At 62.6% G+C, this 104,684-nt stretch carries 99 protein-coding genes and 1 pseudogene (1 of these 100 cut by a window edge); 54 read left to right on the forward strand and 46 right to left on the reverse strand.

The window, feature by feature from the left end; all coding sequences use genetic code 11:
• Positions 1–1,289 carry the beginning of a PAS domain-containing protein gene (locus QCE73_RS23780; protein WP_309883841.1) on the reverse strand. Its footprint begins 1,321 nt before the window's first position, so 1,289 of the gene's 2,610 nt are visible here — the first part of the coding sequence; the start codon lies at positions 1,287–1,289; its stop codon lies off the left edge, out of view.
• 233 nt (positions 1,290–1,522) lie between these two features.
• Positions 1,523–1,708, reverse strand: a complete 186-nt coding sequence (locus tag QCE73_RS23785; protein WP_309883842.1) for a hypothetical protein — start codon at positions 1,706–1,708, stop codon at positions 1,523–1,525.
• Positions 1,709–1,905: 197 nt separating this feature from the next.
• Between QCE73_RS23785 and QCE73_RS23790 the strand changes: the two genes are divergently transcribed.
• Positions 1,906–3,006 carry an aldose epimerase family protein gene (locus QCE73_RS23790; protein WP_309883843.1) on the forward strand — a complete coding sequence of 367 codons (1,101 nt, stop codon included), beginning with the start codon at positions 1,906–1,908 and terminating at the stop codon, positions 3,004–3,006.
• Between the two features lie 2 nt (positions 3,007–3,008).
• Here the strand turns inward: QCE73_RS23790 and QCE73_RS23795 are convergent, their stop codons facing one another.
• From QCE73_RS23795 to QCE73_RS23815, 5 genes are read right to left on the reverse strand one after another with little or no spacing between them, the layout of a single operon-like run.
• Positions 3,009–4,196, reverse strand: coding sequence for a serine hydrolase (locus QCE73_RS23795; protein WP_309883844.1), 1,188 nt, complete (start codon positions 4,194–4,196; stop codon positions 3,009–3,011).
• Positions 4,197–4,199: 3 nt separating this feature from the next.
• The gene (locus QCE73_RS23800) at positions 4,200–5,366 is read right to left on the reverse strand and encodes a serine hydrolase (protein ID WP_309883845.1); all 1,167 of its coding nucleotides are present in this window, start codon (positions 5,364–5,366) and stop codon (positions 4,200–4,202) included.
• Between the two features lie 11 nt (positions 5,367–5,377).
• Entirely contained in the window at positions 5,378–6,784 is a 1,407-nt protein-coding gene (gene hydA / locus QCE73_RS23805; protein ID WP_309883846.1) for a dihydropyrimidinase, read from the reverse strand.
• Positions 6,785–6,795: 11 nt separating this feature from the next.
• Positions 6,796–7,524, reverse strand: a complete 729-nt coding sequence (locus QCE73_RS23810) for an aspartate/glutamate racemase family protein (RefSeq protein WP_035499682.1) — start codon at positions 7,522–7,524, stop codon at positions 6,796–6,798.
• A gap of 57 nt (positions 7,525–7,581) precedes the next feature.
• Positions 7,582–8,880 carry an MFS transporter gene (locus QCE73_RS23815; RefSeq protein WP_035499683.1) on the reverse strand — a complete coding sequence of 433 codons (1,299 nt, stop codon included), beginning with the start codon at positions 8,878–8,880 and terminating at the stop codon, positions 7,582–7,584.
• A 171-nt stretch (positions 8,881–9,051) separates the two neighbouring features.
• Between QCE73_RS23815 and QCE73_RS23820 the strand changes: the two genes are divergently transcribed.
• Positions 9,052–9,783, forward strand: coding sequence for a GntR family transcriptional regulator (locus QCE73_RS23820; protein WP_309883847.1), 732 nt, complete (start codon positions 9,052–9,054; stop codon positions 9,781–9,783).
• A gap of 14 nt (positions 9,784–9,797) precedes the next feature.
• On the opposite strand, the pseudogene QCE73_RS23825 reads toward QCE73_RS23820, so the two are convergent.
• Together QCE73_RS23825 and QCE73_RS23830 are read right to left on the reverse strand one after the other, a co-directional pair.
• Positions 9,798–9,950 (reverse strand): annotated as a pseudogene (locus QCE73_RS23825) (gluconate transporter); the annotation flags it as partial.
• A gap of 405 nt (positions 9,951–10,355) precedes the next feature.
• Complete coding sequence (locus QCE73_RS23830) at positions 10,356–10,652, reverse strand: hypothetical protein (protein WP_309883848.1); 297 nt, start codon at positions 10,650–10,652, stop codon at positions 10,356–10,358.
• A 266-nt stretch (positions 10,653–10,918) separates the two neighbouring features.
• Here QCE73_RS23830 and QCE73_RS23835 point away from each other — a divergent pair, with 266 nt between their 5' ends.
• The gene (locus QCE73_RS23835) at positions 10,919–11,971 is read left to right on the forward strand and encodes a helix-turn-helix domain-containing protein (RefSeq protein ID WP_309883849.1); all 1,053 of its coding nucleotides are present in this window, start codon (positions 10,919–10,921) and stop codon (positions 11,969–11,971) included.
• Here QCE73_RS23835 and QCE73_RS23840 read toward each other — a convergent pair.
• Positions 11,922–13,211, reverse strand: coding sequence for an MFS transporter (locus tag QCE73_RS23840; protein WP_309883850.1), 1,290 nt, complete (start codon positions 13,209–13,211; stop codon positions 11,922–11,924). The two genes, QCE73_RS23835 and QCE73_RS23840, sit on opposite strands and share 50 nt — an antisense overlap.
• Before the next feature lie 168 nt (positions 13,212–13,379).
• Here QCE73_RS23840 and QCE73_RS23845 point away from each other — a divergent pair, with 168 nt between their 5' ends.
• From QCE73_RS23845 to QCE73_RS23870, 6 genes are all read left to right on the forward strand, one after another.
• Positions 13,380–14,261, forward strand: a complete 882-nt coding sequence (locus tag QCE73_RS23845; protein ID WP_309883851.1) for an RNA polymerase sigma-70 factor — start codon at positions 13,380–13,382, stop codon at positions 14,259–14,261.
• Between the two features lie 143 nt (positions 14,262–14,404).
• The gene (locus QCE73_RS23850) at positions 14,405–14,884 is read left to right on the forward strand and encodes a carboxymuconolactone decarboxylase family protein (protein WP_035499691.1); all 480 of its coding nucleotides are present in this window, start codon (positions 14,405–14,407) and stop codon (positions 14,882–14,884) included.
• A 38-nt stretch (positions 14,885–14,922) separates the two neighbouring features.
• Positions 14,923–15,330: a cupin domain-containing protein gene (locus QCE73_RS23855; protein ID WP_035499898.1), complete on the forward strand. Its 408-nt coding sequence runs from the start codon at positions 14,923–14,925 to the stop codon at positions 15,328–15,330.
• 78 nt (positions 15,331–15,408) lie between these two features.
• On the forward strand, positions 15,409–16,416 hold the full coding sequence (locus tag QCE73_RS23860; RefSeq protein ID WP_309883852.1) for a LysR family transcriptional regulator: 1,008 nt from the start codon (positions 15,409–15,411) through the stop codon (positions 16,414–16,416).
• Positions 16,417–16,546: 130 nt separating this feature from the next.
• On the forward strand, positions 16,547–17,314 hold the full coding sequence (locus tag QCE73_RS23865) for an SDR family oxidoreductase (protein WP_309883853.1): 768 nt from the start codon (positions 16,547–16,549) through the stop codon (positions 17,312–17,314).
• A gap of 22 nt (positions 17,315–17,336) precedes the next feature.
• Positions 17,337–17,873: an Ohr family peroxiredoxin gene (locus tag QCE73_RS23870; RefSeq protein WP_309883854.1), complete on the forward strand. Its 537-nt coding sequence runs from the start codon at positions 17,337–17,339 to the stop codon at positions 17,871–17,873.
• On the opposite strand, the gene QCE73_RS23875 is transcribed toward QCE73_RS23870, so the two are convergent.
• The 4 genes from QCE73_RS23875 to QCE73_RS23890 all read right to left on the reverse strand — a co-directional run bounded on the left by QCE73_RS23875 (position 17,846) and on the right by QCE73_RS23890 (position 22,280).
• Positions 17,846–19,228: an aromatic acid/H+ symport family MFS transporter gene (locus QCE73_RS23875; protein WP_309883855.1), complete on the reverse strand. Its 1,383-nt coding sequence runs from the start codon at positions 19,226–19,228 to the stop codon at positions 17,846–17,848. The two genes, QCE73_RS23870 and QCE73_RS23875, sit on opposite strands and share 28 nt — an antisense overlap.
• 74 nt (positions 19,229–19,302) lie before the next feature.
• Complete coding sequence (locus QCE73_RS23880; protein WP_238288915.1) at positions 19,303–19,638, reverse strand: NIPSNAP family protein; 336 nt, start codon at positions 19,636–19,638, stop codon at positions 19,303–19,305.
• Positions 19,635–21,380, reverse strand: coding sequence for an FAD-dependent oxidoreductase (locus QCE73_RS23885; RefSeq protein ID WP_309883856.1), 1,746 nt, complete (start codon positions 21,378–21,380; stop codon positions 19,635–19,637). The genes QCE73_RS23880 and QCE73_RS23885 overlap by 4 nt, the downstream gene beginning before the upstream one ends.
• A gap of 60 nt (positions 21,381–21,440) precedes the next feature.
• Positions 21,441–22,280, reverse strand: coding sequence for an SDR family oxidoreductase (locus tag QCE73_RS23890; protein ID WP_309883857.1), 840 nt, complete (start codon positions 22,278–22,280; stop codon positions 21,441–21,443).
• A 135-nt stretch (positions 22,281–22,415) separates the two neighbouring features.
• Between QCE73_RS23890 and QCE73_RS23895 the strand changes: the two genes are divergently transcribed.
• Positions 22,416–23,309: a helix-turn-helix domain-containing protein gene (locus tag QCE73_RS23895; protein WP_309883858.1), complete on the forward strand. Its 894-nt coding sequence runs from the start codon at positions 22,416–22,418 to the stop codon at positions 23,307–23,309.
• A 133-nt stretch (positions 23,310–23,442) separates the two neighbouring features.
• Positions 23,443–25,092: an alpha,alpha-trehalase TreA gene (treA, locus tag QCE73_RS23900; RefSeq protein ID WP_035499703.1), complete on the forward strand. Its 1,650-nt coding sequence runs from the start codon at positions 23,443–23,445 to the stop codon at positions 25,090–25,092.
• 58 nt (positions 25,093–25,150) lie between these two features.
• Here the strand turns inward: treA and QCE73_RS23905 are convergent, their stop codons facing one another.
• Both QCE73_RS23905 and QCE73_RS23910 read right to left on the reverse strand, forming a co-directional pair.
• Positions 25,151–25,381: a 4-oxalocrotonate tautomerase family protein gene (locus QCE73_RS23905; RefSeq protein ID WP_035499705.1), complete on the reverse strand. Its 231-nt coding sequence runs from the start codon at positions 25,379–25,381 to the stop codon at positions 25,151–25,153.
• Between the two features lie 73 nt (positions 25,382–25,454).
• The gene (locus QCE73_RS23910; protein WP_035499706.1) at positions 25,455–26,165 is read right to left on the reverse strand and encodes an SDR family NAD(P)-dependent oxidoreductase; all 711 of its coding nucleotides are present in this window, start codon (positions 26,163–26,165) and stop codon (positions 25,455–25,457) included.
• A gap of 182 nt (positions 26,166–26,347) precedes the next feature.
• Here QCE73_RS23910 and QCE73_RS23915 point away from each other — a divergent pair, with 182 nt between their 5' ends.
• Positions 26,348–27,070 (forward strand): haloacid dehalogenase type II, encoded by a 723-nt coding sequence (locus tag QCE73_RS23915; RefSeq protein ID WP_309883859.1) that lies wholly within the window; start codon positions 26,348–26,350, stop codon positions 27,068–27,070.
• Between the two features lie 40 nt (positions 27,071–27,110).
• Here the strand turns inward: QCE73_RS23915 and QCE73_RS23920 are convergent, their stop codons facing one another.
• Positions 27,111–27,401 (reverse strand): DUF1330 domain-containing protein, encoded by a 291-nt coding sequence (locus tag QCE73_RS23920; protein WP_035499900.1) that lies wholly within the window; start codon positions 27,399–27,401, stop codon positions 27,111–27,113.
• 260 nt (positions 27,402–27,661) lie between these two features.
• On the opposite strand from QCE73_RS23920, the gene QCE73_RS23925 reads away from it, so the two are divergent.
• Positions 27,662–27,961 carry a DUF4148 domain-containing protein gene (locus tag QCE73_RS23925; RefSeq protein WP_238211340.1) on the forward strand — a complete coding sequence of 100 codons (300 nt, stop codon included), beginning with the start codon at positions 27,662–27,664 and terminating at the stop codon, positions 27,959–27,961.
• 21 nt (positions 27,962–27,982) lie between these two features.
• Here the strand turns inward: QCE73_RS23925 and QCE73_RS23930 are convergent, their stop codons facing one another.
• The 3 genes from QCE73_RS23930 to QCE73_RS23940 form a co-directional block, all read right to left on the reverse strand.
• On the reverse strand, positions 27,983–28,864 hold the full coding sequence (locus QCE73_RS23930) for an oxaloacetate decarboxylase (protein WP_035499901.1): 882 nt from the start codon (positions 28,862–28,864) through the stop codon (positions 27,983–27,985).
• A 79-nt stretch (positions 28,865–28,943) separates the two neighbouring features.
• Positions 28,944–29,813 carry an amidohydrolase family protein gene (locus QCE73_RS23935; protein WP_309883861.1) on the reverse strand — a complete coding sequence of 290 codons (870 nt, stop codon included), beginning with the start codon at positions 29,811–29,813 and terminating at the stop codon, positions 28,944–28,946.
• Between the two features lie 7 nt (positions 29,814–29,820).
• Entirely contained in the window at positions 29,821–31,104 is a 1,284-nt protein-coding gene (locus QCE73_RS23940; protein WP_309883862.1) for an MFS transporter, read from the reverse strand.
• A 126-nt stretch (positions 31,105–31,230) separates the two neighbouring features.
• Between QCE73_RS23940 and QCE73_RS23945 the strand changes: the two genes are divergently transcribed.
• The 3 genes from QCE73_RS23945 (at position 31,231) to QCE73_RS23955 (ending at position 34,650) form a co-directional block, all read left to right on the forward strand.
• Complete coding sequence (locus QCE73_RS23945; RefSeq protein ID WP_035499714.1) at positions 31,231–32,112, forward strand: LysR family transcriptional regulator; 882 nt, start codon at positions 31,231–31,233, stop codon at positions 32,110–32,112.
• A 10-nt stretch (positions 32,113–32,122) separates the two neighbouring features.
• Entirely contained in the window at positions 32,123–33,301 is a 1,179-nt protein-coding gene (locus QCE73_RS23950; RefSeq protein WP_309883863.1) for an alpha/beta hydrolase, read from the forward strand.
• A 152-nt stretch (positions 33,302–33,453) separates the two neighbouring features.
• On the forward strand, positions 33,454–34,650 hold the full coding sequence (locus QCE73_RS23955) for an acyltransferase (RefSeq protein ID WP_309883864.1): 1,197 nt from the start codon (positions 33,454–33,456) through the stop codon (positions 34,648–34,650).
• Here QCE73_RS23955 and QCE73_RS23960 read toward each other — a convergent pair.
• On the reverse strand, positions 34,647–36,011 hold the full coding sequence (locus QCE73_RS23960; RefSeq protein ID WP_309883865.1) for an MATE family efflux transporter: 1,365 nt from the start codon (positions 36,009–36,011) through the stop codon (positions 34,647–34,649). The two genes, QCE73_RS23955 and QCE73_RS23960, sit on opposite strands and share 4 nt — an antisense overlap.
• A 353-nt stretch (positions 36,012–36,364) precedes the next feature.
• Complete coding sequence (locus QCE73_RS23965) at positions 36,365–37,738, reverse strand: sigma-54 dependent transcriptional regulator (protein WP_035499721.1); 1,374 nt, start codon at positions 37,736–37,738, stop codon at positions 36,365–36,367.
• A 410-nt stretch (positions 37,739–38,148) separates the two neighbouring features.
• Here QCE73_RS23965 and QCE73_RS23970 point away from each other — a divergent pair, with 410 nt between their 5' ends.
• Positions 38,149–39,045 (forward strand): response regulator, encoded by an 897-nt coding sequence (locus tag QCE73_RS23970; protein WP_309883866.1) that lies wholly within the window; start codon positions 38,149–38,151, stop codon positions 39,043–39,045.
• A 19-nt stretch (positions 39,046–39,064) separates the two neighbouring features.
• Here QCE73_RS23970 and QCE73_RS23975 read toward each other — a convergent pair whose 3' ends face one another.
• A complete protein-coding gene (locus QCE73_RS23975) occupies positions 39,065–43,108 on the reverse strand; it encodes a response regulator (RefSeq protein ID WP_309883867.1) in 4,044 nt (1,347 codons plus the stop codon).
• Positions 43,109–43,446: 338 nt separating this feature from the next.
• Here QCE73_RS23975 and QCE73_RS23980 point away from each other — a divergent pair, with 338 nt between their 5' ends.
• The gene (locus QCE73_RS23980; protein WP_238288931.1) at positions 43,447–43,626 is read left to right on the forward strand and encodes a DUF3563 family protein; all 180 of its coding nucleotides are present in this window, start codon (positions 43,447–43,449) and stop codon (positions 43,624–43,626) included.
• A gap of 24 nt (positions 43,627–43,650) precedes the next feature.
• Positions 43,651–44,475, forward strand: a complete 825-nt coding sequence (locus QCE73_RS23985) for an alpha/beta hydrolase (protein ID WP_309883868.1) — start codon at positions 43,651–43,653, stop codon at positions 44,473–44,475.
• Positions 44,476–44,495: 20 nt separating this feature from the next.
• Here QCE73_RS23985 and QCE73_RS23990 read toward each other — a convergent pair whose 3' ends face one another.
• Positions 44,496–45,143, reverse strand: a complete 648-nt coding sequence (locus QCE73_RS23990; RefSeq protein ID WP_035499727.1) for a VC0807 family protein — start codon at positions 45,141–45,143, stop codon at positions 44,496–44,498.
• A gap of 153 nt (positions 45,144–45,296) precedes the next feature.
• Positions 45,297–45,611, reverse strand: coding sequence for a hypothetical protein (locus tag QCE73_RS23995; RefSeq protein WP_309883869.1), 315 nt, complete (start codon positions 45,609–45,611; stop codon positions 45,297–45,299).
• Positions 45,612–45,835: 224 nt separating this feature from the next.
• On the opposite strand from QCE73_RS23995, the gene QCE73_RS24000 reads away from it, so the two are divergent.
• Positions 45,836–46,057, forward strand: a complete 222-nt coding sequence (locus QCE73_RS24000; RefSeq protein ID WP_035499904.1) for a YdcH family protein — start codon at positions 45,836–45,838, stop codon at positions 46,055–46,057.
• 27 nt (positions 46,058–46,084) lie between these two features.
• Complete coding sequence (gene ppk2 / locus QCE73_RS24005) at positions 46,085–47,137, forward strand: polyphosphate kinase 2 (protein ID WP_309883870.1); 1,053 nt, start codon at positions 46,085–46,087, stop codon at positions 47,135–47,137.
• Here the strand turns inward: ppk2 and QCE73_RS24010 are convergent.
• Positions 47,134–48,024: a LysR family transcriptional regulator gene (locus QCE73_RS24010; protein WP_309883871.1), complete on the reverse strand. Its 891-nt coding sequence runs from the start codon at positions 48,022–48,024 to the stop codon at positions 47,134–47,136. The genes ppk2 and QCE73_RS24010 overlap by 4 nt on opposite strands.
• Positions 48,025–48,106: 82 nt before the next feature.
• Between QCE73_RS24010 and QCE73_RS24015 the strand changes: the two genes are divergently transcribed.
• Positions 48,107–48,874 carry a sulfite exporter TauE/SafE family protein gene (locus QCE73_RS24015; RefSeq protein WP_309883872.1) on the forward strand — a complete coding sequence of 256 codons (768 nt, stop codon included), beginning with the start codon at positions 48,107–48,109 and terminating at the stop codon, positions 48,872–48,874.
• 231 nt (positions 48,875–49,105) lie between these two features.
• Here QCE73_RS24015 and QCE73_RS24020 read toward each other — a convergent pair whose 3' ends face one another.
• A complete protein-coding gene (locus QCE73_RS24020) occupies positions 49,106–49,537 on the reverse strand; it encodes a hypothetical protein (protein ID WP_309883873.1) in 432 nt (143 codons plus the stop codon).
• A gap of 255 nt (positions 49,538–49,792) precedes the next feature.
• Positions 49,793–49,996, reverse strand: coding sequence for a cold-shock protein (locus QCE73_RS24025; protein WP_008347993.1), 204 nt, complete (start codon positions 49,994–49,996; stop codon positions 49,793–49,795).
• 248 nt (positions 49,997–50,244) lie between these two features.
• Between QCE73_RS24025 and QCE73_RS24030 the strand changes: the two genes are divergently transcribed.
• Complete coding sequence (locus QCE73_RS24030) at positions 50,245–51,033, forward strand: aldolase (RefSeq protein WP_309883874.1); 789 nt, start codon at positions 50,245–50,247, stop codon at positions 51,031–51,033.
• Here QCE73_RS24030 and QCE73_RS24035 read toward each other — a convergent pair whose 3' ends face one another.
• From QCE73_RS24035 to QCE73_RS24055, 5 genes are all read right to left on the reverse strand, one after another.
• The gene (locus tag QCE73_RS24035) at positions 51,034–52,308 is read right to left on the reverse strand and encodes an ABC transporter permease (protein WP_309883875.1); all 1,275 of its coding nucleotides are present in this window, start codon (positions 52,306–52,308) and stop codon (positions 51,034–51,036) included.
• Positions 52,309–52,331: 23 nt separating this feature from the next.
• Positions 52,332–53,849 carry a sugar ABC transporter ATP-binding protein gene (locus QCE73_RS24040; protein ID WP_309883876.1) on the reverse strand — a complete coding sequence of 506 codons (1,518 nt, stop codon included), beginning with the start codon at positions 53,847–53,849 and terminating at the stop codon, positions 52,332–52,334.
• A gap of 18 nt (positions 53,850–53,867) precedes the next feature.
• Positions 53,868–54,842, reverse strand: coding sequence for a substrate-binding domain-containing protein (locus QCE73_RS24045; RefSeq protein ID WP_035499743.1), 975 nt, complete (start codon positions 54,840–54,842; stop codon positions 53,868–53,870).
• A 106-nt stretch (positions 54,843–54,948) separates the two neighbouring features.
• Positions 54,949–56,016, reverse strand: a complete 1,068-nt coding sequence (locus QCE73_RS24050; RefSeq protein WP_309883877.1) for a LacI family DNA-binding transcriptional regulator — start codon at positions 56,014–56,016, stop codon at positions 54,949–54,951.
• A gap of 97 nt (positions 56,017–56,113) precedes the next feature.
• Entirely contained in the window at positions 56,114–56,698 is a 585-nt protein-coding gene (locus QCE73_RS24055) for a DUF1349 domain-containing protein (protein ID WP_309883878.1), read from the reverse strand.
• Between the two features lie 155 nt (positions 56,699–56,853).
• Here QCE73_RS24055 and QCE73_RS24060 point away from each other — a divergent pair, with 155 nt between their 5' ends.
• Positions 56,854–58,266, forward strand: coding sequence for a DUF308 domain-containing protein (locus QCE73_RS24060; protein ID WP_309883879.1), 1,413 nt, complete (start codon positions 56,854–56,856; stop codon positions 58,264–58,266).
• 15 nt (positions 58,267–58,281) lie between these two features.
• Here QCE73_RS24060 and QCE73_RS24065 read toward each other — a convergent pair whose 3' ends face one another.
• Both QCE73_RS24065 and QCE73_RS24070 read right to left on the reverse strand, forming a co-directional pair.
• A complete protein-coding gene (locus QCE73_RS24065) occupies positions 58,282–58,539 on the reverse strand; it encodes a hypothetical protein (protein ID WP_035499747.1) in 258 nt (85 codons plus the stop codon).
• A gap of 40 nt (positions 58,540–58,579) precedes the next feature.
• Positions 58,580–59,419, reverse strand: a complete 840-nt coding sequence (locus tag QCE73_RS24070) for an NAD(P)H-binding protein (RefSeq protein ID WP_309883880.1) — start codon at positions 59,417–59,419, stop codon at positions 58,580–58,582.
• Positions 59,420–59,532: 113 nt separating this feature from the next.
• Here QCE73_RS24070 and QCE73_RS24075 point away from each other — a divergent pair, with 113 nt between their 5' ends.
• Complete coding sequence (locus QCE73_RS24075) at positions 59,533–60,168, forward strand: TetR family transcriptional regulator (RefSeq protein WP_309883881.1); 636 nt, start codon at positions 59,533–59,535, stop codon at positions 60,166–60,168.
• A gap of 13 nt (positions 60,169–60,181) precedes the next feature.
• Here the strand turns inward: QCE73_RS24075 and QCE73_RS24080 are convergent, their stop codons facing one another.
• From QCE73_RS24080 to QCE73_RS24090, 3 genes are all read right to left on the reverse strand, one after another.
• Entirely contained in the window at positions 60,182–61,264 is a 1,083-nt protein-coding gene (locus QCE73_RS24080; RefSeq protein WP_250485370.1) for a glycosyltransferase family 2 protein, read from the reverse strand.
• A 499-nt stretch (positions 61,265–61,763) separates the two neighbouring features.
• Positions 61,764–61,991: a hypothetical protein gene (locus tag QCE73_RS24085; RefSeq protein ID WP_309883882.1), complete on the reverse strand. Its 228-nt coding sequence runs from the start codon at positions 61,989–61,991 to the stop codon at positions 61,764–61,766.
• Positions 61,992–62,072: 81 nt separating this feature from the next.
• Positions 62,073–63,125 (reverse strand): LacI family DNA-binding transcriptional regulator, encoded by a 1,053-nt coding sequence (locus tag QCE73_RS24090; RefSeq protein WP_309883883.1) that lies wholly within the window; start codon positions 63,123–63,125, stop codon positions 62,073–62,075.
• A 146-nt stretch (positions 63,126–63,271) separates the two neighbouring features.
• On the opposite strand from QCE73_RS24090, the gene QCE73_RS24095 reads away from it, so the two are divergent.
• From QCE73_RS24095 to QCE73_RS24105, 3 genes are read left to right on the forward strand one after another with little or no spacing between them, the layout of a single operon-like run.
• A complete protein-coding gene (locus tag QCE73_RS24095; protein ID WP_309883884.1) occupies positions 63,272–64,357 on the forward strand; it encodes a fatty acid desaturase family protein in 1,086 nt (361 codons plus the stop codon).
• 39 nt (positions 64,358–64,396) lie between these two features.
• Positions 64,397–64,705: a non-heme iron oxygenase ferredoxin subunit gene (locus QCE73_RS24100; RefSeq protein WP_035499758.1), complete on the forward strand. Its 309-nt coding sequence runs from the start codon at positions 64,397–64,399 to the stop codon at positions 64,703–64,705.
• Positions 64,706–64,750: 45 nt separating this feature from the next.
• On the forward strand, positions 64,751–65,560 hold the full coding sequence (locus QCE73_RS24105) for an SDR family oxidoreductase (protein WP_309883885.1): 810 nt from the start codon (positions 64,751–64,753) through the stop codon (positions 65,558–65,560).
• A gap of 12 nt (positions 65,561–65,572) precedes the next feature.
• Here QCE73_RS24105 and QCE73_RS24110 read toward each other — a convergent pair whose 3' ends face one another.
• Together QCE73_RS24110 and QCE73_RS24115 are read right to left on the reverse strand one after the other, a co-directional pair.
• On the reverse strand, positions 65,573–67,528 hold the full coding sequence (locus QCE73_RS24110; protein WP_309883886.1) for a Cache 3/Cache 2 fusion domain-containing protein: 1,956 nt from the start codon (positions 67,526–67,528) through the stop codon (positions 65,573–65,575).
• An 85-nt stretch (positions 67,529–67,613) separates the two neighbouring features.
• Positions 67,614–68,486 carry a DMT family transporter gene (locus QCE73_RS24115; RefSeq protein ID WP_309883887.1) on the reverse strand — a complete coding sequence of 291 codons (873 nt, stop codon included), beginning with the start codon at positions 68,484–68,486 and terminating at the stop codon, positions 67,614–67,616.
• Positions 68,487–68,920: 434 nt separating this feature from the next.
• Between QCE73_RS24115 and QCE73_RS24120 the strand changes: the two genes are divergently transcribed.
• Positions 68,921–70,210, forward strand: coding sequence for an MFS transporter (locus tag QCE73_RS24120; RefSeq protein WP_035499763.1), 1,290 nt, complete (start codon positions 68,921–68,923; stop codon positions 70,208–70,210).
• A 69-nt stretch (positions 70,211–70,279) separates the two neighbouring features.
• On the opposite strand, the gene QCE73_RS24125 is transcribed toward QCE73_RS24120, so the two are convergent.
• Positions 70,280–71,269 (reverse strand): LacI family DNA-binding transcriptional regulator, encoded by a 990-nt coding sequence (locus QCE73_RS24125; protein ID WP_035499764.1) that lies wholly within the window; start codon positions 71,267–71,269, stop codon positions 70,280–70,282.
• A gap of 198 nt (positions 71,270–71,467) precedes the next feature.
• Between QCE73_RS24125 and QCE73_RS24130 the strand changes: the two genes are divergently transcribed.
• From QCE73_RS24130 to QCE73_RS24140, 3 genes are all read left to right on the forward strand, one after another.
• Positions 71,468–72,298: an NAD(P)-dependent oxidoreductase gene (locus QCE73_RS24130; protein WP_187604209.1), complete on the forward strand. Its 831-nt coding sequence runs from the start codon at positions 71,468–71,470 to the stop codon at positions 72,296–72,298.
• On the forward strand, positions 72,295–73,212 hold the full coding sequence (locus QCE73_RS24135) for an SMP-30/gluconolactonase/LRE family protein (protein WP_309883888.1): 918 nt from the start codon (positions 72,295–72,297) through the stop codon (positions 73,210–73,212). The genes QCE73_RS24130 and QCE73_RS24135 overlap by 4 nt, the downstream gene beginning before the upstream one ends.
• A 232-nt stretch (positions 73,213–73,444) precedes the next feature.
• Positions 73,445–74,791 (forward strand): MFS transporter, encoded by a 1,347-nt coding sequence (locus QCE73_RS24140; RefSeq protein WP_035499767.1) that lies wholly within the window; start codon positions 73,445–73,447, stop codon positions 74,789–74,791.
• A gap of 52 nt (positions 74,792–74,843) precedes the next feature.
• Here the strand turns inward: QCE73_RS24140 and QCE73_RS24145 are convergent, their stop codons facing one another.
• Positions 74,844–75,620 (reverse strand): FadR/GntR family transcriptional regulator, encoded by a 777-nt coding sequence (locus QCE73_RS24145; RefSeq protein WP_309883889.1) that lies wholly within the window; start codon positions 75,618–75,620, stop codon positions 74,844–74,846.
• 144 nt (positions 75,621–75,764) lie between these two features.
• Between QCE73_RS24145 and QCE73_RS24150 the strand changes: the two genes are divergently transcribed.
• The 5 genes from QCE73_RS24150 to QCE73_RS24170 all read left to right on the forward strand — a co-directional run bounded on the left by QCE73_RS24150 (position 75,765) and on the right by QCE73_RS24170 (position 79,678).
• Complete coding sequence (locus tag QCE73_RS24150; RefSeq protein ID WP_309883890.1) at positions 75,765–76,610, forward strand: SDR family NAD(P)-dependent oxidoreductase; 846 nt, start codon at positions 75,765–75,767, stop codon at positions 76,608–76,610.
• Between the two features lie 103 nt (positions 76,611–76,713).
• Positions 76,714–77,460: an amino acid ABC transporter permease gene (locus QCE73_RS24155; protein WP_035499771.1), complete on the forward strand. Its 747-nt coding sequence runs from the start codon at positions 76,714–76,716 to the stop codon at positions 77,458–77,460.
• Positions 77,457–78,110, forward strand: coding sequence for an amino acid ABC transporter permease (locus QCE73_RS24160; RefSeq protein WP_187604215.1), 654 nt, complete (start codon positions 77,457–77,459; stop codon positions 78,108–78,110). Before QCE73_RS24155 ends, QCE73_RS24160 begins: the two co-directional genes overlap by 4 nt.
• Positions 78,094–78,822 carry an amino acid ABC transporter ATP-binding protein gene (locus tag QCE73_RS24165; RefSeq protein WP_035499773.1) on the forward strand — a complete coding sequence of 243 codons (729 nt, stop codon included), beginning with the start codon at positions 78,094–78,096 and terminating at the stop codon, positions 78,820–78,822. Before QCE73_RS24160 ends, QCE73_RS24165 begins: the two co-directional genes overlap by 17 nt.
• Before the next feature lie 58 nt (positions 78,823–78,880).
• Positions 78,881–79,678, forward strand: coding sequence for a transporter substrate-binding domain-containing protein (locus tag QCE73_RS24170; protein ID WP_309883891.1), 798 nt, complete (start codon positions 78,881–78,883; stop codon positions 79,676–79,678).
• A gap of 3 nt (positions 79,679–79,681) precedes the next feature.
• Here the strand turns inward: QCE73_RS24170 and QCE73_RS24175 are convergent, their stop codons facing one another.
• On the reverse strand, positions 79,682–80,626 hold the full coding sequence (locus tag QCE73_RS24175; RefSeq protein WP_309883892.1) for a LysR family transcriptional regulator: 945 nt from the start codon (positions 80,624–80,626) through the stop codon (positions 79,682–79,684).
• Positions 80,627–80,696: 70 nt separating this feature from the next.
• Here QCE73_RS24175 and QCE73_RS24180 point away from each other — a divergent pair, with 70 nt between their 5' ends.
• The 4 genes from QCE73_RS24180 (at position 80,697) to QCE73_RS24195 (ending at position 86,057) form a co-directional block, all read left to right on the forward strand.
• A complete protein-coding gene (locus QCE73_RS24180; RefSeq protein ID WP_309883894.1) occupies positions 80,697–81,773 on the forward strand; it encodes an Ldh family oxidoreductase in 1,077 nt (358 codons plus the stop codon).
• Positions 81,774–81,823: 50 nt separating this feature from the next.
• Positions 81,824–83,146, forward strand: coding sequence for an MFS transporter (locus tag QCE73_RS24185; RefSeq protein WP_309883895.1), 1,323 nt, complete (start codon positions 81,824–81,826; stop codon positions 83,144–83,146).
• A gap of 321 nt (positions 83,147–83,467) precedes the next feature.
• Positions 83,468–85,189 (forward strand): ubiquinone-dependent pyruvate dehydrogenase, encoded by a 1,722-nt coding sequence (gene poxB, locus QCE73_RS24190; RefSeq protein ID WP_309883896.1) that lies wholly within the window; start codon positions 83,468–83,470, stop codon positions 85,187–85,189.
• A 13-nt stretch (positions 85,190–85,202) separates the two neighbouring features.
• Positions 85,203–86,057, forward strand: a complete 855-nt coding sequence (locus tag QCE73_RS24195) for an alpha/beta fold hydrolase (protein WP_404989796.1) — start codon at positions 85,203–85,205, stop codon at positions 86,055–86,057.
• A gap of 2 nt (positions 86,058–86,059) precedes the next feature.
• Here the strand turns inward: QCE73_RS24195 and QCE73_RS24200 are convergent, their stop codons facing one another.
• Positions 86,060–86,854 carry a DUF899 domain-containing protein gene (locus QCE73_RS24200; RefSeq protein ID WP_309883897.1) on the reverse strand — a complete coding sequence of 265 codons (795 nt, stop codon included), beginning with the start codon at positions 86,852–86,854 and terminating at the stop codon, positions 86,060–86,062.
• Positions 86,855–86,977: 123 nt separating this feature from the next.
• The gene (locus QCE73_RS24205) at positions 86,978–87,487 is read right to left on the reverse strand and encodes a DUF6622 family protein (RefSeq protein WP_309883898.1); all 510 of its coding nucleotides are present in this window, start codon (positions 87,485–87,487) and stop codon (positions 86,978–86,980) included.
• 311 nt (positions 87,488–87,798) lie between these two features.
• On the opposite strand from QCE73_RS24205, the gene QCE73_RS24210 reads away from it, so the two are divergent.
• A complete protein-coding gene (locus QCE73_RS24210; protein WP_309883899.1) occupies positions 87,799–88,758 on the forward strand; it encodes a bile acid:sodium symporter family protein in 960 nt (319 codons plus the stop codon).
• A gap of 54 nt (positions 88,759–88,812) precedes the next feature.
• On the opposite strand, the gene QCE73_RS24215 is transcribed toward QCE73_RS24210, so the two are convergent.
• On the reverse strand, positions 88,813–89,376 hold the full coding sequence (locus tag QCE73_RS24215; RefSeq protein ID WP_309883901.1) for a thioredoxin family protein: 564 nt from the start codon (positions 89,374–89,376) through the stop codon (positions 88,813–88,815).
• A 242-nt stretch (positions 89,377–89,618) separates the two neighbouring features.
• Here QCE73_RS24215 and QCE73_RS24220 point away from each other — a divergent pair, with 242 nt between their 5' ends.
• From QCE73_RS24220 to QCE73_RS24275, 12 genes are all read left to right on the forward strand, one after another.
• A complete protein-coding gene (locus tag QCE73_RS24220) occupies positions 89,619–91,373 on the forward strand; it encodes a cytochrome c biogenesis protein DipZ (RefSeq protein ID WP_309883902.1) in 1,755 nt (584 codons plus the stop codon).
• A 385-nt stretch (positions 91,374–91,758) separates the two neighbouring features.
• Positions 91,759–93,045, forward strand: a complete 1,287-nt coding sequence (locus QCE73_RS24225; protein WP_309883903.1) for a glycine betaine/L-proline ABC transporter ATP-binding protein — start codon at positions 91,759–91,761, stop codon at positions 93,043–93,045.
• Positions 93,042–93,929: a proline/glycine betaine ABC transporter permease gene (locus QCE73_RS24230; protein ID WP_309883904.1), complete on the forward strand. Its 888-nt coding sequence runs from the start codon at positions 93,042–93,044 to the stop codon at positions 93,927–93,929. Before QCE73_RS24225 ends, QCE73_RS24230 begins: the two co-directional genes overlap by 4 nt.
• A 55-nt stretch (positions 93,930–93,984) precedes the next feature.
• Entirely contained in the window at positions 93,985–94,866 is an 882-nt protein-coding gene (locus QCE73_RS24235; RefSeq protein WP_035499794.1) for a glycine betaine ABC transporter substrate-binding protein, read from the forward strand.
• Between the two features lie 57 nt (positions 94,867–94,923).
• Positions 94,924–96,228: a serine hydroxymethyltransferase gene (gene glyA, locus QCE73_RS24240; RefSeq protein ID WP_404989797.1), complete on the forward strand. Its 1,305-nt coding sequence runs from the start codon at positions 94,924–94,926 to the stop codon at positions 96,226–96,228.
• A gap of 50 nt (positions 96,229–96,278) precedes the next feature.
• A complete protein-coding gene (locus QCE73_RS24245) occupies positions 96,279–97,166 on the forward strand; it encodes a dihydrodipicolinate synthase family protein (protein ID WP_309883905.1) in 888 nt (295 codons plus the stop codon).
• Positions 97,167–97,171: 5 nt separating this feature from the next.
• Complete coding sequence (locus QCE73_RS24250; RefSeq protein ID WP_309883906.1) at positions 97,172–98,503, forward strand: FAD-binding oxidoreductase; 1,332 nt, start codon at positions 97,172–97,174, stop codon at positions 98,501–98,503.
• 17 nt (positions 98,504–98,520) lie between these two features.
• A complete protein-coding gene (locus QCE73_RS24255) occupies positions 98,521–100,014 on the forward strand; it encodes an aldehyde dehydrogenase (protein ID WP_309883907.1) in 1,494 nt (497 codons plus the stop codon).
• Between the two features lie 17 nt (positions 100,015–100,031).
• Positions 100,032–100,802, forward strand: coding sequence for a pyrroline-5-carboxylate reductase (locus QCE73_RS24260; RefSeq protein WP_309883908.1), 771 nt, complete (start codon positions 100,032–100,034; stop codon positions 100,800–100,802).
• Between the two features lie 41 nt (positions 100,803–100,843).
• Positions 100,844–101,845, forward strand: coding sequence for a LysR family transcriptional regulator (locus QCE73_RS24265; RefSeq protein WP_035499801.1), 1,002 nt, complete (start codon positions 100,844–100,846; stop codon positions 101,843–101,845).
• Positions 101,846–101,852: 7 nt separating this feature from the next.
• Positions 101,853–102,779, forward strand: coding sequence for a LysR substrate-binding domain-containing protein (locus QCE73_RS24270; protein ID WP_309883909.1), 927 nt, complete (start codon positions 101,853–101,855; stop codon positions 102,777–102,779).
• Between the two features lie 116 nt (positions 102,780–102,895).
• A complete protein-coding gene (locus tag QCE73_RS24275) occupies positions 102,896–104,152 on the forward strand; it encodes an aromatic ring-hydroxylating dioxygenase subunit alpha (protein WP_309883910.1) in 1,257 nt (418 codons plus the stop codon).
• The last annotated feature ends 532 nt before the right edge of the window (positions 104,153–104,684 follow it).

Below are 104,684 nucleotides of genomic sequence, written 5' to 3' on the forward strand. Positions count from 1 at the left end.
CTGTCGTCGGGATGCACGCGTGCGAGCGCCGCGTCGTAACTGAGCGTTTCGGTGATCTGGCGCTCGCCGCCGGTTTCGAGAAAGAGCGTCCACGTCGCGAGTTCGAGCGATGCGATATGGATCTTCGCGGCCTGCATCGCCACCGTGAGGCGCAAGCTGCGCGCTTCGATCGCGGCCTGCGCTTCATAGCGCGGCGTGACGTCGGTCGTGGTGCCGAACCACTCCTGAAGGTTGCCCTTCTCGTCGTAGAGCGGCGCGGCATGCGCCTGCACCATGCGATAGACGCCGTCGCGCCGGTACATGCGAAAGGTGAGCGTGCGCGCGGCGCCTTCGCGCAGTGCTTCGAGCCATGCCTGATGCGTGCGTTCGCGATCGTCCGGATGGATATAGTCGAGCCAGCCCCAGCCGGACAGCACGTCCGGCGACGTGCCCGTGAACTGCTCCCATTCGCCGCCCGAAGGACGGATCTCGCCGTTGGCATCGGCGGACCAGACGAGCGCGCCCGTCGTCTCGACGAGTGCGCGATAGCGCCGCTCCGAAAGACTCAGGCGTTCTTCGTCGGCACGTTGCGCGCTGATGTCGAAGCTCACGCCGTAGACGCGCGCGAGCACGCCGTGACGGTCGAACTCGGGATGTCCGCGCATGCGCAGCCAGCGTCGCTGGCCCTTATCGCCATCGAGCACGAAGTCGAACTCGAATGGTCCGCCTTCACGCAACGCTTCGGTCAGCTCGCGCTGAAACAGCTCGCGATATTCAGGGGCGACGCGGTCCCACACTTCCGCAAGCAGAACCGATTCGGTGCCGGGCGGAAAAGAGTAGAGCGCGGCGAGTTGCGCGGTCATGCGCACGACGCGCGTCTTCATGTCCCATTCCCATGCGCCCATGCGCGCGCCCGCGAATGCGGCCTGAAGCCGCCGCTCGCTCGCTTCGTACAGCGCCCAGGCGTGACGGCACTCATGGATGTCGATTGCGACGCCGACCGTATCGCTGATCTGTCCTTCCTCGTCGCGGCGCGCCTGAAGATGCAGCGTGTGCCAGCGGAATGCGCCGTCGTTACGCAGAAGACGCACATCGGCGTTGCGCAGCAGCGTGCCGTCGCGCATTTGCCGCAGTGCATCGAGGACCGGAGGAATATCGTCGGCGTGGACAAAAGCATTCCAGTGCCGCCCGACCAGTTCGGGAAAGGGAATGCCGAGATAGCGGCACGCCCACGGATTGGCGTACTGGATCACCCCGTCTCGCGTCGCGCGCCACACGAACGACGGCAAAAAATGAGCAGGATCGTGCATGGGCGTCTTGCTTCCTTATTCCGGCGAGACGCGTCGCCGGGCGCGGCATCGAACGCTGCGATAGCTTAGGGATACCATACAACAAAAGCAATCCGGAACGCCGCGTGCCGGCGTCACGGTTATCATCGCGCGAGTGCCACGTATGTAATTTGTACGTGCTGAAGATCGATTCATCTAATGAATCGCGCACCGTCCCCGCCATGCACGTGGACAACATGCGCGATCTTCGACGACTAACCCGCTTCGCCGACATCCTTCGGATTCGGCAACTTGCTTTCCTTATCTTTATCGATGGGCTTCGGCGCTTCGGGCTCGTTGGTCATCGCCCGCTTTTGTTCGTCGGACAGACGGCGATCCGCCACGTTCGGGTCTTCGGGCGTCTGCTTCGGCGGCGTCGCACGGTCGGCTGGTTCGTTCATGAAGGGCTCCTTTCGTCATCGTCGATAGAGTGAGACGAAGATCGCAGGGTGCGTGCCCGGCCTGCGTCAGGCATAAGCGATGCTGCCCGACGCTGCGATGTTCTCCATGCCGGGCCGTATCGAACGATCTTTCTTTCACATCGCTTATGCCGGACACCAAACGAACGCTCATCCGTTTTGCCGCCCTTGCGTGCGCGATGTTCACGCCCTATGGCTTCGCCGCGACGGTCGCGTCCACGCCCTATGGCGCGACGCAACAAGGGCAAGCGGTCGCGCAATACACGCTTTCCAATTCGCGTGGCGTAACAATGAACTGCATTACCTACGGCGGTATCGTAACGCGGCTCGATGTGCCCGACCGGCGCGGGCGTCGCGCGGACATCGTGCTCGGCTTCGGATCGCTCGGCGACTACGAGAAGTACAACGGCAAGATTCACTTCGGCGGCCTGATCGGGCGCTATGCGAACCGCATCGCCGATGGACGTTTCGAACTCGACGGGCGCAGCTATAGGCTGCCCGTCAACGAGCCGCCGAACACGTTGCACGGCGGCCCGCATGGATTCGACGAAAAAGTCTGGACCGTCGTGAGGACGTTTCAGGGCGCGCAGGGCGCGGGCGTGCAACTGCGCTATGTGAGTCCCGATGGCGAGAACGGCTTTCCCGGCACGCTGACCGTCGATGTGACGTACTCGCTCACGGACGACAACGAAGTGCGCATCGACTATCGCGCGAAGACGGACAAGCCCACTGTCGTGAACCTCACGAACCATAGCTATTTCAATCTCGCGGGCGAGGGCAGCGGCGGTGTCGAAGGGCAACTCGTCATGATCGCGGCATCGAGCTATACGCCCGTGCGCGCCGATTCGATTCCAACCGGCGAGACAGCGAGCGTCGAGAACACGCCACTCGATTTGCGCGCGCTGACGCCGATAGGCGCGCGGCTGCGTTCGTCGAATCAGCAGATGCGTTATGCGCACGGCTACGATCACAACTGGAAGCTCAACAAGAACGGCCAGCGCAATGGCGAGCCGAGCTTCGCAGCACGCGCCTACGATCCGTCGAGCGGTCGCGTGCTCGATGTCTACACGACGCAGCCGGGCCTGCAGTTCTATACGGGCAATGGTCTCGATGGCAGCGCAATCGGCACGTCGGGCACGGCGTACCGGCAGACGGACGGCTTCGCGCTCGAAGCGGAGCATTTCCCGGATTCGCCGAATCGTCCGGCGTTCCCGTCGACCGAGCTTCGGCCCGGCGACGAGTATCACGAAGTCACGGTCTGGAAATTCGGCGTGCGTTAGCGTCAGAGCCGGGGCAGATCGGTCGGGTCCACTTGCGCGCCCGGCACGCCCTTCGTGTGCGCGCTGACTGCGAGTTCATGCTGCAAGGCCGCGCGGCGTTCCGTCGATGACCGCGCGTGTTGCGCATTGTCGAGTGCGGGAATCACATAGTCGTTCACCATGTGCCGGAACGTCTGGAGGTTCTTCGCATCGCGCAGGCCGCCATCGACGGACATGACGCTCGTCATCACGATCACCGTATTGCGCTCGGGCAGCACCGTGATGAATTGCCCCTTGAAGCCCATCGCGTCGAATTCGGGCTCTTTCTGCACGATGTTGTTGATCCACCAGTAGTAGCCGAAGTAGGGCGCGACGCCGGGCGACGTCATCTGCGCGATCCATGTCTGCGGCACGATCTGGCGTCCTTGCCAGCGGCCATGATCGAGCACGAGCATGCCGATCTTCGCCATGTCGACGGCGCGCAGACGCAAGCCCCATCCCGCCGACACGAGCCCCGAACGGTCCGCGCGCGCCCACACCGCGTGCTTCATGCCGAGCGGGCCGAAAAGATTCGCCTGCGCGTAGCGTTCGACTGGTTCGTGCGCCGCGGCGCTCAACATCGCGGCGGCGAGGATCGGGTTGATGTCGGTGTATTCGAACTCGGAGCCGGGCGCGGCCTTGGGGTTCGTTTCTGCCGCGAGCTTCAGACGATCGGGCGCGGCGTAGTAGATCGGATCGTCCTTCGGCTTGAAGTCGTAATGCAGGCCGCTCGACATCGAGAGCACGTGCTTCAGTTCGACATTGCGCTTGTCGGCGAGATCGGCGCGCAGGTCGGGACGCCACGCGGCGAGCTTCGTCGCGACGGAATCGTCGAGATTGATCTTGCCCTCGCCGATGAGGATGCCCGCGACCATCGACGTCACCGACTTCGTGACCGAGTACAGCTCGTAGTTCGAATCGCGCGATGCGCCCGCGCCGTAGCGCTCGAAAATCAGCTTGCCGTCCTTCACGACGAGCAGGCTGTACACATCGAGCTTCTGCTCGCGAATCCATTGCGACAGACGCACGAGCTCGTGCGAATCGACGCCCGCATCTTCCGGCGATGCCTGCGTGAGTCCCGCTTCACGCAGCGGCGCGGCTGCATGAGCGTTCGAGATCGACATCGCAACGATGGCCGGCGCGATGCACTTGAGCAGCAAACGTAGTGTCATGGATCAGGTCTCGGGTGCGTCGTTGAAAGCGGCCGCGGTGCCGGGCACGCCCTGCGTCTTGTTGCTGCGTTCGAGTTCTTCCTTCAGCGCTTCGGTTTTCGCGGCCGTCGCGACGGGGCGCGCCGCCGGCGTCAACGCGGGCAGAATGAAATCGTTCACCATGCGGCGGTATTGATTCAGATAGGTGGCGTCGCGCAATCCGCCATCGGTCGGCAGGAGGCTCGTCATCACCACGACTGCATGTTGCTTCGGCAGCACGGTGATGAATTGCCCCTTGAAGCCCATCGCGCCGAATTCGGGCTGGCCTTTCTCCACGACATGCTGAATCCAGCAGTAGTAGCCGTAATCGGCGGCGGCGGGCGAGGGCGTCGTCATCTGCTTGATCCACGTGCGCGGCACGACTTGCCTGCCTTGCCAGCGGCCATCGTCGAGCATCAGCATGCCGATCTTCGCCATGTCGATGGCGCGCAGCCGCAAGCCCCAGCCGCCCGCGACCGCGCCGGTTTCATCGACGCCGGTCCAGCGGTAATGCGACATGCCGAGCGGTTCGAACAGCTTCTTCTGCGCGAAGCGATCCTCGCGTTCGTGCGCGGCGACGCTCACGGCCGTGCCGACGAGCACCGGATTCACGTCGATGTAATCGAAGTCCGTGCCCGGCGTCTTCGCGGCTTTGGCCGTCACCGCGACACGCAGGCGATCCGGCGCGCCGTAGTAGAGCGGATCGGTGCCTTCGCGCGTCTGATAACTGAGGCCGCTCGACATCGACATCAGATGACGCAACTCGATGTTCTCCTTGTCGGCGAGTTGCGCGGCGAGATCGGGCCGCGCTTTCGCAATGAGCGGCGCGACCTTCGTCGATGGATTCAGCTTGCCTTCGCCTTCGAGCACGCCGACGAGCAAGGACGTGATCGTCTTCGTGACCGAATACAGCTCGTAGTTGTTATCGCGCGTGAGGCCGTCGCCATAACGCTCGAACACGATCTTGCCGTCCTTCACGATGACGAGACTGCGCACATCCATCTTGTCCGCGCGTATCCACTCCGACATGCGCACGAGCGGCGCCGAATCGACGCCGACGGATTCCGGCACGACGTTCGGCATATCTTTTTCCGCGGCGTGCGCCGTCATGCAGAACATCGCGGCGGTCAGTGACAACACAGGCAGCTTCATCGCTTGCACCTTCATTCGAGATTGGGTTTGCCTGCCGACAGAAAGCGTCCGCGTCCGCTCGTCACGTTCAGAAGCCTGCCGTCTTCGACGAGCAGTTCGCCGCGCGAGAAACAATGACGCGGCCATCCCGTCACTTCGATGCCTTCATAAGGCGTGTAATCGACCGCGTGATGCAGCGACGCGTTCGCGATGGTCACGCGCTTTTCCGGATCCCACACGACGATGTCCGCATCCGCGCCGACCGCAATCGTGCCTTTCCTCGGATACAACCCGTAAAGCTTCGCGGGCGCGAGGGACGTGAGCTCGACGAACCGGTGCAGCGAGATGCGCCCTTCCTTCACGCCCTTGAACAGCAGCGGCAAGCGCGTTTCGAGACCGGGAATGCCATTGGGAATGTGATCGAACGACACTTCCTTGCCGCCCGGCTTCTTGCCTTGCGGATCGTCGTAAGAGAAGGGCGCGTGATCGGAAGAGACGAGCGAAAACACACCCTGGCGCAATGCTTTCCACACCGCCTGCTGATTCGCGGGATCGCGCGGCGGCGGACTGCATACGCACTTCGCGCCTTCATATTCGCCGTGGCCGAGATCGTCGGCGGTCAAGTACATGTATTGCGGACACGTCTCCGCGAGAATCGGCAAACCGCGCGACTGGCCCCAGCGAATCTGCTCGATCGCATCCGCGCCCGATACATGCACGATCAGGATCGGCACATCGACCAGTTCCGCGAACGCGATCGCGCGATGCGTCGCCTCGCGTTCGACCACGGCGGGCCGCGCGAGCGCATGCGCGTGCGGCGCATGCAGGCCTTTGCCTAGCAAACGTTCGGTCAGCCAGCCGATGCAGTCCGAGTTCTCCGCATGCACCATCACGAGCGCGCCGTGCTCGCGTGCGACCGAGAGTACGTCGAGCATCTGACGGTCATTGAGCTTGAGATCGTCGTAGGTCATGTAGACCTTGAACGACGTATAGCCGTTTTTGATCAGACGCGGCAGCTCTTCCGCGAGCACATGCGGCGTCGGATCGGCGACGATCAGATGAAAGCCGTAGTCGATCAGCGCGCGGCCTTCCGCACGGCGGTGATAGTCGTCGACGGCCGCTTGCAGCGATTGTCCCTTGGCCTGCGCGGCGAACGGAATCACCGTGGTCGTGCCGCCGCATAGCGCGGAGCGCGTGCCGCTGAGAAAGTCGTCGGCCATGCGCAGGCCGTCGGGCATCGGCTGATCGAGATGACAGTGGCCGTCGACGCCCCCCGGCAACACCAGCATCCCGCTCGCATCGAGTTCGCGCGGCGCGTCGGGCAGTCCTTGCCCGAGCATCGCCACGCGGCCGTCGCGAATGCCGATGTCGCACGAAAACCGGTCCGACGCAGTGACGACGTCGGCGTGACGGATCACGAAATCGAGTTCGTTCGACATGGCTCTTCCCCTTAGACGACTTCGCTGAAGAGACGTCCCCAGCCCTTGACGCTGCGCGTGTCGTAGTCCGCAAGCTGCAGCGATTTCCATACGACGGTCGTGATCGTGTCGTAGATCGGAATGCCGGTTTCTTCTTCGAGCTCGGGCACGAGATGCGCGGCGTTCAGGTTGGTGCAGAAGATCGAGATCGCACGCGGCTTGTCCTTCGCCACTTCGCGCACCATGCGGCGGATTTCATCGGGCTGAACTTCCGAGAACGAAAAGTTGACCTTCAGGTTCAGATGCCGCTCGGCGATGCAGTTCAGTCCAACGCTGCGATAGTTCGCGATGATCTTCTCCTGCACGTCGTCGAGATAGGGCGTGACGAGACCGAATTCGCGCGCATCGGTCTTCTTCAGGATTTCGTTCAGCGCGAGCACGGAGGTCGTCGCGGGAATGCCCGTCGCTTCCGTGATGCGCCGGCACAGACGCTCGTCGGCCTCGAAGCCGAGCCAACCCGACGACGTGCCGTTCCATGCGATCACGTCCACTTTCGCATCGGCGAGCAATTGCGCCGCCTGCAGGATCTTCGAATCGTCGAACTGGCCGAGCGCCTGATCGGAGAGCGAGATTTCGGTCACCGGAAAGCGCGCGAAATGCGCGGAGACGCCGGGCAGGTTCGAAACCATCGCGCTCGTCAGCGGTTCGAGCGACGTGTTGGACGAGGGCGTGAGCATGCCGAGCAAAGTGCGTTTTTTCATCGTGATGTCTCTTGTGTGAATTGAGCGAAGCGTTACTGCGTGAACTTGCTATCCCGTTCAGACGGGAATCTTCTTTTCGTAATCGATGGCGCTGGAGCACACGAGCAAGCCGATGCCGGCTGCCGCGAAGAACATCAGCGCGAGGAAGTAGGAGTGCGTGAACTGCACGATCGCGCCGACGATGATCGGCACCGCCACGCCGCCGATATTGCCGCCGAGATTCATGAAGCCGCCGAGAAAGCCGATCTTGTTGCGTGTGCCGAGTGACGACGGAATGCACCAGTAAAGGCCGCACCAGCGCAGGAAGAAGAGCGTCGTCGAAAGCAGGGCGACGACCGCGACCGCATTCGTCACGTAGGCCACCGAGAAGATCGACACGGTCGCGATAACCGCCGCGATGCCGAAGAGCGTGCGCATCACGACATTCGGACGCCCGCCCGCGGCCTTCCACTTGTCCGCGATCCATCCGCCGATCAGTTCGCCGATGAAGCCGCTGAAAAAGATGATGAAGCTGGAGCCGCCCATCTGCTTGATATCGAAGCCGTGGACCATGTGCAGATAATTGGGCATCCACGTGAGCAGGCCGTAGAACACGCTGTTGAAGCACATCCAGCCGAAGAACATGCACCACACCGAGCGGTACTTGAAGAAATCGCGCGTGCGGCCCGAGAGCGTGGACGGCTCGGCGGCGGCGTCGCGGGCATGCGATTCCTCGATATAGGCCGCTTCGAGTTCGTTCACGCCCGGATGCTCGCGTGGTGTATTGCGTACATAAAACCAGGCGAGGACGCCCGCGAGCACCGTGCCGACGCCGGCCACCGCGAATGCGAGCCGCCACGATCCGAGCGTCGCGATGAGCCCGGTGATCAGGATCGCGCCCAGCGCCGCGCCGAGCGGTGCGCCGCCGTCGAGCAGCGTCGCGCCGCGGCCGCGCTCGGTCTGCGTCATCCAGATCGCGTTGAGCTTGCCGCCCGCCGGATAGATCGGCGCTTCCGACGCGCCGAGGCCGAGACGCGTGAGCAGCAGGCTCGGCGCGTTCGTGCAGACCGCCGCGATGGCCTGGAAGAAACCCCAGAACACGGTCGCGGATGCGATCACGATGCGCGGCTTGAAGCGGTCGGCGAGCATGCCGCCGGGAATCTGCATTACCGCGTAGGTCCAGAAGAAGGAGGAGAGGATGAGCCCCTCCATCGCCGGGCCGATATCGAACTCCTTGGAAATGAGCGGCATCGCGACGGACAGCGACGCGCGGTCGATGTAGTTGATCGCGATGAGGCTCAGCATGACGACGAAAATCTTCCAGCGAACGGTGGATTTGCCCACCGTCAATGCGGCAACACCGGATGTTGAAGACATGTACGGGCTCCTGGATAGGCGGATGTTTTCGTGACGTCGCGCAACGTTGAACAGAGTATAGGATTAGAAATTTATAATTACAAACAGTGTAAACGCTTGGTTTTATTGAAATTTAGATTGCACGATGACGGTGCAGGGTTTTCACCAACTTCGTGATAAGCTTGCACTGCGATGAACCAGACCACCAAAAGCCCCCTCCTTTTGCGCACGCGCGGCATGGCCGCGGAGATTGCCGCGCGCCTGCGCGACATGATCGACGAGGGCGAGTTGCCGCCCGGCGCGCGCATCGACGAAAAAGAATTGAGCAGCGCGTTCGACGTTTCGAAGACGCCCTTGCGCGAGGCGCTGAAGGTGCTGGTGTCGGAGGGGCGCGTGACGCACCGGCAATACATCGGTTATCGCGTCGCCGAGATCGATCTCGACGATCTCGCCGCCACATTCGAGCTGCTTCACGGACTCGAAGCGATGGCGGGTGGCCTGGTGCAGGCGCGCATCACGAATACGCAAATCTCGGCGATCGCGGCGAAGCATCGGCGCATGGTGGAATGTCACGACGCCGGCAGGCGCATCGAGTATTTCAAGCTGAATCAGCAGATCCACCAGATGATCGTCGATGCCGCCGACAATCCCGTGCTCGCGAGCGTCTATTCGACGTTGATGTCGAAGGTGCATCGGGCGCGCGGCGCGGCGAATGCCGACACGCTGCGCTGGGCCGAATCGGCGAGCGAGCACGAAGCCATTCTGGCCGCGCTCGAAAATCCCGCGCGCGAAGGTTTGCCCGCGATCCTGCGCGAGCATTCGGAGAACACGGCGCGCGAAGTGCTCGCCGTGCTCGAACGTGCAAAGGGCGATGCGCCCGCCGCGCGCATCGGCGATCTCGCGCGCGAGGAAGCGTCGGGTTGAACACCTGAACGCCTTTACGTCAGCACGCTCCACAACGCGAGCGTCAGCACGAGTCCCACCACCGACACGATCGTCTGCAACACGGACCACACCGCGACCGTGCGCTTGAGCGTGAGCCCGAAGTACTCGCGCACCATCCAGAAACCCGCGTCGCGTGCCCACGAGAATGGACAGGAACGGCGCGAGCTTGAGCACGCTGATGGAAACGATGATGATCGCGAGGCCGAGCGCGCAGGCGATCAGCAGTTGCGTGTCGTGGGCCGACCAGGGAGTTAGCGTTGTTGGATTCACGGTGACCTTGAACTGACGCGCATCGCTTTGAATGCCGATGCGATTACGAGGAGCTTTCGTGTCCCGCGCATGACCTCGCGTGTTCTTGGCGAAACATGCGCGGGACGCGAAGCCCCGTCGTAATAGCACTTTTCGACGCGACGGTCAAAATCGACCGCGCGTCGATCGTGCTCTCTCAGGCCGGCCTTGCAATCGGCTTGCCAGTCATTACTGGCATTTTTCGTTTTGCATTCGGAATGCCCTTTTGGGTTTTGCATTCCGCATGCATGTGCGGTGGATGACTACGCGGCGGCCTTGCCGCGGCCGGCGGCGTGATCCTGTGCGAGAAGATCGAACAGCCGCAGTACGCGAGCGCGTTGCGTGGACACGAGATCGCTTTCGTCGCCGAGTGCGGCGAGCCGTCTTTTCCAGTAGGCGCGATCGAGACAGGCGAACGCCTTCTGATTGCCCGCGACTGCAAGCGAACGGATCATGTGTTCGAGATGATCGAGTTGCGCGTCCGCGATGCGCGCAGGCTTGAGCGCCGCTCGCGTGCTTTGCGCGGCGCGGCTGGCTTGCGATACTTTCGACTTTTCCATGTTGACGCCCCGAAACGCCTTTTTTGCTGCATGCGGCTGTGTATTTGTTCTTAGTCAGCCGTAAACCAATGAGTGGGAGACAGCGATGTGACAGCGGGATGACGGCAAGGAATCGCCGACCTGAACCGCCCGCGACGCCGCACACGCTGCTCCTCGTTCAGCACGATATACCTGCATTTCGAATACGCTTTACCATGCGTCTCATTTGCCGGCGCGCATCGTATGCGCCACTGCTCGAAAGGACTATTTGAACCGACATCGATTCCATGCCCGCCGATTCCGATCCACGCACGCTATTCACGCGCTTCTCGACCCAGGAATTGCCGCGCGAGCGCCAGTTGCTCGCATGGCGCGATCGCGTCGGGCATGTGGTGGATGTTCTTCCCGACAACGATCGCATCGCGCGCGGCTTTGCGGGCAGCATCGATCTGCATGCGGCGGGCGGTCTCGTGTTCACGGAGGCGCGTACCGAAGCGCTGGTGCTTGAGCGTTCGATCGCACGCGTCTCGACCGACACGCGCCGCGATTTCGCGTTTCATGTGTACGTGGAAGGCGAGTCCGGGCATGTCAGCGGTCCGAGCGTGAAGCGCACTGCGCCGGGTTCGATGCGCGGCATCGTCGCGTTCGATCTGAATCAGCGCTTTCGCGTCGAACGTCCGGCGTGCCGCGTGCTGACGATGTTCGTGCCGCGCTCGGTCGTCGCCGCGCATATCGATGACTGCGATGCGCTGCACGGCCGCGTCGTGCCTGATGACGCGCCGCTCGCGCGCTTCGTCTTCCAGCATTTCGATGCCACTGCGCGCGCTTTGCCGACGCTAGAACGTCCCGATGCCATCGACGCCCTCGATGCCGGCGCGCAACTCCTGCTCGCGGCATTCGCCGAAAAACCGCATGCATTGCACGACTCGCGCGCTGCGCTGCAAACGGCGGTGAAGGGCCAGGTGAAGCGTTATGTCGAGACGCACCTCCATGAAGCCGATCTCACGCCGATGAAGATCGTCGATGCACTCGGCCTGAAGCGCGCGACCATCTATCGATGGTTCGAGCAGGAAGGCGGCCTCGGTGCGTACATTCGGCATCGCCGCTTGCGCGAAGCAGCCGATGAGCTCGCGCGGTTTCCGAATCTGCAGATTACCGATATCGCTTTCGGTCTCGGCTTCAAGAGCGCGTCGGATTTCACGCGCGCGTTCCGTCGCGCGTTCGATGTGAGCCCGCTGGAAATGCGTCTGCGTGCGCTCGACCTGCTGCGCGCAGCGGACAGCGATCCCGTCATGCGCATGCGCGCCGCGCATTCGAGGGGCGTTCGGGGAAGCGGCTGAGCGCGAAGAGCGTCACGCAGTTCGCGGCGAGCAGATACCACGCGGGCGTCATCACATTGCCGGTCGCGCCGATGAGCCACGCGACCGCGAGCGGGGAGAACCCGCCGAAGATGACGACGCCGAACGTGTAGATCACCGAGAGACTCGCTGCGCGCCGATGCTTCGGGAAGGCTTCGAGCATGAGCACCGAGCCCGCGCCCGCGTTGTTCAGCGCGATGGCGACATAGAGCAGGATGATCACGAGCGCGAGCGTATCCGGTGCGCCCCGCGTGAGCGCATGGAACGCGGGATATGCCGTCGCGAGCGCGCCGACGAGCGATGCGTATTGCAGCGTCTTGCGGCTCATCAGGCGATCGGCGGCGAGCGCGACGAGCGGCGTGACGACGAGAATCACGAGACCGGACAGCGACGCGATCATGAAGCTGATTGCCGGTGGCCGTTGCAACGTGTGCGTCAGATAGCTCGGCATATACAGCACGGCAATGTAGATGCTCGACGAAGGCGCGGCCATCATCAGGATGCCGCACGCGAGCGGGCGCGCATGTTCGCGAAGCACGATCGAAAGCGGCGTGCGAGCGGGAAGTACCTTCGATGCCCGTGCATCGCCCGGTACGCGGCGCAGAAACCAGCCGAGCGGCGCGATCAATCCGCCGATGACGAAAGGCACACGCCATCCCCATTGCACGAGTTGCTCGTGCGACAGCAACGCGGACGTGCACGCGCCGACGAGCGCCGCCGCGCATGCGGCCGCGCCCTGGCTCGCACCGCGCCAACTGACCATGAAGCAGCGTCGTTCATAAGGCACGGACTCCATCAGCAGCGCGGATGCCGGGCCGATCTCGCCGCCCGCTGCGAGCCCTTGCAGAAGCCGCGCGAACACGATCAGCACGGTCGCGCTCGCGCCGATCGCCGCATGCGTCGGCAGGCACGCGATCAGCCAGGTGCCAGCGGCCATCGACGCAATCGATAGCCGCATGCCAGCCTCGCGGCCGTGCCGGTCCGCGTATCGGCCGATCAGCATCGCGCCAAGCGGACGCATCACGAAGCCCGCGCCGAATGTCGCGAGCGAGAGCATCAGCGACGAAGCGGCATCGTGTGCGGGAAAGAAGAGCTGTCCGATGATCGCCGCGGAGAAGCCATACACGGTGAAGTCGTAGGCGACGAAGCCGTTGCTGATCACCGTCGCGACGATGATGCGGGTCAGTTTCGCAGGCGCTTTTCGAGGTTCGGTTTGAGTCATGAATGAACGGAGTTTGATGCATTCGAATCCGGCTTCCGATATTAACGGCCGCATTGCTCATATTATTAATGCTTCGTCGTAATCGTCACGAATACAAGGCGAGTAATATACGATCACCTTTCAAATTCGCTGGCTTCGTAGTTCGTTTACGAACGAGGAATCGTCTTCATGGATGACGCCACGCGCGAGTTCGACCGGCTGCGCCCTCGCTTGCAGGGCATCGCGTATCGCATGCTCGGTTCGGTCGCCGAGGCCGAAGACATCGTGCAGGACGTATGGCTTCGCTGGCATGCGGCTGCGCGCGAAGCTATCGAGAATGCCGAAGCCTGGCTCGTCGCCGTCACGACGCGCCATTCGATCGACCGGCTGCGCGCCGCGAAATTGCAGCGCGAACATTACGCGGGCATCTGGCTGCCCGAGCCGCAAATCACCGAGCCGCCTGCTACACCCGAAGAAGTCACGGAGCGCGCGGACGATGTGTCGGTCGCGTTTCTGATGCTGCTCGAACGCCTGACGCCCGAAGCACGCGCGGCGTTCTTGCTGCGCGAAGTTTTCGATGCCGATTATCCGGAGGTCGCGAGCATCATCGGGAAAACGGAGGCCGCATGCCGGCAGCTCGTGAGCCGCGCGAAGGCACAACTGCGCGACGAGCGTCCGCGCCGTTCGGTGCCGCGCGAAATCCACAGGCGTTTGCTGCACGCATTCGCACATGCGATCGAACACGGCGATTTCGCGGCCATTCACGCGATGCTCGCGGATGACGCGACGCTCGTCGGCGATGGCGGCGGCCACGTGCAGAGCTTCCCGGAGCCGCTACTCGGCGGCAAGCGCATCGCGCAGCTTTTCTATGCCGCATTCCTGCGTTACGGAAAGGGCGTGCGCATCGAACTCGTGATGCTCAATGGCCAGTGGGCGCTCTTGCGCTTCATCGATGGCAAGCTCGAATCCGCCCAGACCTACGATATCGAAGACGAGCACATCGTGCGTATTCAGGTGCAGCGCAACCCGGAGAAACTCGAACGCATCGCGGCGCGTTACGGAAACGCGTGATGGATTGCCTTTGCGATTGATGCGCGCGAAGCAATAGCGTGCGCACGTTCGCGCGTCTACCGCGAGAAGGCGCGCAAACTTACGATGACATCCATGCCGGCTATGGAGCGCCGGCGATATCTTCAACCAGGCATGGAGTCATCATGACGCAGCGAATCAACTACGTTCAACAATCGCCCGAACTGTTCAAGAAGTTCTATGAGTTCAGCCAGGCCTTGCAGGAGTGCTCGATCGAGCGCACGACGCGCGACCTCGTGACGCTTCGCGCATCGCAGATGAATGGCTGCGCCTTTTGCGTCGATATGCATGTGAAGGAAGCGAAGATTCATGGCGAGCGCGAACTGCGCACGCATCACGTGGCGATCTGGCGCGAGTCGACGCTGTTCTCGCCGCGCGAACGCGCCGCGCTCGCGTGGACCGAAGTGCTGACGCGCATTCCCGAACATGGCGTGTCCGACGAGCTCTATGGACGCGTGCGCGAGCAGTTCTCGGAGAAGGAGCTATCCGACCTGACCTACGCCGTCATGGCGATCAACGGATGGAATCGTGCGAATGTCGCATTCCAGACGGTGCCGGGTTCGTCCGACAAGGCCTTCGGCCTCGACAAGGCAAACCTGTCGTGATGTGTTCGCGCCGTCATTCGATCATGGGAGAACGGATCATGCACAGCATCAAACGCGTGGGACTCACGCTCGTCTTCGGATGCGCGGCGCTCGCCGCGAGCACGGCGCAGGCCGCGCCGGAGGCCATCGTCAAGGAGCTGATGACGAAGCCGCTGCCCGAGTATCCGGGCAAGGAGGCGCTGATGATCAGCGTCGAATATCCGCCGGGCTCGGTCGATCCGGTGCATCGTCATGATGCGCATGCATTCGTGTATGTGCTCGAAGGCACGATCATCATGCAGCTTCAGGGCGGCAAGGCCGTGACGCTCAAGGCCGGCGATACGTTCTATGAAGGCCCTGAAGATATCCACACGGTGGGCCGCAACGCCAGCAAGACCAAGCGCGCGAAGTTCATCGTGCTGCTGCTCAAGGACAAGGGCAAACCGGTTCTCACGCCGGTGAAATAAAAGAAATCGAGCATGGCGTGTCACAAAGTGCAGGGCGTGAACGTCTAGTGAGACAGAGCCACTACGTTTCGTGCCGCCATGCCATCAGATCTTGCGTGTCATTCCGACGATTCGCTCGCCTATAGCTTCGTGACGAGTTATGCGGGCGTCGTTTCGTTTCTTGCGGTCGCCAATGAAGGCAGCTTCGCGAAAGCGAGCGATCGCCTGGGCATCGGCCGTTCCGCCGTCAGCCGCAACGTGCAGAAGCTGGAAGCACAGCTCGATGCGCGTCTCTTTCTTCGCACCACGCGCAGCACGTCGCTCACGCGCGAGGGCGAGCTGTTCTACAAGAACTGTCAGCCGGGCGTCGAGCGCATCGTGCAGGCGCTCGAAGACATGCGCGAACTGCGCAACGGGCCGCCGCGCGGACACTTGCGCATCGCGTCCGCGCCGGGTTTCGGCCGCAGGGTCGTCGCGCCGCTACTGTCCGGCTTCCATGCGCGTTATCCGGATATCGCACTGGAACTCGTGCTCAACGATCGTCCGTGCGATTTCACGGCAGACCGTGTCGATGTCGCATTTCGCGACGGTCACATGGAAGACGGCGAGGTCGTCGCGAAGCAATTGATCCCGATGCAGATGGTCGTGTGCGCATCGCCGAAGTATGCGTGCGAGCACGGCTTGCCGCGTCATGTCGATGAGCTCGACAAACATCGCTGCATCAATTTCCGTACATCGGCGGGGCGTATCGCCGACTGGGAGTTCAAGGTCGATGGCATGCCGCACAAGCGCTCGCTCGCCGCGAAGCAAACGTTCAACGACATCGACCTGATGCTGCGAGCGGTGCTCGACGGGCAAGGCATCGCGCAACTGCCTGCCTATCTCGTGTGCGATGCGCTCAAGGCCGGGCGCCTCGTCATATGTCTCGCGCAACATGCGCCCGACGACGGCGGCCACTATCTTTGCTATCTCAGCCGCAAGCAACTGCCCGCACGCGTGCGTGTATTCGTCGATTACATGACCGAGCATACGCGCGCGCTCGATCTGCATTGCCTGACGACCCACATGACGAACAGGAGCGATGCGGCGCTCGTGACCGCCGATTGATGCATCGAAGGCAACACCGCGCGTCCGATGAAGGCGCTACCGGATGCGTGCGCGCACACCTACGATGCATCACGCACGACAGATTCAGCGAGCGCGACACCATCCGCGCATCGCTTCAAAGGAGAACATCATGAAGATCGTAGTGATTGGCGGAAGCGGACTCATCGGCAGCAAGGTCGTGAAGAACTTGCGAGCGCGCGGACATGAAGTGATCGCCGCGTCGCCTGCATCGGGCGTCGATACGATGACGGGCACAGGCCTGAAAGAAGCGCTGAAGGATGCGCGCGTGGTCGTCGATGTGGCCAACTCGCCTTCGTTCGAAGACAAGGCCGTGCTCGAATTCTTCGAAACGTCGGGACGCAACCTCTTCGCTGCGGAGAAGGCGGCCGGCGTCGCGCATCATGTGGCGCTTTCGGTCGTCGGCACGGATCGCCTCGCACAAAGCGGCTATTTTCGCGGCAAGATCGCGCAGGAGAAGCTGATTCGAGAATCGGGCGTGCCGTACACGATCGTTCAGTCGACGCAGTTCTTCGAGTTCCTCGGCGGCATTGCGAAAGCGAGCGCCAATGAAAACGCGGTGCATCTGTCGGATGCGTACATTCAGCCGATCGCCTCGGGCGACGTAGCGAACGCCGTCGCGGATCGCGCAGTCAATGCGCCGGTCAATGGCGTGATCGAGATCGCGGGTCCGGAGAAGTCGCGTCTTTCCGATCTGATGCAGCGCTATTTCAAGGCGACGGGCGATGCAAGAACGGTCGTCGCCGACGAGAACGCGCTCTACTTCGGCGCGCAGCTCGCGGCAGACACGCTCTTGCCAGGCGCACAAGCGCATCTCGGTGCAATGAATTTCGATGCGTGGTTCGAAGAGAGCCGGAGCGAGGTTCAAGCGGCGCATTGAACGATTTGTAGAAGGGGCCGTCATGGAGCCGCTCCAGCCGCCGCCCGTCAGCCTGCTCGACAAGTATGAAGGTCGCGACGTGCAAACGTTGTATTCGACGACCGTCACCGTCACGGGCGGCGATGCGGGGCATGGCCGCGCGTCGGGCGTGGCCCGCTCCGACGACGGCAATCTCGAACTCGACCTGCGCATGCCGCAAGCGCTCGGCGGTACAGGCGGCGGCACGAACCCCGAACAGTTGTTCGCCGCAGGCTATGCCGCGTGCTTTCATGGCGCGCTCATCTTGCTGGCGGCGCGCGCGGGTATCGCGGTGGAGGGCGCGAGCGTGTCGGTTACGATCGAATTCGGCCGCGATCCGATGGACGGCCTCTTCGTGCTTACCGCGCACACGCGCGTTCAGATGCGTGGCATCGAACGCGCGGCAGCCGAAGAACTCGTGCGCAACACCGAACGCTTTTGCCCTTATACGAAGATGACGCGCAAGGGCATCGTCAATATCGTTTCACTTTCAGCCAATAGCGATGCCACGGATCATTCGGCAGGCACACGTGCCGTCTGATCGAGTGGGTCTGCTTGACGCGATGCATCGCGTCTGCTCAACGCGCCCAGTGCGAACGCCGCAATGAACGCGGGAATCGCGAGCAGCGTGAAGACCGCGCTGAATTGCAGGCCCATGCTCATGAGAAGGCCACCGGTCATCGCGCCCGCCACCGCGCCCATGCGCCCGATGCCGAGCATCCATGCAACGCCCGTTGCACGGCTTCGTGTCGGATAGAACGATGCCGCGAGCGCCGACATCGACGTAACCGCGCTCGTCACGGCCGTTCCCGTCAGGAAGATGAGCACCGCGAGCCAGAACTGATCCGCGACGCCGCGTCCGATCGTCAGCACCAGCGCCGCCGCGAGCACGTACGCGCATGCGTTCACGCGTCGCGGATTGGCCTTGTCCATCACCCAGCCCAGACACAGGTTGCCGAGAATGCCGCCGAGCGGAAAGAGCGACGTCGTGAGGGCGGCGCGTTCGGCGGAGAAGCCGGCGTCCTTGAAAAGCGTCGGGAGCCAGTTGGTCAGCAGATAGAAGATCAACAGGCCCATGAAATACGCGAGCCATAACATGGACGTGCCGAAACGATAAGGACGCGAGACGATGAGTCCGAGCGCGGACTTATCCGCGCCGCCGCTGCGCGTATCGGCGGCGGTGAACGCAATGCGCGCGTCTTCGGCGAGACGCGCATCGCTGGAGATGCGCCGCAGCACGCGCGCTATCTTTTGCGCGGGATGTTTTCTCAGGACCATGAACTGCGCCGACTCGGGCAGCAGAAAGAGCAGCAGCACCGTGAGCACGATCGGGCCGATGCCGCCGGCGACGAGCACGCTCGGCCAGCCGAAATGCGGTATGAGCCACGCGGCGCACAAGCCCCCTATCGAAAGGCCCACGGAGAAGCCGCAGAACATCGTGTTGACGACGACCGCACGAATGCGCGCGGGTGCGTACTCCGACATCAGCGTGACGGCGTTGGGCATAGCAGCGCCGAGGCCCAGGCCGGTGAGAAAGCGCCACGCGGTCAGCGTTTCGACCGAGCTTGCTTGTGCCGACGCGAGGCTCCACACGCCGAAGAAGAACACGGAAAGCGCGAGCACCGCCTTGCGTCCGATGCGGTCGGCAGCCGGTCCCGCCGCGAGGGCGCCGATGCCGAGCCCGACGAGCGCCGCGCTCATCACGGGACCCAATGCTGCTCGCGTGATGCCCCAGTCGCCGATCAATGACGGCGCGATGAATCCGACTGCCGCCGTATCGAAGCCATCGGCCGCGACGACGAGAAAGCACAGGATCAGGATGACCCATTGATATGGCGAGAAGCGCTCGCCGTCGATAAAGCTCTGGACCTCGATGGTCCCGAAGTTCTTTTCCATGCCGGTATGTCTCCATTCATTTATCTAAAAGCTATCGCAAGGATGCGGCCTTCTTCGTGCCGCTATGCCGGGCTCTAACGCACTGCGGGCGAAAGGCTTCTGAACTCGACGCGCCTGATGATGCGGCTCTCCTGCGCGACGATCAGATGCGCCGACGCCTGCAGATAAGCGGGCCATTCGGGATCGTTGTCGCGTGCGGTGCGCCGCTGGTCGTAATCCCCGATGCTCTCGTAGCCCCACAGATGCACGACCTGATTCAATGCGCCGATATCGCTCATATAAAAGCCGACGGGCGCGCCGAGGTACTTGAGTTGTATCGGCATCGCGAGACGATCGAATACATCGATGAATTCCGCCATGCCGCGCGGCCTGATCGTGTAGATACGATGATCGATGAATGGCTTGCTCATGCTGCGCTCCTCAATTCGCTGGAATTCGCGCGCGCGTCGATACGGCCCGCGAGATGTAGCCCGGTGAGATACCCGAATGTCATGATCGGGCCGAGCGTGATGCCTGCGCCGGGATAGTTGCCGCCCATGACGCTCGCGCGATCGTTGCCGACTGCATAGAGCCCGGGAATAGGCTCACTGCCTTTGAGTACTTGTCCGTGCGGATTCGTTGCAATGCCGTCGAAGGTGCCGAGGTCGCCCATCACGACCTTGAGCGCGTAGTACGGGCCATCGCCGATTGGCGCGACGCAAGGGTTCGGCTTGTGCGCGGGATCGCCGAGATAGCGGTTGAACGAAGTCGTGCCACGGCCGAATGCGTTGTCCTTGCCTGCCACTGCGTCGCGGTTATATTCGCGCACGGTCGCTTCCAGCGCGCTCGCGTCGATGCCTGCGTGCCGCGCGAGTTCCAGAAGCGTGCGGCCTTTGACGAGATAGCCGCTTTTCAGATGGGACCTGAGCGGAATCGGCGCGGGCTTTGCGAAGCCGAGGCCGTATTTGCGGATCGTCTCGTGATCGCAAATGAGCCACATCGCCGTTTCCTTTTCATCGCGGCATGCTTCGATCATCGCCGCGCCGACATCGTGATAAGAATTCGATTCGTTGGTGAAGCGCACGCCGCCGCGCGTCACGCCGATCACGCCCGGCTTGTAGCGATCGAGCAGATGCGGGAACACGCCGTATTTCCCGTCTTTCAGCGGCACGCGCGAGACCGGCATCCACGCCGCAGGCTGCGGATAGCGGATATCGACGCGCCCGCCCACGCGCTCGGCCATGCGCGCGCCATCGCCGGTATTGCCTGCGGGCACCGGCGATACATGCTCGCCGCCGCGCCGCACATGAGGATATGCCTTCGCAATGCGTGCGACATCATGCGAGAAACCGCCGCACGCGAGCACGACGCCACGCCGCGCGGTGATGCGCGTTTCGCGTCCATCCGCGATGACGATCGCGCCCGTCACGCGGCCCTTTACCGTAATGAGTTCCTTCGCGCCCGTGTTCGTATGAATCGGGATGCCGAGATCGAGCGCGGACTTGGCGAGGCGCGCGGCGAGGGCATTGCCGCTCGTGATCTGCACGCCGCGCTTATAGAGCGCGAGTTCTCCGATATGACTCGCAAGCCGCTTTGCGACATACCACGCCGACGCAAGCGATTTCGTCGCATTGAAGAAATGCTTGAGATCCGCGCTCGACGAATTGAACATCATGCCGATGAACGTGATCGTCTTGAGCGGCGGGCGCAGCCGCGCGATGTCTTTGCCCAGTGCGCGCGCATCGAAGGGCTTTGCGACGACCGAGCGTCCCACATCGACACCGCCCGGCGCATCGGGATGATAGTCGGGGTAGAGCGTCGGCAGGAATTCGACTGAGGTCTCACGCTCGAAGAAGTCGATCATGCGCGGGCCGTTATCGAGAAACGCATCGACGGCGGCTTCGTCGTACATCGCGCCGGTCTCGCCACGCATGTATTGAATCACGGCTGCACGCGTATCCTGAACACCCGCGTCCTTCGCGTGGCGATTGCCGGGTATCCACAGCACGCCGCCCGAGAATGCGGTCGTGCCGCCGAAGTATTGTTCCTTCTCGACGACGATCACGTCGAGCCCTTGCTTCTTCGCTGTGATGGCCGTCGAAAGGCCGCCGGCGCCCGAGCCGATCACGAGCACATCGCAAGCGAGATCGGACGACCGCGTTACGGTAGTCATGATGATGTCCTTTGATTGGAAGCGGGCGCGTTGCGCACCCGCGAGATGGAAGGCCGTGTTTCAGGCGGTGCGCGGCGCTTCGAAGCCGGGACGTGGAACGAGGTCCATCAACATGCATTCGAAGCCGCCATCGACGGCAAGCTCTGCGCCGTTCACATACGCCGCGCGCTGGCTCGCGAGAAACGCCACGACTTCCGCGATATCGCGCGGCTCGCCGATACGCCTGCTCGCGGTCATCGCGCTGCGGCGCGCTTCGACATCGCCTTGCTCATAGAACGCCTTCGAGAGCGGCGTGCGGATCATGCCGGGGCAGACCGTGTTGCTGCGCACGCCACGCGCGCCCCATTCGGCGGCGATCTGACGCGACAGCATCGCGATGCCGGCCTTGCTCGGGCTATATGCGCCGCTCCAGGTTTGCGGATGATGCGCCGCCACCGATGCGATATGCACGATGCTGCCCGCGCCACGCGCCAGCATGCCGCGTCCGAATGCCTGTGCGCACAACATATAGCCCGTGAGATTGACGGCGAGCATCGCATTCCACGCATCGAGGCCGATAACTTCGATGCCGCCCGCTCTCAACAAACCCGCATTGTTCACGAGTACATCGACATGGCCGAACTTTCGCTCGACCTGATCGCGTGCGCGGTTCACGCTCGCCGCATCGGCGATATCGCAGGCAATGGCAATCGCATCGACGCCGCTTGCGCGCAGCGCTTCGGCCACTTCGTTGCAACGCGCTTCATCGCGATCGAGCAATGCGAGGCGCGCGCCCGCATCGGCGAATGTCGATGCAATGGCGCGGCCGATGCCGCCCGCCGCACCCGTCACCACACACACGCCCGATTCGAGTCCGAGCCAATGCGGCGCGGTGTGATCCCGCGCGACCTGATTAGTCATCCTTGTCTCCTGAGTCCATTCGATGCGAAGGCGCGATAGCCTTGCCCGTGAAAAAAGTATATTCACGACCTTGCATAAAAAATTGGACAAAGGCGGCAGACGACAGGACAATTTGTGCATCAGGAGACGCGCGACATGAGGAAAATCCCTAACTACAACCTGTACGGAGAATCCGCGCGTCCGCCGTGGTATGACGCGTTCAACTTCGAGTGGATCGCCGAGCGCAGCGCGCCGAACGACTGGCATATCGACGCGCATCGTCATGACGCGCTCTTGCAATTTCTGTACATTCGCAGCGGCGGCGGGCAGGTGCTGATCGAGAACCGCATGATCGATATCCTGCCGCCGTGCGTCATCGTGCTGCCTGCGCAAACGGTGCATGGGTTCAACTTCGCGCCGGACGTCGATGGTCTGGTCGTGACCGTCGCGCAAAGATCGATCGAGGCGCTTGCATCGATCGCGGCACCAGGGCTCCTTCCCGTGCTGCAACGCGCGGGGCTTTCGCGTATCAGCGCCCAGTCCGTGAAGGAAAGCGCGTTCATGCCGATCCTCGAATTGCTGGAGCGGGAGTTTCGCGCGACGAACCGTGGACACGTGGCGGCGGGCATGTCGCTGTTGATTGCACTTTTCGTGCATGTCGCGCGGCTATGCGAGAGTGCGTCCGCGCCGAGCGTCGCATCGACGGAAAGACGCGTGCAACAGATCAAGCGCTTCAGGGAACTGGTGGCCGCGCACTTTCGCGAGCATCAGCCCGTGGATTTCTATGCGCAGAAGCTCGGCATGACGGTCACGCAACTCGGACGCATCTGCCGCGAGGAGATATCGAGCTCGCCGCTCGCGATGATCAATGAACATCTCGTGCGCGAGGCACAGCGCGATCTCGTTTATTCGAGCATGTCGGTCAAGCAGATCGCGCATGGATTGGGCTTTACCGATATCGCGTATTTCAGCCGCTATTTCCGCAAGCAGACCGGCGTCACGCCGACGCAATTTCAGGCCGAAGCGCATAAGGCGCTGGCCATTCAATAGCCTGTTCGCACGGATGTCGGAGGGTTGCCACCGTCGTGCAAGCGTGCGATGCTTCGCCGTGCTGCGAATCGACCAGAACAAAAGCGGCGCGAGCGAGACCAGTCCGGTTCACTGATCCTTTTGAGGAGGGAGCATGATCGCACTGTTATCGCATCGCGCGGCGCACGAGGCGTCGCGGCGTTTCCAGTTCAAGGCACGCGGAGTGCTATGCGGCTGGCTCGTCATGAGCGCGGCTGCAAACCTCGCGTATGCGGACGCGCAAACCGGTTATACGCTGCCGCCTCCGCCGAGCGAGTTATACGGCGATCTTTTCGTCGCCGTGCAGACACAGGGCATTTATCCCGATCAAAAGACCTTCGTGGACGCGACACCGAAGATCGATCCCGCGCAAATCGTGCAGGCCTATCATCAGCAGATGTCGGCGCCGGGCTTTTCGCTGAAGACGTTCGTCGCGCAGTACTTCACGCCGCCGACGGATCAGGTCATCACGCCGCCGCCGAACCAGTCGTTGCGTGAACATATCGACTGGCTCTGGCCGGAACTCACGCGTCTCACGACGACCGCCAACGTACCGCCCAATAGCTCGCTGATTCCGATGCCCAAGCAATATGTCGTGCCGGGCGGACGCTTTCGCGAAGGTTACTACTGGGACACGTATTTCACGATGCTGGGTCTTCAGGAAGCGGGCCGTGAAGATCTCGTCGACGACATGCTCGATAACTTCGCGTATCTGATCGACACGATCGGACATATTCCGAACGGTAATCGCACGTACTACGTGAGCCGGTCGCAACCGCCGTTTTTCTCCTATATGGTCGAACTTGCCGCGCACAAGGAAGGCGGGCGGGTCTATCAGAAGTATTTGCCGCAATTGCGGAAAGAGCATAGCTACTGGATGCAGGGCGCGAATACGTTGCAGCCGGGCGGCGCGGTGCGCAATGTCGTGATGCTGCCGGACAAGACCGTGCTCAATCGCTATTGGGACGAGCGCGACACGCCGCGCGACGAGTCTTATTCGGAAGACGTCGCCACTGCCAAACAGGTCACGAATCGCCCGGCGAACGAGGTGTATCGCGATCTGCGCGCGGCCGCCGAAAGCGGCTGGGACTTCAGTTCGCGCTGGTTCGGCGACAACATGACGCTCGCGACCATTCGCACGACATCGATCGTTCCCGTCGATCTGAATAGCCTGATGTTCCACCTCGAAACGACGATTGCTATCGGTTGCGGCGAAGCGCGCGATTTCGGTTGCGTCGGCGAGTTCATCGGACGCGCGGCGAAGCGTGCCGTCGGCATCAACAAGTATCTCTGGAACAAGAACGGCTATTACGGCGATTACGACTGGAAGCTCGGACAACCGCGCAATAACCCGTCGGCGGCGATGCTTTATCCGCTCTTCGCCAACGCGGCGTGGCCGGATCGCGCGCATAAGACAGCGGAGACAGTCGAAGCGATGCTGCTGAAGCCGGGCGGCCTCACGACGACCACCTACAACACGACGCAGCAGTGGGACGCACCGAACGGCTGGGCGCCATTGCACTGGATCGCGGTGCAAGGTCTGAAGCGATATGGGCGCAGCGATCTCGCGCAGCAGATCGGCACGCGCTTTCTTGCCGACGTGAATAACGTCTACAAGACGCAGCAGAAGCTCGTGGAGAAGTACATCGTGGAAGGCGAGGGAACGGGCGGCGGGGGCGGCGGCGAATATCCGTTGCAGGATGGCTTCGGCTGGACCAATGGCGTCACGCTGAAGCTCCTCGATCTCTACGCACCGGGGCAATAAGACAGCGAAACGAAGGCATCGCCGTGGTTCTTCATGCGGCGATGCCGTAGTAACGACTTTACTTCGCCTGCTTCTGCCGTCGATATTCCTGCACCGGCAAACCGCCCACGCCCCAGTTCTCCATCTCCACTTCTTCTATCACGACGAACGTGGCGTCGAGCGGCTTGTTCAACACGTCGAGCAACAACTGGCTCACGCCCTTGATGAGTTGCGCTTTCTCATCGGCGGTGACGGCACTCGTGCCGGGCTTGCTGCCTTCGCGTGTGACCTGAATCGTGACCATCGGCATGGCGATCTCCTTGAATGGGAAACAACGAAGCGCCCGCGAAGGGCGCATTCGCAACCGGTGAAGAATCGATCAATCAATGTCCCGCGCTTTGACCGCCGTCGACGTGCAGGATCTCGCCCGTCACGAACGGCGCGGAATCAAGATACAGCACGGCGTTCACGATGTCGCTCATTTCGCCCATGTGTCCCATAGGATGCAGCGCGCCGAGTGCTTCGTGCGTTTCGGGCGCGTGCATCGGCGACTTGATGATGCCGGGCGACACCGCATTCGCCCGAATGCCGGACTTCGCATATTCGATTGCCAGTGACTTCGTCGCGGCATTCAGGCCGCCTTTGGTCAGCGACGCCAGCACCGAAGGCACGCCGCTCACCGCATGATCGACGAGGGACGTCGTGATGCTGACGACATGTCCGCTCTTGTTCTTCTCCATCTGCTCGACAGCGAGTTGCGTGATATTGAAGAAGCCGTTCAGGTTCACATTCAGGAACGCCGCATAGTCTTCCTGCGTATATTGCGTGAAGGGCTTGGCGATGAAGATGCCGGCGTTGTTGACGAGCGTATCGATGCGGCCGAACTTTGCGATCGCGGCATCGACGACGCGCTGCGCGGTGGCTCGATCGCCGATATCGCCAGCGACGGCTATGACGTTCGGATCGTCCGGCTGCGTAACGGAACGGGCGGTTGCGACGACGCGATAACCTTGCGCGCGAAATGCGTTGACGATTTCCGCGCCGATGCCTTGCGACGCGCCGGTGACGATAGCGACTTTGTTTGCGTTGCTCATGATGAACCTCGATAGATGTTGATTTGGGCCTGTTGCGGATCGGACCGACGGCTCCGATGGCTCGTAATTTATGCCCTTCGAGATTCGTTGCGTACACACGCGGTGGACAATCAGTCTTGCACGCGAGGAACAAATGCTTCGCGGGCGAATCGATCAGACGAAACATTCAATGGGAGATACACGTGAGCTTGCGCAACGTGAAGGCATTCGTATTCGATGTATTCGGGACGGTCGTGGACTGGCGCGGCGGCGTCGCGCGCGAGGCCGCGCCGTTCCTGCAACGCCACGGCGCAACGGGCGCTGCGCCTGAAGCGTTCGCGGATGCATGGCGCAGCCGCTATGTGCCCGCGATGCGCAAGATCATCGGCGGCGAGCGATCGTTCGTGCGGCTCGATGTGCTGCATCGCGAGAATCTGGTGGATGTCTTGCCGGAGTTCGGTATCGATCCGAAAGCTGTTCCTTCCGAGGCGCTCGACGAACTCAATCTCGCGTGGCATCGGCTCGACCCTTGGCCGGATTCGATATCGGGCATGCTACGACTCAAGGCGCGCCATATCATCGCGCCGCTTTCGAACGGCAATATCAGGCTGATGGTGGATATGGCGAAGCGTGCCGGCCTGCCCTGGGATGCGATTCTCGGCGCGGAGATCGCGCAGATTTACAAGCCGGATCCGCAGGCCTATTTGCGCACGGCGGATGTGCTGATGCTGAAGCCGGAAGAGGTTTGTCTGGTCGCCGCGCATAACGACGATCTCGCCGCGGCAAGAAAGTGCGGCTTGCGCACTGCGTTCATCGCGCGTCCGTATGAGCGCGGTCCGGGTCAGAAAGTGGATCTGAAAGCCGAGAGCGATTGGGATGTCGTCGCGAACGACATGAACGAACTGGCCGATGCCGTGGGCGCCTGAGCGCCGATAACATCGGCCGATGAAGCGACTTCAAGCGCCGTTAAGCGCCTTCGACGACGCGGAAGTCGCGCACCACGGAATCGCCCAGCACTTCCAGCGCATGCTGATACGTCGCGCTGTTATAGGCGGCGACGGCCGCATCGAGCGAATCGAATTCGATGACCACCGTGCGCTCGATCGCGCCTTCGCCTTGCGCCATCGCCGCGACGCCGCGAACGAGGGGACGGCCGCCGCCTTCCGCGATGGCTTGCGTTGCGATCTTCGCGTATTCGGCGGCTTGCTCGGGCTTCATGATCTTCTTGTACACGCTGACCCAATATCCTTTTGCCATCTGTATCTCCAGTGTTTGACGGGCGCTTTGCGCCATGAGGCGAACGCAATGCGCGATTGCGTTCAGTCCGGCGGCCAGCATAGCAAATTCTCGAATGCGGATGCCCGCGCCGCCCGCGCGCTCGATTCTGCTCGTTTCCGTGAAAGGTGCTTTCTTACGCTAGGGGTTAACCCGTGAAGACCAGCGTCATAGACTGCCATTACTGCTTTCGAACGACATCCTGTTCGAAGCCAGGCACCTCATAACACTGGAGTTTCATCATGAAGTCGATCATTCGCGCAGCCGTCGTCGCAACCGTTCTTGTCGTTCCTGTCGCTTCGTTCGCTCAAAGCCAGATCACGCGGGCGCAGGTCCGTGCGGAACTCGCCGAATTGCAGAGCGTGGGTTATCACGTGGGCGACGGCGATCAGGCTCACTATCCAGAAGCGATTCAGGCAGCCGAAGCGAAGCTCGCCGCACGCGATGGCGCGACGGCTTATGGCGGCGCGGCTAACGGCACGTCGCAATCGGGCGGTGCGCGCGTGTCGCAATCGGACTGGAACGCGATGTACTCGCGATAAGCCGTACTTCAGGCGAATGAATCAGTCCGCGGCGTATTTGCGGTCGAGTTCATCGAAGAGCGGCTTGTTCACGAGGCGTTGACGTTCGGCGAACGGCGCGACGACTGCCGGATCTTCATCGAGCCGTCCCTGCGATTTCAATGCGCCGAGCGCGGTCTGCATGCCGCGCACGGCACTTTGCAACGCGGCATTCGCATACAGCACGAGACTGAAACCCAGGCGCGCCAGATCCGCCTGATCCGTTACGGGCGTCTTGCCGCCGATCACGATATTGATGAGCTGCGGTGCATCGAGCAGCTTCGGCAGCGATGCGATCTGCTCCGGCGTTTCGATAGCTTCGACAAAGAGAATGTCGGCGCCCGCTTCGACGAATGCACGCGCGCGCTCGATCGCCGCATCGAAGCCTTCCACCGCGCACGCATCGGTGCGCGCGATGATCTGAAAGTTATCGTCTTCGCGCGCATCCACCGCCGCGCGTATCTTCCCTGCCATTTCATTCGTCGAGATCACGGCCTTGCCCGCGAAATGGCCGCACTTCTTCGGCATCACCTGATCTTCGAGTTGAATTGCATCGGCGCCCGCGCGTTCCAGCGTGCGCACTGCATGACGCACGTTGAGCGCATTGCCGAAGCCCGTATCCGCATCGACGATGAGCGGCACGTCCACTGCATCGCGAATGCGCGACGTATGCTCCGCGATCTCCGCGAGGCCGATGAAGCCGAGGTCCGGCATGCCGAGCGACATGTTCGTCACACCCGCACCGGTGATGTAGATCGCTTCGAAACCCAGATCGGCCGCGACGCGCGCGCTCATCGCATTGAACGCGCCGGGCAGAAGCAGGGCGCTGCGTGCGTTGACCCGTTCGCGAAAGGCGGCACGGCGGCGAGAAGAGGAAGTGGTCATGGCTTCGGGTCCGGAAAGTGAGTTCATGTTCGGCGTCTGCAATGCTAACCCGCGATGCGCTTCGGCGCTCGCGCGGCTATCACGCGAAGCGAAACAGGGCGCGCGCCGAATCGCGCAACACGATGGTACGCAGCGATGCGTCCGGAATCCAGCGGTCGAGCGCATCGCGGGAGGCGTCGTAGTCGATCAGCCTTTGATGCTGCGTATGCGGCCAGTCGCTGCCCCACACGAGCCGCGCCGCGCCGAAGGAATCGAGCAAGGCCGACGTAAGCGATTGGCCGATCGCAACGCCGCTTTCGCCGCAAACGCTGCGATAAGCCGCCGATAACTTGACCCACACGCGTCCGCTTCTTGCCGTCGTCAGAAGATAGCGAAAGCCCGGATCGTCGATGCCGAATGCGGGATCGGGTCGGCCGAAATGATCGACCACGATCGTGCAATCTTGTTCGAGCAGCGGCGTGATGAGCATCGGCAAATCGACCGCATCGCGATGAATCTCGACATGCCAGCCGAGCGCGTTAATGCGACTGAACAACTCGCGCCAATGCGCGTCGCGCAGATCGGGCAGCGCAAGGCCGATCAGATTCAGCCGCATGCCGACGACACCATGCGCCACGAGATGCCGCAATTCATCATCGCTGATGGAAGAATCGATGACGGCCACGCCACGAAAGCGTTGCGGAAAGCGCTGCAGCACATCGAGGAAAAACGAATTGTCCGTACCCAGAAAACTCGGCTGTACGAGCACCGAATGCGATATGCGGTTCGCGTGCAAATGATCCGCGTAGGCATCGAGCGTTGCATCGTAGTCGGGTGCGTGACGGCGATGCGGCGCAAGCGGAAGGCCGCGCACGAAGACATGCGCGTGACTGTCGATGGCTTCGATTGCCGCGGGCGTCGTTGCTAGCCATTGCTCGTCGGCGAGTGTGGAGTGAAGTGTATGCATCATGGACAGATCAGACATGCGTGGGCGATCGCTCGCTCGAAGCGGCTTGAGCGGGCACGGTCGCAATGCGACGGCCTTTCGTTTCGGGCAACAGCAATGCAGCCACGACGACGAGTCCATATGCGATGCCCGCATCGATGCCGAGCGCTTGTCCAAGCGGCATCGAATTGCCCATGTGGCCGACGAGCACCGGAAACACAGCGGACACCACGCGCCCGAAGTTGTAGCAAAAGCCGACGCCCGTGCCGCGCACGCCTTGCGGATACAGCTCGTTGAAGAGCGCGCCGAGCGTCGCCGGAATGCCTGCGGAGAAGAGCCCGAGCGGGAAGCTCAGCATCAGCATTGCAACATCGCCGATAGGCAAGAACACATAAACGTTGACCGTGACCGCGCAGCAGATCGCGAAGAGAATCACGTTTTTCCGGCGGCCGATCTTGTCCTGCAACCACGCGCTGACAAAGCATCCGATGATGAACGCGGTAATCACGACGGCCAAATAGCCGCCCGTGCCGAGCACCGACAAGTGGCGCTCGGTTTTGAGGTAAGTCGGGAGCCATGTCGTAATGGCGTGATAACCGCCATGCGCGCCGAGTCCGATCAATCCGCCGACGATCGTCGTGCGCAATACCGACGGATGAAAGATGCCGGCGAGAATAGCGAACGTGCCTTGAGCTTGCACATCACCCTGTTCGACGGGTTTCGATTCGCGCGGCGGTTCTACGATATTGCGGCGCATATAGACGACGAGCAGCGCGGGTAACAGACCGACCGCGAACAGCACACGCCAGGCCCAATCGGGTGAAATGTACGAGAACACGATGGTATAGAGCAATACCGCGCCGGCCCAGCCGAAGCCCCATGCGCTTTGCACGATGCCCATAGCCTTGCCGCGATGTTTTGCGCGAATCGTCTCGCTGAGCAATACCGCGCCGGCCGTCCATTCGCCGCCGAAGCCCAGCCCCTGAAGCGACTTAAGCACGAGCAATTGCTCGAAGTTCTGCGCGAAGGCGCTGAGAAACGTGAAGAGCGAAAACCAGATAACCGTCACCTGCAATGCCTTGACGCGCCCGATGCGATCGGAGAGCACGCCCGCAAGCAGTCCGCCCAGTGCGCCCGCGACGAGCGTCGCGCCGCCGATCAGACCCGCTTGTCCCTTGCCGATACCCCATGTCGCGATGAGCGTCGGGATAACGAGGCTGAATACCTGCGTATCGACGCCATCGAGCGCCCAGCCTGCGAAGCATCCCCATAGCGTGCGTTTTTCCGCCGTGGAAATCTCACGGTACCAATTCATCTCGCGTCTCCTGTGCTGGTGTCGGGCCGGCTCTTGTTCAATATGTCACTGCATTCTAGAAACGAATCGCGGCCTCGCATACTATGGATACGTTCGTTTTTCATAACATTTTGATATGCTGGCAACATGGAGACGCGCAACCTCAAATACTTCCTCGCCGTGGTCGATGCAGGCAGCGTGACACGCGCGGCCGAGGTGCTCGATATCGCGCAACCCGCGTTGAGTCAGGCGCTTTCGCGCATGGAACGCGATCTGGGCGTGAAGCTCTTCGAGCGTACGCGCCGTGGCGCGCAATTGACACCGGCGGGCGAAGCGATCGTCGAAGACATACGATTGAGCGTAGCGCGTATCGATGCTGCATCGCACCGCGCACGGGAAATCGGCGCGCAACGTGGCGGGCGGCTCACGATCGGCTTTGCATCGGCGGCGCTTTTCAGTCTGTTGCCTCGCGCGATTGCCGCGCTGCGTGAGGAAGTGCCCAATGTCGAACTCATGCTCAGGGAAATGAGCAATGCGGAGCAGGCGAGCGCGCTGGAGAAAGGCACGATCGATATCGGCCTGCTGCATACGCCCGTCGCGGTCGGTGGGCGTATGCGCGAGAAGATGATCGCGAGAGAACGATTGCTCGCCGTGCTGCCGCTCTCGTTTGCCATCGGCGACGATGGGAAAGTCGGCCTGAAGGATCTTTCGGATGCGGGCCTCGTGTGGTTTCCGAGCGATCAGTTACCGGTTGTCCGCGCGGGCATCCTGAGTGCTTTTCGTAAGGCAGGTTGTGAAGCTAACGTCGTGCAGGACGCGAATCGCTCGCTGACCGTGCTCGCTTGCGTCGCGGCGGGATGTGGCGCGTCGCTTCTGCCGCAATCGGTGACGGCGCTGCAATTCGCCGGCGTGCGCTTTTGCGATGTACGCGACGGCGATAACCTTCCACCATTCGAACTCAGCGCAATATGGCCGATGCGCTCACGTCCCACGCTCGCGGATCGCTTCGCGGCCTTGCTCGAAGCATGAGGAGACATGCATGAATGAAACTTTGAACGATCTGCCTTTGCCGGAGGGCATTCGCGCGCGCATGATCGACAACGGCAACGGACTTTCGATGCATGTGCTCGAAGCCGGATTCGATGCCCCTGAACGGCCCTGTATCGTGCTCTTGCACGGCTTTCCCGAGCTCGCCTATAGCTGGCGCAAGATCATGAAACCGCTCGCGGATGCGGGCTTTTATGTCGTCGCACCCGATCAGCGAGGTTATGGACGCACGGTCGGCGGCGCTTCTGTATTCGATACCGATCTCGACGCATTCAACTTTCCGAACCTCGTGCGGGATGTGCTGGGCCTCGTTTCGGCGCTGGGTTATCGCAGAGTTGCATCGGTCATCGGTCATGACTTTGGCTCGCCTGTGGCCGCGTGGTGTGCGTTGATTCGTCCCGATGTGTTCGCGTCCGTCGTGATGATGAGCGCGCCGTTCGCGGGGCCGCCCGCATTCGCGTTCAATACCGCGAAGGACGATGCGAGCCTCGCGCGCGTCGAAACGGCGCCATCGGTCATGGCGGAAGCAGTGGCGGGGCTTCAATCGCTCGATCCGCCGCGCAAGCATTATCAATGGTATTACTCGGGCGCACAGGCCAACGACGATATGTGGCATCCGCCGCAAGGGCTCGCCGCGTTCTTGCGCGCGTATTACCACGTCAAGAGCGCGGACTGGCCGGGCAATCATCCGCATCCGCTTGCATCCGTCACGCCCGATCAACTCGCTATGCTGCCCACGTACTACGTGATGAATGCGGATGCGACGATGCCGCAGACCGTCGCGGAGCATATGCCCGCCGCCGATAAGATCGCCTCATGCGCGTGGCTTTCCGATCGGGATTTGAACGTGTACGCGAGCGAATACGCGCGCACCGGATTTCAGGGCGGATTGAACTGGTATCGTTGCGGCACCGACCCGCATTATGCGGCCGCATTACGGCTTTGGTCGGGATACACGATCGACGTGCCTTCATGCTTCATCGCGGGCGCGAGCGACTGGGGCTATTACCAGCGCCCGGGCGATTTCGAAGCGATGCGCGTATTGACCTGCACGAATTTTCGCGCGACGCATTTGATCGAAGGCGCGGGGCACTGGGTGCAGCAGGAGCAGCCGAGTACCGTCGTCAGCCGCATCCTGCGATTTCTGAGGCAGGATGCGCCCGCGATATAGCGAGTGATCGAGAGTTGTATCAAGAAGTGTATGAAGTTTCCTCTTGTAAGAGTTGCCGGTGCATCGGCATTCACAGGAACTTCACCGAAAGCGCCAGTGTCCACGAGCCTCGCGGCCTTTGAAGGTCGGCATCAACCGCGAGGAGAGTATCGATGGATAAAGGACGTGTTGCCGCGCTCGACGCAGGCCGGGCGCTCGCGATCGTCGGGGTAGTCGCAGTACACCTGTCGTTTCAATTCCCCAATCTGCCCGGCGCCGTGACGCTCATCGCGCGCATGGGCCAATACGGCGTGCAGCTTTTCTTCGTGATCAGCGCGATCACGATCTTCATGACGCTCGAGATGGATCACGCGCGCTGCGCGGATGCGCGTCATGTCACGTTGCGCTTCTACATCAAACGTTTTTTTCGCATAGCGCCGTTGTATTACGCGGCGATCGCGGTCTATGGCCTCATCAGTTATGGCGCGACGCGTTCGGGTATCGAGCGGGCATGGATTCTCGGCGCGCATGGCCCGATGGACGTTCTGCTCAACATGCTCTTTCTGCATGCGTTTTCACCGACCGCGATCAATAACGTCGTGCCGGGAGGATGGTCGATCGGCGTCGAAATGCTGTTCTATCTGATCGCGCCGCTGCTGTTCTTCCTCGCAATGAATCGCGCGCGTCTGCTGCTCGCTACGGCTGTGCTGCTGGCTCTCTCTTATGCGACGATGTCGATGAGCGACTGCAACGGCAGCCTCGATTGCAATGTCGCCAATAACACGTTCAGCTACTTCTGGCCGCCTGTGCAGGGGCCGTGCTTCATCATCGGCATGTGGGCGTGGTATGCGTTTCGCTCTCATTTGCTCGGCGCGTCCGATGTCACGAGGCGCGTATCGTGGCTCTATTTTTCGCTCGCATTGGGCTTTGCGCTCGCGACCGCCGCGCTCGGCGTATGGCTCGACAAGGCGCATGCACTCGCGCCCGTGTTCGCTGCGTGCAGCGCCGTGGCGTTTCTGCTGTTCGTGTGTTCGCATCACGCCCGACGACGCCGCGATAGCGCACGAGCGGCGCCGCGCGCTACGTTCGTCCGGCGTTGCGCCGCCGCGCTCGGCCGCGAAAGTTATGGCATCTATCTCTGGCACTTCATCTGCGTCTATGCGACGTTTCATTTCTTCGATCACGCATTCGGAGAAAAGAACGGCGAGACTTCGCTCGCGCTATTCGGCGCGACGCTTATCGCGGTGCTGGTCGTTTCTTATGCGCTTTCGCGCGTGTCGGACCGGCTGATTCAAGGGCGTGCGACGCGTTTGTCGAGACGCCTGCTCGCATCCGTGGACAGGCGTTTTCACCTGACGCGTGACGCTTAGCCGCGAGGATTCGCTTGAGCCGTGAACGTCACCGCCATATCGATGCGCCGGCCGCGCGTGCGATACAACACGATGCTCACGGCCAGCGTCGCCAGTTCGGTGATGGCGACGGTCATCCAGATGCCGTTCGGCCCGAGCCATTCGGTGAGAAGCCACAGCATCGCCAGCAGCAACATCCAGCTACGCAGCAGCGCGACGATCATCGACGCGAGCGGCGCCTCGATGGCAGTCAGATAGCCGCTGATCGCGACATTGATCGCGGCCGGCAGGAACGCGAGCGCGCACCACGGCAACGCGTCGCGCAGGAGCGCTTGCGCCGCCGCACTGTCGGGCACGAAGAGCGCGCCCAGCGGTTGTGCGAGCGTGAGAATCGCGAAGGCGGCGGCGAGCGCAAAACCGGCCGTGACCATGATGCCGATCGAGAATGCGCGCGACACGGCATGCGCATTGCCCGCGCCGCGCTGAAAGCTCACGATCGGCTGCATGCTCTGCACGAGCGCGACCATCGTGACCGACGCGATCATCGTCATGTATTCGACGACCGCGAACGCGACGAGCCCCGTGTCGCCGAGCCAGCGCAGCACCGCGTGATTGAATGCGAAGAGCGTGACGCTCGGCGCGATCTCACCGAGAAACTCCGATACGCCGTTGTAGGCCATGCGCCACGCGTGATCGAACCGCGCGAATGCGCGGGCGACGGGGCGAACGTGCCGGGCCCTGACGAAGTGATAGGCCAGCATCGGGATGCAGGCGAGCGCCTGACTGATGCCCGAAGCGAGCGCCGCGCCGCTCATGCCCCATTGCATGTAGCTGACCATCCACCATGTCAACGCGACGTCGGCGATGCCGCCCGCGATCAGGCATACAAGGCCGAACTTTGCCGCGCCTTCGATGCGCAAGAAGAGTTCGAGTGCATAACATGCGGTCGGAAACAGGACGAACGGCGCATAGGCATGCAGGAAATCTTTTGCGAGGCGCGCGAGTTCGCCGCGAGCGCCTGTCCATTGCACGAAGGTATCGGCATAGAAATAAATGGCGAGTGAGAACGCCACGCCGCATAAGCCGAGCAGCCAAAGCGCTTGCGTGAATGCTTTGGCGGCTTCGCGCTCGCGCCGCTCGCCGAGCAGGCGCGAGACGAGCGTCGATCCGCCGACGCCGATCATCACGCTGAATGCATAGGGCAGATAAAGCAGCGGGACGAGCAGGTTCAACGCGGCAAGCGCATCGGCGCCGATATGGCGTCCGATGAAGATGCCGCTGATGACCGAGTGCATGCAGTACACCCATGCCGCGAGCACGGTAGGCACGGCGTAGTTCGAGAATTGACGAACGAGGGATACGTTTTTGTTGAGCGAAACCATGACTGACAACCTGAAATTACCTGCTGCACGCCAATACGAGCACGCGACGCATTCGACGTGCGAGTCAAGGTTATGGCATGCGAATGAGCGCTGTATGAGCGCGCCGGAGAAGCTCGGGCGGGCCGCATATGAATGAAACGAGACTGCGTAGCGCGCGGCTGGCGGCGCGAGAATACGCCAGCGGGCTATGAGAGGAAAGGCGTGACGAGGCTAACGGCGCGTGATGCGCGAATGCCGCTTCAGACTTTCACGATGCATCGATTGCGATGCCGTGATTGGAGTGACGAGCACTAACAAAGGTTCCTTCGCGTGCTTTTAAGCGAATCATGATTCACGCACGAGGTCAGTAAGCGTTAGCCGCCCGACGCCTCCAGAGGGCGGTCCGGTTTCACGCGCAGACCATACGCCGTCAGCATGCGATACAGCGTGACGCGAGAGATGCCCAGTTCATCCGCAGCTTCACCGAGACGTCCGCGATGACGCAGCAGCGCCACTTCGATAGCCTGGCGCTCGGCGGCCTCGCGTGCCTGCGCGAGCGTCATCGGCGCGGCTTCCGCATATTCGCCCAGTTCCAGATCGGCTGCGAGAATCTGGCGTCCTTCCGACATGACGATTGCGCGACGCACGCGATTGATCAATTCGCGCACATTGCCGGGCCAGCCATAGTTATGAAGTGCCGCGATCGCGCACGGTGCGAAGCCGCGCAACCGGCGGCTCGCATCTTTCCTGAAGCGATCGAGCATGTGATTCGCGAGCAGTTCGATATCCTTGCCGCGCACGCGCAGCGGCGGCTCATCGATCTGCAACACGCACAGACGATGGTACAAGTCCGCACGGAAGCGTCCTTCGATCATCGCCGACTGCATATCGACGTGCGTCGCCGAAATGATGCGTACATCGACGTCCGTCGACCCTTGTCCGCCCAGACGCTCGATCTTGCGCTCCTGCAGGAAGCGCAACAGGCTCGCCTGGCTTTCGAGCGGCAGATCGCCGATTTCATCGAGAAAGAGCGTGCCGCCATCGGCTGCTTCCACGCGTCCGATCTTGCGTTGATTCGCGCCCGTGAACGCGCCGCGCTCATAGCCGAACAGTTCCGATTGGAGCAGATGCGCGGGTATGGCGCCGCAATTGATCGCGACGAATGGCTGATCGCGGCGCACCGAACGCTCGTGAATCGCGACCGCCGTGAGTTCCTTGCCCGTACCCGATTCGCCGGAGATGAAAACGGGCGCGTCGGTCATCGCGACTTTGCGAATCGAGCGATACAGCGCCTGCATTGCATCGCAGGAGCCGACCATGCTGCCTTCCTTGCAATCGTCCTTGCGGGGATCGTTGCTGGCGGTGTCGTGCAGCGACACCATGCCATACGCATGCCCGACTGCATCGACGATACGGTCCGCCGAAGAGGGCACCGTCACATAGTCGAAACAGAAATCGCGAATCAGCCGGCAAATCTCGGGGTTATCGACATGCTCGGCGTCCACGGTCGCGACCCAGCCGATCTGATAACTTGCGAGCATCGCGGTGAGCGCGGCCGCTTCGGCGGCGAAGCCGCGGCTCGTCAGGTCGACGATCCCGGCGGCGGCGCGCTTGCCGTGCTTGGCGGATTTGGGCGGCTTCGCCGGATCGATGCGCTCGATGGCCCAGCCGCGATCATGCAGACGCCCGGACAAATCGTCCGATACGGCCCGACCCACGAAATAGAGCGTTCTGGCTTCCCCGTACATGGCTTTTCTCTGCTTTTTTATAGACGTAGCGGCAAGTATGCGCCCGGTTGCCGCAATGTAAAACGTCTCGCAAACGATTAGCCGATTTTGAATGTTTACATTGATCGGTGGAATCGATTAAGAACGTCAGGGTAATCTTTGCAATACGTCCGTGCAGAAAATTAAGGCACGCACGTGCTTTATGGTGTTCAGCCATATACCGAGAGGCTTTCGTCCGAAAGATGGAGCGGAACGAATTACTTATTCACTTATGAATATGATCTGCGCCTCAAGTATCTGCATAACCGAAACTGGCAGCCGTTGAAATGTCAGATAATTAGTACCCTCATGCATTTTTTTGGATTTGCGGCGCCCGGCATTGCGAGCGTAGAGTTCGTAAGCGAGTACCGTCTGACGAATACCGTTCGAACATGGAAAAAGCAGAGAACCGCACTTCAACTTATCAGCCGCGTTTGCTTCTGGTCGACGACGATCCGGCGATGATCCGCGTCATCGGCGAAATGCTCGCGGAATTTCCCAACCAGCGCTTTGCGCTCACGGGCGAGGCCGCGCTGGCTCTGGCACGTGAATCGACGCCGGACCTCATTCTTCTCGATGCCAATCTGCCCAACATGACGGGCTTCGATGTCTGCGAGGTTCTCAAGAGCGACGCGAAGCTCGCGCGCGTGCCGGTCATTTTCATCACGAGTCACGACGCGCCCGCGCTCGAAGTCGATGCGTTTCGCATGGGCGCCGCCGATTACGTGATCAAGCCGCTCGTCGCGCCACGCTTGCGGGCGCGCGTGCGGGCGCAGCTTCGTTTGCGGCATCGCGTGATGGAGGCGCAGGCAGCGAAGCCCGCAATGACGAAACCCACGGGCGTGCGCGTGCTCGGCATCCTTTCCGACGACATGGTCGAGGCGCATCGCCATGCGCTCGAAGCCATCGGCGCACTCGACGTGGCGAAGGATTGCGAAGCCGCGCTGCGTCTCGCGCAAAGCAAGGAGCCTGACGCAATCGTGCTGGATGCGCGTTGCTGCGATAACCCTTGCGAAGCCGTGCAGGCGTTGCTGGCTGAATTGGCGCACGTGCCTATCGTCGTGCTGGCCGATGCACGCGATATCGAAACGGAGCAATGCACGCTCGATGCCGGCGCTGCGGATGTCATCGCGAGTCCGGCGAGGTCTGCGGTATTGCAAGCGCGTGTGCAAGGGGCATTGACTTCGGCGCGGCAAGCGCGGGAAGAATTGCGCGCGCAACTCGAATCGGCGGGGGGCGCGAGCGTTCATCCGTTTCCGGTGTTCGCTCGCGACACACGCGCCGGCTAGGTTATAGCGTCTTCTTCATTCAAACCTGTTCGAGCATGTCGCGCGCGATCTCCGATGCGCGCGCGAAATCGAGCGCTCGCACGCGTGCGAGAAACTGCTCGAAGTCCTCGCGATACGCGCCCGGCGCATGAGGCGACAGGTTCTCGGATAGCGCGATCGCTTGCAGATTCGATGTATCGAGCAATTCGATGATCGCGGCGAGCCGAGCACGCCAGTCTTCATCATCGAGCGGTGACTTGCTGGTCTCCGCATTCACGGACGACGTCGGCCGACCGAATTCGTCGACGAGCTGTGTCACGCTCGACGCAAGCAATTCCCGCATGTGCGGCAGCTTTGAACGCGTTGCTTTGAGCACATGCGTATCGGTTTCGAGCGTGCTTGCGAGCTGCGCGAGTGCCGCCGCGCCGACCGTCCCCGCGCTGCCTTTGATTGCATGCAGCATCGATGCGGCGGCTTGCGTATCGTGTGCCGCGAGCGCCGAGTCGAGCCGCGCCAGTTGTTTGTCGGTCTGTGCGCCGAAGCGGTCGATTGCATTACGGATCAAATCGACATTTCCACCGAAGCGCGCGACGATCGAATCGCGCGGTTCGATGATTTCCTCGGCATCGGCGTCCTGCGTAGCAACGTGCGCGTGCAGCACCGCGACCAGCCGCTCGACATCGATCGGCTTGCCCACGTGATCGTTCATGCCGGCCTCCAGACAGGCATCGCGATCCGCGCCCGATGCATTGGCCGTCATCGCGATGATCGGCAGCGTGGCGAAACGGCCATCCGCGCGAATCAGACGCGTTGCTTCGAGGCCGTCGAGATCGGGCATCTGCACGTCCATCAGCACGGCATCGAAATGGGCATTGCCTGTCACGATCCGGTCGACGCCTTCGCGGCCGCCATCCGCGAGCGTCACGGACGCGCCTTCCGCCAGCAGCAGGCCTTCCGCGACCTGGCGGTTGAGCTCGTTGTCCTCGACCACGAGTAACGCAAGTCCCGCGAGGCGGCGGGCATTATTCGAAGGCGGCTTCATCGTCGTCGGCATCGCCTTGATAGCGCGAGGCAGCGCAGCACGGATTGCGGCGGCGAGCTGCTTCGGTGTCACCGGCTTCGTCAGAAAAGCGGCGAAGGGCGCAGCGCCGCCATCCTGCGACTCGCGCAAAACCTCTCGTCCGAAAGCAGTCACCAGCAGCACGAGAGGCGGCGTCGCGCGGCCCTTCATCGCGTCGATCTGCCTTGCAGCGTTGAGGCCGTCGAGTCCCGGCATGCGCCAGTCGAGCAGGGCGATGGCGTAGGGCGCGTCGCTGAATGCAGCGTCGCCGATGCGCTTTACCGCCTCGGCCCCGCTCGTCACGACATCCGCCTGCCAGCCGAGCGAGCGCACCGTGCGCGCCATGATCTCGCCCGCGATCGCGTTGTCGTCGGCGATGAGAATGCGCGCGCCGTGTTCGGGGATCGTGACGTCGTCGAGCATGAGCGCACCGGACGTGTCCACGCCGAGCGTGATGTCGAACCAGAAGCGGCTGCCTTCACCGACGCGGCTTTCGACTTCGAGTTGGCTGCCCATCATCGCGAGGAGCCGCTTGCTGATGACGAGGCCGAGGCCGGAGCCTCCATAACGCCGCGACGTCGATGCTTCCGCCTGCGTGAACCCTTCGAAGATGCGACCGAGCTGTTCCTCGCTGATGCCGATGCCGCTGTCGCTCACCGCGACGCGTATGCGCACCGCGTCGCCCGCTGGCCCGTTCGCGTCTTCGCATCGATGCACGCTCACGACGATTTGCCCCGTCGACGTGAACTTGAGCGCATTGCCCGCGAGATTGATGAGCACCTGCTGAAGCCGGAAGCTGTCGCCGATCAGCACGGCCGGCAAGGACGGATCGAGATCGAACAGCACTTCGACATCTTTCGTGCCCTGATTGCCCGCCAGCACGATGCCGAGCTCCTGCATCAGTTTCTCCGGCTCGAACGGATGGCTGTCGATTTCCAGCTTGCCCGCTTCGATCTTCGAGTAATCGAGGATGTCGTTGAGCAGGTTCAGCAGCGATTTCGCCGCGGTTTCGGCCTTGCTCACATAGTCCTGCTGGCGCGCGTTGAGCGTCGTCAGTTGCACGAGATGCAGCATGCCGAGCACCGCGTTCATCGGGGTGCGGATCTCGTGGCTCATGTTCGCGAGAAACGACGACTTCGCCGCGCTCGCGGCATCCGCCTGTTCCTTCGCGTTGCGCAGATGGAATTCCAGCTCGTATTGGTCGGTGATGTCGTAATTCACGCCGGTCATCACGACAGGCGTGCCGCTCGCGTTGCGTTGCGTGCGCAGACCGGCCTGGATGCGCCGCGTCGTGCCGTCCGGCAGGACGATGCGAAACGGCGGCAAAGTCTCGGTTTCGCCCGCCGCGACAGCGTGCAGGTCCGTCATGATCGCGTCGTGATCTTGGGGATGAAGGCGCAGGCGCCAGTGCTCGAAATGCAAACCGTTGTCGAGCATTTCCGGCGGGTACTGATAGAGCTCGAACATGCGCGCATTCCAGTGCACCTTGCCGGTCGCGATATCCCAGGACCAGATGCCCAGCTCGGCGATGTCGGCGGCAAGCAGAAGCTGGTCGCGCGCGTGAGCCAGCTCGGTCCGCTCCTTTCTCTGCCGGGAAATATCCGTAATGACAGATACAAAATGCAAAGCGCCATCGAGCCGCATCGCGCCTGTGGAAACGTGCGCGGGAAACGATGTACCGTCCTTTCGCTGCCCGGCAAGCTCGCAATCGGCGGTTGCCACGCCGTTCTCGCCCTTGAATTGCATTATGTATTCGTTATACGCATCCAGATACGGCGGCGGCACCAGCATCCGGATGTTCTGCCCGATGACCTCGTCGGCCTTGTACCCGAACACCTTTTCGCCCGCCGAGTTGAACGAGCGGACGGCGCCGCGCTCGTCCACGGTGATGATCGGGCTGATCGCGGTATCGAGCACGGTCTGCGTCGTCGCGAGGCTGCGGGCGAGTTCCTGCTCGATGCGCGTGCGTGCGTTGACCTGGCGCACGAGCCGCGCGCCGAACATCGCCAGCACGAGCGCGAGCACGGTCGTGACCGACGCGTGCCAGAGCGTGTCGCGCCACCACGGTCCGAGGATTTCGTCTTCCGAGAGCGCCGCCGCGACGAAGAGCGGATAGTCCTGCAATTCGCGCAGGCTGTTCAGGCGCGTGATGTGATCCTGCGAAGAGCGCGTCGTGAACACGCCGGAGCGGCCCTGTTCCAGATGCGAGCGAAAGAGCGCCGTGTTGATCACGTTCTTGCCGACGAAGCGGTCCTCGAACGGACGGCGCACCACCATCACGCCCGAATTCAGGACGAGCGCCGCCGCGCCCGACTCGCCGAGATCGAGGCTGTCGTAGAAACGCGAGAAGAAGTCGATGTCGATGGTCGCGAGCGCGACGCCCGCGAAGCTGCCGTCGGGCGCATCGATGCGACGCGATATCGGCACGACCCACTTGCCCGTCGAGCGGCTTCTGACCGGCGGCCCGATATGCGAATTCTGGTCGGTATGGGTACGGTGATAGTCGAAGTATTCGCGGTCCGAGTTGTTGAAGCGCGAATCGAGTTTGGGCTGCGAGTTGACGAGCCACGCGCCGGTCTTGTCGTAGATGAAGAGGCCGTTCAGTTGCGGCAGTTGCCCGACGCGCGAGACGAGCGAGCGATGCAGCCGCGCGAGCGCCTGCGGCGACGTGCCGTCTTCCTCGACGCGTTCCACCATGCCGATGAGCGTCGTGTCGGCTTCCTTGAAGGTGTCGTTCGCGTGCTGCGCCATCGCGCGCGCGAGGTTGGATGTCGCCGTCGTCATCTCGTCGATCTGCACGCGGCGCGCGGCGACGCTGCGCCCGATATCGGTGCCGATCAGGAGCATGCAGACGATGACGATGAACACCGTCATCCTGAACGTGAGCGAATGGCGACTGGGCACGCCGTGTCTCCGAATGAGCGATTGCAGGGCGCCGGACCGGGCGCTGCCGTATCTTATCGCGCCGTCCGGGGCGTCCGTCAGACGGCCCGGCGAGGCAAGTGCCGCGTTTTGCGCGGCCATCAGTCTGTCTACGGCGCGATGACTCGAAAACTTGACCCCGCGCGACGGGAATATTTTCGCGGTTTTATCCGTATCGCAAGCATGGCTTCGGCTTCGGACGTGTTCGAAGTTCGCCGTCGTTCAGAACCGAAAGCGTTGGCTCGCGCCCGACACTCGTGTCGCCCGGCGCGCGGTCGAGTTCGCGCCGAGCCTTGTGGCACAAGGGATTCGCATAACTGGCACGGTGGCTGCACTACATGTCGCCACCGCCGTCGCAGCGACTCCCCGTGTTAACCCGTTTTAAACGATCGCTCAGCGGCATCTCATCAAGGAACGTGCTGGTGCAAGTGGAGCGAATCATGTTGGGATACCTAATCAATGTAGGAAAGGACTTCATGCTGCCGCATCTGATCTGCTGGACAGGGATCTTGCTGAACCGTGCGGAGCATGGCCGCCGCGATGCCTATCTCGGATCGTGCGCGGATATCGGTGAACTCGAGCGCCGCATGCGCGCGTGCGACAGCGACAGCGAGACCTGATCAATCACGAGGCGAGAACGAACGATGATGGCTTTGAACGACGAACACACCGGCGCGCCGGTCATCGCGCTGCATTGCTCGGGCGCGGGCGCGAGTCAATGGCGTCTCTTGGGCGACACCCTCGACGCGCTCAATACCGAAGACACGCGCTATTCGCTGATCGCGCCGGAGCATTACGGCTGCGACAGCGTCGGACCGTGGAGCGGCGAGCGAGCCTTCACGCTCGCGGACGAAGCCGCGCGCACTGTCGAGATCATCGATCGATCGCGCGGCAAGGTACATCTCGTCGGACATTCATATGGCGGCGGCGTCGCGTTGCGCGCGGCGCTCGAACGGCCGCGCGGCGTTGCGAGCATCACGCTCTACGAGCCGTCGGCGTTTCATTTGCTGAAGGGCATGGGCGCGCACGGCGCGGCGGCCTTTGCGGAGATTCTCGCAATCGCGGCGCGCACGGCCGAGGGCGTCGTCGCGGGCGACCTGCGTGGCGCGGCGCGTTCGTTCGTCGACTATTGGGGCGGGCATGGCGCGTGGACCGCGCTGCGGCCGTCCGTGCAGGCGATGCTCACGCGCTGGGTGCCGAAAGCGCCGCTCGATTTTCGCGCGCTGATACACGAGCCCACGCCGGCGAGCGCGTATGCGAAGCTGCGCATTCCGACGCTCGTGATGCGCGGCGAACATGCGCCCGCGCCGACGCGGCTGATCGCGGAGTCGTTGCCCGATCTGATGCCGGCGGCGAAGCTGATCGTCGTGCCCGATGCGGGGCACATGGGGCCGATTACGCATGCGCAGGCGGTGAATGACGCGATCGCACAGCATATCGCCACGTGCGATGCGCGGCCCGTCAGCTAGCCCGTCGGTCGACCACTCAGTCAGCCCAACAGCCCGTCGCGCGACGGCTCGCTTTTTCCCTGACGCTGAATGAGCCGCGCGCGAAACCAGAATGTCCACGCGAGCAATCCGCCGTAAATCGCATAACTCACGACGGGCGATACGACGAGATAGCGCTCGACGGGCCACGTCCACGCGAACCAGAAACGCAGCACGGTTTCGACCGACAGGCCGACGCCCCACACCAGCGTCATGAGCCGCAACGAGGCGCGCAGCGACGCGCTTTCGCTCCAGTACGCCTCGAAGCGCTCGGCGCCGTTTTCCTGCTCGCGCGTGACGGTGGCGCGGGCGAGATAGAAGATGAGCGGACGCTGGAAGAAAAGCGAAATCAGGAACACGATGCCCGTCGCGCCCGCCGCGAGCGATTCGCGTACGAGCAGGATGCGCGGGCTGCCGCCCATCGCGAGCATCACGATCGACAGCGCGATGCCGAACAGCACGAGCGCGGAAAGCGCATCGACGCGCCGCGAGCGCGCGAATTCGGCGATGCTCCACACGAGCGGCGGCGCCGCCGATGCGTAGAGTGCGCCGACATCGCCCCAATACGGCAGTGCAAGCCGATACGCCAGCCACGGAAGCAGCAGATTGGCGGCGAGTTCGAGCACGAGACCGGGCTTGATTTTTTTCATGGACTCACGAGTGTGCACTGTGAACGCGGAACCGTGAGCCCAGTATAAAAGATCAAACGTGCGCGAATGTACGCATGCGCGCGTGCCAAATCGGCAGAGAGGATATGAGAAAGCGAAGCCGTCTGCCCGATCCGGCAGACGGCATCGCATCGCTTACTTCTTCTGGCCCGCACCCGCGGCGGTGGCCCCGGGATTCACGCCATTCGCGGCGTTTGCCGCGTTGGGGTTATAGGTGGAATTCGCGTTGTAATTCGGGTTGGTCGTTCCGGCGTTCGGCGTGTTGGTGGTCGCCGGGGGCGGCTTGAGCGGCTTGGGCTGGAGCGTCTGGTTGATGACGCCCATCTGGCCCATCTTCTTCGCGGCCTGACTGTCCGCGCTGGCTGCCGTGGCGAAGCACATACCGGCAGCGCCGGCGATCAACGCAATTTGCAGAGCGCGACGTTGCGCGCGATTGCGGCTCTTCTTCATGACGGCCTCCCTTGGGCATCACGCTCGCCGCGCGGATGCACGGCGGCACTCTCATTGTGTGCAAGGACGATGCCCGGAAGTAGGAGGGTTTTGCCTAAGTGCATTTCATGCGCTCTGCGACGTTACGGCACAGCCGCGCTTGATAAATGTCTAACAAATGGATTCGCCCGGTCGGTACTATGTACTTCGAAGTATTTACGACGAACGCACCGGAGGATCACCGCATGTTTCCCGAGTATCGCGATCTCATCTCGCGTCTGAAAACCGAGGACGCCCATTTCTCGAAGCTGTTCGAGCGCCATAACGAGCTCGATCATCAGATCGCCAACATGGAGACGGGCGTCGCGCCTGCGAATTCGTTCACCATCGAATCGTTGAAGAAGGAGAAGCTGTTGTTGAAGGACAAGCTGTATGCGGTCTTGAGAAAGGCGCACGAAGCCGCGTGAAGCAGAGAAGACAACGAAGAGGAAGGCATGGAGTCGATATCGCCCGAAAAGGCAACTGAATCGAATGATGGCGACATCGCGGCACGCGCGGTCGAAGCGGCGCATGAGCTGCTGACGAGTAGCGTCAGCGACATTCTCAAAGGCTTCGACCCGCACGACCACGAACAAGCGGCATCGCTGGTCGATACCGTGAGAACGCTGATCGGCGGAATGTCGCCGGATGAAGTCGCCATGCTGCGCGCTCATCTCTTCGATGGCGACGCCGTGCTTCGAACGGGCAGCGGATCGGCCGATCCGGACGACGAGCTCTCGCCGTCGTGGCGCGAGGGCAGTTATCCGTATCGGAACCTGATGTCGCGGCGCGCGTACGAGAAGCAGAAGTACCGGCTTCAGGTCGAGTTGCTGAAGTTGCAGGCCTGGGTGCGGGACACCGGCCAGCGTCTCGTGATCGTCTTCGAAGGACGCGATGCGGCGGGCAAGGGCGGCACCATCAAGCGCTTCATGGAGCATCTCAATCCGCGCGGCGCGCGCGTGGTCGCACTGGAAAAGCCGTCCGAGCGCGAGCGGGGTCAATGGTACTTCCAGCGCTACGTCGGCCACTTGCCGACAGCGGGCGAGATCGTCCTGTTCGATCGCTCGTGGTACAACCGCGCGGGCGTCGAGCGCGTGATGGGCTTCTGCACGCCGCGCGAATACGACGAATTCATGCAGCAGGTGCCCGCGTTCGAGCGGCATCTGTCGCAGGGCGGGACGCACGTCATCAAGCTATGGTTTTCGGTGAGCCGCGCCGAGCAGCGCCGCCGCTTCAAGGAGCGCGAGATACATCCGCTCAAGCAGTGGAAGCTGAGCCCGGTCGATCTCGCGTCGCTCGACAAGTGGGACGCCTATACCGAAGCCAAGGAAGCGATGTTCGCGCACACCGATACCGCCGACACGCCCTGGACCGTCGTGCGCTCCGATTGCAAGAAGCGCGCGCGGCTCAACGCGATGCGCTACGTGCTGCACAGGCTGCCGTATGCGAATCGCGATCTCAGGGCGATCGGCGCGGTCGATCCATTCATCGTCGGGCGGCCTTTCTAGCTCGCGTTCGCGCCGTCCATCAGCGTCTCGGCGAGCAGGCGCGCGTGTGGCGTGAGCGCCTCGAAGTCGCGGGCGCACAGATGCAGGCGGCGCGTCGCCCACGGCTCCGAGAGCGGCACGATGGCGAGTTCCGGCCGCTCCAGCATGCGCGCGGACGCCTCCGATAAAATCACCAGCCCGATGCCCGCCTCGACCAGCATGCCGACGTTGTCGATGCTGCGCATACGGATGCGATAGCTGATCTGCTTGCCGAGCCGCGACGCGCGCTCGGCCAGATGCAATTCGAGCGCGGCATCCGATAAGCCCACGAAGGCCTCGCCGACGATGTCCGCGAACGCCACCGCGCGTTCCCCCGCGATGCGATGCGCGCGGTTCGCCACCACCACCAGTTGATCCTGCGCGAGCAGATGCGTCTGTAGCTGTCCGAGGTCCGCGGTGTCCGACACGACGCCCAGATCGGCGCGGCTTTCCGCAACCGCCAGCACGATCTCGACGCTCGGGCGCTCGTCGAGATCGATCGAAAGATCCGGATGCACGGCGAGAAAATGCGAGAGCCTCGGCGGCAGGAAGGCGGCCAGCGCGGCCGTGTTCGACATCATCCGGATGCGGCCTTTGAGGCCCGTCGCGAACGAGCGCAGTTCGCCGCGCATCTGCTCGACCTGACCGAGTATCGCGCGCGCGTGGCGCACGAAGGCATCGCCGGCGGCGGTCGCCTGCACGCCGCGCCGGTTACGTTCGAGCAGCGGCGCGCCGAGCGCGGCCTCCATCCCGGCGATGCGCTCGCTTGCCGAGGCCAGCGCGAGATGCATCGCCTGCGCGCCCGCCGTGATGCTGCCGCGCTCGACCACGGTCAGGAAAAGCCGCATGTCGGTCAGATCGAAACGCATGCTTGATCCTTCGGTTTAACCGAAGCCTCGCATTGGAAATGCCAGATTGTAAGGGCCGCGCGGCGTCGTTAGCATCTGTCGCATGGAACCCTTTATTCTCGTCATCGGCGCCGGTTTTCTCGCGGGCGCGATGAACGCACTCGCTGGCGGCGGCTCGTTCGTGAGCCTGCCCGCGATGATCGCCGCCGGCTTGCCACCGGTTCAGGCGAACGCTTCGAGCACCGTCGCGCTCTTTCCCGGCGGCGTGGTGAGCGCGTGGGCGTATCGCGACGGGCTCGGTCCCGTCGGCTCGGTGTCGATCCGCAAGATGCTCGTGACGACGCTCATCGGCGGCTTTGTCGGCGCGGCGCTCCTGCTGTCCACGTCGTCGAAAACGTTTTCCTTCGTGCTGCCGTGGCTCCTCCTGTGCGCGAGCTTCACGCTCGCGTTCGGCCGCAAGCTCGGCGAGGTGTTGCGGCGGCGCTGGCATATCGGCGTGGCGGCGGTGCTGTCGATCCAGTTCCTGCTCGGCGTGTATGGCGGGTATTTCGGCGGCGCGGTCGGCATCATGATGATGGCCGTCTGGGGCCTGCTCGATTCGCGCGACCTGAAAAGCCTGAACGCGCCGCGCACGCTGCTCGTGAGCGCGGCCAACTCGGTCGCGGTGCTGACCTTCGCGGCGGCGCAGGCCGTGCGCTGGCCGGAAACGATCGCGATGCTGCTCGCGGCGATCGCGGGCGGTTACAGCGGCGCGCAAATCGGCCGGCGCGCGCCGCCGCACTGGATTCGCGCGGGCACGCTGGTCGTCGGCGCCGGCATCACCATTGCATTTTTCGTCAAGACCTACGGGCCGATGCTGTCGCATCGATGATGCGCGTGAATCGCGCAGGGGAGACCGTCATGATTCCCGCGTTGCTCGAAACCATCGGTGCGCTTTCGCTGCTCGTGAGCGTCGCGGCGAAGATCGCGTTGCTGCGCGGGATATGCGACGAAGCCGAGCCCGCCTCGCCGCAAGCCGTGTCGGCCGGGCATGTCCGGGCCGTGTGCGCCGGTCGCCTGGAGCGGCACGAAGCGCGTCGCGAACGCCGCGCGCGCGTGCCGCTCAATGCGCGTTGCGTGCGAGCGGGGGCAGGCCGAGCGGCACTCTCGCGGCCTCGTAGGCACGGATGAAGCGCGGATCGTCGTCGAGCTCGCGCGCCATCCACTTCGAGAGATCCGCACCACAACCGGGATCGGCGATGTCGCGAAAGCACGGCGAATTCGCCGGCATCATGCTCGCGGCCCAGTAAAAGCCGAACAGCGCCTGCTTTTCGGCGGGCTCCATGGCGATTGCCTGCGGATCGGTTCCGGAAAACCAGTGATCGAGCCGGGACGCGAGGGACGCTTCCGTTTCGTGGCTGTCGTAGGAAAAGACATAACCGCCGCCCGCCTGCGCCGTGTGGAAGTCGTTCATCACGACTTCCGTGACGAAGCGCGCCGCTTTCTGGTTAGCCGCGAACGATTGCGCGTGCGCATCGCAAGTCAGGAACCACATGGAGACGAGCAATGCCTTTGTTTTATGCCGAACGAGAGTACGGCATTTTTTCCGATTGCTTGTCGAGTTCACGCAGGTGAGTGGAAATAAATTCGCGTCGCCGCGAATGGGTATGGCCTGAATAAGATGACGATTCTACTGATCTATTTATATCTCGCTTGTCCGATCGAACCCGCCGGAAGACAAGCTTATTCGCGCACCAATGCAAAACGGCCCGGAAGGGCCGTTTTGTGCCTTAAGGCGACAGCGCCGAACTTACAGCGGCTGGATCGTCGAAGCTTGCTTGCCCTTCGGGCCTTGCTTGACTTCGAAGCTCACCTTCTGGTTCTCCTGGAGCGACTTGAAACCCTTGGACTGGATTTCGGAGAAATGTGCAAACAGGTCCTCACCGCCGTCGTCCGGCGTGATGAAACCAAAACCCTTCGCATCGTTGAACCACTTTACCGTACCTGTTGCCATTTTGTCCGAACCCTATTGAGACGATTAAACGTTGAAGTTGCGCTTCGAATTTCGAGCGACACAGAGTTTTACCATGCCAGAATGCGGAGTTCAAATAAGCGTTTCTGCTAAGAGACACGACATAAGCGCGTCATACTTCACGCCGCCAGCAGGGCTTTCGCGGAAATCTTTTTTGATCGGACATTATCCGTCCGCCCGGTCGATTATTCTCGACATTTCGGTCAGGCAGACGATCAAAGGCACATCATATGGCTCATACGCTTTCCAATGCCGCGCAACGCGTCACAACCGTTTCCGCCCGGCTCGACGCCCCCGAGATTGCCGAGGCGCGCCGCCAGCTTGCCGCCTGTTTTCGGCTCGCGGCGCTTCACGGCTTCGAAGAGGGCGTCTGCAATCACTTTTCCGCGATGGTGCCGGGCCGCGACGATCTGTTCCTCGTGAACCCCTATGGTTATGCGTTCAGCGAGATCACGGCGTCGCGTCTGCTGATCTGCGATTTCGACGGCAATGTCATCGACGGCGAAGGCGAGCCCGAGGCGACTGCATTCTTTATTCACGCGCGCGTGCACAAGCTGATGCCGCGCGTGAAGGCCGCTTTTCATACGCATATGCCGAACGCGACCGCGCTATGCCTGCTCGACGGTCCGCCGCTCCTGTGGCTCGGTCAGACGTCGCTCAAGTTCTACGGCCGCACGGCGGTCGATGAGCACTACAACGGTCTTGCGCTCGACGATGCCGAGGGCGATCGCATCGCCGGCGCGATGGGCGACGCCGATATCCTCTTCCTTAAGAATCACGGCGTGATGGTTGCGGGCGCGACCATCGCGGAGGCGTGGGACGATCTCTACTATCTGGAACGCGCGGCGGAAGTGCAATTGCGCGCGATGAGCGCGAACCGTCCGCTCAGGCCGGTGCCGCACGACATCGCGCAACGCACGTATGAGCAGATGCGCGCGGGCGATGCCGAGAGCGCGCGGGCGCATCTCGCAAGCGGGATGCGGCAATTGCGGGCGCGGAATATCGATTTCGAGTCGTGATTACTTGCGCGTGCCGAAGCGCCTGAACCATCCGCGCTTGCCCATATCCGTCTGTTGAAGGAACACGGCGATAACAATGATCAATCCCTTCAGCACGAGCTGCGTATTGCTGTCGATATCGTTGAGCAGCAGGATATTGCTCAGAAAGCCGAAGATCAGCACGCCGGCGACCGTGCCCGACACGCGCCCGACGCCGCCTGAAAGGCTCGTGCCGCCGATCACCACGGCGGCGATCGCATCGAGCTCCCAGCCCATGCCGGCATCCGCTTTTCCCTGGCGATACTGCGCCGCGTAAAGCACGCCGACGAGCGCGGACAACAGCCCCGAGATCGCATAGGCCGCCATCTTGTGACGCGCGACATCGAGCCCCGACACGACCGCGCATTTCTCGTTTCCGCCGATCGCATACAGATACTTGCCGAACACCGTGCGATTCATCACGAAGCCGACGACCACGGCGATTGCGAGAAAGAAGAGGGCGGGCACGGGCACCACGTTGAAGAGTAATGCGCGCAGTGCTTCGATATCGGAGGTCGCATTGGTGCCGCTATAGATCGAGTAGACGGCCGTGTCCTGGCCCGCGATCAGACGTGCGGCGCCGAGCACGCCGACCATCGCGGCGAGCGTCACGATGAAGGGCTGCATGCGCCCGCGCGTGATGATCCAGCCGTTGAGCGCGCCGAGCGTGAAGCCCGCGAGCGGCACGATCCACATCACGGCGAGCAGGGGCATGCGATGCCCGCCGTGCAGCGCGATATACGCGCACGCCGCCGCCGCGACGAGCACCGCAATGCCCGCCTGCATGGCAACGGATGAGCGGTCCGCGACGCGCACCGTCTGCGTATCGCGGGCGCGCACGATGCCGCGCACGACGCCGAGCGCGGCGAACACGATCGCGAACATGGCGATCGCATCGAGCACGAGCGATGCATACGTCGCGCGATTCCAGCCATCGGTTGTCAGCAGCATGGCGGTGAGCACGCTGCCGAGACCCATGATCGCGCCGACCGAGAGATCGATGCCCGCCGTGACGATCACGAGCGTCATGCCGATGGAAATTACGCCGACGTTCGCCACCTGACGGAACACATCGGAGATATTCGCGCTCGACAAGAAGATATTGCCGCCATCGGCCGCGTGCGGCGATGTCAGCGCGCCGACCACGAGCAGCACGATGAGCCCCAGGTAATACTTCAGATACGTGAGGAACGTGCTCAGGTGTCGCTGGCGGGCGTTGGCCGCGGGCTCGGCGAGTTGGTCCTGCGCGTGCAGCATGGTGTGAGTCTCCGGTTCTTCCTTCAGGGCGAGGCCATCTTGATGAGCACATCGCCCGAGAATTGTTCTCGCGCCAGCACGCCGCGTGCGTGTCCTTCGCACATCACGAGGATGCGATCGGAGAGCAGCATCAGCTCGTCGATCTCCGAGCTCGCGACGATCACCGTGACGCCCTCGCGCGCGGCCGCGAGTATCTGCCGATAGATCTCCGCCTTCGCGGCGACATCGACGCCGCGCGTGGGTTCATCGAGCAGAAGAATGCGCGGCTTCGTCATCAGCCATTTGCCGATGATGAGCTTCTGCTGGTTGCCGCCCGATAACGTGCTCGCATCCTGCGCGAGACTGCGATGCTTGACGTTCGATGCCCGCGCCTGCGAAGCGGCCCACGTGTGCATCCGCGCGCGCCGATAGAACGGAAACCCCGGCGCACGCGAGAGCGACGGCAACAGCAGATTCGCTTCGAGCGACTGATCCAGCACGAGCCCGTCTTTCTTGCGGTCCTCGGTGACGAATGCGAGTCCGGCCGCGGCCGCGCGATCGGGTGAATCGATCGTGCGCGCATGATGCGCCACGCGTATCTCGCCTTCACGCCGATACGGCGAAACACCGAAGATCGCCTCCAGTATCTCCGTCTTGCCCGCGCCGAGCAGCCCCGAGATGCCGAAGACTTCGCCCTGCTGCACCGAGAACGAGACATCCGACACGAGCGCGCGCGCAGGCCCCGACAACGTGAGTCCGCGCACGTCCACCGCGAGCGGTCGTTCTTGCGGCGCTTCGGCTTCGGTGCGCTCGGGCGGCGCGAAGTCCTTGCCGATCATCATCGAGACGAGCGCCTCGGACGATTCCACTTGCCGCATCTGCAAGGTCGCGATGCGCCGTCCATCGCGCAACACGGTGACGCGATCGGCGACCGCGAACACTTCGCCCAGACGATGGCTGATGAGCACGATGCCGATGCCTTGCGCGCGCAAGTCCTTCGTGAGTGCGAGCAACGCGTGCGTTTCGGTGTCGGAAAGGGCGGATGTCGGCTCGTCCATGATGAGCACGCGCGCATCGGCGAGCAACGCCTTCGCGATCTCGACCAGTTGCTTCTCGCCGACGCGCAGCGTGCCCACGAGCGTTTCCGGCTGCAAGCGAAAGCCCAGTTGCGCGAGCACTTTCGCGGCGGCGGCGCGCATCGCGCGGCGATCGGGAAAGCCCATGCGCGTGCGTATTTCCTTGCCGAGAAAGATGTTATCGACGGCGGACAGCGTGTCGACGAGATTCAACTCCTGATGAATGATCGCGATGCCCGCGCGCGTGGCGTCGTTCACGCTCGTCATGCGCGTCGGCTCGCCGCGCACGCGGATGCTGCCCGCATCGGGCGAATAGAGGCCGCCCAGAATCTTCATCAGACTCGACTTGCCCGCGCCGTTCTCGCCGACGAGCGCATGCACCTCGCCCGCCGCGACATCGAAGTCGACGTCCGACAGCGCGGCGCTCCCGTTGAACGAGATCGACAAACCCGCGGCTTCGATGAGCGGCGCGGCGACAGTTGCCATCGCGTGTCTCCGTTACGCTCAATGACTCGCGATGTACTGCTTCGCGTTGTCGACGAAGATGCCTTGCGTCGGCAGCGTGACCTTCTTCGGCACCTTGTCGCCATGCAATACCTTGAGCGACTGGCGGATGCCTTCCGCGCCCGGCGTCGGATACATGAACGTGCCCGCGAGCAGCCCTTGTTCGACCCATGTCGCGCCTTCCTGCGGCAAGCCGTCGATGCCCACGAACTTGATGCTCTTCTCGCGGCCCGCATCCTTCGCGGCGAGATATGCGCCATAGGCCATCGGGTCGTTGTGCGCATAGACCACGTCGATCTTCGGCTGCACGCGCAGCACGGTCTTCATATAGTCGTAGGCCTTGTCCTGCTTCCAGTCGCAATCCACCCGTTCGCCCACGCGCTTGATGCCTTTCTCCTTGGCGATGGCCTTGTCCGCGCCGTCGTGACGATCGTGCGCGGGCTGCGCGCCGAAGCCGCCCCAGATCTCGACGAGATTGCCCTGCGCCTTGCCCGGCCCGCCCGTCAGCTTGACGATGAAGTTGCCCGCTTCCTCGCCGATTTGCACGTTGTCGCCGCCGATGAACTGCGTGAACTGGTCGCCGTTGACTTCACGATCCAGCACGAACACGGGAATGCCTGCTTTGAAGGCCTTTTCCACGACGCCGGTGAGTCCCGCCGACTCCTTGGGCGAGATGAAGATCGCGTCCATCTTCTGCGTGATGAAGTTCTCCATGTCGGCGTTCTGTTTGTCGGTGCGGTCGCCTGCATCGGCGATGATCAGCTCGACCTCGGGATGCTTCGCGGCCTCGGCCTTCATGTCCTTGTTGAACTGCACGCGCCACGGCTCGACGGTCGTGACCTGCGAGAACCCGAAGCGATACTTCTTCTGCTGCGCGAACGCCGGTTGCGCGATGAGCGCGGATAACGAGCCGATCGCGCCGGCCAGCGGTGCGGCGATGAGACTCGCGGTGATGATGCGTCGTTTGCTGTCCATTGCGTCTCTCCTGTTTTGGTTGCCAGCTTCGGGTCTGGTTTTCAGGGCTTGCTGATGCTCTCGCTGGTTCTGATCTTCGATGAAAAAATAAAACGTTATAGCGCCGTCAGCGATCCGCGAGAGCGGCGCGCTTGCGGGTTTCCCTGGTCATGGCCTTGCACGGCGGCGCGGTGCTTTCGCGCACGCGCAAATCGGCCTTCATGCGCAGATGCACCGGCTCCGATGATTCGCCTTGCAACTGCTTGTGCAGCAATTGCCAGATCGCGCGTCCCACGGCCTCCACCGGCTGATGGATCGAACTGATGCGCGGATGCAGCACCGACATCCACGGCGCATCGTCGAAGGAGAGCAGCGAGATGTCGTCGGGCAGGCGCAATTCGGCGTCGCGTATCGCGCGCAATGCGCCGAGCGTCGCCACGTTCGCGCCCGTGAACAATGCGGTCGGGCGATCGCGTTCCGACAGCAGCCCGAGCGTGGCCGCATGGCTTTCCGTATCCGTCATCCCGCACACGACGACGCGCGCATGACGCGCGAGCCCCGCGCGTTTCATCGCGTCGAGATAGCCGTCCGCGCGCTCGCGGCTGTTGACGAGATCGAGCGCATTGACAATGAACGTGATGCGCTTGTGCCCGAGCGCGACCAGATGATCGGTGCCATCGCTCGCGGCGCGGCGGCTATCGGTGGTGACGGTATCGGCGGGAAAGCTGTTGTCGACGCGATCCGCCATGACGAGCGGCACGTCGCATTCGCGCAGTTCTTCGATCGCGTGATCGTAGCCATGACACGGAATGATGATCATGCCCGCCACCTGCCGCGACAGCACGAAGCGGATGCGTTCGGCTTCGCGCGCGGGATCTTCCTGCGCATGTGCGAGCAGCAGTCGATAACCGCTCGCGAGCGCATGATCCTCGACCACGCACAACAGTTCGATGAAGAACGAGTTGGTCAGATCGGGCACGACGAAACCGATGGACGTCGAACGGCTGCTGCGCAACTCCGCCGCGAGGCTGTTGCGCCGGTAGCCGAGCTTGCGCGCCGCGTCCCGGACCTGCTGCCGCCGTGCGGGACTCACGCCTTCCGCGCCCGCCATGACCTTCGACGCGGTGCCGAGCGAGACGCCCGCCGCGTTGGCGACGTCCTTCAACGTGCGGGCCGGTTTTTTTCGTGAGTCCAAGGCGCGATGTCGTCGATATTTTGAAACGTTTCAAAATATTAGGAAGCGCAGGCGACCGGAGCAAGTGAGTGTTTTTACCGAGCCGGAGTGCGCCGCTTCACATCGAGACGTCGTGCAGGTCCTTCACAATGGGCGGGCCGATCCTGAAGTCTGAGAAACGCACGTTGAGACCGCCGCGCTCCGGCGTGCAGCACATCGGGCCGACGAGCCATTGCGCATTCGCACCGCTTGGCGCGAAAGGCGCGAGGCGCATGAGGGTCCAGTTGCGTTCATCGGTGCTGCATTGCACTTTGAGGACGCCTTGCGCGATCGTCATGCGCAGCCGGAAGCGGTTCGTGTCGGCGCGTGAACTGAGCGACCAGTCGGAGAGATCGTTCGTGAGTACGGTGCTGAAGCTGAGTGCGCCGTCGCTGTATTCGGCACCGGCCTTGATCCAGCGCTCGGCGCTCTCGCGCACCATGAGGCCGGCCTGGTCGTAGAGCGAGGAGAAATCGCCATCGACCGCGACTTCGGCCGTGAAATCGCCGTCCACGCTCGCCGCCAGAACGTGGCCGTTATCGCGCACGAAGCCGTAGTGAGTCTTGCGCCAGAAGTCGGTGTGCGTGTCGGTGGTGACGAAGAGCGTGTCGTTCTCGACGCGCCATTGCGCGGGCTCGTTGATCCATCGGCATTGCTCGAACATGGCGTCTCCGTCGCGTGAGGATGGGCAGCGCAAGTATGTCACGGCGTATTCGTGATGCGGTGCAGCGCATTCGAACGATCGTGCGATAGGGTTCGCTGCGCCGACTGCACTAACATGTACCCGCACTTACCGTCATTTTTTGGAAAGAGAGAACGATGGTCAAGCTGATGATGATCCTGCTGGGCGTGGACTATTTGCGCAATCGCTGGCGCAGTCTGCTGGTGATCGGCTGGCTGTTGCTCGTTATCGGCATCGGTGTATTCATCGATGCGCTCGACGGCGCGCTGGGCTTTCCGATCGCCTTCGTCGGCTGGTTGCTGCTGATCGAGGCCGCGCTTACGCTGGCTGTCGCGTGGGCTGGCGTCGGCGGTCAGCGCAGGTTGCGCTACGCGAAGGGCATCGCGTTCGCGCTCACGGCGGCACTCATCTTCGAAGGGAATCATCACGGCCACTTCATTCTCTCGATACTGATCGGCCTTGCGTTTCTCTTCGATGGTCTCTTGCAGGCGACGTCGGCGCTCGTCGTGCGTTACCGGCGCTATCGTGTCGCGTTCGGCTTCGCGATCTTCGAGATCGCGCTCGGCGTCTTCATGATTCAACCGTTTCCGACGCACTATAAAGGCACGGTGCCGTATTGCATCGGTGCGTTCTTCATCTTCGCGGGATGGAATCTCATCATGATCGCGATGCGCGTGCGCAAGCTGACGAGCAACCCTGCCGTATGGGGCGATGCGAGCGCGGAAGCGGCGAGCGTTGCGGGCAAGGGACATGACAGCGCGCTTCCTGCATTGCAGGCGAGAGAGTGGGACGGCCCGCCCGCCGACGATGAACCAGCGCTCACGGTGCACGTATGGACGCCGGTGGGATCGTCGAAGGCAGAGACGCAGTGGCATCCGATCGTCGATCGTTATATCGCCGCGGTGGATCGCAATGGCGTGATTTCGACAGGCCACGCCGCGCTCGAATCGCCGGAGGGAATCTATGTGAGTCTCTATCCCGCGGTGGAAATCGACCGCTCGCCCGATGACTTCGCGCGCCTCTTGCGCGCCACGCGCGAGAACGACGTGCCGGGCGTATTTCAACCGAGCTATGCGATCGAATCGAAGGCATGGTGCCCATCGACCGTGCGTGTGCGCATTCGCAATTACGATCCCGCTCGGCTCGATAGCTTCTGGCGCAACTATCGCGAGGATACGACGTATAACCTCACGCACCGCAATTGTTCGAGCAGCGTGTCGCGCGCGCTCGATGCCGCGCTGGAAGGCGCGGCAGGGCGTTTGTACGGTGCGCGCGCGGGCTGGGGCGCGCTCTTCAGGATGATCGTCACGCCGGAACTGTGGGTCGCGGCGCAGGTGCGCAAGCGCGCGGTGACGATGGCCTGGACGCCCGGCCTCACGCTCGACTATGCGCGCGCGCTCAGCATGGTCGCCGATCCGCGTCCTTATGGCTGGCTCAAGGTCGCGCGCATGGCGCTCACGAAGATGCGCGCATCGCGGCGTGCATGGCGCGAGGAAGGGACGCTTGCGCCACGCGGTGGATCGAACGTCGATCCGCCGGCGCGCGTTTGATGAGACATGCCGCCGCTAGAGATCGAGGTCGTCGGCTTCCTTGCGCGCACGGCGCTCCTCGTTCGCGCGGCGCGCGCGCAAGCGCTGACGCGACAACTGCGCGATCACTTCGCCAGTCGATGCGCCTGCCGGGATTTCATTGCGGATGACCTTGGGCACCATCGGCAATCCCATGCGCTGCCGGCGCAACGCGCGGGCGATGGCGGTGCGGCATTCCTGCCCGTGACAATCCCATTCGTCACGGATTCGCTCACAGTAGGGACATTTTTCCATTCCTAAAGTCTACCGCGAAATAGTGCCCGCTTTTGTGCACCTATGCGCACCAGACGCCGCTTGCCGCGGTTCGCGCTGCATAGTCCTCGAAGGAGCGGGCCTCGCGATTCAGGGCGGCGCGCACGCCATCGGCAGGCTGCTCATTGCGGCCATCGAGCACGGTGGTGAAGAGATAGAGGATCAGATCGGTTTCCTCGTTCGATACGCCCGCTTCGAGCAGGCCGGCGCGAAACGCATCGGCAGGCACGGGCGCGAGATGCAGGTCGCGCCGCGAAGCCTTCGCGATGCACCCGAGCGCTTCGGCGAACGAGATCGCGCGAGGGCCGGTGAGTTCATAAAGCCTGTTTTCATGGCCCGGTTGCGTGAGTGCCGCGACGGCTGCGTCGGCGATATCTTCCGCATCGACGAAAGGCTCCTTGATATCGCCGACGGGCAGCGCGAGCGTGCCCTCGCGAATCGGATCGAGCAAAAAGCTCTCGCTGAAGTTCTGCATGAACCAACTGCAACGCAGGATGGTCCAGTTCGCGCCCGAGCGTTGCAGCGCTGCTTCGGCGGCTTGTGCCTCCTCCTCGCCGCGCCCCGAGAGGAGCACGATTCGTTCGGCGCCGCTTGCCAGCGCGGTATCGAAGAAAGCGCTGACCGTATCGAGCGCGCCTGGTACAGCAAGATCCGGCTGATACGTGACATACGCGCGCTTCACGCCTTCGAGCGCCGCGCGCCATGTCGCGCGATCGTTCCAGTCGAAGCGGGGCTGCGTGGAGCGCGCGCACGCGCGAACCGCGAGTCCCTGTGTGCGTAGCCGCTCCGCCACGCGTCGTCCCGTCTTGCCGTTGGCGCCCAGAACGAGGATGGGCGCGGCGTCGAAGTCCGATTGAGCCATGACTGTCTCCTGAGTTTAAAACGTGAGAGTTGCTCACGTTTTAAACATGATAGATACTCACATTCGACTGTCAAGCATTTTCGAGCCTGCTTTCATGCGGCAAAGGAGTCACCATGCAGGAGAAGCCGCCACGCATCGCAGCGAAGGGAAGCGTCGCGCGCAGGCAGCCCGCGCAGCAGCGCAGCCGCGAACGCCTCGATCGCATCCTGGAGGTCGCGCAGCAACTGATTGCGGAGAAGGGTAGCGAGCACGTGAAGATGAGCGAGATCGCCGAGCTTGCGGAGATATCGATCGGCTCGCTGTATCAGTATTTCCCCGACAAGCGCGCGATCGTGCGCACGCTCGCCGAGCTGTACGCGGACGAGAGCCGCCGATGCGTGCGAGAAGCGCTCGATGCGGTGCAGGACAAGGCGCAACTGCTCGACGCGTTCGCCTCGCTGGTCGACGAGTACTACGAGATCGTGATGGACAAGCCCGTGATGCGCGACATTTCGTCGGCGCTGCGCTCGGACAAGGAATTGATGAACATCGAGATTGCGGAGAGCCGCGCTTGCGGCGCGTTGCTCGCAGCGGCGATCCGGCGCGTGACGCCACGTGCGGACAGCAAGCGCGTCAGCGCGCTCGCGTTCCTGATCTGGCAACTGGGAGAAGAGACGATGCGCCTCGCCGTCGCCCACAAGCGCAGCGAAGGCGCCATGCTCGTCGATGCCTACAAGCGAATGAGCCTGCGGGCGATCGACGAGGCATGAAAGCGACGCGCGCTTATCCGCTCAACTGATTCGAGGTGCTCGGGCGCCGCTCGCGCTGATGATGATCGAGGCTGCGCCGCAATACTTTCTTGACGAGCCCCTTGAGGAAGTGGATCGAGCGGTCGGCGCGCACGTTCAGATCGAACGGCGCAAGCGCGACGACTTCACGACCGCCGTGCGCGGTGAGTTTCTCGCGCATCTTGCGATGATCGACGGCCATGGCCGTGAGCGTCTCCGATGCCTGTTTAAATGACGCACGATCGACGCGCGCGCAAACATGGCATGCGCGATGGAAGAGCTTATCGAATACGGTGAGCCAGTAATCGTCCGTCTCGCTGCCGTCGCAACGCGCGAGCGCCTCCTGACCGGACACGCGCAGATTCAGCATATCGCTCAGCTTGGCGGTTTGCGTGATGCTGCCGAAGCGCCGGCGATAGCCGATCAGCGCCTTGGGAATACGATAGATGCTGTTCGCGCGAAGATAAGTTGCGGGCACGAGCGCCATGTCCTCGTAGTTTCGTCCGACGGGAAACGGCGCTTCGTCGAAGAGGTCGGTGCGATAGGTGCGCGCCCATGCGAACGTATGGAATCGATCCGCGAATTGCTTCAGCGCCGCGCGATCCATCGGGTGGCCGCCGCTCGTTGCGTCGTCGGCGATTTCGATTTCGTCGAGCTCGCGCCCGTTATCGTCGATGATCTTGACGTTGTATTCGACCACATCCCATTTGCGCTCGGCGAGCACGGGAATGATCGCGTCGGTGAAACCCTTCAGATAGATATCGTCGCCGTCCAGGAAGCCGACATACGGCGTGCGCACCGCCGCGAGGCCCGTATTGCGCGCGGCGCTCAGGCCGCGGTTTTCCTGATGCAACAGTTCGACGTGCACGCCGCGATCGCGCTCCACGATGGCGCGCGCTGCCGCATAGGTCTCGTCGCGAGAACCGTCATCGACCACGATGATCTTCATCGCATCGATATGAGGTTGGGATAAGAGGGATTCGAGCGCTTCCTCGATATATCCCTCGATGTTATACGCCGCCACGACGATGCTGAGCAGCGGACCGGTGTCTCGCAATGAGTCACTCTCAAACGGCATAGATGACGCTCTCCGTCGATGATTGGATTTCCGTGTGCCACGCGCGTGTATCGCGGCACGTGAGACATGCAGTTGGTCTGAAGGCGACGCAAGGGACGCGTTGTTGTTGGAGCATGTCACGTCATATGGCGGGCCCCGGATGTCCCCGCCTGATGTGCATGTCGATCGAAAACACGTTAATAGAGCAGATCGGAGGAGTTACGTTCCCCGACAGTCTGCAAGTTGATCCTTCGGAAATACTAGTAGAAAAACGAGGACGTGACGCCCGCGAATCTGGAATGCCATCTGGAATGGCTCGCAAACGTTATCGTCCGGACTCGTTGCATCGTCCTCCGTGCGCTTGGACACATGCGAAGTTCATTGAAAGTAAGGAAGCGTGACAAACCGTTTCAGGTTGCAAGCAACATTCGAAACATGAGTACATTTTTCTTCTTTCGTGCCTATCCGAAATCAAAGCAGAAAAAAGTTCATACCCGGATGCCGCGCTTCCTGACTCGCTTTAATGATGTATGTAGAGCGATTGCCCCAGCGCTTGCGGCGAAGGCTGCGTCGTCCAGCCGCTTTGAACGCTGCCCTCCATGCCGGGTCCGTAATCCGAATTGGCCTTCTGCGACTGTTCGCTCTGCGCTTCGGCGTCGGCGCGCCTGGCCGGCGCGGGCGTTTGTGCGTAGGAAAGCATCGGCACCATGACGGAGGCTGCGAGCAGCGCGATTGCGAGTTTCTTCATGATCATTCTCCTTGAACGAGTGGACCTCGATAAGGAGACTAGGCGCGAAGAATTAGGCGATCGTGAGTGCTTAGCCAACGCTCAGACATTCTCCGGCGTGTAGAGCTGCGCGGGCAGAGGATACTGGCTCGCTTGCGCGGCCTCGCCCGGCAGCGCCTGCAAACTCCGCAGCATCGCCTGAATGGCGGTCTCGGCGATGCGTTGAAGCGGCGTGTCGATCACGAGGTCGATGACGCCTTCGACGAGCGCCTCGTATCGGTCGGGCATCAGATCGCTGCACACCGTGACGATGCGTCGTCCCGCGCCTTCCTCGCGCAGCGCGCGGATCACGCCGCCCACGCCGCCGCCGGGAATATAGAGGCCGGCGAGATCGGCATGGCGGGCGAGCATCGCGAGCGTTGCTTCATAGGCGAGTTGCTTGTCTTCGAGATTGATCTGCGTGTCGAGCACGCGCAATCCTGGAGCGTGCTCGCGCAAGTACGAGCGAAAGCTGATCTCGCAGCTTTCCTGACCGAGATAGCGTGGCGTGCCGACGAATACGCCGACGGTGCCTTCGTCGCGACGTGTGAGACGACTCACGGCCCACGCTGCCGTGCGCCCGCTCTTGCGCGGATCGACGCCGATATAACCCGCACGCAACGGCGCGCTCAAATCCGACAATAACGTGACCGTCGGCTTTCCCTGTGCGTGAAGCGTTTCGACGGCAGCGGTCACATGCGGATGATCCACCGCAACGACGCCGAGCGCCTGCGCCTGTTCGCCGAGCGAAAGCAGCGTGCGCGCAATCGACGCCGGGTCCAGTTCATCCATGTATTCGATGACGGCGGTGCAATGCTCGGGCTCGTGACGCGCGGCCGCGTCTGTCAGGATGCGCGCGAAGGTCTGATAGAAAGGATCGGCCCGCTTTTGCAGACAAAAGCCCAGCGTGTATCGCTCATGACGTTCGCCGCGTTGCGCGCGCAGGCGCTCGCGCATCAATCCCGCGCCGTGATAACCGATGCGCTCGGCCGCTTCGATCACGCGCAAGGCCGTGCCTTCACGCACGCTGATGCGGCTGTTGAACACGCGATCGACGGTTGCGGGACTTACTCCGGCAGCTTCGGCCACTGACTGAAGAGTGGGACGCTTGCTCATCGTTGATGTAAATGATGGATTTTCAGATCGCGCGATGATGCCTAAAGATAGCAAATGCGCGCGAACATTGCACAGCCGACGCTTCCGCTCCTATCATCGATCCAACAATAACGAATGATGTAATTCCAATCATCGGATGAGGTGACATGATGGAATCCGGGCAAGGGCATCGCGCAGGCGAGCAGGATAGCTATCGCGATTACCAGTTGATCGGCGGCGCGGGCGAGCGTGCGAAAGCCGCAGGTCTCGTCAATGCCGAGTGGTACAAGTGCGCGGTGCCGCGCCCTGTCATGAAGAGCCTGATGCAGCGCGGTGACGCACGCGCCATTCGCGACACGCTGCTCTGGTATGCGGCGATCATCGCGAGCGGCGTACTTGCATGGTTCGCGTGGCAGGCGCATTCGCTCTGGGCGATTCCGGCATTCCTTCTCTATGGCGCGCTGTACTGCGGTCCCGCGGATTCGCGCTGGCACGAGAGCGGTCACGGCACTGCATTCAAGACAGCGTGGATGAACAAAGCGCTCTATCAGGTCGCGTCGTTTCAGGTATTTCGCCGGCCGACGATATGGCGCTGGAGCCACGCGCGGCATCACACGGATACGCTCGTCGTCGGGCGGGATCGCGAGATCGCGGTGCCGCTGCCCACGGACTGGCTGAGCCTCGCGCTCAACGTGTTCGCGCTGAAGCACGCGGCGGCTGAAGTGCCGAAGATCATCTCGTCTGCGTTCGGCAATATCGGTGAAGAGGAAAAGACCTACGTGCCGGAGTCGGAATGGCCGAAGGTGATTCTGGAGGCGCGCATCACGCTCGCGATCTATGCCTTGGTGATCGGCGCGTGCCTTGTTTTTCATTCGATCCTGCCGCTGCTCTATATCGGCTTGCCGAGCCTCTATGGCGCGTGGCTTTATCTCTTCTTCGGCCTCACGCAGCATGCGGGGATGCCCGAGAACGTGCTCGATCATCGCAAGAATTGCCGCACCGTGATGATGAATCCCGTGTTCCGGTTTCTCTATCTGAACATGAACTATCACGTCGAACATCACATGTTTCCGATGGTGCCTTATCACGCGCTGCCGCGATTGCACGAAGCGGTGAAGGACGACATGCCGCCGCCCTATACGAGCACGATCGCGGCCTATGCGGAGATCATTCCGGCGCTCGCACGGCAAAGACGCGACCCGTCGTATCACGTCGAGCGGCCCATGCCCGCTTCGACCGCAACTCAAACTTGAACCGGCATAACGACATCGAGAGAAAGGAGGCGACCCGCCATGACGCAATGGATCGATGCAGCCCTGATGGACGATATCGAAGACGAAGACGTGATGCGCTTCGATCACGATGGCCGCACTTTCGCGATCTATCGCGTGAACGATGAGGTGTATGCGAGCGATGGCCTTTGCACGCACGAGCACGTCCATCTGAGCGACGGGTTCGTGATGGACCATGTCATCGAATGTCCGAAGCACAACGGCCGTTTCGACATCCGCGACGGCCGGCCGCTATGCGCGCCCGTTTGCGAAAAGTTGCGGACGTATCCCGCGAAAGTCGAGGGTGGCCGCATCTTCATCGAGATCTGACGTCGTGATCTGGCAAGCACGCGGATCACCATACGGAGAACAAAGATGACTCAGTTCGAAGGCAAGGTGGCGGTCATCACCGGTGGCGCGCAAGGCCTGGGCGCGGCCGTGGCGGCGCTCTTCGCGGAGCGCGGCGCACAGGGCATAGTGATTTGCGCGCGTTCGAAGGACAAGGGCGAAAAGAAAGCGCGCGAGCTTGCCGAAGCGAGCGGGGCGCAAGTGCGCTTCGTCGCGGCGGATCTCGCGCACGTGGACGATTGCCGCGCGGTCATCGCCGCCGCCGACCAGCAATTCGGCCGCATCGACGTGCTGGTCAACGCGGCGGCAACGACGGATCGCGGCACGATCCTCGATACCGATCCCGAGCTCTTCGATCGCATGTTCGCGACGAACGTGCGCGCGCCGTTCTTTCTGATGCAGGACACCATCCGCATCATGAAGCGCGAAGGAACGGAGGGCGCGATCGTCAATATCTGCTCGATGTCGGCGATGGCGGGACAGCCATTCATCGCTGCATATTGCGCATCGAAAGGCGCGCTCGCCACGCTCACGCAGAACACGGCTTATGCGCTGCTGCGCAATCGCATTCGCGTGAACGGATTGAATCTCGGCTGGATGGCGAGCGAGGGCGAGGACCGCATTCAGCGCACGCATCATGGCGCGGATGACGACTGGCTCGAACGCGCCGCGGCCGCACAGCCCTTCGGACGCTTGATCAATACGAACGAAGCGGCGCGCGCGGTCGCTTATCTCGCGAGCGCTGAGTCAGGGCTCATGACGGGATCGATGATCAACTTCGATCAATCGGTATGGGGCGCGTATGACGACGCGCCGCATCCTCTGGAACCGCTGTGAATAGTCGATGACTCAAACGCGAAACATGCTGACAGCGCGTTCGAGACGCTCGGCCTGATCGCGCAGTTCGGCAGCGGAGTGCTCGGCTTCCCCCACGAGCGCCGCATTCTGCTGCGTCGCTTCGCCGATCAGCATGACCGCGCTGTTCACCTGCTCGATGCCCGACGCCTGCTCGCGCGACGCGACGCCGATTTCATCGACGATCGCATTCACGCGCGACACGCGCTCGACGATGCCGCCCATCGTGCTGCTGGCATGCTCGGCGATCTTGTAGCCCTGCGAGACCTTCTGGGCCGATTCGGCGATCAGCGCTTCGATCTCTTTCACTGCGCCCGCGCTGCGTTGAGCGAGCGCGCGCACTTCCGATGCGACGACCGCGAAGCCCTTGCCATGCTCGCCCGCGCGCGCCGCTTCGACGGCCGCGTTCAACGCGAGGATGTTGGTCTGGAACGCGATGCCTTCGATGGTCGCGGTGATATCGGCGATACGGCGTGCCGATGCATCGATCTCGCTCATCGTGGCCACGACGCGTCCCACGGCGTCGCCGCCCGCGCGCGCCGCCTCCGAAGCCGACGCGACGAGCGTGCCTGCCTGCGCGGTATTCGCCGCGTTCTGCTGCACGGTGCTCGTGATCTGTTCCATGCTCGCGGCGGTTTCCTCGACGCTCGCCGCCTGCGTGGCGATGCGCGTCGCGATATCGCTGCTGCCCGACGCGATGCGCGCCGTGCCGTCGTTCATGTCCGCCGATGCGCTGCGCACTTGCGCGACGATGCCCGCGAGCCCGCGCGCAATGCCATCGATCGCCCGCATCAGGCGGCCGATATCGTCCTCGCGCGCGCTGTCGACGCGCACGGTGAGATCGCCCGCGGCGATGCGTTCCGAGGCGCGCGTGACGTCGTCGATCGGACGGCCCACGAGCTTCGTCACCGCGAAGAGCAGCACGCCGACGAGCAGCCCGACAACGACGAGGCCGAGCATCAGAAAGCGATTGCGGCTCTCGTGCACGTCCGCGAGCAGTTCGTCGCGATAGGCGATGCCGCCGATCATCCATTGCCACTGCGGCACCGTCATGTAGACGATTTCCTTCGTGCCGCCATGCACGCGCGCATCCGCACCCGCGATATCGGCGCCTTCGAACGTGAGCTGGCCTTCGTGCGAATCGAGCATCTGCCTGAAGGGCGCGACGCGTTCATCGGCCAGTTCGTTTTTCGAGCCGGGATGCACGAGCAGCTTGCCGCGATTCGCGCCACTCGATGCATCGACGACGAAGTGATAGCCGCTCGCACCGATCACGAGTTTCGCGATTCCGTCTTGCAGCGCGGCGAATTCGGAGGTCACGTCCACGCCCACGAAGAGCGCGCCGATCACGCGGCCCGATGCATCGGTGACGGGCTTGTACTCGGTGATGTACTGCTTGCCGAAGAGCGTCGCGATGCCGATATACGGCTTGCCCGCGATCATCGGCGCATACGCGGGGCCCTTCCGGTCGAGCAGCGTGCCGATCGCGCGCGTGCCGTCCTGCTTCTTGAGCGACGTGGTCACGCGCACGAAATCATCGCCGGTGCGGGCGAAGATCGTCGCGATTGCGCCGCTTTCGTCGAGAAACGCATCGGGGATCGCGAAGTCGTTGTTCAGGGGCTTGTCGCCTGCGAGAAAGCTCGGTGTCGCAACGCCGCCGATATCCACGGTGCGCGTTTCGTCGAGCGTGAAAGTGGCGGGCAGGCGGTGCGCGAAGATCGTCATGAAGCGCGTGACTTCCGCGCTCACGGCTTTGTCGTAGAGTCCGATCATCGTCGCAATCGAGCGATTCTCGCTTTCGACGCGTGCGAGCGCGTGCTCGTCGACCTGCTCGCCCGCGCTTCGCGTGACGGCGATGGTGAAGAAGGCAACGACGACTGCCGTGAGCGCGCAGGCGAGCACGGCGAATTTGGTCCCGACGTTCATGCGGGCCAGAGTATTACGAAACATGGGGGAATGACTGGACGATAAGAGTTGTAACGCTCCTTATCGGCACATCCTTGCCAGGTCTTTAATTTTTCCCTTGCGCCACGCGCTATCGGCGTTGCCTCATGGCGAGCACGACGCCCGAGAGCGTGAGCGCCATCGCGATCGCCTCGCGCGCGCCGAGCGGCTCGCCAATCGTGAGCGCCGCCGCGACGATTCCCATGATCGGCACGAGCAGCATGCCGATGGACGCGACCTCGGCGGGCAGGCGGCGCAACGTTGCGAACCATGCGAGATAGCACACGGCCATCGGCACGAGGCTCATGTAGACGAGCACGGCCCAACCGTCGAGCCCGAGCGCGGAAAAAACCGGATGCTCGATATAGAGGCCGAGCACGATCATCGGCGCACAGCCGATGCCGACTTGCCACGCGACGAGCGTGATGGGCGGGATGGGCATCGGCCCGTGCGTGATGACCGTGCCGAGGGCGAACAGCAGCGCGGCCGAAAGCGCGAACGCGATGCCGGCGAGCTTGCCGCCATCGAACGAAAGGCCGTGCGCGGACAGCAGCACGACCACGCCCGCGAGTCCCAGCGCAAGGGCGCAGAAGCCCGCGGCCGAGGGCTTGCGCTTCGCGACGGGCCACGCGAGCAGCATCGCCCAGATCGGCATCGTGTAGACGAGCAGCGCGCCTTCACTGACCGATAGCCATTTCATCGAGAGCGTGGAGAAACCCATCCACGCGAAGACATTGATCGCCGATGCGAGCAGCAGCCTCGGCACCAGCGCGCGCGGCACGCGCATGTTCTCGCCTGCCAGCCTTGCGATGACGCCGAGCAGCACGGCGGCCGCGATGCCGGCGATGCCGCGCGAGAAGAGCGGCGGCCACTCGCGCAGCAGGATTTTCATGGCGGGCCAGTTCAGTGCCCAGCCGGTGGCGGTGACGAGCAGATACAGGAGCCCCGTCAGTCGAGCAGGCATGGAAGGCTTTCGTCGTTGTTGTCGATTGGGGTTCGATCATACAGGCGCATCGGCGGGGTTCGAAGGTGTTGTGGGCGGCATTTTGTATGCGTGAGACGGCATGCAAAACGCCAAAGTGCATGCGAAACGCCGAATGCAAGCTCGTCCGAAGCGGCAGGATGGAAAATCTATAGAAAACGATTAACTGCGGGCGGCCATGAAATCCCTCGAAGAAATAAGGCGCACAGGCCCCGTATGTATGCGTTTCGGCTTGGGTTAGGGCAAACACTAGGATAGTCAGTCGAGAGCAAACCCACTATCCTTCGAAAAACGTTTTCCAAAACCCAGGCTGGCTTGCGGCTTCACCACCCACGCAGGCCATCGCCACGGCGCTCGTCGCCGGTCACGCAACAAAGAACGCGGCACGACGAGCGCCGCCGCGTCCGGAGACTTTCATGAACACTGTCGTTGCCGGCGTCGTGCGTACCGCCAGCCGCTATCGCTGGACCGTGTGCGCGCTGCTCTTCTTCGCCACGGTCATCAACTACATGGACCGGCAGATTCTCGGTCTGCTCGCCCCGATGTTGCAGCACGACATCGGCTGGACGCAGATCCAGTACGGCCGCATCGTGATCGCGTTCTCGGCGTTTTATGCGATCGGTCTGCTTTGCTTCGGACGCATCGTCGACTGGCTCGGCACGCGTATCTCCTACGCGCTCGCGATGTTCGTATGGAGCATCGCCGCTATGCTGCACGCGGCCGTCGGCTCCGTGATGGGCTTCGCGATGGTCCGCGCACTGCTCGGCATCGGCGAGGGCGGCAACTTCCCGGCCGCCATTAAGACGACCGCCGAATGGTTCCCGCGCAGTGAGCGCGCGCTCGCGACCGGAATCTTCAACTCCGGCGCGAACATCGGTGCGGTGTTCGCACCCGCGCTCATTCCGGCCATCGCGGTGGCGTTCGGCTGGCGCGCGGCATTCGTGATCGTCGGCGCGGTCGGTCTTATCTGGCTGGTCGTGTGGTTCTTCATGTATCGCCAGCCGGACGGCAGCGCGCAAGAGGACGATCTCGCGAACGAAGGCGACGAAACCCGTTCCGCCGATGCCGCCAACGCGAAAGCAGGCGCGCCGGGCTTCAAGGTGCTCATCAAGCAGCGCGAGACGTGGGCGTTCATCGTCGGCAAGTTCCTGACGGACCCGGTGTGGTGGTTCTATCTGTTCTGGCTGCCGAAGTGGCTCAACGAATCGCGCGGCATGGACATGCAGCACATCGGCTTGCCGCTCGTCGTGATCTACGCGATCACCACCATCGGCAGCATCGGCGGCGGGTGGATTTCGTCGGCGCTGCTGCGTGCGGGCTGGACCGTGAATGCGGCGCGCAAGACCGCGATGCTGATCTGCGCATGTGCAGTGTTGCCGATCGCGTTTGTCTCGCAGGCCGACAATCTGTGGGTCGCGGTGGCGATCGTCGGTCTCGCGGCGGCAGCGCACCAGGGCTGGTCGGCGAACCTCTTTACGACGGCGTCGGACCTGTTCCCGCGTCGTGCAGTGGGCGCGGTGGTCGGTATCGGCGGCATGGCCGGTTCGATCGGCGGCGTGCTGTTCTCGGAAGTGATCGGCCAGGTTCTGCAGCGCACGGGTCACTACTGGGTGCTGTTCGCGATCGGCGCATCGGCGTATCTCATCGCCTTCGCGATCATGCATATGCTCACGCCGAAGATGACGCCGGCGAAGCTCCCGGCCTGATCGCTAATTATTAGTCAAGCAGTGCGCCGCGCCGCCAGCACTCGCAACCCGCAGGCGGCGCGGCGCGAATCACGCGGCCGCAGCAGTCGATTCACGCACGATGAGCCGCGGCTCGAACATGGAGTTGCCGGGGTCGGGATGACCGGCGAGCGCATCGATGAGCTTTTGCATCGCCAGTTCGCCCATCTTCTCGCTCTGGATGTCGACGGTAGTGAGGCCAGGCGCGGCGTACGCGCCGTAAGGCACGTTGTCGATGCCGGTCACCGACACGTCCTGCGGCACGCGAATGCCGAGCGTCGCGGCTTCCTTCATGAAGCCGAGCGCGATGAGGTCGTTGTAGCAGATCACCGCTTGCGGCCGCTTCGGTCCGAGCATCACGCGCGAGCAGGCCTGTTCGCCCGCAAGCGAAGTCGGCGCGTGCGCTTCGTAGATGTCGAGTTCGAGGCCCGCTTCGGCGAGACAATCGCGTGCGCCGCGAATCCGTTCATCGTTGATGCGCGCATGCTCGAAGCCGAGATACGCGATGCGGCGATGGCCGAGATCGAGCAGATGGCGCGCGAGCATGTAGGTAGCGAGACGGCTGTTGATGCCGACGCTCGGAATCGGCAGCTCGGCATTGCGCAGAAGCACGACGGGCTTGTCGAGATCGAGCATCCATTGCGCGTTTTCGTCGGCGAGACGCGAGCTGACGAGCAGCCCGTCGACGCGCTGCGCGAGGGCTTCGATGAGCGGACGCTCACGCGCCTGGTTCTCGTCGATATCGACGAGCAGCAGCGTGTAGTCGTGGCGCAGCGCGATGCGGTTCGCGCCCTTCACGACGTTGGTGAAGTGCGGATTGCTGATATCGAGGATCGTGAGGCCGATGGTGCGCGTCTTGCCCGTGATCATCGAGCGCGCGAGCGGGTTCGACCGGTAGCCGAGGGTATCGATGGCTTCCTTGAGCTTGGCTTCGACCGGCGCGGAGAAGCGTTGCGCGCCGTTGATGTACTTTGAGACGGTCGCGACGGACACGCCCGCTGCGGCGGCGACGTCGCGAATGGTCGGGGAAATTTTCTTCATTCGGAAGGTAACGTTTTCGCAATGTTTACGGATTGTCGCAGAAAACCGGGAAACAATGACGCGCATCATGCATTTTGCATGCAGCGTTATGAATGCTGGACGGCGATTGACGGCGGTTCCGCCTCGTCGCTATAGTCCCGAAAACGTTTTCTTCATTTTTGCTTTCAACGCATTACCACGTATTGGACAGGAGTCTCGATGAATCAGCCAAACGCAGCGGGCAAACCGTTCAAGCGCCTGCTTTTGACCGGCGCCGCCGGCAATCTGGGCCGTCAGTTGCGCGGCGCGCTCGCGCAATGGGCCGACGTCGTGCGGCTCTCCGACATCGCGCCGCTCGACGATGCGGCGAGCCACGAAGAAATCAGCGCCGTCGATCTCGCGGATCGCGAGAAGGTGATGCAGCTCGTCGAAGGTGTCGATGCGATCGTGCATCTCGGCGGCATCTCGATCGATGCGCCGTTCGACGATCTGATCGAGGCGAATATCCGCGGCACGTACAACATCTATGAAGCTGCGCGCCGTTATGGCGTGAAGCGCATCGTGTTCGCGAGCTCGAACCATGCAATCGGCTTTCATCCGGTCACCGAGGTGATCGATACGGATGCGCCGCATCGCCCGGACAGCCTCTATGGCGTGACGAAGTGCTTCGGCGAATCGCTGTCGCGCTATTACTTCGACCGCTTCGGCATCGAGACGGTGAACCTGCGCATCGGTTCGTCGTTCGAGGAGCCGAAAAATCCGCGCATGCTCGTCACGTATCTGAGCTACCGCGATTTCATCGAACTGGTGCGCTGCTCGCTGTTCACGAATCGCGTCGGGCACGCCGTGGTGTATGGCGCGTCGGACAATCCCGTGAAGTGGTGGGACAACGCGAAGGCCGGCTTCCTCGGCTTCAATCCGAAGGACAGCTCCGCGCAGTTCGACGGTCTCTTTCCGGCGACCGGGCCGACCGCCGAACGCGACGACCCCGCGCAACGCTTCCAGGGCGGCGCGTTCGTGCTGGGCGAACCGATGGAGCGCAAGCGATGAGCGCATCCGTGCGCGCCGAACGGCTCGACGCGGGCGGCCGTGCAACGGTCGGCGAATGTCCGGTATGGCGCGCGCAAGAGGGCGCGCTGTATTGGACCGATATTCCCGCGCGCCGTATCGTCCGGCTCGAAGTCGAAAGTGCGCGCCGCACGGAATGGGCGTTTGCCGAACAGGTCGCGTGCTTTGCGTTCGATGAAGCGGGGCGTGTCGTCGCGGGCATGGAGAGCGGCATGTTCGCCGTGACGCTCTCGGGTGCGGGCGAGGCGAACGAAGGACGCGCCGCGAAGCTCGCCGCGCCAGCGTTTCCCGCGACGGGCATGCGCTTCAACGATGGCCGCTGCGACAGGCAAGGGCGCTTCTGGGCGGGGACGATGGTGCAGGACATGTCGCTCGCGAGTCCTGCGGGCGCGCTGTATCGCTACGACGAGCACGGCACGCTTTCCGCGCCGCTTGTCGATGGTTTGATCACCCAGAACGGTCTCGCGTGGTCGCCGGATGGCAGGACGATGTATCTGTCCGACTCGCACCCGCAACGCCGCCTCGTGTGGGCGTTCGACTTCGATCCCGATACGGGCACGCCCGGCGCGCAGCGCGTGTTCGCCGATCTGCATCATTACGCGGGCCGCCCGGACGGCGCCGCTGTCGATGCGGACGGCTGCTACTGGACCTGCGCGAACGACGCGGGGCGCTTGCTGCGCTTCACGCCGCAGGGCAAGCTGGATCGCGAGATCGCGCTGCCCGCGAGCAAGCCGTCGATGTGCGCATTCGGCGGCGCCGATCTGAAGACGCTCTATGTGACGACAATTCGTCCGGCAACGAACGCTACTGACGACGACGGCTATGTGTTCGCCATGAACCCCGGCGTGCAAGGCTTACCGGAACCGGATTACGCCGGATTGTTACCGGTCGCATGATCGTCGCGAAACGGGGCGTATCACGCGCCCCGTTCGCAATTTTTACGCATACTTTGGGACGCAAACGATTCGATGCACCGCATTGGCGCGCATCGAATCGACAGACACGTACCGCTTCGGAACCGATACCAAGAACAAACACCAATGCTGTAGTTCCTCCGTAAAGAGTAGTCTCCGCAGGTACCTCAAGTACCAGCGATCTACCTGATTCTCTTATCCGGAGGAGACCTAGATGGACCTTGAAGCTCGCACCATGAAGCGCGTGATGGTTCGCCTCGTGCCGTTCCTGATCTTGTGTTACTTCATCGCGTATCTCGATCGCGTCAACGTCGGCTTCGCGGCGTTGCAGATGAACAAGGCGCTCGGCTTTACCGCCAGCATGTTCGGCTTCGGTGCCGGCATTTTCTTTATCGCCTATTTCTTTTTCGAAGTTCCGTCCAATCTGCTGCTCGAACGTTTCGGCGCACGTCGCTGGATCGCGCGGATCATGTTCACGTGGGGCATTCTCGCGGCGGCAATGGCCTACATTCCGCATATCGCGCAAGCGACTGGCCTGTCGAACGCCTACGTGTTCTATGGCTTGCGCATTCTGCTCGGCATCGCGGAAGCGGGCTTCTTTCCCGGCATCATCTTTCTGCTGACCTTGTGGTTTCCCGCGAAGTATCGGGGCCGTGTGGTCGGATACTTCATGGCGGCGATTCCGCTGTCCACGGTGATCGGCGGGCCCATCTCCGGCGCGCTGTTGCAGATGGACGGCATCAACGGCATGCAGGGCTGGCAATGGCTGTATCTGATCGAAGCGATTCCCGCGCTCCTGCTTGCGTTCGTCGTGTATTTCTATCTAACCGACAGACCGTCCGATGCGCACTGGCTCGCGAAGGAAGAGCGCGACTGGCTCGTGAATCGCCAGGCGCAGGAACGGGCGCATCGTGAATCGGTGCATGCGTTCAGCGTGAAGGAGGCGATTTTTAATCCGCGCGTGCTGGCCATTGCGTTGATCTACTTCGGCGCGAATGCGACCAACTACGGCCTGAGCTTCTTCCTGCCGCAGATCGTCAAGGCGTTCGGGCTGACTAATCTGCAGACGGGCTTCGTCACGTCATTGCCCTATGTCGTCGGCGTGATCAGCATGGTGCTGTGGGGCCGGCATTCTGATCGCAAGCTCGAGCGTCGCTGGCACGTCGCGATTGCGCTGATGGTGGCGGCGGGCGGCATCGCGGCTTCTGCGGGGCTGGATAACCCGGTGTTGAAGATGATCGCGCTGTCGATCGCGGGCTTCGGCATCTTCGGCTGCCTGCCTGTGATCTGGACGCTGCCGGCTTCGTTCCTGTCGGGGGCTGCTGCTGCGGGCGGTATCGCGGCGATCAACTCGCTCGGCAACCTCGCGGGCTTCTTCGGCCCCTATGCGATGGGCTGGATCAAGGACAGCACGGGCGGCTTCGGCGCGGGCTTGCTATGCCTTGCAGGAGCGGGCATGGTCGGCGTGGCGGCGGTGCTGCTGCTGCATCACGATTCGTCGATGGAGACGATTTCGGGCGCGCACGATATCGAGGATGGAGAGCCGAACATGGCTCGCTGAGACCGTCGTACCCGCGGCAAGGATCGCTCGATACGCGGTCCTTGCCGCGCATTCACGCAGACGTTGCCTGCGCCCGCCGCAATCTTTCCCGGCTATTGATCAAATGCAGACGCATCGCGGTGCGCGCGGAATCCGCGTCGCCGCGTTCGATGGCGTCCGCGATCTGCTCGTGCTCGCGATTCACGCGCATCAGATACTCAGCATATTGCTCGCGCGGAATGGGCGTGGCCGTGATGCGCGTGCGCGGAATCATCCGCGTGCCGAGATGCTCCATGATCTCGACGAAATAGCGGTTGCCCGTCGCATGCGCGATCTCCATGTGAAACCGCAAATCGGGCGCTACCGTATCCGATGCCGCGCCCACGCTCTTTGCGAAATCGGCGAGCGCCGAGCGCATCGTCGCGAGGCGGGCGGCATTGCAACGCATCGCGGCGAGTCCCGCGCTTTCCGTTTCGAGGCTGATGCGCAATTCGAGGACGGCCAACGCATCGATGGAGCCCGCGACATCGGCGGGATCGAGGTGCAAGAGCGGCGACGTGTTCGCATCGCACACGAACGTGCCGATGCCATGCCGCGTCTCAACGAACCCCGCCGCCTGCAAACGCGATAACGCCTCACGCACGACAGTGCGGCTCACGCCGAAACGCTGCACCATCTCCGCTTCCGTCGCGAGGCGGGCGCCGGCCTTCAATTCCTTCGCATCGATTTGCGCGCGCAGCGCATCGACCAGTTGCGCGGTGAGGCTTCGTCGCGCGCCGGGCAGCGCAATGGATACATCGGTTGACGAGGGATGGTGCGTATCGGCATGCGGATCGGGCGATAGCGTCACGGCGTTCTCATTGGAGTGGGTTTTACACACATTGACAAATCGGTCGGCAAATGATGATATGCGTGATGCGGTGATATGACAACGTACAAGGAGGCGCGTGCCGGGTAATCCCTAGCGACGACAGCCTTCAGGAGACACAGTTCGATGGAACAACAAAACAGCACGCCGTCCACGGGTGACGCCGCGCGATTCGACCGCCTTCTGCTGACGGGCGCCGCCGGCGGAATCGGACGGGCGATCCGGCATCGCGTCGCCGAATTCGCGCAACACGTGCGCATCTCCGATTTGCCCGGGGTGCTGCCGGACGATGCGGCGCCTCACGAAGAACGCGTTCCTTGCGATCTGGCCGACCGCCAGGCCGTCGATGCGCTCGCCGCCGATTGCGACGCGATCATCCATCTCGGCGGCGTGTCGGTCGAGCGACCGTTCGAGGAGATTCTCGAAGCCAACATCAAGGGCGTGTTCAACCTCTATGAAGCAGCCCGCCGACAGGGCGTCGGGCGCATCGTGTTCGCGAGCTCGAATCACGTCACGGGTTTCTATCGGCAGGACGAACGAATCGACGCCACCGCGCGCAAACGTCCCGATGGCTACTACGGCTTGTCCAAGTCCTTCGGCGAAGACATGGCGCAGATGTATTTCGACCGCTACGGCATCGAGACCGTGAGCATCCGCATCGGCTCCGTGTTTCCCGAGCCGAAGGACCGCCGCATGATGGCGAGCTGGATGAGCTACGACGATTTTCACGATCTCTTGCGCCGCAGCCTTTTCACGAAGGACGTCGGCCATACGATCGTGTTCGGCATGTCCGCGAATGCGCACACGTGGTGGGACAACCGCTGCGCGGCGCATCTGGGCTTCGTGCCACGCGACTCGTCGGAGCAGTTCCGCGAAAAGATCGAAGCGACGCCGCCGCCCGCGCCGACCGATCCTGTGGCCGTGCTGCAAGGCGGCGCGTTCACGACGACAGGCCCGTTCGACCCGGTTTAATGCATGCAGCATGCAGTATCACGACATTCGTAGTATGTCGTCATACATCCAGCGCCGGCCGCATCGAGCACGACGCCCGGACATCACAGGGACATTTGCCGCCATGTTTTCTCTCGATTTTTCACCGCTGCTGCCGTACTGGCCGACGTTCCTGCTGGGCGCGTGGCTCACGCTCAAGATGACGTGCGTGGCCGTGTTCTTCGGACTGATCCTCGGCATGCTCGTCGCGTTCGCCAAGCGCGCGAAAGTGCCGGTGCTCACGCGCATCTGCATCGTCTATATCGAGGCCGTGCGCAATACGCCGTTTCTCGTGCAGATCTTCCTCCTGTACTTCGGTCTCGCGAGCATCGGCTTGCGCATGCCGACCTTTGCGGCCGCCGCGCTCGCGATGACGATCAACATCGGTGCCTATGCGGCCGAGATCATTCGCGCCGGTCTGGAATCAGTGCCGCGCGGACAGATCGAAGCGGCCGAGTGCCTCGGGCTTTCGAAGTGGCGCATCGGCTGGCATGTGATGCTGCAACCGTCGATCGAAAAGGTCTATCCAGCCCTGACAAGCCAGTTTCTGCTGATGATGCAGGCCTCCGCGATCGCGTCGCAGATTTCGGCGGAAGAACTCACGGCGGTCGCCAACACCGTGCAGTCCGATACGTTCCGCTCGCTCGAAACATACATCGTGGTGGCGGCGCTGTATCTCGTGCTGTCGTTGATCATCAAGCTGATCGCGTGGGCGGTGGGCGAGCATCTCTTCAAGCGGCGCCGCGCGATCCGTCTCGCCGCGAAACGCGCCGGCAAGACGCCGCCCGATTCGCAACGTATCGATACGGTCATTCCCGGAGGTGCGGCATGAGCGGCGGATTCACGTCATCGCATCTGGTTTATCTGGTGCAATCGATCGGCTGGACGCTCGTGCTCTCGTTGCTCGCGTTCGTGCTCGGCGGCATCGGCGGCTTTTGCGTGATGCTCGCGCGCATTTCGCCGCGCGCGTGGCTCTCGCGCGCCGCGATCGTCTATATCGAAGCGATTCAGGGCATTCCGCTGCTGATTCTGCTCTTCATCGTGTACTTCGGCTTGTCGGTGTATGGCTATCAGGTGCCCGCGCTCGTCGCGGCCGGGCTCGCGCTGATGGTCTATTCGAGCGCATATCTCGGCGACATCTGGCGCGGCTGCATCGAAGCGATGCCGAAGCCGCAATGGGAAGCGTCGGAGTGTCTGTCGCTCACGCGCTGGCAGACGCTGCGTCTCGTGATCATCCCGCAGGCGATGCGACTCGCATTGCCGCCGACCGTCGGCTTTCTCGTGCAGCTCATCAAGATGACATCGCTCGCTTCGGTGATCGGCTTCGTCGAACTGACGCGCGCGGGGCAGATCATCAACAACTCGATCTTCCAGCCGTTCCTCATCTTCGGACTGGTCGGCGCTTTCTATTTCGTCCTGTGCTATCCGCTTTCGCGCTGGAGCCAATCGATGGAGAACAAGCTCAATGTCAGCAATCGTTAAGGTCGGCGATATTCACAAGAGCTTCGGCTCCAATCATGTTCTCAAAGGCGTGTCCTTCGAAGTCAACAAGGGCGAGATGATTGCCGTGATCGGCGCGAGCGGCTCGGGCAAGAGCACGGCGCTGCGCTGCATCGACAGGCTGGAGACGATCGACCAAGGGCAGATTGAAGTGTGCGGCATTCGCGTCGACGATCCGAAAGTCGATCTGCATCTGTTGCGCCGCGAAGTGGGCATCGTGTTTCAAAGCTATAACCTCTTTCCGCACCTGACCGTGGAAGAGAACATCAAGCTCGCGCTGCGCCACGTGAAGAAGATGTCGAGCGATGAAGCGCGGCGCATCGCGATGAACGTGCTGGAGCAGGTCGGACTTGCACAGAAGGCCGACGCGTATCCCGAACAATTGTCAGGCGGACAGCAACAGCGCGTGGCGATTGCGCGCTCGCTCGCGATGTCGCCGAAGGTGATGCTGTTCGACGAAGTGACGTCGGCGCTCGATCCGCAACTGACGGGCGAAGTGCTGCGCGTGATGGAAGACCTCGCGGCAGACGGCATGACGATGCTGCTCGTCACGCACGAGATGGCCTTCGCCAAGCGCGTCGCGGACCGCATCATCTATATGCATCAGGGCAAGGTGTGGGAAGTGGGCGACGGCAGCATGCTCGATGCGCCGCGCACGCCCGAGTTGCGCGCTTTTCTCGATAACGGACTTTGATATTCGCAGCATCTTATCCAGCAGCATCCAGCAACATCAATCACGACGGAGACTCGACTTGAAAGCGAAGATAATCATTGCACGCGCAGCCCTTGCAACCTTGATGATGGCAGGCGCGGTGCACAGCGCGATGGCCGATCAGCTCGACGACATCAAGAAGGCGGGCGTCGTGCGTGTCGCCATTGCGATCGGCACGCCGCTCTTCAGCTATGCGGATCAGAATCTGAAGCCCGCGGGCTCGGACGTCGATACCGCAAACGCGCTCGCGAAAGATCTCGGCGTGAAGCTCGAACTCGTGCAGATCACCAACGCCGCACGCATTCCGACGCTTCAGGCAAAGCGCGCGGACCTCGTGATCTCGTCGCTGTCGGTTACGCCGGAGCGCGCGAAAGTGGTCGATTTCTCGAACCCGTATGCGGTTATCTCGATCATCGTGGGCGGCGTGAAGACGATCAAGGTGAAGGATTATGCGGACCTCGACGGCAAGACCATCGGTCTCACGCGCGCCACGGTGAACGACACGCTCACGACGCAACAAGCGAAGGGCGCGCAGATCCAGCGCTATGAGGACGACGCGACGCTCATCACATCGATGGTCACGGGCCAGGTCGAAGTCTTCTCCAGCACGCCTTCGAACCTCAAGGAAATGCAGGATCGCGCGCCGCAACGCAACATCGAAATGAAGTTCGAACAGAAGACCTTCGATCTCGGCATCGCGATGAACAAGGATCAGCCGCGCCTGAAGGAATGGGTGAACAACTGGGTCGGCACGAACATGAAGAACGGTAACCTGAACACGATCTACAAGAAATACCACGGACGCGATTTGCCGGATACCGTGCGCAAGGGCGTTTGAACTTCAATCCGGTGCGAGCCACGCGGGATCTTCGAGCGCCCGCGTGACATGCCCGACCGCCGTGGCGCACGCAGGGTTATCCGTCTGCGTGCGCCACGCGAGCAGAAGATCCGCCGTGACATCGTCGAGACCCGTGAGCGGCTTGAACGCGACATCGGGAAATCTCACGCGCTGCGCCGAGTGCGGCACGAGCGCAACACCCAATCCGGCGCCGACGAGTGCGAGGATCGAATGCGTCTGCGTGACGTGCTGCGTCTCGGCGACCGTCACGCCCATCGCATGCAGCACGCCGGTGATGAGCCGATGAAAATACACGCCCTCCACAGGCGGATACGTGATGAAGCTTTCGCCCGCGAGATCCTGCAACGCGAGCGATTCGCGCGAAGCCAGCCGATGAGCGAGCGGTACGATCGCGCATAGCGGCTCGCGATACACACGCATCGACGCGACGCCTGGTTGAATGATCGGCGGACGCGACAAACCCATATCGATCTGCTCGTCGCGCAATGCGATGAGTTGTTGCGGCGAACTCATCTCGCGCAACGTCAGCGACACCTCCGGCATTTCCCTGCGCAGCAACGCGACGAAGCGCGGCAGAAACACATAACTCGACGCCGCCGTGAACGCGATCGTGAGCGAGCCCGTATCGCCGGCCGCGATGCGGCGCGCATCGAGCACGGCATCGCTCGCCTGCGCGACGATGCGCCGGGCCGAACGCGCGAAAGCCGCGCCCGCAGGCGTCAGACGAATGGCCCGCGCGCCGCGATCGAAAAGCGAAGCGCCCACCGCATGTTCAAGCGCCTGAATCTGCCGCGTGAGCGGCGGCTGCGTCATGTTCAGACGTTCGGCCGCGCGCCGATAGTTCATCTCTTCGACGACGGCGAGAAAGCAGCGGAGCTGGGCGAGCGTGATCATCGATGCGCAATAGGTATCAACTGATGCAGACACGAGCCTATCGGGTATCAGTCGCGAGCGCTACGCTTGGTTTCACCGATCAAACGACACCGTCTGCCCCGATATGAACCTCAACGATCTCCCCGCCACCCTTCATCGTCCGCATGACGCGCTCGCGGCGTTCGCCGCACAGCTCTTCACCGCGGCGGGCATGGACGCCGATAAGGCATCGTGCGTAGCGGAGCTGCTATTGCTCACCGACATGATGGGCCGCTCGACACACGGTCTCGCGCAATGCCCCGCGTATCTCGACGAATTGAAGAAAGGCGGCATGCGCGCGACGGGCGATCCCGAAGTCGTTCGCGATACGGGCGCGACGCTCGTGTGGGACGGCGACTATCTGCCGGGTCTGTGGCTCATGCAGCGCGCGCTCACGCTCGGTTTCGAGCGCGTGCGCGAGCACGGCGTGTTCACGTTCTCGATGCGGCGCAGCCATCACATCGGCTGTCTCGCCGCGCTCGCGAAGCAGGCGACCGATCGCGGCTTCTATGCGCTGATTGCATCGTCCGGACCGCATACGAAGGCCGTGGCGCCGTTCGGCGGGAAGGAAGGTCTCTTCAGCCCCAACCCGTTCGCGTTCGCGTTTCCGACCTCGCATTTTCCCGTGCTGATCGATACGTGCGCGTCATTGGCGACGGTCTCCATGACGCGCCAGAAAGCGAGCGCGGGTCAATCGTTCGATCATGCGTGGCTGCTCGATTCAAAGGGCCGTCCGACGCGCGATCCGCGCATGCTCGAAGGCGACGGCGAGCGCGGCAGCCTGATGCTCCTCGGCGGCGAGGACGCGGGGCACAAGGGCTTCGGCCTCGCGCTGATGGTCGAGGCGCTCACGCAGGGACTCTCGGGCTTTGGACGCCGCGATGCGCCCACGCGCTGGGGTGCGAACGTCTACCTGCAACTCTTCGATCCGGCCGCGTTCGCGGGCAGCGATGCCGCCATCGCGCAGATGGACTTTCTGGCCGAGCGATGCCATGCCAACGCGCCCATCGATCCCGCGAGACCCGTGCGTCTTCCGGGCGAGCAGGCGACACGCAACATCGAAAAGCATAGGCGCGAAGGCGTCGCACTCGCGCCTAAGACGGTCGCCGCGTTGCGCGCATGGGCCGCGCAATTACAGGTCGATGACGCTGTGCTCGCATGACGCGCTGAACGATCGCCGCACGAAACCATATCAACAGGAGACGACACATCATGGAAAACGAGGCAACCGCCGGCACGGTCGCCGGCAGCTACGCGCATGTCCGGCGACGCACCCGCGCGCGATGGTGGATGCTGGGGCTCGTGTTCATCGGCACCATCATCAACTATCTGGACCGCACGAACATGTCGGTCGTGGCGCCGCAGATCGCGAAAGAGTTTTCGGTAAGCCCGGTCATGATGGGCGTGCTGTTTTCCGCATTCTCGTGGGCCTTCGCGATCGCGACATTGCCCGGCGGCTATTTTCTCGACCGCTTCGGCACGCGCGTCACGTATGGCGTGTGTCTCGCGGGATGGTCGATCCTGACGACGTTGCAGACCTTCGCGGGCGGCTTCGCATCGTTGTTCGGATTGCGCTTCGGCGTCGGCGCGGCCGAGGCGCCCGCGTTTCCCGCCAACAACAAGCTCGCGACCGCATGGTTTCCGCAACGCGAGCGCGGCGTCGCGGGCAGCGTGTGCTCGATGGGCGTGTATGTCGGCACGGCCTTTCTGACGCCGATCGAGTTCTACGTGGCATCGACGTACGGCTGGCGCGCGGTTTTCATGGTGTCCGGGCTGCTCGGGATCGCGTGGGCGGCGGTCTGGTTTTTTGCATATAGAGAACCGGCGCAAAGCCGGCTGGCGAACGACGCCGAGCTCGATTACATCCGCGACGGCGGCGGCGTGGTCAACCCGTCCGCGAACACGACCGACGCGTTTCGCTGGGATCACGTCTGGAAGCTGCTGCGCTTTCGTCAAATCTGGGGCGTGTGCATCGGCAAGCTGGCCGCGACCACGACGCTCTATTTCTTCCTGACCTGGTTTCCGACCTATCTGATGCAGGCGCGCGGCATGAGCATGCTGCACGCGGGAACGGCCGCGGTCGGGCCATACCTCGCGGCGGCGGCGGGCGTGATGTTCGGCGGATGGTGGGGCGACTGGATGATCCGCCGCGGCGTTCCGGTTTCGACCGCGCGCAAGCTGCCGATGGTGATTGGCTTGCTGTTCACCGGCACCATCGTGCTCGCCAACTATACGACATCGAATGCACTCGTCATCGGCATTTTGTGTGTTGCATTCTTTGCGCAAGGCATGTCGTCGACGACGTGGGTCGTCGTCTCCGAAATCGCCCCGCGCGATCTCGTCGGCATGACGGGCAGCATCGCCAGCTTCGCGAGCAATCTGGCCGGCATCATTACGCCGATCACCATCGGCTTCATCGTGCAGAAAACCGGCTCGTTCGAATGGGCGCTCGCCTTTTGCGCGATCGTCGCGATGGTCGGCGTGCTGTCCTATACCGTGGTGCTCGGGAAGATCGAGCGGTTGAGCGTCGATTAGGCGATCCGGCAATCGGAGCAACGAGCGGGGCGGGGTCGGTCGACTCGGCCCCGTTTGTCGTTTGCATTCGGCATACAAGATTCGTCAGCGAATAATGCATTCGAAATGCCGCTATCGCCGTGCCCGAAAGCCCCGTGCGAATCACGCTGCATCACCGCGCCATGAGGCGTCGGCACCGTTCAAGACAAGCCGCGGCGCTCCGGCGTACACTCGCTTTGCGTTTTGAATCCTGCATGCATTGAGCCATTGCGAATTCGCGGCCGCGCGCAGGCCGTGGATTCGCCACTCATTGGACTCCCTCTCTTCATCACAGGAAGCATCATGGCAAAGAACACGATTGCGGACTATCTGGCGAAGACGCTTGCGGCAGCGGGCGTGGAACGCATCTGGGGCGTCACGGGCGACAGCCTGAACGGACTTGCGTTCAGCCTCGATCGGGTGGGCTCGATCCGCTGGATGCATACGCGCCACGAAGAAGCGGCCGCCTTCGCGGCGGGCGCGGATGCAGCCACTACGGGCAAGCTCGCCGTGTGCGCGGGAAGTTGCGGGCCGGGCAATCTGCATCTCATCAACGGGCTCTACGACTGTCATCGCAATCATCAGCCGGTGCTCGCCATCGCCGCGCATATCCCGTCGACCGAGATCGGGCTGGGTTACTTTCAGGAAACCCATCCGCAGGAGTTGTTCAAGGAATGCAGTCACTTCGTGGAACTGGTGTCGAATGCATCGCAGTTTCCACGCGTGCTGGAGCGTGCGATGCGCGCGGCCCTCGATCAGCGCGGCGTCGCGGTCATCGTGTTGCCGGGCGATGTCGCATTGAGCGAGGGCCCGAGCGTGGAGCCGCGCTGGACCGCGAGCGCGCCGGGCGCGATCGTGCCGGCCGACGCCGACCTCGGCAGACTCGCCGACCTTCTGAACGGCTGCGAAGCGGTGACGATCATGTGCGGCAGCGGCGTCGCCGGCTCGCATGACGAAGTCGTCGCGCTTGCCGATACGCTCGGCGCGCCCATCGTGCATGCGCTGCGCGGCAAGCAGTTCATCGAGTACGACAATCCATTCGATGTCGGCATGACGGGGCTCATCGGCTTCAGTTCGGGCTATCACGCGATGATGTCCTGCGACACGCTGCTCCTGCTCGGCTGCGATTTTCCGTATCGCCCGTTCTATCCGCCGCAGGCGAAGATCGTGCAGATCGACTGGCGCGGCTCGCAACTGGGACGGCGCGCGCCGCTGGAAATGGGGCTCGTCGGCACGATCAAGGAAACGTTGGCGGCGCTCTTGCCCAAGCTTCAGCGCAAGGACGAGCGGCGCTTTCTGGAGAACGCGCTCAAGCACTATGCGACCGCGCGCAAGGACCTCGACGATCTCGCGACGCCGTCCGCGCCGGGACGTCCGATCCATCCGCAATACCTCACGAAGCTCGTCGATGAAATCGCCACCGAAGACGCGATCTTCACCGTGGACGTCGGCACGCCGACGCTCTGGGCCGCGCGCTATCTGACGATGAACGGCAAGCGCCAGTTGCACGGCTCGTTCAACCACGGTTCGATGGCCAACGCGATGCCGCAGGCGCTCGGCGTGCAGGCCGCGCAACCGCAACGGCAAGTGGTGTCGCTATCGGGCGATGGCGGTCTGTCGATGTTGCTCGGCGATCTTCTCTCCGCCGTGCAGCTCGACTTGCCGATCAAGGTCGTCGTGTTCAACAACAGCCTGCTCGGTTTCGTGTCGATGGAGTTGAAGGCGGGCGGCTACCTCGACACCAATGTCGATCTGAGCAAGACCGATTTCTCGCAGATCGCGAAGGGCGCGGGCATCTGGTCGGTGCGCGTGGAAGAGTCGGAGCAACTGGAGAGCGCGTTGCGGGAAGCGTTCGCGCACAAGGGACCGGCGCTTGTCGATGTCGTCACGTCGAAGCATGAACTCGCGATGCCGCCGACCATCGAGCTATCGCAGGCGAAAGGTTTCAGCCTCTACATGTTGCGAGCGATTCTGAGCGGGCGCGGCGATGAAATCGTCGAACTCGCGCGTACGAACCTGCGTTGAGCGGGACAGCGTCATGAGCGAAATGAAAGACAGTCTGCCGCTCGATCATGTGTTCGACTTCGAAGGGCAGGCCGTGCGCTACGGCGTGATCGGCGAGGGTGCGCCGCTCGTGCTGGTGCACGGTACGCCATTTTCATCGCAGGTATGGCGGCGTATCGCGCCGATTGCGGCCCGTTCGCGGCGCGTGCATTACTTCGATCTGCTGGGCTATGGCGCTTCGGAAATGCGCGACGATCAGGATGTCTCGCTCGGCGTGCAAAACCGCGTGCTCGCGGCGCTGATTGCCCATTGGCGCGCCGACTGGAACGGCGCATTGCCCGACGTGCTCGCTCACGACTTCGGCGGCGCGACGTCGCTCAGGGCGGCATTGCTGAACGGCTGCGCCTATCGTTCGCTGATGCTCGTCGATCCGGTTGCCGTGGCGCCCTGGGGATCGCCGTTCGTGCGTCATGTGCGTCGACATGAAGCCGCGTTCGCAGGCGTGCCGCCGTATATGCATCAAGCGATGCTCGATGCGTATCTGCAAGGCGCGGCGTATCGAAAGTTATCGGAAGAGACATTGCGAATCTATACGCGGCCCTGGACGGGCGAGAAAGGACAGGCCGCGTTTTATCGACAGATTGCACAAATGGATCAGCGCTATACCGATGAAGTGCAATCGCACTATGGTGAACTGACATGTCCCGTGTCGATTCTATGGGGCGAGGAAGACGAATGGATACCTGTCGAGCGCGGTGTCGAACTCGCATCGCTGATTCCGCAGGCGCGCTTCACGCGTGTGCCCGGATCAGGACATCTGATGCAGGAAGACGCGCCCGAGGTTATCGTCGGCGAATGGCTGAGCTTCATGCACACTCATCGCCATTAATTTCACCCCTTGTTTTTAGCGCTTTCGGCGCGAAACGCCGCTTCGCCCGCGTCGGATATTTCCACCCATTTCCGGTCGGGCGGTGCATCATCGACATAACTATCGTGCCAATTCCACCACTTGTAGGTCTGCGTCTGCGGATAGCCTTCAGGCGAGTCTTCCCATAACTCCTGACGTCCGAGCGGCGTGATGTCGAGATAGTTCCAGGTATTGCCCATCTGCTCGTCGCCGCGGTTGTTGAGGAAATACGTGCGGAATACCTGACCTTTATCGCGGAAGAATACGTTCGTGCCGTGCCATTCGTCGACGCCGAAGTCGGCATCGAAACGATCCGTCAGCGTGAACCACGGAATGTTCCAGCCCATGCTTTGCTTCAGTCGCGCGATGTCCTGCTGCGGCGCACGCGATACGAAAACGAGCGTGGTGTCGCGTGCATTCAGATGCGAAACATGAGCGACCTGATCGGCGACCAGCGAACAGCCCCGGCACGCATGCTCGGGCCAGCCGAACACGCCGGGCTCATAGAACGCGCGATAGACGATCAACTGGCGCCTTCCGTTGAACAGATCGAGAAAGCCGATCTTGCCGTCGGGCCCCTCGAACACATAGTCCGTCTTCACGGCCATCCACGGCATGCGGCGGCGCTCGGCGGCGAGCGCGTCGCGGGCGCGCGTGTGGGCCTTTTCCTTCACGAGCAACTCCTGACGCGCCGCTTCCCACGCTTGTTCCGACACGACGGGCGGCGTGCGCATCTCAGTCTGTTCGCTCGTCGTTCCTTTTTCGTCTGATGTAGTCATGGCTTTGCAACCTCCTGAGTTGAACTCTTGCTCGTTGTTCGCCGTGAACCAGTCTGCACTCGAATGCGGCTGACGGGGAGTAACAAGTGTGACGGCATTTTCCGGAGGTTGCGCGCAGAACAATCAGGCCCACGAGGCGCGCAGCGCGTGCATCGTTTTCCAGTACGTGAAGAAGCGTCCGGCGAACATGCCTGCGACGACACCCGACACGGCCGCATCGATCACGCCATACGTCACGAGCGCCGACAGATTCGTCACCGTCGCAATCTCGAAGCCGAGCCAGAACTTTGCGATGAACGTCGCGGCGATCAGCAGCAAGGGCACGAACGAACCCGGCAGCATCACGGTGCGCGCGATCGGATCGACGATGAAGCGGCTCCGGCTCGCATTGAACACGCCGGCCATGACGCCCACACCGAGCGCGAGAATCCACGCGGCGACAGCCGCCACACCCGTGAGCGGCGACGAAATCAGATGCGCGATGCCCATGCCCGCAAAAACCAGCGGGATGATCGCGAGTTTCGAAATCGGCGTGGTGCTGGCCTGCATCGCCTTGATGCCGCGATACAGCAGGAATGCGAGCAGCACCCAGACCCATGTCGGCGTGCCTTGAATGATGGCGATTGGTGTCATGTTCATCTCCTTCAGACCGGTTGTTTGATGCGCATGATGCCGCCGGTGAATTAGCTGCGAATGAGTCGAACAAGCCGGGCGTTTGCATCGCGTGTATTAAGCGCTCCCCGAAATCTGGCCGCGCGCCGGGTAAAATGCGCCTGCCCGCCGTTCGGCCGGAGATGCGTGTGACCCGCGCATTGACGGCATTGCGGGCCGCGTCCGCCTCACGAAGGCAAGCTTCCTTCCGTCTGCGTCCGTACGGTCATCCCGCGCACCGCCGCTTTCGCCGAACCCCACACACCACGCAACGACATTCGAGGATTGCTTTCATGCTTGCCCGCATCACCCGCCTTTTCCCGCTCTGGGCCGTGCTGGTTTCCGTCGCAGCCTATAGCGCGCCTTCTTCAGTGACGGGCATCGCGCCGCACGTCACGACGCTTCTGACCGTTATCATGCTGTCGATGGGCGTCACGCTTTCCATCGACGATTTCAGGCGTGTCTTCACACGGCCCGCGCCGGTCATCGCGGGCATCGTCCTGCATTACCTCGTGATGCCGCTTGCCGCATGGGCGATTGCGAAAGCGCTGCGCATGCCGCCCGATCTGACGGCGGGCATGGTGCTCGTCGGCAGTGTCGCGAGCGGCACCGCTTCGAACGTGATGATCTATCTCGCGCGCGGCGATGTGGCGCTGTCCGTCACGATCAGCGCGTTGTCGACGCTCGTCGGCGTGTTCGCGACGCCGCTGCTTACGCGTCTTTATGTCGATGCATCGATTGCCGTCGATGTGCACGGCATGCTGATGAGCATCGTGCAGATCGTCGCGCTGCCGATCGTCATCGGCCTCGTCGTGAATCATCTGTTCGGCAAGCTCGTGCGCAAGATCGAATGGATGCTGCCGCTCGTGTCGATGGTGTCGATCCTGCTGATCATCGCGGCGGTCGTCGGCGGCACGCAGAAGAGCATCGCATCGGTGGGCATGGTCGTCGCGGTGGGCGTGGTGCTGCACAACGGCATCGGTCTTCTGGGCGGCTACTGGGGCGGCCGTCTGCTCGGCTTCGACGAAGCCGTCTGCCGCACGCTCGCGATCGAAGTCGGCATGCAGAACTCGGGCCTTGCAGCGACCCTCGGCAAACTCTATTTCACGCCGATCGCGGCCTTGCCCGGCGCGCTGTTCTCGGTGTGGCACAACTTGTCGGGATCGATGCTCGCGGGCTATTGGGCGGGACGCCCCGCGAAAGGCTCGACGCGCGATACCGATGCACAAGGCGTCGTCGCGCGGCAGAGTTGAGCGTTCGCACGCAATCGAGTGAATTAAAAACGCGCCCATGCCGGCGCGTTTTTTTCAGTTCACTCCAAGCAGCCCGCGAATCGCTTCCTCAGTCTGCGCATAGCGTCCTTCGCCGAAATGCGTATACACGATCTTCCCGTTCTGATCGATCAGATAGAGCGCGGGCCAATACTGGTTGTTATACGCATTCCACGTTGCGTATCGATTGTCCTGCGCGACCGGATATTCGATTCCATATCTCGCGATAGCTTTCTTCAGATTGCCGGTGTCGTGCTCGAACGAGTATTCGGGCGTATGCACGCCGACTACAACAAGTCCTTTATCCCGATAGCGCGCATACCAGTCCTTCACATGTGGCAGCGTATGCGCGCAGTTGATGCAATCGAAGGTCCAGAAGTCGACGAGCACAACCTTGCCGCGCAACTGCGCGAGATCGAGCGGCGGGCTGTTGATCCAGTTATCGATGCCGGCGAAATCGGGGGCTTGCGCGCCGGTCTGCTGCATCGCTTTCATGCCGGCCGCGGAGTCGGTAGATGAAAAAGCGGTGAGCGCCGCGACGGCGCCGAGCGCGGCGACCATGGCAGTGCCGACGGCGGCGATCTTGAGTCGGGCAAACATGGCGAGTTCTCCTTTCGGTTTGGCGGTGAAGCGTATTGAAGCGCGCGGATGTATCGGGCGCGTGTCCCGTTTGTATCGCCATGTATCCGGCAGCGCGGCTGATACATGGCGTTGCACGGCGCGCCGTTTCTGAAATTCACGCGATACATGAAGGCGCTGAAATACGTCACATGGCCAGATGTGCCACTTCCCCGGCGTTCGATGCCGGTCCGTCCAACCGATTTCCACGGAACACCGATCTCATGTCACTCATCGTCATCGCATTCTTCGGCGGCGTGTTCACCGTGCTGAGCCCCTGCATCCTGCCGGTCGTGCCGTTCGTGTTCGCGCGCTCGGACAAGCCCTTCGTCACCGATCGCCTGCCGCTTCTCATCGGGCTCGCGGGCACGTTCGCGCTCGTGACCGGCATCGGCGTCGCGGGTCTCGCGGGCGCCGCCCAATTGAACGAATACGGCCGCTGGATCGCGCTTGGCACGCTCGGGCTGTTCGGCGCGGCGCTGCTGTTTCCGTCGATTGCCGAGCGGCTCACGCGTCCGCTGTCGGCGCTCGCGGATCGAATCGTCGCGCGTTCGCAGACACAGGGCACGACGCGCCGCATCGCTTCGTCGATGCTGCTGGGCGCGGCGACCGGGCTGCTGTGGGCGCCGTGCGCGGGGCCGATCCTCGGCGTGATTCTCACGAGCGCGGCCTTGCATGGCGCGAACTGGCACACGGCTGCGGCGCTCGCCGCGTATGGCATCGGCGCGGCGAGTTCGCTCGCGGTCGCGTCGAGCCTCGGCAAGCGCGCGCTGGACAGGCTCAAGCGTTCGTTCGGCGTGGGCGAGCATCTGCGCCGTGCAACGGGCGCGCTCGTCGTATTGACCGTGGCCGCAATAGCGACGGGCCTCGATACGCGCGTGCTCGCACATATCCCCGGCGCGCCGACGAACGGCATCGAGAGCAAGCTCGTCGGCGTGCTGAAGGCTAAACAGACTTCGCACGATGCACGACAGGGCGCGCGCATCATGCGCGTATCGACGATGGCCACGCTGCCGGTTCAGGGCAAGTTGCCATCGCTCGACGGCGCGACGACCTGGCTCAATTCCGCGCCGCTTTCCGCCGATGCATTGCGCGGCAAGGTCGTCGTGGTCAACTTCTGGACGTATTCGTGCATCAATTGTCTGCGCACGCTGCCGTATCTCAAGACATGGGCGCAACGTTATGGCGATGACGGGCTTGTCGTGATCGGCGTGCATACGCCCGAGTTCGGCTTCGAGCGCGACACCGCGAACGTGAAGCGCGCCCTCGCGAATCTGAACATCAAGTACCCCGTCGCCGTCGATAACGACTACGGCATCTGGCGCGCGTTCGGCAATCAGTACTGGCCGGCGTTCTATATCGTCGATGCGCAAGGGCGCGTGCGCTTTCATCACTTCGGCGAAGGCGGATACAGCGAAGCGGAGAACGCGATTCGCCAGTTGCTCGCCGATAACGGCGCGACGATGACCGCCCGCGATGCGCAAAGCGTGCAGGGCAGCGGCACGCAGGCGGCGGCCGATCCGGCGGACATCGGTTCGGACGAGACCTATGTGGGCTACCGGCAGGCGCAAGGCTTCGCGTCGCCGCAACGTGTGATGCCCGATGCCATCGAAACCTACACGCTGCCCGCGCGACTCTCGCTCAACGACTGGGCGCTCGATGGAAAGTGGAACGTCGGCGCAGAGGCGGCGGTGCCGGCCGCGCCGCAAGCACGCATCGCGTATCGCTTTCATGCGCGCGATCTGCATCTCGTGCTCGGGCCGTCGCCGGATGGCAAGCCGGTGCGCTTTCGCGTGACGATCGATGGCGCAGCGCCGGGCGCGTCACACGGCGCGGATATCGCCGCCGACGGCAGCGGCGTCGTGACGAACGCGCGTCTCTATCAGCTCGTGCGTCAGACGGGCGCGGTCGTCGATCGCACTTTCGAAATCGAATTTCTCGATCCCGGCGCGCAGGCGTATAGCTTCACCTTCGGGTAATTCGCTTGCTGACTTTCCCCCTCGACGCCGCGCCCATGCGCGGCGTTTTTTCGTCTTTACCACTAGAAAAAGTCATCCGGACGGCTCCGGCTAGGTGCATTCCCTAGCGTCTCTTTTGAAAGGTCGCGTGGCGCGCTTCGTCCACGCGCCCATCTCGTCGCCGCAAAGCCGCGCCGGCTCTGGTTCCGCGGCCCACGCGCAGCGCCGCACCATGCTTAGGCAGCTTCTGCACTGCTCGCATGCATTACCAGAAGTATCGGAAAGTGCTCAGAAAATGTCGGTGGGTGATCGAAATTGGCCATGTACGCTTCATTCAACGCAAAGAACGCCGAGATGTACCGGCAGCGACAAATCCCTTTCTCGAACTTGCCAGGTGACTGAACCGATGATTCCCAACCTGACTCTCGCACCGAACGACGTCACGAATCCGGCTCCCTCGCAGTCGGGAACCGTATCGCCGGCACGATCGGTTGCGGCGTCCCAGACCGAGATCCTCACGGTCAAAAACCTTTCGAAGATTTTCGGCGCGAAGCCGGAGCGCGCTCAGGAACTGTTGAACCAGGGCCTCGGCCGCAACGAAATCTTCGCGCAGACCGGCAACATGGTCGCCGTCGACGATGTGAGCCTCGCGGTCAACGCGGGCGAGATCTTCGTCATCATGGGCCTTTCCGGCTCGGGCAAATCGACGCTCGTGCGTCTGCTCAACCGCCTCATCGAGCCGACCTCGGGACAAGTGATTCTCGAAGGCCGCGACATCGCGCCGATGAGCACGCCCGAACTGCGCGCCGTGCGCCGCGAAAAAATGGCGATGGTGTTCCAGTCTTTTGCGCTGCTGCCGAATCGCTCGGTCATCGACAACATTGCTTACGGCCTCGAAGTCGCGGGCAAGAAGAAGGCGGATCGTTATGAAGTCGCACGCGCCGCACTGACGCGCGTCGGCCTCGCTTCCTACGAGAAGCTGTTGCCGAGCGAACTGTCGGGCGGCATGCAGCAGCGCGTCGGTCTTGCTCGCGCGCTCGCGGTGAATCCTTCGGTGCTGTTGATGGACGAAGCGTTCTCCGCACTCGATCCGCTCATCCGCTTCGAGATGCAGAACGAACTTCTGCGCCTGCAGAAGGAAGAACAGCGCACGATCGTGTTCATCTCGCACGATATCGAAGAAGCGGTGAAGATCGGCGGGCGCATCGGCATCATGAAAGACGGCCGCCTGATTCAAGTGGGCACGCCGGCAGAACTCATCCAGTCGCCCGCCGACGATTACGTGCGCGACTTCTTCCGCAATGTCGACGTATCGCGCTTTCTCGAAGCATCGAGCCTGATGACGAAGGTCGAGCGCGGTCTCATCGCGTGCAACACAAGCGCGCCGTCGGAGCGCTATCTGAACGGCCTGATCGACAGCGGCGCCGAATGCGGCTACGTCTGCGACGAGGCAGGGCGCTATCAGGGCTGCGTGACGCCGGCATCGCTGCACAAGACCGGCAACCGGCCGATCAGCGACGCGTTGCTGCGCGATGTCGCGGCGGTCCCGCTGACAGCCGATCTGCATCAACTCGCGACTATTGCGCTCGGCCAGGAGCACGACGTGCCGGTCACCGACGAACAGGGCAGACTCGCGGGCGTGGTGTCCTGCCGCACGATTCTCAAGCAGGTCATGGAGCGGAGAGCAGCATGAATTCCTCGATTTTTGGAAAGGCCGCCGAAGACGCAGTCAACTTTCTTTTCTCGCATTTTCGCGGCGGTTTCGACGCATTCTCGGCCGCGCTCGGCGCAGTCATCAAGCTGCTCGAAGATGGTCTCGGCGCGGTGCCGTTCATCGTGATGCTCGTGATTCTCATGGCGCTCGCGCTGTGGAGAAGAGGTGTCGTGTTCGCGGTGTTCGTCGGCGCGGCGCTCTATGTGATCAACTACATGGGCCTCTGGGCGCAGACCACTTCGACACTCGCGCTCGTCGTCGCGGCGACCTTCTTCAGTCTCGTGATCGGCGTGCCGCTCGGCATCTGGGGTGCGCGCAACCGGCGTGTGGAAGTCGTGCTGCGTTCCCTGCTCGATTTCATGCAGACGATGCCCGCGTTCGTCTATCTGATTCCCGCGGTCATCCTGTTCGGTCTCGGACGTGTGCCCGCGGTGATCGCGACGATCGTCTTCGCCATGCCGCCGGTCGTGCGCCTGACGACGCTTGGCATTCGCCAGGTGCGTGAGGAATTGCTCGAAGCGGGCCGATCGTTCGGCAGCACGGATGCGCAACTGCTCTGGAAGATTCAGTTGCCCAATGCACTGCCTTCGATCATGGCGGGCGTGAACCAGACGATCATGATGGCGCTGTCGATGGTGGTGGTCGCATCGATGATCGGTGCGGGCGGGCTCGGCGAATACGTGCTGAGCGGCATTCAGCGGCTCGATATCGGCATCGGCTTCGAAGGCGGCCTCGGCGTGGTGTTGCTCGCGATCATTCTCGACCGGCTGACGGAGAGTTTCGGCGTGAAGTCGAAGAAGAAAAAGAAGGTCATCTCCACGCCGGTCAAGCCTGCCCCAGCCGAAAACACCGCTCAGACCTGAGCAGCACAGCGTCGCCAATATCTCAAATCCTGAACCGCAAGATATGGAGTCCGAAATGAATAACAGCTTTATAAAATCCCTGATCGTCAAGATCGTGACGCCGGCCATCGTGGCGTTCGGGGCCGGTGCGAATCCGGCGATCTCGGCCGAGCCTCTCAAAGTCGCCGTCACGAACTGGGCCGATGTGCTCGCGGTCGCCAATGTCGCGAAGTACGTGCTAGAAACGAAGCTCCAGCAGCCGGTGCAGTTCGTTCAGGCGGATATCGGCATCCAGTATCAGGGCGTGTCGCGCGGCGATCTCGACATCATGGTCGGCGGATGGCTGCCGGTGACGCACGGCCAGTATGTCGCGCGCTACAAGGACACGCTCGACGACGTCGGCATCATCTACACGGGCGGCAAGAACGGCTGGGCAGTTCCGGCATATGTGCCCGAGTCGCAGCTTTCATCGATCGAAGACCTGAAAAAGCCCGAGGTGCAGAAGCAGCTCAACGGCGTGATCCAGGGCATCGAGCCGGGCGGCGGTCTCATGCAGGCATCGGAAAAGACCATCAAAGCATATGACCTGTCGGGCTACAAGCTGCAATCGGCGAGCGAGGCCGGCATGCTCGCGTCGATTCAGCGCGCATATGGATCGAAGCAATGGATCGTCGCGACCGTATGGAGCCCGCACTGGCTGTTCCAGAAGTGGCAGATGCGCTATCTGAAAGACCCGAAAGGCACGCTCGGTGGCGAAGAGCAGGTTCACGCTTTCGCATCTAAGCAGTTCGCGACCAAGTTTCCGCGTGCGGATGTATTCTTCAAGCATTTCAAGCTGACGCTCGCGGATGTCGAGTCGATCGAATTCGAAGGCAATTCGACCAACGACTACGCGACGGCCGCGAAGAAGTTCGTCGACGCGCATCCGGACAAGGTGAAGGCGTGGCTCGCGCAGTGAAGTCTGCGTTTAACGCCTCGTAGAGCTGTATTGCACGACACCCTCGGAGTCTTTCTCGTGAACGAGTATTCGCGCTTCTTTGGCCAGAGCCTGCAGAGCCACGATCCCGTGATCGCATCGGAGATCGCTCTGGAGTTGCGCCGTCAGCAGACGCAGATCGAACTGATCGCATCCGAAAACATCGTGTCGTCGGCGGTGCTGGAGGCGCAAGGCACCGTCCTCACGAACAAGTACGCCGAAGGCTATCCGTCGCGGCGCTACTACGGCGGATGCGAACATGTCGATCGCATCGAGGCGCTCGCGATCGATCGCGTGAAGGCGCTGTTCGACGCGGAGTTCGCCAACGTGCAGCCTCATTCGGGTGCGCAGGCGAACGGCGCGGCGATGCTCGCGCTGCTCAATCCCGGCGATACGGTCATGGGCATGTCGCTCGATGCGGGCGGGCATCTGATGCACGGCGCGCGCCCCGCGCTGTCGGGCAAGTGGTTCAACGCGGTTCAGTACGGCGTGAGTGCGGATACGCTGCGCATCGATTACGACGAGGTGCGGCGGATGGCGGAGCAGCATCGCCCGAAGCTCATCATCGCGGGATGTTCGGCGTATCCGCGTGCGCTCGATTTCGCGGTGTTCCGCGAGATCGCGGACAGCGTCGGCGCGTGGCTGATGGTGGACATGGCGCATATCGCGGGCATCGTCGCGGCGGGGCGGCATCAGAATCCGGTGCCGTTCGCCGATGTGGTCACGTCCACCACGCACAAGACGCTGCGCGGCCCGCGTGGCGGCTTCATTCTCACGAACGACGGCGACATCGCCAGAAAGATCGACTCGGCGGTGTTTCCCGGTTTGCAGGGCGGACCGCTCATGCATGTGATCGCCGGCAAGGCGGTCGCGTTCGGCGAAGCGCTGCGGCCCGATTTCACCGCTTACATCGATCGCGTGCTGCGTAATGCGCAGGCGCTCGGCAAGGTATTGCAGGCGGGCGGGCTGAGCCTCGTGACGGGCGGCACGGACAACCATCTGCTGCTCGTCGATCTGCGCGGCAAGCGCATCACGGGCGTGCAGGCGGAGAAGGCGCTTGAGCGCGCGGGCATCGCGTGCAACAAGAACAACATTCCGTTCGATACCGAGATCCCGAGCGTGACTTCAGGCATCCGCCTCGGCACGCCCGCGGCGACGACGCGCGGCTTCGGCGTCGCCCAGTTCGAGCAGGTCGGCGCAATGATTCTCGACGTGCTGGCCGCGCTCGAACATGCGCCCAATGGCGACGAGCACGTGGAGCACGTGGAGCGCGCGGTTCGCGCCCGCGTGCGCGAGTTGTGCGGCACGTACCCGATTTATTCACATGCGGAAGCGCTCGTCTGACGCGCATCGCGCATGACCACACACTATCCTTTCATCAGAGAGACACAATCATGAGCTTCGAAGGCGTTCATACTCCGCTCGTCACCCCGTTCAAGGACGACGGCGAAATCGATCACGAGATGCTCGGCAAACACGCCGCCAGTCTCGTGGGCCGCGTGTCGGGCATGGGGGTCGGCGGCACCACCGGCGAATACTACGCGCTCAGCTTCGACGAGCGCGTGAAGACGTTCGACACGGTGGCGTCGGCGGTCGGCGGAAAGACGTACCTCACCGCGGGCATCAACGCGACCACGACGAAGGAAGTCGTACGTATCGGCCAGGAAGCGAAGCGCGCGGGCTATGACGCGTTGCTCGTCGCGGCGCCGTATTACACGCAGCCGACGCAGGACGAGTTGCTCGCTCACCTGCTGAAGGTCGATGACGCGCTCGACATGCCGATCATGCTCTACAACTTTCCGGCGCGGACGGGCACGGCGATCGGCGACGAAGTCCTCGACAAGTTGATCGCGCGCCCCAACTTCGCCGCGATGAAGGAAAGCACGGGCGATATCGCTCATCTGCATCATCTCGCGACGCATCTGCCGGAGCGCTTCGTCCTCAGTTGCGGCATGGACGATCAGGCGCTCGAGTTCTTCGCGTGGGGCGTGCGAAGCTGGGTCGCGGGTGCTTCGAACTTCCTGCCCGAAGCGCATACCGATCTGCTCGAAGCATGCGTGAAGCGCGGCGATTTCATCGCTGGCCGCAAGCTGATGACGCAATTGCTTCCGGTGCTCGAACTGCTGGAGCGCAGCGGCAAATTCATCCAGTATGTGCGTTATGGATGTGAACTCGCGGGCACGCGCGTCGGCAATGCGCGCGCGCCGCTCGGCACGCTCAACGACGAAGAGCGCAGTGCCTTCGCCAAGATCGTTCAACCCTTGCTGCGCAACGCTCAGTAACGTGAATGGCCTCGAAACTGGATTTCGTGCGGTTTCCCGCACCCGATGGCGTGAACGGCTGGTGGGAAAGTCTGCCGCCCGCCGCGCCCGCGAAAAGCGTGACAGGCGAGCAGCGCTTCGACTTCGTGGTGGTCGGCGGCGGCATCACGGGCTTGTGCGCGGCGCGGCGGCTTGCCGAACTTGCGCCGGATGCAGCCATCGCGCTGGTGGAAGCGGATCGCGTCGGGCGTTCGACAGCGGGGCGCAATTCCGGCTTTTTCGTCGATTTGCCGCATGACATCAGCAGCGAAAGTTATTCGCGCAGTGTCGAGGCCGACAAGGCGGACGTGCGCCTGCAACGGCACGGCATCGACTATGTGCGCAGCACGGTCAAGGCTCATGGCATTGAGTGCGACTGGCGCGACGACGGGAAGTATCACGCGTCGGTGAACAAGAAGGGTCACTCTGCGCTGACTCATTTTGCGGATGGACTCGCGCGCATCGGCGAGCCGTGCGAGTGGCTCGACGAAGCCGCGATCGCCAACGTGACGGGCACGCGTTTCTATCAAAGCGCGCTCTTCACGCCAGGATGCAGCACGGTTCAGCCGGCGGCGCTCATGCGCGGCCTCGCCGCGACGCAGCCGTCGAATGTGACGGTCTTCGAACTGAGCGCGGTGAAGGGCATGGAAACGTGCGGGCAGACCAACGTCCTGAGCTTTGCGAACGGCAAGATCGAGGCGAAGCGCGTCGTGCTGTGCACCAACGCGTATGCGGCGACCTTCGGCGGCCATCCTAACGGCTTGCTGCCGGTCTATACGTTCGCGTCGATGTCGCGCGTGATGACCGGCGACGAGATCGCAAGACTCGGCGGAACAAACTCGTGGGCGCTCATTCCCGCCGATCCGATGGGCACCACCGTGCGCCGTCTCGCGACGAACCGTATCTGCGTGCGCAACCATTTCGCGTTCCGGCCTAATCTCTCGGTATCCGAAGGCGATCTCGCGAAAGCGAAGCATCTGCATCAGCGTTCGTTCGACCGGCGCTTTCCGATGCTCAAGGATGTCGAACTGCAATACACATGGGGCGGCGCGTTGTGCCTCTCGGCGAACAACGGCGCGCTCTTCGGGCAACGCGAGGATGGCGTATTCGAAGCAGTCGGCTGCAATGGCCTCGGCCTGAGCCGCGGATCGGCGGCAGGCAAGCTCATCGCCGAACACGCGCTGGGGCAATCGAACGATCTGATCAATCAACTGCTGAAACAGCCGCATCCACGCTCGCTGCCGATGCGGCCGATCGCGGACGTCGCGGTATCGGCGGCAATCTGGGTGAAGGAATTCTCGGCGGGCGCCGAACTTTGAATCTGTGAGGACATGACATGACGACGCATCAGGATTGGAAACGTCAGGCCGAGCATCTGTCGCTCGACGGCCGCGCATTTATCGCGGGAGCACGCTGCAACGCCGCATCGAATGAAACGTTCGACACGCTGAATCCGTCGACCGGCAAGGTGCTTGCGGAAGTCGCGAAGTGCGACGCGAAGGACATCGACCGCGCGGTCGTCGCGGCGCGCGAGGCGTTCGAATCGGGCGTGTGGTCGAAGGCCGCGCCAGCGCAGAGAAAGGCGGTTCTGCAACGTCTCGCACAATTGATCGACGACAACGCCGAAGAACTCGCGCTGCTCGAAGCGCTCGAAGCGGGCAAGCCGATCAGCGAATGCATGGGGCTCGACATTCCCGAATCGGCGGCGTGCATCCGCTGGCATGCCGAGGTCACGGACAAGCGATACGACGCGCTATCGCCGTCCGGTCCGAGCGTCGTGAGCATGATCACGCGCGAGCCGATCGGTGTTGTCGGCGCGGTGCTGCCGTGGAATTTTCCGGCGCTGATGCTGGCGTGGAAGATCGGGCCGGCGCTGTCGGTGGGCAATAGCGTCATCGTGAAGCCGGCGGAACAGACTTCGCTCTCGACGCTGCGCATCGCGGACCTCGCGCTGGAAGCGGGCCTGCCTTCCGGCGTGTTCAGCGTCGTGACGGGCTTCGGCGAAAGCGCGGGTCAGGCGCTCGGCACGCACGCGGATGTCGATCTCATCGCGTTCACGGGCTCGACCGAAACCGGCAAGCGCTTCCTGCGCTATTCCGCCGATACGAACCTGAAGCGCGTCGTGCTCGAATGCGGCGGGAAAAATCCGCAAGTCGTCTTGCCCGATGTCGCCAATCTCGATGCCGTCGCGGAGCAGGCCGTCGCCGCCGCGTTCTGGAACATGGGCGAGAACTGCAGCGCGGGCTCGCGCATTCTGGTGCACAAGAGCCAGAAGGCCGAACTGCTGCAAAAGGTTCAGGCCGTGCTCGAAGGCTGGAAGGTCGGCGATCCGCTCGATCCCGATGTCAAGCTCGGCTCGCTCATCGAGGAAGCGCATTACCGCAAGGTGCTGGGCCATATCGAGAAGGCGAAGGCGGAAGGCGCGCGTGTCGCGAGCGGCGGCAATGCGACGCTGACTGAAACGGGCGGCTGGTTCGTCGAGCCGACCATCTTCGACAACGTCACGCCCGAGATGAGCATCGCGCGCGACGAGGTCTTCGGCCCGGTCGTGTGCTTTATCGAATATGCTGACGTCGACGAGGCCGTGCGCATCGCGAACGATACGTGCTACGGACTCGCGGCATCGCTGTGGACCGATAACGTGAATCAGGCGCTGAAAGTCGCGGCGCGCATTCGCGCGGGCACCGTGACCGTGAACTGCTTCGGCGAGGGCGATCTTTCGACACCCTTCGGCGGCTTCAAGCAGTCCGGTTTCGGCGGACGCGACAAGTCGGTCTACGCGCACGACCAATACTGCGAGCTGAAGACGACCTGGCTGAAGCTCGACTGACCATCGGACGAGGCAACATGCGCATTGGCTTCATCGGCACCGGCACGATCACGGAGGCGGTCGTGACCGGCATGATCCGTTTCGGCGTGTCTTTCGAGCGCGTGGCGCTGTCGCCGCGCAATACGAAGATCGCGGCGCGGCTGGCCGCGCTCGATGCGCGCATCGAAGTCTGCGAAAGCAATCAGGATGTGCTCGATACATCGGACGTCGTGTGTCTTGCGGTCGTGCCGCAGATCGCGGCGGACGTCCTGAACGAACTGACCTTCGATGCGCGGCATCACGTCATCAGCTTCATCGCGGGGAAGTCGCTCGATCAGATCGGGGCGTTCGTGCGCCGTTCGTCCAGGATCGTGCGCGCGGTGCCGCTGCCCGCCGTCGCGGCAGGCAAGGGCAGTACGGCGATCTGCCCGCGCGACGACATCGCACGTGCGCTGTTCGCGCCGCTCGGCGAAGCCGTCGAAGTCGACGACGAGCATCAGTTCGACGCGCTTTCCGCCGCGACCGCGACGATGGCCGCCTTCTTCGCGCTGCTCGAGGAACAGGCGTCGTGGCTCGTCGCGCAAGGCGTGCCGTATGCGTCGGCCCGGTCGTTTTTGTCGGGCTATCATGTGGGGCTCGCTCATGAAGCGACGTCAGGCATGGAGCCTTTCTCCGCGATGATCGGGCACGCGAGCACGCCCGGCGGTCTCAACGAGCAGCTCAACCGCGAGCTCACGGAGCGGGGCACGTACGCGCACTACGCGGAGGCGCTCGACCATATCATGCGCCGCGTGCAAGGGCGTGGATAACGACGAACAAACGACAAACGCGCCCCTCGAAGGTGATTCGCATGCAGAAGAAACAGCAGTTCGCGGACCGGCTTCTCGCCCAGATGCCATCGCTGCGCGCACTCCGGTGTTTCGTCACCGCGGCGCGTTACGAAAGCTTCACGCAGGCCGCGGAAGTGCTGTGCGTCACGCAGGCGGCCGTGAGCCGGCAGATCAAGGAACTCGAAGACACGCTCGAAGTCGCGCTGTTCGAGCGTACCGGCAGACATATCGCGCTGACCGACGCGGGCCGCATTCTCTACAACGCATCGTATCTGTCGATCATGAATATCGCGGAGGCGGCGCAGGCGGTGCGGCGCGTCGATCGTCACGCGCTGACGCTCTGCATCTCTCATACTTTTTCTGCGCTCTGGCTATCGTTCAGGCTGCCCGCGTTTCGCCAGCGCTTTCCGAATATCCGCCTGCATGTGATGGTGACCGAGCACTTCATGGAGCTCGACGACCTCATGGAGCCCGATGTCATCATCACGAAGAACCCGCCGCGCGAGGCGGAGTATGAAGTCGAGCCGCTCTTTCACGACATCGTTTATCCGGTATGCAGCGTTCCGTTTTATGAGCGCTATTTTCACGGACGCACGTTGAAGCCGCTCGATCTGCTCGCGCATCCGACGCTGAGCCTGTCGCTGCTCGGGCGCGCGCAAGTGTGCGAGCACGTCGACTGGCGCGTGTGGAAAAACTGGTATCAGCAAGGCGACGGTTCCGAACGCCTCGATCAGCATGACGATCTCGAGAGCAACGACTACCGGTTGCTCGTCGCGCAGGCCGAAGCGGGCGAGGGGACGCTGCTCGGCTGGCATCATCTCGTGCATCGTCAGGTCGAGCAGAAAAAACTGGTTCGTCCCGTCGACGATGCGCTCGTGTTCCACGATCGTCATCACTACGTGATCACGCATCGCAATGCAAAATCCCGCCCGGAATACGTTCAGTTTCGCCAATGGCTCGACGAGGAGATCGCCACGATGATGCAGGGATGGCCCGCGGCCGAATCGAAGGCCGTTCTCTGAGCGCCGCATGAAACCGGCGACCGAAAAACCGAAGGGGTATCGGCGGCTCATTCCGTCGGTGACCGCGCTGGTCGAGTTCGAAGCGGTCGCGCGTCTCGGCAGCTTCACGCTCGCGGCGCATGAACTGGGCGTCACGCAGGCCGCCGTGAGCCGGCAGGTCCGCTTCCTCGAAGAGACGCTCGGCACGCGGCTTTTTCGCCGGCTGCATCGCGCGATCGAACTGACCGGGGAAGGCGAGGCGCTGTACCGCGTCGTCGCGGAATCGATGCAGAAGATCGCGAGCGTGTTCGACCGCATCGCGCGCGGCCCCGTGCAGCAGGAGCTCGTGCTGGCCGCGACTTCCGCGTTCTCGCACTTCCGTCTTTTGCCGCGGCTCGCGTCGCTCAAGGCCGTGCAGCCCGATTTGCAATTGCGGCTGTCGACCCAGATGTTCACGGCGGATTTGCGGCACAAGGAAATCGATGTCGCGGTGCGCTTCGGCAATGGCGTATGGCCGGACGGCACGGCGACGTTGCTCTTCGACGAGGAAGTGTTTCCGGTCTGTTCCCCTTCATGGCTCCAAGCGCAGGCCGAGCCGGCGTCGCTGGAAGAGCTCGCGGGCTGCGTGCTGGTCGAATCGGATTCGACATCCGAAGGCTGGATGGGCTGGGAAGAGTGGTTCCATGCGGTCGGATTCCGGCCGATGCGTCTGAATTTTTCGCTGCGTTGCAGCCTCTACACCGACGCGATCCAGGCCGCGCGTTACGGCCAGGGCGTCGCGCTCGGCTGGGGCCGGCTCGTTCAGGATTTTCTCGAAAGCGGCGAGCTGGTGAGGCTGAACGTGGCATCGTTCAGGCCGGGCGATTCGTACTTTGCCGTGGTGCCGCACGGCCGCGCCATCACGCCCCCTATCGCCGCGCTGATCGAGTGGCTGCGCGACGATGCGCACGCATAATTCAAAGTAATCCGAGATCGAAAATAAAGCGCATTGACGCTAATTTCTAGCGATCCAATACTCAGGTTATCGCGGGACCACACGAAGTCCCGATCCCTGAACGATGGAGAGCGACGATGTCCGAAGTGCAATTCAAGACTCATGGCGAACTGATCCGCAGCCGCGAGCCCGGTCACGGATTGCCCGGCGAGCTGTTCGGGCGGCAGGACGTGTTCGAGACGGACGTCGAGGTCTTTTTCCATAAGCACTGGATTCTGGTCGGCGTGACGGCGGACGTGCCCGAGCCGGGCGATGTCTCGACGGTGGATATCGGCCGGGCTTCGATCATCATCGTTCGCGATGACGACGAGAATATCCGCACCTATCGGAACGTCTGCCGCCATCGTGGCGCGCGCCTGAAGGAGCCGGGGAAATCGACCGTCGGCATGCTGGTGTGCCCGTATCACCAATGGACCTACGATCTCGACGGCAGCCTGCGCCACGCCGCGCACATGGGCCGCGATTTCGATCCGAAGTGCCGCAGTTTGCTGCCGGTGCATACGCGCATCGTCGGCACGCATATCTTCGTGTGCCTCGCCGACGAACCGCCGGCGGATATCGCGAAGCTCGAAGACACGATGGCGCCGCGATTCGCGCCTTACGATATGCGGAACACGAAGATCGCGTTCGAATCGGAAATCATCGAGAACGGCAACTGGAAGCTCGTGATCGAGAACAATCGCGAGTGCTATCACTGCGCCGCGACTCATCCGGAACTGACTGCTTCGTTTTTGCCCGAGGATTTCGGCTTCTGTCCCGAGAATCTTCCCGAGGAAGCGCTGCGCGAAATCGAGGCTTACAAGGAACGCAACGCGGCTTGTCAGGCGAGTTGGGAAAGCGATGGCTTCACGAGTGCGACCGTCGAATGGCTGGATGAGGATGCCGTCACGCAGTTCAGAACGCAGCAACTCGTCATCGCGGGGCACGGCGAGTCGCAGACCATCAGCACGAAGGTCGCAAGCGAAAAGCTGCTCGGCGATCTGCAGCGGCGCGATCTGGGCGACACGCATCTCTGGACGCACAACTCATGGACGCATGTGATGAGCGATCATGCGGTGGTTTCGTACATTATTCCGCTTGCGCCGGATAAAACGCTCGTGCGATCGAAGTGGCTTGTGCACGCGGATGCTGTGGAAGGTGTCGACTATCAGATTCAGGATCTGACGGAAGTGTGGGTCGCGACGAATGCGCAGGATAAGCATCTTGTCGAGATCACGCATGAGGGTACGCAGGATCCGGCTTTTCGGCCGGCTGTGTTCTCGCCGTTTACCGAGAGTTATGTGGAGCAGTTTTCGCGTTGGTATGTCGCTCGGTTGGGTGCGCATGGGGTATAGGGGGGGTGGCTAGAGCGTTTGATTCGTTGGATGCTTCTCGCCGGATCCCGTTAGCGTGGTGGTCTATTGGCACTGCCCCTCCCCGGGGCGGGGGTCACTTTCTTTGCTGCTGCAAAGAAAGTAACCAAAGAAAGCAGCTCGTTTAAGCCCGCGGTCACACGCACGTTGGCCATGCTTGCCAGCCGTCGATGGCACTCGCCTAAGTGTCACCCTCACAGGCCCAATCGGGCTTGGCTCGCGCACGGTCTGACGAGCTAGTGGTTTTAGGGCGCTGGTTCAGCACCAAATAGCTTCGGCACAGCGCTTCGCGCTGCCGTTGGGTATGCAAGGGAAACCGTCGAAGAAGAAGCGCTTGCAAACCCGATTGACCCATCGGCCGCGTAGCAGGCCGGAGCTATTTGGTGCTGAACCAGTTTGTTGTGTGGTGCGATGAGTCAGACCGTGCGCGGTCCAAGCCCTTGTCTGCTTGTGGGGGCACTCGCTACTGCCGGGCCATTCAGCCAATCGCCTGTGCCGCGGCCGGTGTGAAGTG

It is taken from the genome of Caballeronia sp. LZ029, assembly GCF_031451275.1.
Lineage (GTDB): Bacteria > Pseudomonadota > Gammaproteobacteria > Burkholderiales > Burkholderiaceae > Caballeronia > Caballeronia jiangsuensis.

What these genes read in the sequence shown, in the direction of transcription:
- QCE73_RS23830 (WP_309883848.1), bottom strand. Translation starts at nt 10,652, where the DNA reads ATGGAAAAGTCGAAAGTATCGCAAGCCAGCCGCGCCGCGCAAAGCACG.
- QCE73_RS23790 (WP_309883843.1), top strand. Translation starts at nt 1,906, where the DNA reads ATGTTCACGCCCTATGGCTTCGCCGCGACGGTCGCGTCCACGCCCTAT.
- QCE73_RS23845 (WP_309883851.1), top strand. Translation starts at nt 13,380, where the DNA reads ATGGATGACGCCACGCGCGAGTTCGACCGGCTGCGCCCTCGCTTGCAG.
- QCE73_RS23875 (WP_309883855.1), bottom strand. Translation starts at nt 19,228, where the DNA reads ATGGAAAAGAACTTCGGGACCATCGAGGTCCAGAGCTTTATCGACGGC.
- QCE73_RS24265 (WP_035499801.1), top strand. Translation starts at nt 100,844, where the DNA reads ATGCAGAAGAAACAGCAGTTCGCGGACCGGCTTCTCGCCCAGATGCCA.
- QCE73_RS24250 (WP_309883906.1), top strand. Translation starts at nt 97,172, where the DNA reads ATGGCCTCGAAACTGGATTTCGTGCGGTTTCCCGCACCCGATGGCGTG.
- QCE73_RS23980 (WP_238288931.1), top strand. Translation starts at nt 43,447, where the DNA reads ATGTTGGGATACCTAATCAATGTAGGAAAGGACTTCATGCTGCCGCAT.
- QCE73_RS24200 (WP_309883897.1), bottom strand. Translation starts at nt 86,854, where the DNA reads ATGACTACATCAGACGAAAAAGGAACGACGAGCGAACAGACTGAGATG.
- QCE73_RS23810 (WP_035499682.1), bottom strand. Translation starts at nt 7,524, where the DNA reads ATGAAAAAACGCACTTTGCTCGGCATGCTCACGCCCTCGTCCAACACG.
- QCE73_RS23940 (WP_309883862.1), bottom strand. Translation starts at nt 31,104, where the DNA reads ATGAATTGGTACCGTGAGATTTCCACGGCGGAAAAACGCACGCTATGG.
- QCE73_RS23995 (WP_309883869.1), bottom strand. Translation starts at nt 45,611, where the DNA reads ATGAAGAAGAGCCGCAATCGCGCGCAACGTCGCGCTCTGCAAATTGCG.
- QCE73_RS24030 (WP_309883874.1), top strand. Translation starts at nt 50,245, where the DNA reads ATGGCTCATACGCTTTCCAATGCCGCGCAACGCGTCACAACCGTTTCC.
- QCE73_RS24255 (WP_309883907.1), top strand. Translation starts at nt 98,521, where the DNA reads ATGACGACGCATCAGGATTGGAAACGTCAGGCCGAGCATCTGTCGCTC.
- QCE73_RS24035 (WP_309883875.1), bottom strand. Translation starts at nt 52,308, where the DNA reads ATGCTGCACGCGCAGGACCAACTCGCCGAGCCCGCGGCCAACGCCCGC.
- QCE73_RS24000 (WP_035499904.1), top strand. Translation starts at nt 45,836, where the DNA reads ATGTTTCCCGAGTATCGCGATCTCATCTCGCGTCTGAAAACCGAGGAC.
- QCE73_RS23930 (WP_035499901.1), bottom strand. Translation starts at nt 28,864, where the DNA reads ATGACCACTTCCTCTTCTCGCCGCCGTGCCGCCTTTCGCGAACGGGTC.
- QCE73_RS24110 (WP_309883886.1), bottom strand. Translation starts at nt 67,528, where the DNA reads ATGTTTCGTAATACTCTGGCCCGCATGAACGTCGGGACCAAATTCGCC.
- QCE73_RS23850 (WP_035499691.1), top strand. Translation starts at nt 14,405, where the DNA reads ATGACGCAGCGAATCAACTACGTTCAACAATCGCCCGAACTGTTCAAG.
- QCE73_RS24120 (WP_035499763.1), top strand. Translation starts at nt 68,921, where the DNA reads ATGAACACTGTCGTTGCCGGCGTCGTGCGTACCGCCAGCCGCTATCGC.
- QCE73_RS23970 (WP_309883866.1), top strand. Translation starts at nt 38,149, where the DNA reads ATGGAAAAAGCAGAGAACCGCACTTCAACTTATCAGCCGCGTTTGCTT.
- QCE73_RS24140 (WP_035499767.1), top strand. Translation starts at nt 73,445, where the DNA reads ATGGACCTTGAAGCTCGCACCATGAAGCGCGTGATGGTTCGCCTCGTG.
- QCE73_RS24040 (WP_309883876.1), bottom strand. Translation starts at nt 53,849, where the DNA reads ATGGCAACTGTCGCCGCGCCGCTCATCGAAGCCGCGGGTTTGTCGATC.
- QCE73_RS23895 (WP_309883858.1), top strand. Translation starts at nt 22,416, where the DNA reads ATGAGGAAAATCCCTAACTACAACCTGTACGGAGAATCCGCGCGTCCG.
- QCE73_RS24085 (WP_309883882.1), bottom strand. Translation starts at nt 61,991, where the DNA reads ATGAAGAAACTCGCAATCGCGCTGCTCGCAGCCTCCGTCATGGTGCCG.
- QCE73_RS23840 (WP_309883850.1), bottom strand. Translation starts at nt 13,211, where the DNA reads ATGACTCAAACCGAACCTCGAAAAGCGCCTGCGAAACTGACCCGCATC.
- QCE73_RS23865 (WP_309883853.1), top strand. Translation starts at nt 16,547, where the DNA reads ATGAAGATCGTAGTGATTGGCGGAAGCGGACTCATCGGCAGCAAGGTC.
- QCE73_RS23815 (WP_035499683.1), bottom strand. Translation starts at nt 8,880, where the DNA reads ATGTCTTCAACATCCGGTGTTGCCGCATTGACGGTGGGCAAATCCACC.
- QCE73_RS23795 (WP_309883844.1), bottom strand. Translation starts at nt 4,196, where the DNA reads ATGACACTACGTTTGCTGCTCAAGTGCATCGCGCCGGCCATCGTTGCG.
- QCE73_RS24245 (WP_309883905.1), top strand. Translation starts at nt 96,279, where the DNA reads ATGAGCTTCGAAGGCGTTCATACTCCGCTCGTCACCCCGTTCAAGGAC.
- QCE73_RS24115 (WP_309883887.1), bottom strand. Translation starts at nt 68,486, where the DNA reads ATGCCTGCTCGACTGACGGGGCTCCTGTATCTGCTCGTCACCGCCACC.
- QCE73_RS24205 (WP_309883898.1), bottom strand. Translation starts at nt 87,487, where the DNA reads ATGACACCAATCGCCATCATTCAAGGCACGCCGACATGGGTCTGGGTG.
- QCE73_RS23855 (WP_035499898.1), top strand. Translation starts at nt 14,923, where the DNA reads ATGCACAGCATCAAACGCGTGGGACTCACGCTCGTCTTCGGATGCGCG.
- ppk2 (WP_309883870.1), top strand. Translation starts at nt 46,085, where the DNA reads ATGGAGTCGATATCGCCCGAAAAGGCAACTGAATCGAATGATGGCGAC.
- QCE73_RS23835 (WP_309883849.1), top strand. Translation starts at nt 10,919, where the DNA reads ATGCCCGCCGATTCCGATCCACGCACGCTATTCACGCGCTTCTCGACC.
- QCE73_RS23905 (WP_035499705.1), bottom strand. Translation starts at nt 25,381, where the DNA reads ATGCCGATGGTCACGATTCAGGTCACACGCGAAGGCAGCAAGCCCGGC.
- QCE73_RS23945 (WP_035499714.1), top strand. Translation starts at nt 31,231, where the DNA reads ATGGAGACGCGCAACCTCAAATACTTCCTCGCCGTGGTCGATGCAGGC.
- QCE73_RS24270 (WP_309883909.1), top strand. Translation starts at nt 101,853, where the DNA reads ATGAAACCGGCGACCGAAAAACCGAAGGGGTATCGGCGGCTCATTCCG.
- QCE73_RS23950 (WP_309883863.1), top strand. Translation starts at nt 32,123, where the DNA reads ATGAATGAAACTTTGAACGATCTGCCTTTGCCGGAGGGCATTCGCGCG.
- QCE73_RS23880 (WP_238288915.1), bottom strand. Translation starts at nt 19,638, where the DNA reads ATGAGCAAGCCATTCATCGATCATCGTATCTACACGATCAGGCCGCGC.
- QCE73_RS23820 (WP_309883847.1), top strand. Translation starts at nt 9,052, where the DNA reads ATGAACCAGACCACCAAAAGCCCCCTCCTTTTGCGCACGCGCGGCATG.
- QCE73_RS24235 (WP_035499794.1), top strand. Translation starts at nt 93,985, where the DNA reads ATGAATAACAGCTTTATAAAATCCCTGATCGTCAAGATCGTGACGCCG.
- QCE73_RS24125 (WP_035499764.1), bottom strand. Translation starts at nt 71,269, where the DNA reads ATGAAGAAAATTTCCCCGACCATTCGCGACGTCGCCGCCGCAGCGGGC.
- QCE73_RS24130 (WP_187604209.1), top strand. Translation starts at nt 71,468, where the DNA reads ATGAATCAGCCAAACGCAGCGGGCAAACCGTTCAAGCGCCTGCTTTTG.
- QCE73_RS24080 (WP_250485370.1), bottom strand. Translation starts at nt 61,264, where the DNA reads ATGCCGTTTGAGAGTGACTCATTGCGAGACACCGGTCCGCTGCTCAGC.
- QCE73_RS24010 (WP_309883871.1), bottom strand. Translation starts at nt 48,024, where the DNA reads ATGCGTTTCGATCTGACCGACATGCGGCTTTTCCTGACCGTGGTCGAG.
- QCE73_RS24065 (WP_035499747.1), bottom strand. Translation starts at nt 58,539, where the DNA reads ATGGAAAAATGTCCCTACTGTGAGCGAATCCGTGACGAATGGGATTGT.
- QCE73_RS24215 (WP_309883901.1), bottom strand. Translation starts at nt 89,376, where the DNA reads ATGTTTGCCCGACTCAAGATCGCCGCCGTCGGCACTGCCATGGTCGCC.
- QCE73_RS23910 (WP_035499706.1), bottom strand. Translation starts at nt 26,165, where the DNA reads ATGAGCAACGCAAACAAAGTCGCTATCGTCACCGGCGCGTCGCAAGGC.
- QCE73_RS23985 (WP_309883868.1), top strand. Translation starts at nt 43,651, where the DNA reads ATGATGGCTTTGAACGACGAACACACCGGCGCGCCGGTCATCGCGCTG.
- QCE73_RS24180 (WP_309883894.1), top strand. Translation starts at nt 80,697, where the DNA reads ATGAACCTCAACGATCTCCCCGCCACCCTTCATCGTCCGCATGACGCG.
- QCE73_RS24135 (WP_309883888.1), top strand. Translation starts at nt 72,295, where the DNA reads ATGAGCGCATCCGTGCGCGCCGAACGGCTCGACGCGGGCGGCCGTGCA.
- treA (WP_035499703.1), top strand. Translation starts at nt 23,443, where the DNA reads ATGATCGCACTGTTATCGCATCGCGCGGCGCACGAGGCGTCGCGGCGT.
- QCE73_RS24025 (WP_008347993.1), bottom strand. Translation starts at nt 49,996, where the DNA reads ATGGCAACAGGTACGGTAAAGTGGTTCAACGATGCGAAGGGTTTTGGT.
- QCE73_RS24165 (WP_035499773.1), top strand. Translation starts at nt 78,094, where the DNA reads ATGTCAGCAATCGTTAAGGTCGGCGATATTCACAAGAGCTTCGGCTCC.
- QCE73_RS24075 (WP_309883881.1), top strand. Translation starts at nt 59,533, where the DNA reads ATGCAGGAGAAGCCGCCACGCATCGCAGCGAAGGGAAGCGTCGCGCGC.
- QCE73_RS24090 (WP_309883883.1), bottom strand. Translation starts at nt 63,125, where the DNA reads ATGAGCAAGCGTCCCACTCTTCAGTCAGTGGCCGAAGCTGCCGGAGTA.
- QCE73_RS23920 (WP_035499900.1), bottom strand. Translation starts at nt 27,401, where the DNA reads ATGGCAAAAGGATATTGGGTCAGCGTGTACAAGAAGATCATGAAGCCC.
- poxB (WP_309883896.1), top strand. Translation starts at nt 83,468, where the DNA reads ATGGCAAAGAACACGATTGCGGACTATCTGGCGAAGACGCTTGCGGCA.
- QCE73_RS24195 (WP_404989796.1), top strand. Translation starts at nt 85,203, where the DNA reads ATGAGCGAAATGAAAGACAGTCTGCCGCTCGATCATGTGTTCGACTTC.
- hydA (WP_309883846.1), bottom strand. Translation starts at nt 6,784, where the DNA reads ATGTCGAACGAACTCGATTTCGTGATCCGTCACGCCGACGTCGTCACT.
- QCE73_RS23965 (WP_035499721.1), bottom strand. Translation starts at nt 37,738, where the DNA reads ATGTACGGGGAAGCCAGAACGCTCTATTTCGTGGGTCGGGCCGTATCG.
- QCE73_RS23785 (WP_309883842.1), bottom strand. Translation starts at nt 1,708, where the DNA reads ATGAACGAACCAGCCGACCGTGCGACGCCGCCGAAGCAGACGCCCGAA.
- QCE73_RS23890 (WP_309883857.1), bottom strand. Translation starts at nt 22,280, where the DNA reads ATGACTAATCAGGTCGCGCGGGATCACACCGCGCCGCATTGGCTCGGA.
- QCE73_RS24210 (WP_309883899.1), top strand. Translation starts at nt 87,799, where the DNA reads ATGCTTGCCCGCATCACCCGCCTTTTCCCGCTCTGGGCCGTGCTGGTT.
- QCE73_RS24150 (WP_309883890.1), top strand. Translation starts at nt 75,765, where the DNA reads ATGGAACAACAAAACAGCACGCCGTCCACGGGTGACGCCGCGCGATTC.
- QCE73_RS24225 (WP_309883903.1), top strand. Translation starts at nt 91,759, where the DNA reads ATGATTCCCAACCTGACTCTCGCACCGAACGACGTCACGAATCCGGCT.
- QCE73_RS23960 (WP_309883865.1), bottom strand. Translation starts at nt 36,011, where the DNA reads ATGGTTTCGCTCAACAAAAACGTATCCCTCGTTCGTCAATTCTCGAAC.
- QCE73_RS24055 (WP_309883878.1), bottom strand. Translation starts at nt 56,698, where the DNA reads ATGTTCGAGCAATGCCGATGGATCAACGAGCCCGCGCAATGGCGCGTC.
- QCE73_RS24260 (WP_309883908.1), top strand. Translation starts at nt 100,032, where the DNA reads ATGCGCATTGGCTTCATCGGCACCGGCACGATCACGGAGGCGGTCGTG.
- QCE73_RS23935 (WP_309883861.1), bottom strand. Translation starts at nt 29,813, where the DNA reads ATGATGCATACACTTCACTCCACACTCGCCGACGAGCAATGGCTAGCA.
- QCE73_RS23800 (WP_309883845.1), bottom strand. Translation starts at nt 5,366, where the DNA reads ATGAAGCTGCCTGTGTTGTCACTGACCGCCGCGATGTTCTGCATGACG.
- QCE73_RS24020 (WP_309883873.1), bottom strand. Translation starts at nt 49,537, where the DNA reads ATGTGGTTCCTGACTTGCGATGCGCACGCGCAATCGTTCGCGGCTAAC.
- QCE73_RS24105 (WP_309883885.1), top strand. Translation starts at nt 64,751, where the DNA reads ATGACTCAGTTCGAAGGCAAGGTGGCGGTCATCACCGGTGGCGCGCAA.
- QCE73_RS24045 (WP_035499743.1), bottom strand. Translation starts at nt 54,842, where the DNA reads ATGGACAGCAAACGACGCATCATCACCGCGAGTCTCATCGCCGCACCG.
- QCE73_RS24230 (WP_309883904.1), top strand. Translation starts at nt 93,042, where the DNA reads ATGAATTCCTCGATTTTTGGAAAGGCCGCCGAAGACGCAGTCAACTTT.
- QCE73_RS24015 (WP_309883872.1), top strand. Translation starts at nt 48,107, where the DNA reads ATGGAACCCTTTATTCTCGTCATCGGCGCCGGTTTTCTCGCGGGCGCG.
- QCE73_RS24070 (WP_309883880.1), bottom strand. Translation starts at nt 59,419, where the DNA reads ATGGCTCAATCGGACTTCGACGCCGCGCCCATCCTCGTTCTGGGCGCC.
- QCE73_RS24220 (WP_309883902.1), top strand. Translation starts at nt 89,619, where the DNA reads ATGTCACTCATCGTCATCGCATTCTTCGGCGGCGTGTTCACCGTGCTG.
- QCE73_RS24155 (WP_035499771.1), top strand. Translation starts at nt 76,714, where the DNA reads ATGTTTTCTCTCGATTTTTCACCGCTGCTGCCGTACTGGCCGACGTTC.
- QCE73_RS23955 (WP_309883864.1), top strand. Translation starts at nt 33,454, where the DNA reads ATGGATAAAGGACGTGTTGCCGCGCTCGACGCAGGCCGGGCGCTCGCG.
- QCE73_RS23990 (WP_035499727.1), bottom strand. Translation starts at nt 45,143, where the DNA reads ATGAAAAAAATCAAGCCCGGTCTCGTGCTCGAACTCGCCGCCAATCTG.
- QCE73_RS24160 (WP_187604215.1), top strand. Translation starts at nt 77,457, where the DNA reads ATGAGCGGCGGATTCACGTCATCGCATCTGGTTTATCTGGTGCAATCG.
- QCE73_RS24275 (WP_309883910.1), top strand. Translation starts at nt 102,896, where the DNA reads ATGTCCGAAGTGCAATTCAAGACTCATGGCGAACTGATCCGCAGCCGC.
- QCE73_RS24100 (WP_035499758.1), top strand. Translation starts at nt 64,397, where the DNA reads ATGACGCAATGGATCGATGCAGCCCTGATGGACGATATCGAAGACGAA.
- QCE73_RS23870 (WP_309883854.1), top strand. Translation starts at nt 17,337, where the DNA reads ATGGAGCCGCTCCAGCCGCCGCCCGTCAGCCTGCTCGACAAGTATGAA.
- QCE73_RS24060 (WP_309883879.1), top strand. Translation starts at nt 56,854, where the DNA reads ATGGTCAAGCTGATGATGATCCTGCTGGGCGTGGACTATTTGCGCAAT.
- QCE73_RS23925 (WP_238211340.1), top strand. Translation starts at nt 27,662, where the DNA reads ATGAAGTCGATCATTCGCGCAGCCGTCGTCGCAACCGTTCTTGTCGTT.
- QCE73_RS23975 (WP_309883867.1), bottom strand. Translation starts at nt 43,108, where the DNA reads ATGGCCGCGCAAAACGCGGCACTTGCCTCGCCGGGCCGTCTGACGGAC.
- QCE73_RS23885 (WP_309883856.1), bottom strand. Translation starts at nt 21,380, where the DNA reads ATGACTACCGTAACGCGGTCGTCCGATCTCGCTTGCGATGTGCTCGTG.
- QCE73_RS24185 (WP_309883895.1), top strand. Translation starts at nt 81,824, where the DNA reads ATGGAAAACGAGGCAACCGCCGGCACGGTCGCCGGCAGCTACGCGCAT.
- QCE73_RS24095 (WP_309883884.1), top strand. Translation starts at nt 63,272, where the DNA reads ATGATGGAATCCGGGCAAGGGCATCGCGCAGGCGAGCAGGATAGCTAT.
- QCE73_RS23860 (WP_309883852.1), top strand. Translation starts at nt 15,409, where the DNA reads ATGCCATCAGATCTTGCGTGTCATTCCGACGATTCGCTCGCCTATAGC.